The following is an 85,946-nucleotide window of genomic DNA, read 5'->3' as shown; positions in this document are numbered from 1 at the left end:
ACGCACCAGCATCGAGCTACCCCCGATCCCCGACCCGAAGACCGGCGAACCACGTCCACCTCGCGCACCACGAATCCATCAGGGAAAGGATCAGACACCGCAGGACCGTCAACCCCACAATCCGCCCTCACCACCGAGCGGCCACGGACCCATGCTCGAGTGGATCCAACCGACCGTCCGCCTTCAATACGGTGCGGCCGCAGCGATGGCGGGAATACTTGTCGTGTTCGCGATCGTCCGAACAGGCGGATTCGAATGGCTCCACTGGTGGTGGTACTGGGTACTTCTCGTGTTCGGATCCTGGATAATGTTCCGTGCCACCAAGAATCATTGGACCGCAGGCGGCGCTACCTGGGTGCAATGGCGCAGCAGTTGGGTCGACACCTATCGCCTCACCCGTATCCGCTTCTCTGCTGACGGAACCAACCGCGTCCTGCGTCTGCGGGACGCACACGGCAACGAAATCCATTCGTTCAAGATCAGCGAGATCCAAGGCAACCCCGACCTCTGGGACCTCGTCTACAACGGCATCCTTCACTCCGTCGCATCCGGAAACTGCGACATCGACGCCAAAACCCGCCGAATCCTGCAGATCCCCTACGAACTCGGACCCCGACCGACCGGCAAACGCGCCGACAGAAGACGACTCTGGTGAACAGCCTGGATTGCGCCGCGGACGGCAACGTCACGGTGTCGAAGGTCTCGTAGGTGCTCGGGGGCCGATAGCCGCACGCGTTCTGCTGCGCCGGACCTGATCGGCGCGGAAACCGGCACCGTGTCGGAAACAGAGACGAACTCCACGATCGAGTGGATTGCCTCCGCGCTCGACGGAGTCTTCGAGGTGTTGCGGCTCGCGCACATGCGGATGAACGCGGTCAACGACGACCGACAGGGCTTCCGGATCGCAGGCGACCACGCCCGAAAATTCTCTCCCATCCATCGGCGCCCACGCTCCGAATCACTCTTCGCACGGTGATGGTTGCGTCGCCATGGACGAGCCGGACCAGTCGAGAGAGGAGCTGCATTCACAATGGCAGTGTCGAACCGTCCTTCTCATCCCGGTGAGGATTCGGTCCCGGTCGCTCCCGGATTCCTCCAGCTCTTCATGGAAGCGAACCGACTCGCGGGTCGTGCGCACTCGAGTGAACAGTGGGTGCACCCCGCCTATGGCGACGGCGCCGAAGCGCAGGCCGGCGGCGGCGCCGCGGGTGATCGGCGACCGAGGTGACGCCGTCCGAGCCGGTCCTGTCCCGGCCGAACGTCCGCCCGGCCCCATCGACCTCCGGTGGGCCGCGGATGCGGGCGGTACTCCCGGTGTGGATCCTCGTCGGGTTGGCGTTGACCGCCCAGATCGCCTACGTCACGGTCGACGGCGGCTCGCGCGACACGTTCACCATCGCAGTCGTTGCGCTGTCGGCTGCCGCTGCCCTCGTGCATGCAAGTGTGTCCAGGGGACCGGTCTGGGCGTTCGTGCTGCTCGCCGCGACCGCGGGGTTGGGTCTGGTTGCCGAGACGGTAGGGACGGCGACAGAGCTTCCCTTCGGTGGCTACTTCTACACCGGCGATCGCCTCGGGTGGGATATCGGTGGGGTCCCCGTTGTAGTTCCGCTCGCGTGGATGGCCGGCTTCTACCCGATCTGGTGTGCGGTGACGTACGTGCTCGAGCGCAGCCGTATACCTGCGACCCGACTGCCGATCCAGCGGACGGTGATCACGGCCACGGGGATGGTCGGCTGGGATCTGTACCTGGACACCCAGATGGTGACCGACGGGCAGTGGACGTGGACCTCCGGTGCGTCCGGTCTGCCGGGCATACCGTCGATCCCGTTCACCAACTATCTCGGCTGGTTCGGCACCGCTCTGCTGATGGCGATCGTCGTCGAGGTCATCGGCAGGCGCGTCGACGCGGGTCGGGACACCGCGCCGCGGGTGCCGGACACCGCGCCACTGGTCTTGTTCCTGTGGACGTGGCTCGGATCCGCGTTCGCGCATGCACTGGTCCTGGACGGCCCTGAACTGCGCTATTCGGCGGTCTACGGATTCTGTGTCATGGGAATCGTCGGGATCCCGTTGCTGTGGACGCTGATCCGGCGACGCGGACCGCGCCGGGTCACAACACGACGTCGGGACCGGTCGCTGTGACCCGGCGGATGCCCGTCGTGGAACGGCTGACCGCGAGCGGCGCGGTTCTGGCGGCGTTGTCGGCGACACTGTCGATCGGCAACGCGTTGTCGATGCCCCGGCTGCGGCGGCCGGGCGCCGTGGAGACGAGCGAACGGGTCGTGGTGTGCGTCCCGGCGCGGGACGAGGAGACCACTCTGCCACTGCTCATCGGTGACCTTCGCGCTCAGACGTACCCGGGTGAGCTTCGGGTAGTCGTCCTCGACGACGAGTCCCGCGATGGGACACTGGATGCCGCGCACCGCGCCGCCGGCGAAGACTCGCGGATCGTCGTGGAGTCGAACACCCTCCCGCCACCGCCGGGCTGGACCGGAAAGGCAGCAGCTTGCCGGCGCCTTGCCGACCTGGCTTTCGCCGGTGGTCCGCCTGCCGACGTGATCGCTTTCGTCGACGCCGATGTCCGGCTGTCACCCGACGCCATCACAGCGACAGTGGCCGAACTGCGGCGCCGCGACGCAGCCCTCGTACGTCCGTGGCCCGAACAGTACGCAGACAGCATCGCGGAGCGACTGCTCCAACCGCTGCTGAGCTTCTCGTGGATGTCGACGACGGTCGTCGCTGCGGCGAATCGGTCACTGCGGCAATCCTTGGCTGTGGCGTGCGGCCAGTTCCTGATGTTCGACGCCGCCGCGTACCGCCGGATCGGCGGCCACGAGCCGGTCGCATCCAGCGTTACCGAGGACCTTGCCATCGCGCGAGTTCTGCGTCGCCACGGTGAGCGCACCGTCCTGGTGTCCGGTGCCGGATTCGTCGGGTGCAGGATGTACCGGAACTGGACCGATCTGCGGATGGGCTACACGCGATGGTTGTGGTCCGCGTTCGGTGGGTGCGCCGGGTCCTCAGCCGTTTTCACCCTGGCAGCCGTGACCTACCTGCTGCCCGCCGTCGTGGCGGTTCTGGGATCGGGTCGCGTGCGTCGTGTGGGAACCCTCGGGTACCTCGCGGGCGTGATCGCGCGACTGGGTTCGGCGATCTCCGAAACAGCGCCGTTCGAGACAGCGGGCGGCAACGACGGTGCCGCAGGACGGACGACGATCGACAGCATGGTGCGACACGTTGCGAGTGCAGGCGTGCATCCGCTCGCCACCGTCGTCTTCGCCGGACTCGTCGTCGACTCCCACATCCGTCGAGCTCGAAACACCCTCTCGTGGAAGGACAGACCACTGCAACGTTCGACAAATACGACCCCGTCCCGCCGAGTGCAGAAGCGAAAGAGGAGAACCCCCATGTCGATCCTGGACGGTGCCGTATGAAGACGGTGCACGGGCGGACCCAGTCGGTTGTCGTGGTGGGTGCGGGTCTCGCCGGACTGTCCGCAGCACTTCATCTCGCGGGCGCCGGCAAGCAGGTCACCGTCCTCGAACGGGAAGGGACGATCGGTGGTCGCGTCGGCACGTACGAGGTGCTCGACAGTTCGGGTCGTCGGCTGTACGACATCGACAACGGTGCGAGTGTGCTGACAATGCCCTCGCTCATCGCCGACGCCCTCGCAGCGGTCGGCGAGTCGTTCGAGTCCACCTTCCCCCGGATCACGCTGACCAAGCTCGCGCCGAGCTACCACGCCCGCTTCGCCGATGGCAGTTCCCTCGATGTGTTCTCCGATCCCGTCGCGATGAGCGCCGAGATCGAGCGGGTGTGCGGTCCGGGTGAAGCCGCCGGTTACCGTCGGCTTCGACACTGGCTGGCGTCGATCTTCGACACCGAGTTCGACCGCTACATCGCGTCCAACTTCGATTCTCCACTCGACCTCGTGTCGACGCGCGCGGCGCTGCGCGACACGGTGCGACTCGCTCGCCTGGGCGGGTTCGGGCGGCTCGGCCCGCAGGTCGGGTCCTTCGTCCAGGACGACCGGCTGCGGCGGATCTTCACGTTCCAGGCGTTGTACGCGGGAATGGCGCCGTCGAAAGCACTGGGCGTGTACGGAGCCATCGCCCACATGGATACCTCGCTGGGGGTCTACTTCCCGGAAGGTGGCATGTCCACCATCGCCCGAGCCATGGCAGATGCCCTGACCCGGCACGGCGGGACCGTGCACACCGGCGCGAACGTGACTGCAGTGGACGTAGACAGCGACCGCGCCACCGGCGTTCGGACTGCAGATGGACGCCACTTCCCTTGCGATGCAATGGTTCTGACGGCAGATCTGCCTGTGGTGGATCGGCTGCTCGACAACGCGGGCGTCACCACGCGGGGACGAACGCGTGGCTACGCCGTGGCGTCGCCGTCGGCCGTGGTCTTCCACGGCACGGTACCCACCGAGGTGACGACGACGTGGCCGGCGCGCGCCCACCACACCATCGACTTCGGCGGGCAGTGGTCCGAGACGTTCGCGCGGATCACGGCCCCCCGCGGGCAGGGAAGGTTGATGTACGACCCGTCCCTGCTGATCACGCGACCGGCCGTCACCGATCCGGCTCTGCACGTCGTCCGTAACGGCATCCGCAGCGAGCCGGTCTCCGTGCTGGCGCCCTGCCCCAACCTGGACAGCGCTGCGCTGAACTGGGACCGGTTGGGGGTGCCGTACATGCACGAACTTCAGGACGACCTCGAGCGGCGGGGTTATCGGAATCTGCGGGCGTCGATGGCTGTCGACCATCTCGACACCCCGCAGACCTGGCTCGACAAGGGCATGCTCGCGGGCAGTCCGTTCTCCTCGGCCCACGTGTTCCGCCAGACCGGCCCGTTCCGTCGCAAGAACATGGTCTCGGGACTCGGCAATGTCGTCCTCGCAGGATCGGGTACCACCCCGGGGGTCGGTGTCCCGACCGTCCTGATCTCCGGGCGGCTCGCCGCCGAACGCATCAGCGCCGCGCAGGCGGGTGCCGGAACGCCGCGCCCGGATGCGCTCCGAATGGGGTTGCGCCGTGGGTGAACTCGACGGAATCGATCCCGGCCTGCACTCGGCCTACCGCTTGTGTCGCTCACTGAATGCGCGACACGGAAAGACATACTTCCTGGCAACCAGGCTGCTTCCGGCGTCCAGACGTGCCGGCGTGCATGCGCTCTACGGATTCGCCCGGATGGTCGACGATGTCGTCGACGTCGGCGCAGACCTCTCCGTCACGCCGACGGACCGGGCAGCCGCTCACTCGCTGGACATGCTCGAGACTCGTGTTCGCGCGGCCCTGGAAGGCGGCGCGCCGGGGCACAGCGAATCCGACCTCGTCCTCCGTGCCCTGGCGGATACCACCGCGCGATACGACATTCCGCACGACTACCACTACGCCTTTCTGCATTCGATGCGGATGGACATACCCGGAACGGCCGTGTTCCGCTCGAGATACCGGACGATGTCGGAGCTGTCGGAGTACATGTACGGCTCTGCTGCCGTGATCGGCCTGCAGATGCTCCCCATCCTGGGCACGACGGGATCGCTCGACGACGCCGTCGCCCCGGCACGCGCGCTGGGCGAGGCATTCCAGCTGACCAACTTCATCCGCGACATGGGAGAGGATCTGGATCGCGACCGGATCTATCTACCGATCGATGAACTCGAAGCGTTCGGCGTCGACGAGGATCTTCTCCGGTACTGTCGCGGCACCGGCCGCACCGACACCCGGCTCGTGCGGGCACTCGCCCACCTCGTCGCGCACACCCGGGCGGTGTACCGCACGGCCGAACCGGGCATCGCCATGCTCGACCCGGTCGCCCGCCCCGCGATCCGCACCGCGTTCGTGCTGTATGCCGACATCTTGCGGGAAGTGGAGGAAAGCGGCTACCGCGTGCTCGACGAGCGAGCCGTCGTTTCCCGACGGCGCCGACTCGCGGTCGCGATACCTCAGCTCGTAGTCGCCGGATGGGCATCGGTGCAGTCGCATCGGGCCGGTTCACGGCAATCCCGTGCGGCGTGAGACCCGGACACCCACCGATCGGACACAAAGTAAGGACTCACATGGAACATGTCGTGCTTGTCGACGAGGCCGGCCGCGCCGTCGGCACCGAGCCGAAAGCGACTGTCCACACCACCGCGACACCACTGCACCTGGCGTTCTCGGCGTACGTCTTCGACGGCCGCGGGAGGCTCCTGGTCACGCGTCGCGCTCGGGAGAAACCCACGTGGCCGGGCGTCTGGACGAACAGTTGCTGCGGACATCCGGCCCCGGACGAGCCGCTGCACGAAGCGGTCCGGCGGCGGCTGCATCACGAACTCGGAATCGATTCGTCCGATGTGGGGCTCGTCCTGCCCGACTTCCGCTATCACGCAGTGATGGACAGCGGCATCACCGAGAACGAAATCTGTCCCGTCTTCCGGGTGCTCGACGACGGACCGCAGCCCGTCCCGAATCCGGAGGAAGTGGACGACGTCGAATGGATCGACTGGGCAACCTTCGCGGAGAACGTCGCGAGCGGGTACCGCAGCGTGTCGCCATGGTGCCGCGAGCAGGTACGACAACTCCGTCGACTCGGACCCGATCCCGCCGGCTGGCCCGTCGCGCCGGTGACCGCCCTACCTCCCGCCGCGCAGCGCACCACTCGATGATGGCTCCCGTCACCCGGGGGGAAGGCGGGAGGCGAGGAGTTCGGCCAGATGCAGCCCGCGACGGTCGGTGAGATCGGCGAGCTGGGTACGGCACGAGTAGCCGTCGGCGAGGACGATGTGATCGTCGGCCGCCGCCTCGACCGCGGGAAGAAGCTGATGCTCCGCGACCGCGACGGACACCTCGTAGTGGCCGCGTTCGACACCGAAGTTCCCGGCGAGGCCACAGCATCCACCGAGGCGGGTGACGGCGGCGCCGGCGTGCCGCAGAAGGTCCGCGTCGGCGTCCCAGCCCATCACCGCATGGTGGTGGCAGTGCGGCTGCGCAACGACGGTGGTGCCGGCCAGCGACGGCAGTGACCGGTCGGCGAGCAGTTCGGCAAGCGTCACCGTCGACTGCGCGACGACCCGCGCCGGTTGCGATCCGAGCAGATCCACGGTGTCGGATCGCAGCACGGCGGTGCACGACGGCTCGAGCCCGACGATCGGGATTCCGGCGCGGAAGAGCTCGGAGACGGTGCGGCCCAGAATTTTTCGTGCCGCATCGAGCTGCCCGGTGGTGATCCAGGTCAGACCGCAGCACTGCTGCCGGTCGGTGACGCGCACCCGGAATCCGGCTGCCTCGAGCACCTGCACGGCGGCGATCCCGACCTCGGGCGTGAAGTAGTCGGTGAAGGTGTCGACGAACAGCAGCACCGGGTCGCCGACCTGCGACCGCTGCGCTCCGCTGTCGGCGAACCAGCGCCGGAACGTGCGCGTCGCGAACCGCGGGACGCTACGACGTCGGTCCACGCCGGCGACCGTCATCCCCGCCGCGGCGACACCCGGCGTCCGCGCGACGGCGTTGACCAGGCGTGGGGCGCGGCTCGCCCACGCCGCCCAGCGCGGCAACCGGCCCAGCGTGTAGTGCCCGGCCGGACGCGGACGGTGCCGGTACCGCTGGTACAGCACTTCCGATTTCCACGTCGCCATGTCGACACCGGTGGGGCAGTCGGACGCACAGCCCTTGCAGGACAGGCACAGCTCCAGCGCCTCCTGCACCTCACGGGAGCCCCACGAATCGGTGACCAGACCACCGTTGAGCATCTCCTGCAGCACTCGCGCCCGCCCGCGGGTCGAGTCCTTCTCCTCGCGCGTCGCCAGATAGGACGGGCACATGACGCCGCCTGCTGCGGTCGTGTCGGCGCGACACTTGCCGACACCGGTGCAGCGGTGCACGGCACGGGTGAAATCGCCGTCGTCGTTCTCGTACCGGAACGCCAGATTCTTCCGGATGATCTGCGCAGCAGGCACTCTCAAGTCACGGTCGACAGGCGCCGGGTCGACGAGAACCCCCGGATTGAGGATGTTGTCGGGATCGAACACCGCCTTCACACCACCGAACAACCGGAGTGCCGCCGGCGAGTACATCAACGGCAGCAATTCGCTGCGGGCACGTCCGTCGCCGTGCTCCCCCGACATCGATCCGCCGTAGGATGCGACGAGTTGCCCTGCCGCGAAAAGGAACTCACGCAGCAATCCAGGGACCTCGAGCGGTATGTCGAGCCGGATGTGCAGGCAGCCGTCGGCGAAATGCCCGTACGGATACCCGGTGATCCCGTACCCCCCGAGCAGCAACTCGAGTTCGCGTAGATACGCGCCGACCCGCTCCGGCGGAACCGCCGCGTCCTCCCATCCGGCATGCGCGGGCAGACCGGCCGGGCTACGCCCCGACAGTCCCGCGCCGTCCTCCCGGATCCGCCACAGCGCGGCAGCACGCACCGGATCCTCCACCATCAGTGAATCAACCGCTCCCGCAGCATGTTCCAGCGCCGAGGCGCGGTCGCGGACCTCCCCGACCTCGTCGCCGGACAACTCGACGAACAGCCACGCCGCGCCCCGCGGCAGCGGCGGCACCGCACCGGGACCGCGCCGGGTGCGCACCACGTCCACGATCCGCGAGTCGAGGCCTTCACACGCGGTCGGGCCGAACGCGAGCAGACCGTGCGCGGCGTCCCCGGCAGCAGCGATGTCCGGGTAGCCGAGCACCACCAGAATCCGCACGAGCGGGTCGACGACCAATCGCACGGTCGCCTCGGTGATCACCCCGAGCGTGCCCTCGCTGCCCACGATCATGCGGCGCGCGTCGAATCCGTTCTCCGGCGCCAGATGTTCGAGCGCGTACCCGGACGCCTGCCGGCCGAACCGGCCGAACTCGGTGCGGATCGTCGCAAGGTGACCGCCCGCGACCGTGCGCAACTGCTCGAGCAGTGATCCCGAACCCGGCAGCGACAGCGCGTCCCCGGTCCCGGCGATCAGCTCGAGGCCGACGACGTTGTCGACGGTGCGGCCGTAGCCGAGAGTGCGCGCGCCGCACGCATTGTTGCCGATCATTCCGCCGATCGTGCAGCGGTTGTGGGTGGATGGGTCGGGACCGAACCGGAGTCCGTGCGGCGCTGCCGCGCGCTGCAGCTGCGCCTGCACCACCCCCGGCTCGACCCGCGCGGTGCGCGTCGCCGGGTCCACCTCGAGCACCCGATTCAGGTGCCGGGAGAAGTCCATCACCACGCCGGGCCCGACAGCGTTGCCCGCAACGGATGTGCCGCCGCCGCGCGCGGTCAGCGGAACCCCCTGTTCGCGGCACACCGCCAGCACCGCGGCGACCTCGTCGGCGGCGCGGGGCCGGACGACCGCGAGCGGCGGAACCCGGTACAGGGATGCGTCGGACGAGTAGAGGGCCCGGGTGGTGGTGTCGCCCCGCACCTCGGTCACGCCTGCGGCGTGCAGCGCCGCGATCAGATCTCCGGCGTGCGGCGGCCCGACCACGCCTCCGGCGTGCGATGCGTCGACGGGATCGGTCGCGCGGGCCATACCGGACGATGCTAGTCCGACGTCTCGCGGCCCAAGCGCGATACCGGACGCCGGTCTCCGCCGGACAGGGCCGGTCCCCCGCGGGCGCATCCTCGCCTAGCATCGAGCCTTGTGCCCGCCGATTCCCGTTCGCCCGAAACGACCGCTTCCTCTGCCGTGACCGTGCGCACGGCACGCCTGGTCGCGATCGTCACCGGGTTGCTCGGGTTTCTCCTCGCCCTGTCGTTGCCCTTTCTGCCGGTGAAGCAGGAATCGGCGAGTGTGAACTGGCCGCAGAACGACAGCCTCGCCAATCTCGAGGTTCCCCTCATCACGTATTCACCGCTCGAACTGCGCGTCAGCGTCCCGTGTTCGGCGGTGGGCCTGCTCGGCGACGACGGCGGCACCCTCGTCTCGACCGTCCCGACCGCTGCGCCCGACGCCACCGAGAACGCGTTGGTCATCCGGTCGGTGCCGGGCCGGGACGGCGCACCCGGCAGCATCGAAGCGGTCCTGCGCAATTCGGTGCTCGTATCGGCACCGACGGATCAGCCGTGCACGGCGGTGACCGTCGCCTCCAACGCAGAGCGCACCGCCGCGGAGATCGTCGGCCCCGGCGACGACCAGCCCGTCGCGACCGTCGAGGGCGATGTGCGGCCCCAGATGGTCGGGATCTTCTCCGACCTGCAGGGCACCTCGCAGGACCTGACGAGCGGGCCGGATGCGGAGCGGTTGTCGGTGCGCGCCGAACTCGATTCGCGATTCACCTCCACACCGACGACGGTCAAGCTCGTCGCGATGATCGTGTGTGTCCTGTCGACGCTGCTCTCGCTGGTGGCGCTGCACCGGATCGACGGGGTGGATCGTCGCCGTGCCCGCCGGGTGCTCCCCGCCCGCTGGTGGCGGGTGACGGTCGTGGACGGTGTTGTCCTGGGCACCCTGCTGGTCTGGCACGTCATCGGCGCCAACACCTCCGACGACGGCTACATCCTCAACATGGCCCGGGTCTCCGGGAACGCCGGCTACATGGCCAACTACTACCGCTGGTTCGGGGTGCCGGAAGCCCCGTTCGGCTGGTTCTACGACGTGCTCGTGCTGATGACGAAGGTGTCGACGGCGAGCATGTGGATGCGGCTGCCGGCGCTGATCGCCGCCATCGCCTGCTGGATGGTGATCAGCCGCGAGGTGATTCCGCGGCTCGGCGTCGCGGTGCGCCGCAACCGGATCGCCCTGTGGACGGCTGGGCTGGTGTTCCTCGCCTTCTGGCTGCCCTACGACAACGGTCTGCGTCCCGAACCGATCATCGCGCTCGGCGCCCTGCTGACCTGGTGCTCCATCGAACGGGCGATCGCGACCGGGCGCATGCTGCCCGCCGCGATCGCGATACTCATCGCCTCGTTCTCGCTCGCCGCCGGCCCGACCGGCCTCATCGCGGTCGCGGCGCTGATCGCCGGCGCCCGCCCGCTCGTGAAGGTGCTGGTGGCGCGGCGGAACCTGGTGGGCTGGTTCGCGCCGCTCGCCCCGCTCCTCGCGTCCGGAACGGTGGTGATGGTCGCGGTATTCGCCGACCAGACCCTCGCATCGGTGCTCGAGGCGACCCGGGTGCGGTCCGCGGTCGGCCCGAACGTGCCGTGGTTCGACGAACGGCTGCGCTGGGACGCGCTGCTCACCGTGTCGCCGGACGGGTCGCTGGCCCGGCGCTTCGGCGTGTTCGTGATGCTGTTGTGCCTGGTCGTGTGCGTGATGCTGATCCTGCGCAAGGGCCGCATCCCGGGCACCGCGATCGGTCCGTCGCGCCGGATCCTCGGCATCGTGTTCGCGTCGCTGCTGCTGATGATGGCCACACCCACCAAGTGGACCCACCACTTCGGGGTGTACGCGGGCCTGGCCGGATCGGTCGCGGCGCTCGCCGCGGTCGGGGTCGGCGCTGCCGGGATCCGCTCCCCCCGCAACCGGGCCTTGTTCACCGCCGGGGTGCTGTTCGTGCTGGCGATGGCATTCACCGGCTCCAACGGCTGGTGGTACGTCTCGAGTTACGGCATCCCGTGGTGGGACAAACCGCCGTCGATCTCCGGCCACGCATTCTCCACGGCGCTGCTCGCACTGACCGCTGTCGCGCTCGCGTTCGCCGCGTGGTTCCACCTGCGTGAACCGTTCACCGCCCCGAAGCCCGACCGCAACGGGCGGCTACGGACCCTGGCATCCGCGCCGCTGACCGTGGTCGCCGCGTGCGTCGTGCTGTTCGAGGTGCTGTCGCTGCTCAAGGGCGTGGTCGCGCAGGGACCGGCCTACTCGATCGCCCGGTCCAACATCGCGTCGCTGACCGACGGTTGCGGTCTCGCCGACGAGGTGCTCGTCGAAACCGACCCGAACGCGACAGCCCTGGTCCCGCTGGACGGGTCCGTCGCCGACGCGCTCGGCGCGGGCCGCGACGACGGCTTCACCCCCAACGGGGTGGCACTGGACCTGACCGCGGACGAGGAAACCACCACCAGCGGTGGCGCGAACACCATCGACCCAGACGAGGGCGGCACCACCACCTCGACCGGCGCCGGCACCGGCGGCGGTCGAGGTGAGACCGGTGTCAACGGCAGCACGGTGGCGTTGCCGTTCGGGCTGGACCCGGCGACCACCCCGGTCCTGGGCAGCTACCGCGCGGGCGTGCAGCAGAGCGCGGAACTCGAATCCGGCTGGTACGCGCTGCCCGAACGCACCGACGCGACGCCGCTGCTCGTCGTCACCGCCGCCGGGCGCGTGAAGTACGTCGACCCGGACGGGGTCATCAGCCCCGGCCAGGACGTCCGGCTCGAGTTCGGCCGTACCGGTGGCAGCGGTGTCGAACCGGTCGGCGCGGTCGCGCCCGTCGACATCGGTCCGGCCCCGTCGTGGCGGAACCTGCGCGTGCCGCGCGAGCAGATCCCGGCCGACGCGGACGCGGTGCGTCTGGTCGTCACCGACGGGGACCTCGCGCCCGACCAGTGGGTCGCGGTGACGCCGCCGCGGATGCCGCGGCTGGAGACGCTGAACACGGTGGTCGGCGATCAGGCGCCGGTGCTGCTGGACTGGTCCGTGGGTCTGGCGTTCCCGTGTCAGCGTCCGTTCGACCACCGCTACGGGGTCGCCGAGGTCCCCGATTTCCGGATCCTCCCGGACCGGGTCGGTGCGGACGCCACCAACGGCTGGCAGGACCATATCGGCGGTGGCCCGCTCGGGTGGATCCCGCTGCTGCTGAACGCGCAGTCGATGCCCACCTACCTGAACCACGACTGGGATCGCGACTGGGGTTCGCTCGAGCGGTACACCCCGATCGATCCGACCGCGACGACCGCGGACATCCAGGTGGTGGACGTCACCCGGTCCGGGCTGTGGTCACCCGGTCCGATTCGCGACGGTGTTCCGAATCTGATCGAGTGACCCGGGTTACGGGCGGGTAGGGGGCGTGTCGTCACAGGTCACCTGCGGATAACATCGACAATCGTGCCCGACGACGTGACCACGACCACCGCATCTCCAGTCGCCGCGCGGCCGCCGGTCGCGACCGACCTGCGCGCGCAGTACCGCACCACGCGCCTCGTCGCCGTCGTCGCAGGTCTGCTGGGTGTGCTGCTCGCGGTCGCCACCCCGTTCCTGCCGGTGCGCGTCACCGAAGCGACCGTGACGTGGCCGCAGAACGGCTCGACCGGAGCGGTCACCGCACCGCTGATGTCGCAGGTGCCGCTGCGGCTGTCCGCGACCGTGCCGTGCACGACCGTCGCGGAACTGCCCGACAGCGGCGGCATGCTGCTGTCGACCGCCCCGGCAGACGGTGAGAGCGCCGCACTCAACGCGATGTTCGTGCGGGTCGGCGGCGAGAACGTCGACGTGCTCGACCGCAACGTCGTGGTCGCGACCGCACCGCGCAGCGAGGTCGAGTCGAGCGCCTGCAGCGAGATCACCATCTTCTCCGACGTCGATCGCACCACCGCCGAGTTCGTCGGCCTCAGCGACGAGGGCGGCAACCCCCGCGCCGGCGAACTGACCGGTGACCTGCGTCCGCTCGTCGTCGGTGTGTTCAGCGACCTGCGCACCGACGTGCCGGGGTTGAACGTCACCGTCGACGTCGACTCGCGGTTCTCGTCGTCGCCGACGGTCGTGAAGCTGCTCGCGATGATCCTGGCGGCGCTGTTCACGGCGCTGGCCCTGGGCGCGCTCGCCAAGCTCGACGGCACGGACGGTCGTGGACACCGCCGGTTCCTGCCCGCCCGGTGGTGGAAGTTCACCGGCGTCGACATCGTGGTCGTCACGACACTGATCGGCTGGCATTTCTTCGGGGCGAACACCTCCGACGACGGCTACCTGCTCACGATGGCCCGGGCGTCCGAGCACTCCGGCTACATGGCCAACTACTTCCGCTGGTTCGGGGTCCCCGAAGCGCCGTTCGGCTGGTACTACGACGTGCTCGCGGTGTTCGCGAAGATCTCCACCGCCAGCCCGTGGATGCGCCTGCCCGCGCTGATCGCCGGCATCCTCTGCTGGATGGTCATCAGCCGCGAGGTCGTGCCGCGCCTCGGTCGCGCGGTGCGCACCAACCGGATCGCCCTGTGGACCGGCGGCCTGGTGTTCCTCGCGTTCTGGCTGCCCTACAACAACGGCCTGCGGCCCGAGCCGATCGTCGCGCTCGGCGCCCTGCTGACCTGGTGCTCCATCGAACGGGCCATCGCCACCGGGCGTCTGCTGCCCGCCGCGACGGCAGTGCTGATCGGCGCGTTCACGCTCGCCGCCGCCCCCACCGGTCTGATGTGTGTGGCCGCGCTGCTCGCCGGCATCCGGCCCATGACGCGCATCGTCGTGCGCCGCCACCGCCAGGTCGGGACCCTGCCGCTGCTGGCACCGATCGCCGCCGCCGGCACCTTGGTGCTGGTCGTCGTGTTCTCGGACCAGACCCTCGCATCGGTTCTCGAGGCGACCCGCGTGCGCACCATCGTCGGTCCCAACGAGGAGTGGTGGAACGACTTCCTCCGCTACTACTACCTGATGGTGCAGACCGTGGACGGGTCGCTGTCGCGCCGCTTCGCGTTCCTCGTGATGCTGCTGTGCCTGTTCACCTGCCTGCTGGTGCTGCTGCGGCGCCGTCGCATCCCCGGGGTCGCGGTGAGCCCGTCGTGGCGGCTGCTCGGCATCGTCTTCGGCACGATCTTCTTCATGATGTTCAACCCCACGAAGTGGACCCACCACTTCGGGGCGTACGCGGGCATCGCCGGGTCGCTCGGCGCATTGACCGCGGTGGTCGTGTCCGCCAGCGCGCTGCGGTCGCGGCGCAACCGCACGATCTTCCTGGCCGGCCTGCTGTTCGTGCTGGCCGTGTCGTTCGCGGGCATCAACGGCTGGTGGTATGTGTCGAGCTACGGCATCCCGTGGTTCGACAAGACGGTCTCGCTCAGCGGCAACCAGTCCAGCTCGCTGTTCCTGGTGCTGTTCGCGCTGTCCCTCGCGCTGGTCGCCTGGCAGTACCTGCGCGAGGGCTACGCGCCGCCACCGGAGAAACCGACGTCGCCGAAGGGGCGGCGCATCCGCGCGTTCGCCGCGGCACCGCTGACCGTCGTCGCCGGTGCGATGGTGCTGTTCGAGGTGCTGTCACTGGTCAAGGGCGCGGTGTCGCAGTATCCGGCGTACTCGCTGGCGCGGTCCAACATCGGGGCGCTCGCCGGGCAGACGTGCGGGCTCGCGAACGACGTGCTCGTCGAGGTCGATCCCAACGAGGGCAGGCTCGACCCGGTCATCGACCCGGCCAACCCGCCGCAGGACGGTGACGCGCTGGCCGGTGGCGGACCACGCGGCTTCAGCCCCGATGGGGTTCCGTCCGACCTGACCGCCGACTACGTCGAGGTCAAACCGGGTCAGGGCAACACCGACAATCAGAGCATCGGGCCGACCTTCGAGACCGGCGCCGGTGGCGGCACGACCGGTGGATCCGGTGCCCGCACCGTCAACGGCAGCACCGCGAAGCTGCCGTTCGGTCTGGACCCGGCGGTCACCCCGGTGCTCGGCAGCTACCAGACGGGCATCCAGGAACCGGCGATGCTCACGTCGAGCTGGTACCAGCTGCCCGAACGCAGCGACGACGCGCCGCTCATCGTGATCTCCGCGGCGGGCCGCATCTGGTCCGTCGACGACACCGGCGCCACCACGTACGGGCAGTCGCTGCTCGTCGAGTACGGAATCCTGCAGCCGGACGGAACGGTCGAGGTGCAGGGCAGCTACCTGCCCCGCGACATCGGTCCGGCACCGACGTGGCGGAACCTGCGGGTGCCGCTGGACGACCTGCCCGCGGACACGAACGTGGTGCGGATCGTCGCGAACGACCCGAACCTCACCGGTGACCAGTGGCTGGCGTTCACGCCGCCGCGCGTGCCGACGCTCGAAACCCTCAACTCCGTCGTCGGGTCCGAACAGCCGGTGCTGCTGGACTGGGCCGTGGGACTGCAGTTCCCGTGCCAACGTCCGTTCGACCACCGCTACGGCATCGCCGAGATGCCCAATTACCGGATCCTGCCGGATCGTCCGCTGGCGGTGTCGTCGACCGACACGTGGCAGGCCGCCGAGTTCGGTGGTCCCCTCGGCTTCACCGAGGTCCTGGCCCGCCCCGAGCAGGTGCCGACGTATCTGAAGGACGATTGGGCCCGGGACTGGGGTTCGCTGGAGCGGTACACGCCGTTCTACCCGAACGCGACAGCCGCCGAACCGGAGACCACGGTGGTCACCCGCTCCGGCCTGTGGAACCCCGGCACCCTGCGCGTCTACGAGTGACGGGCAGTCGGCCCGTGCGGGATTCGCACGGGCCGACTACCGGCATCTAACGCGGTGACCGGGAATCCGCTCACGCTGTACAGCGGGCAAATTCCGAATCCGTGAGCATCCAGCAGTGCGTCAGAGCGGGAGCAGGTGATGCTTGCGCGGGTTCTTGAAGATCTTCTTGTCGCGCAACAGGTTCAGCGCACGACGGATCTCGAGGCGGGTCGTCGACGGCTCGATCACCGCGTCGACGTAGCCGCGCTCGGCCGCGATGTACGGCGTCGCGACGTGCTCGTTGTAGAAGTTGATGAGCTGCTGACGCACGGCGGGGGCATTGTCGCCGGCGGCCTCGATCTGACGGCGGCCGATCACCGCGACCGCGCTCTCCGCACCCATCACCGCGATGCGGGCCGTCGGCCACGCCAGGTTGATGTCCGCGCCGAGCTGCTTGGAACCCATCACCGCGTAACCACCGCCGTACGACTTGCGCACGACCACGGTCACCTTCGGCACCGACGCCTCGACGTACGAGAACAGGAAGCGACCGCCGCGCTTGATGACGCCGATCTTCTCCTGCTCGACGCCCGGCAGAAAGCCCGGAGTGTCGACGACGAACACGAGCGGAATATCGTAGGCATCGCAGACCCGCACGAAATGCGCGGCCTTGTCGGCGGCCGCCGCGTCGAGCGCACCCGACAGGAACATGGGCTGGTTTGCGACGACACCGACCGGACGCCCGTCGACGCGCGCGTAGCCGGTGATGATGTTCGGCGCGACCTGCGACCGGAGCTCGAAGAATTCGCCGTCGTCGAAGATCTTCAGCAGGACGTCGTGCATGTCGTAGCCGGCGTTGTCGGCGTCGGGCATGAAGGTGTCGAGTTCGAGATCGTCGGACGTGATCTCCGGTTCGAGACCGGGGTTGACGACCGGGGGCTTCTCCTGCGCGTTCGACGGCATGTAGCTCAGGTACTGGCGCACCCACTCGAACGCCGCCTTCTCGTCGGGCGCGATGTGGTGCACGTTGCCGTATTCGGCCTGCTTGCGGGCACCGCCGAGCTCTTCGAGGCTGACCTCTTCACCGGTGACCGCCTTGATGACGTCGGGTCCGGTGACGAACATGTACGCGTCTTCGGTCGCCACCACGACGTCGGTGTTGATCGGCGCGTACACCGCACCACCGGCGCACTTGCCGACGATGACCGAGATCTGCGGGACCAGCCCGGACAGCGGTTCGCTGCGCTTACCGATTTCCCCGTACCACGCCAGGGAGGTCACCGCGTCCTGGACGCGGGCTCCACCGGAGTCGTTGATCCCGACGACAGGGCAGCCGACCTTCAGGGCGTGCTCGAGGACCGCCGACACCTTGCGGCCGAACATCTCGCCGACGCTGCCACCGAGAACGGTCTGGTCGTGCGAGAACACCGCGACGGGCCGCCCGTCGACGAGGCCGTGCCCGACGACGACGGCGTCGCCGTAGAACGCGTCCGGGTTCCCGGGCGTGCGCATGAGCGCGCCGATCTCGATGAAACTGCCCTTGTCGAGCAGCATGTCGATGCGGTCCCGTGCGCTCGGGATGCCCTTCTTCGCGCGCTTCGCAATCGCGATCTCGCCCGCGGGCTCCTTCGCGATCTCGAGCTTCTTACGCAGGTCGGCGAGCTTTTCTGCCGTGGTGGTCACTACTCGTTCAGCTCCTCGTGGCCTTGATCTCGGCCAGCTTCCGGGTCAGGTCGGCCCCCACCTTCGCGATGTACGGTTCGTCCACGATCTGCAAGTGGTCGCCACCGACGTGGACCACTTCCAGGTTCCGGACAACCTCGCCCCACCCCCCGTCGGGCTGCCGGGTTCCGAACGCCGGCTCGAGGTCTATCGCATCATCGTGGTACTTGTCGGCCATGTACAGCACCACGTCGCCGTCGTAACGCTCGAGGTTCGCGGTCTGGATGGCACGGTTGTCGAGCCAGGACGTGCGCTGGTGCTCGATGATGCCGCCCGGAATCTTGGCGCCGCTGAGTTTGAGCAGGTCCATGAGGATACGGATCTGACCGTCGTCGTCGGCCTGCGCCAGCTGCTCGTACGGCAGCGGCGCATCGACCGCGTAGGTCTTCTTCGCGAACTTCGCGTACCGCTGCCAGCGCTTGGTGATCTCTTCCGGGGTGTCCTCGACCTTCTCACCGGCCATGACGGTGTCGATGAGGCCGACGTACCGCACGTCCTTGCCCTCGGCGCGGAGCATCCGCCCGACCGCGTAGGCGAGGACACCACCGAGGGACCAGCCGTACAGCACGTACGGGCCGTCGCCCTGGATCTCCTTGATCAGCGGCAGGTATGCGGCGGCACGCTGCTCGATGGGGCCTTCGGTCCGCTCGAACCCGTACATCGGGGTGTCGGCGGGCAGGCGCTTGAGCAGCGGCTCGTAGGCCACGGTGGATCCACCGGCCGGATGGAACACGAACACCGGCACGGCGTCGGAACCCTCGGACCGGGGCCGCAGCGTCCGGACGAGGCCGTCGATGCGGTCGGCGGATTCGAGGTGCTGACGCACGCTCTCGGCGAGCTGCTCGATGGTTTCGGCGTCGAGCACGTCGTCCACGGTGATCTCGCCGTTGGACCGCTCGGTCAGGCGCGCGGCGAGCCGCTCGGCGGTGTCGTCGTCGAGGATCGGCAGCGTGTCGAAGATGCCCTTGGCCGATTCGCCGGTGACGACCGCCCACGACGCGAACGTCAGGCGCTCGGCGGCGTCGCGCGGCGGCACGTGCGCACCGGATGCCTCGGCCACGGCCTGCTGATCGGTGATGTCGGCCTGTGAGGCTTCAGCCCGGGCGCCCGCATCCTGCGCTTTCGCGGCGTCGGCTTCGGCGAGAATGGCCTCGGCCTCGGCGACGACGGTGGTGTTCTCGACCGGCGGCACCGCGACCGCGTTCGCGGCGTCCTCGGCTTCCTCCGCGGCCCGTTCGGCGGCCTTCTCCGCAGCCTGCTGTGCGGCGAGCGCGGCGACCTCCTCACGGTTGTCGACCGCGTACCGCAGGTACTTGGCGACGTCGCGCAGGCTCGCGTCCTTGACCGCCGCGAGCTGCAGTTGCGGGATATCGAACTCGTATTCGACGCGGTTCTTGATGCGCACCGCCATCAGCGAGTCGAGACCCAGGTCGATGAGCGGGATCTCGACGGGCAGGTCCTCGGGGGAATATCCCATCGATTCCGCGACGATCAGCGCGAGCCGGTCCTCGAGGCTCTGCGAACCTTCCGGATCCCACCGGTCGCCGAACGACTCGACGACCTCGGGGAGTTCCTCGACGGGTCCGGTCGACCGTTCGACGGGCGCGACGACGGGTTCCGCCAGCACCTCGCCGGAGGACACGACGGCCTCGTGGACGAGCGTGAACCCGGCCGCGTCCTTCGCATGGATCTGCAGGGACGCGCCGCCGGGATGCGGGGTGAGGGTCGTGGTCAGCGTGCCCGCGGCCGGGATCGGCGCGTGCGGGACGCTGGCGAGCAGCGTCACGTCGGCGAACACCTGCGCGGCGGCGGCGGTCGCGAGGGCGGCCGGATCGGTGACCGCACCGGCCTGCACCTCCCACGCGAAGCGGCCGTCGGGCAGCGCGACGCGCGCGCCGGGCACCCGTCCGTTGCCACCGCTGCCGATGCGGGTCCGCAGCCAGAACTCCTTGCGCAGGAACGCGGTGCGCGGCAGGTCCGCGTAGTCGCCCTCCGGCAGGAGGCTGCGCAGATCCACCGAGTGCCCGTGCGTGTACAGCTGCGCGAGCGCGGTGAGCACCCCGAGCGACTCGTCTTCCTTGCGCTTGAGCGTCTGGATGAACTGGCCGTCCTGCACGCCGGCGTCGAACGCGGTGGCGGCGACGGACATGAGGGTCGCGGGGTTGGCGTTGAGCTCGACGAACGTGGTGTGCCCGGCGGTGAGCGCCTGCCGCACGGCCTGCGTGAAGTACACGCTGTGCCGCATGCCCTTCGTCCAGTACTCGACCGGGTGGATGCCGTCGTGGCCCGCGCGGTACAGGGTCTCCTGGTCGACGGACGAGTACACGTCCACCTTCAGGCGGTGCGGTTCGATGCCGGCGAGTTCGGCGGCGAGCTCACCGAGCAGCGGATCGACCTGCGAGGTGTGGCTCGCACCCTTCGTCTGCAGGACCCGGGCGAACTTCTCCTCGGATTCGGCCCGCGCCACGATCGCGTTGACCTCGTCCTGCGGTCCGCCGATGACGGTGTGCGTCGGCGCCGCATACACGCAGACCTCGAGATGCGGGAAGTCCGTGAGCACCGCGGAGATTTCGTCGGCGCTGTATTCGACGAGCGCCATGAGGCGGATGTCGTCACCTTCGAGGCCGGCTTCGGCCTCGCCCATCAGCCGCGACCGCGCGCAGATGACGCGCACGGCGTCCTCGAGCGACAGGCCGCCGGAGATGTAGGCGCCGGCCGCCTCACCCATCGAGTGTCCGACGATCGCGGCGGGTTCGGCACCGTGGTGACGCAGCAGCGCGGCCAGGCCGATCTGGATGGTGAAGATGCCGACCTGGGCGGTCTCGACGTCGTAGTCCTGCGCGTCGTCGAGGAACTTCTCCTTCATGGAGTAGCCCGACTCGTCGTAGATCAGTTCGTCGACCTCGTCGACCGCGGCGGCGAACACCGGGTTCTCGAGGTAGAGCTGCTTGGCCATCTTGCGGTGCTGGGCACCGAAGCCGGACAGCACCCACACGGGTCCCTTGGTTGCGGGGGTGTCCGAGCTGAAGACGCCCTGTGCCGGCTTGCCGGCGGCGACCGCGCGCAGTCCGGCGATGGCCTCGGCGCGGTCCTTCGCGATGACCACGGCACGCGAGCGGCCGTGGTTGCGGCGGGCGAGGGTGCGGGCGACATCGGCGAGCGGCGTGGTGCTGCCGGTCTCGGTCTCGAGCCAGTCCGCGAGGTCCGCGGCGGCCCGGCGGCGGCGCGACGGCAGCGCCGCGGACACCGCGAGCAGCACGGGCAGCTCGACGGCGGGTGCGCTCTCGGCGGCCACGGCCTCTTCCGGCAGGAGCTCGGTCTCCTCCGGCAGGATCTCGACCTCTGCCTCGGAATCGGCCCGGCCGGCGGGCCCGGTGTATTCGCGCACCACGACGTGCGCGTTGGTGCCGCCGAACCCGAATCCGGAGACCCCCGCGACGGCGGCGCCGGTGTAGCGCGGCCAGTCGGCGCCGTTCGGGATCACCTGGAGGCGGGCCTGCTCGAACGGGATGTACGGGTTGGGGGCGGTGTAGTTCAGGGATGCGGGCAGGTGGTTCTCCTGCATCGCGAGGACGACCTTGATCAGGCCCGCGGCACCGGCCGCGGCCTCGAGGTGCCCGAAGTTGGTCTTGGCGGAGCCCAGCAGGACGGGCTTGTCGGCGTCGCGGCCGCGGCCGACGACCTTGCCGAGCGCCTCGGCCTCGATCGGGTCGCCGAGCACCGTGCCGGTGCCGTGCGCCTCGATGTAGTCGACCCCGGACGGCAGGATCTGCGCATCGCGGTAGGCGCGGCGCAGCACGTCGACCTGCGCGTCGGGGTTGGGGGCGACCAGACCGTTGGAACGTCCGTCCTGGTTGACGGCCGAGCCCGCGATCACGGCGAGGATGTTGTCACCGTCCCGTTCGGCGTCCTCGAGCCGCTTGAGGACGACGAGCCCGCCACCCTCGGCCCGCACGATGCCGTTCGCATCGGCGGAGAACGCCTTGATCTTGCCGTCCGCGGTGAGCATGCCGGTCTCGTCGAAGCCGAGGGTCCCGGCGGGCGCGAGCAGCATGTTCACACCGCCGGCGAGGGCGACGTCGGCTTCGCCGCCGCGCAGCGCGCGCACGGCCTGGTGCACCGCGACGAGCGACGACGAGCACGCGGTGTCGAGGGTCACCGACGGGCCGCGGAAATCGAAGAAGTACGACACCCGATTGGCGACGATCGCGGTGGACGTACCGGTGATCGCGTACGGGTCCGCCGCCGACGGGTCGGCGACGGCGAGCAGCTGGTAGTCGTTGGCCGAGCTGCCGATGAACACACCGACGGAGCCGCCCTTGAGCTCGCTCGCCGGCAGGTGGGCATGCTCGAGCGCTTCCCACGCAAGTTCGAGCGCGAGCCGCTGCTGCGGGTCGACCATCTCGACCTCGCGCGGCGACATCGCGAAGAACTCGGCGTCGAAGCCCTTGACGTCGTCGAGGTAGCCACCGCGGGTGTTGGCGTTCGCGATGGCCTCGGATACGACCGGGTCGCCGTCGAACTCGGACCAGCGGCCCTCCGGCAGGTCGGTGACGCCGCTGCGGCCCTCGGCGAGCAGTTCCCACATCTGCGCGGGAGTGTCGACGTGGCCGGGCAGCCGGGTGGACATGCCGACGATCGCGATGTCCTTGGCACCGGTGATGCCGCCGACCGCGTAGAACGCCTCGTCGGCGGCGGCGGGCCCCTCGGGTTCGCCCTCGATGATGCGGGTGGCCAGCGACGCGATGGTCGGGTGCTGGTACGCGATCGTCGCAGTGAGCGTGACGCCGAGCAGGTCTTCGATCTCACCGCTGAGGGCCACGGCGTCTCTCGACGAGAGGCCGAACTCCTCCATCGGACGATCGTCGGAGATCTGCGACGCCGGTTGCCCGGTCGCGTCGGCGATCCAGTTCCGCAGCCACTCGCGCAGCTGCGCGACGGTCATTTCAATGTCAGCCATCAACCCACCACGCTACCCGTGAAAGAGAACAATTGTTACACGCTATCGGGGAATGCTTGCTGCTGATAGCCCCCGCGCAGCGTTCCCTCGATGTAGGCGGCCTTGCAGGCCCGGCGTGCGATCTTGCCGCTGGACGTGCGCGGGATGGATCCGGCCGGGACCAGCAGGATGTCGCGTGCCGTCACACCGTGGCGGGTCGCGATCGCCGCGCGCACCGCGTCGGCGATCGGCTGCGGATCGGCCTTGCCGGCCCCCGGGCCGCGCTCGGCGACGATCACGAGCTGTTCGGAAGCATCGTCGGCGTCGAACCTGAGGCCGGAGGCCTCGTTCTCGAACACGTCGCTCGGAAGCTGGTTCGCCGGGACCGCGAATGCCGCGATGAAGCCGGGGCGCAGCGAGGTGCTGGCCTCCTGCGCCGAGAACTCGAGGTCCTGCGGGTAATGATTGCGGCCGTCGACGATCACCAGGTCCTTGACGCGACCGGTGATGTACAGCTCGCCGTCGATGTAGACGCCGTAGTCACCGGTGCGCAACCAGTTGGCGTCCGGCGCGGTGCCCTCGGCGTGGCTGTTGTCGTCGAGACGGTTCGTGATCCGGTTGTGGAACGTCTCGTCGGTCTCGTCCTTGCGGCCCCAGTAGCCGATGCCGATGTTGTCGCCGTGCAGCCAGATCTCACCGACGTGCTCGTCGGGGACCTCGGCGCCGGTCTCGGCGTCGACGATCGCCGCCCACTGGCTGCGCGCGACGTAGCCGCAGGAGACCTGCGCAATCGCGCCCGGGGTCTCGGGATCCACCTTCACGATCCGGCCCGCGTTGAGCTCGTGGCGGTCGACGTAGATGACCTTCGCCTCGTCGCTGTGCTTGGTGGACGACACGAACAAGGTCGCCTCCGCCATGCCGTACGACGGCTTGATCGCGGTCTTCGGCAGGCCGTACGGCGCGAACGCCTCGTTGAACTTGCGCATCGACGACGTGGTCACCGGCTCGCTGCCGTTGATCAGCCCGATCACGTTGGACAGGTCGAGGGTCTCCCCCGCCTTCGGAAGGCCACGCGCGGCGGCGTGCTCGAACGCGAAGTTCGGGGCGGCGGCGAACGTGCCGGCGCCGTCGGAGACGGCGGCCAGTTCGCGGATCCACCGGCCGGGCCGCGCCACGAACGCGCGCGGGCTCATGATGGTGATGTACTTGCCGCCGATGGCGGGCAGGATCACCGTCAGCAGACCCATGTCGTGGAACAGCGGAAGCCAGGTCACGCCGCGGGAGGTCTCGTTGAGTTCGATCGAGTCGGCCATCTGCACGACGTTGGTGAGCACCGACCGGTGGGTGATCTCCACGCCGGCCGGGACCCGGGTCGAGCCCGAGGTGTACTGCAGGTAGGCGACGTCGTCGGTACCGATTTCCGGGCGTGTCCACGTGTCGGCGACCGAATCGGGGATGGCGTCGACCGCGATGACGCGGGGGCGCTCCGCGGCCGGAAGCGGACGGAAGAACTGGCGGACGCCGGCAGCGGACGACGTCGCCGTCAGGATCGCGCTGGGCGTGCAGTCGCCGAGCACGGCGTGCAGGCGGTCGGTGTGCCCCGGCTCGTCCGGATCGAACAGCGGCACCGCGATGGCGCCGGCATAGATCGCCGCGAAGAACGATACGACGTAGTCCAGGCCCTGGGGGGCGAGGATCGCGACACGGTCACCCGGCTTGGTGATCTGCTGGAGGCGGGAGGCGATCGCGCGCATCCGCACGCCGAACTGGTGCCACGTCAGCTCGTGCACCTCTCCGTCGCGCTCGCGGGAGTAATCGATGTACCGGTACGCGAGATCGCCGCCGTTGCCGTGCGTGTGCTGTTCAAGGTGATCGAGCAGCGTGTTGCCCTCGGGCAGAACGATCCGACCGTTCTCATCGATGAACTCTTCGAAACCGACGCTCAATTCCTTCTCCCTGTCGAAGCGATCCCACAACCACCCGACATGGTTGCGCCCCGTTCCTTACTTCGCGATTCGTTCGTTCGCGCTACACGGACAGTGGCACCCTCGCAGCTTCGTCGCGTGCGAACGTGCAACCTGTCGGACCGATTCATCGGTCCGAGATCACGAATATGTTACAGATCCTCATTGCCTCATTCCCCAGCGAGCAGGGGAATCACGGGCGCGAAGGCCTCCATCTGGGTCGGGAAGACACCGACGTACGACATACCGGTCTTCGCCCGCACCGCACGAATCCGTTCGGCGATCTCCTCGTGCGAACCGATTGCCAGGTAGGGGGATTCGAGGATGTCGTCGACCGTCAGACGGGTATCGACCTCGATGTTCGGGGGGAATCCCTGATCGAGCGCACCCAGCGCCATCTCTGCGGCCTGCTGTTTGTCATCGGTGACGAGGATCATGGTGATAGTCCAGTTCAACTCGATGTCGGCGAAACGATCACCGGCGGCCCGCCGGATCACGTCCACCCGCTCGATCGTGCTGTCCATCGTGATGCCGGACAGCAACAGCTTTCCGTCACTGTTCGTCGGCGGTGCCACCGAGATGATGTCGGCGTACCGCGCCGCGAGGGCGAGCATGCGCGGCCCACCACCACCGACCGCGATCGGTGGTCGCGGCCCCTGACGCGGCCGCGGACTGCCTTTGAGACCGTCGACGCGGTAGTGCTTGCCCTCGAACGTGCACTCCCGCCCGCGCAGCAGCACGTCGAGAATCTGCAGCGTCTCCTCGAGCTTCTCGATACGCACCCCGGGACGGTCGTAGGCGATGCCCGCCTTGTCGAATTCGTCCTTCATCCACCCGGCCCCGAGACCGAGTTCGAGTCGGCCACCGGAGAGCACGTCGATGGTCGCGGCGTCCTTCGCGAGGATCGCGGGATGCCGGAACCCGTTCGCGAGCATCGCGGTGCCGATCCGGATCCTGTCGGTCGCCACGGCCAGGGCACCGAGCGCGGCGATCGGGCCGACCTGGTTACCCAGGTGGTCCGGGATCATGAAGCTGTCGTAGCCCAGTTCCTCGGCCCGCTGGGCGAGCTTGACGAAACGTCTGGCCCCGCCTTCCTCGGCGTTGCCTTCCCCACCGGCGGCGAAGCGAAACTTCCGCGGCTGAAGTGCTGCGGAGCCGTCGGTGGCGCTCATCGAACCTTCTCTCCCGTGTGCTGTGTCCGTGCGCCACGGCCCGGACACTCCGGACGCAGCCGATTGTCGAGTCTAAGTGCCGACGGTGGAGAGATTGTATCGGGTCGTGATGCCCAACACTACCGCCCGGTAACCCACCCCGTGGATCACTCTTCCGGAGGCGTCGGCGCTGCCTCGATCTTCTCCGACGCCCAGCGCGCGACCCACTGCGTCGACGTGGTCCCGGCGTCGTCGACGACGAACGTGTTGTACATCGCGTGCACCGGGTTGTTGTAGTACTCGAGCAGCCGCGGCGCACTCGCGAGCAGATTGCCGAGTCTGAGTGCATCCGGCGGCGCATCGCAGATGCCGTCGGTGGGCGCGCAGATCTGCACGGTCCGGTCGGCGAGCTCACCGAACCCGCCGGGCCGGGGCCCGGTCAAGCTCATCCCCGGCAGCTTCAGACCGGCCAGCGACAATTCGGCTCCCACCCCGGCGACCGGCGGCCCGATCGTCGGGGCGGCGTCGGGGTCGCGTCGACCGTCGGCGATGAGCGCGACACCGAGAACACGGTCCGCGGGCACCGGTCCGTTCCCCGCGCCGATCTTCGCTGCGACGTCACCGGCGATGACCGCACCCTGGGAGAAGCCCGTCAGGAAGTACGACGTGAGCGGGCACTCGGCCGAGCGGCGGCTCAGGATGTCCTCCGTCGCCGCGGTGCCCGCGGTGCGACTGTTGTTGTACGACTGCTGACCGTCCGGCGGCAGCGCCACGGGGTTCGAGAACTGCGCCACGTACGGCACGGTGTACACGTCCGCGCGCTGCGGATCGAACTGCTGCTGCAGCGGTCGAGTCACGTTCAGCATCAACGAGAACGGATTGGCGGTCGGGTTGTACGGATCGTCGCCGACCGCGGACTCCCACGTGCCGGGCACCGCGACCACCTGGACGTCGGGGCACTCGGCCGGCTGCGACTGCGGCTTTTCCGGCGTCGGCGGAAGCAACGGGCCCGGTGCGGGCAGGCGCCCGGCGAGGATGTACCACAGCGCAAGCACGACGACCAGGACGAGAAGCGCAACGATCACGACGACGACGCGTCCGCGCCGCCTCTTGTTCGTCCGGGCCATCATGCTGTGAATCCCCTAGCTGCAGTAGGTCGAGCGGGCGGTCGCGATGTAGATGTCCGCGGTCTGGGCGGCCTGCTCCTCGGTGATCTCGACACCCGCGGCGACGGCGTCGCTGCCGACCAGTGCCGTGACGATCGTCTTGATCTCTTCGTCGCTGCCGCCCTGGTCGATCGCGCCGCAGATGTAGTTGGCGGTGTTGATCGCGCTGCTGCCGTCACCGGACGGTTCGACGCCCTCCGCGCGCAGTGCGTCGAGGAACGCCGCGTCCCGCGCATCGGTCGGAACCTCGGTCGGGCCGGGGAAGCCGGGAGCGGTCTGGGGCTCGGCCGGCGGTGCGGTCGCGGCCTCGCCGGGACTCGTCACGGGTGCGCCGGCTTGGGTGGACTCCGCTGCGGAGCTCTCGGCACCCGCCGTGGTCGTCGCGGCCGCCGACGTGGACGTGGCCGCCGCGGACGTGGTGGCCGAAGGGGTGCTCGTCGCGGTGGAGTCGTCGCTTCCGCAGGCGCCCAGCACAGCGGCGGCGGTCAGTGCGGCGACGCAGGCGCCGACCACACGGGTCGAGCGCGAACGGGTCCGTGCAGGCATGTGGTGGTGTCCTCGCATCCGGTTTCGTGAGCGAACGGTCTGATGGGCGAACGGTGTCGTGAGCCGGCAGGAGCATGGCGCCGGCACCGCCCCAGGCTACAGAGAGCGCGGGGCGGTGACCGAAGCCGTCGCTCCGATCACCGCCCGACGATAGGTGCCTGCGACCCTGCGGTCGAGAGCGGCCCTAGGGGGTCACTGCGGTGACGTCACCGACCCGGGTGACGAACCCGCCCTGGAAGTTCTGCCGGACTCCGCCCTCGATCGGGAACTCGTCGCTGATCGGGAAGCCCAGCCGGCCGTTCTCGTACCCGGCTTCCTTCCACGCGTCGAAGATTGCGCCGTTACGCACCGGCCAGGCGCCGGTCAGCGGGCTCCAGTAGATGTTGCCGCCCTCGAACTCGTTGAAGCGGCCGCCGTCCTTCACGGGGATCTCGCTGGTCTTCGGGAAGCCGAGCCAGCCGTTCTCGTATCCGAGCTCGCCGTACTTGCCCAGGATCATGCCCTGCACGGCGTGGGCGCCGGTGGGCTCGCTCCAGTACAGCGCGCCGATCTCGAAGCCCTGAACGACACCCGGCTTGTTCGGCGTCGCGACCTCGTCGAGCACCGGGTAGCCGAGCGGACCGCCCTCCCAGCCCTGCCGCGCCCATTCGTCGAGGATCGCACCGCGGATCGCGTGGGCGCCGGTCTGCGGCGTCCAGTAGATCGAACCGTGCTGGAAGTGGTTGAACCGCCCGCGACCGTCCGGGGTGCCGTTCTCCCAGGTCTTCGGGTAGCCGAGCGGACCAGCCGGGCCGCCGCTGCCCTGGTAGGCGCCGCCGATGGCACCGCCGACCGGGAAGGTACCCGCCTCGGACGCGAAGACCCGGCCGAACCGGAAGTCCTGGACCCGGCCGCCGGCCACGGGGTACTCCGCGGTGACGCAGTCACCGAGCCAGGGGTTGGCCCCCGCGGTGTCCGCGATCGAGCCGGCCGCCGAGCACACGGGCTTCTCCACCGGCACACCGAGCGTGTTCGCCAGCTGCGGCCACAGCTGGTGCAGCTCGAACTCCCAGTACGGCCACGAGTGCGTGCCCGACGGGCGGTACACGACCTGCGCCGGGATCCCGATCTTGTTGAGTTTGGTCGCGAACGCCTGCGAGGTCAGCCGCGACAGGATCTCGAGGCCCATGCCCGCGTAGTTGGTGCTCACACCGGGAACGCCCGACGGCTGGTCGTACGGGCCGGTGCTGCCGCTTCCGCTGGATACGTACAGGCTCACACCGCGCAGCTTCTCGGCCAGCAGGTACGGATCGTGCGACTCCCAGGTGTCGCTGCCGGGCGGACCCCACATGGCATCGACGTCGAAGCCGCCCGCGTCCTGCATGGCGTACCCGATGGCCTCGGGCATGCCCAGCGTCGTGGTGGTGAGGATGCCCGACAGGGACGCCGCGAACTGGAAGAAGCCGGGATTGCGTGCGGGCAGGAACATCGCGGCGGTGCCGCCCATGGACAGACCGACCACAGCGCGGGTGCTCGTGGACCTCCAGTCGCGCTCGAGGACCTGGGGCAATTCCTTGGTCAGGAACGTCTCCCACTTGTAGTTCTGACCGTTGTTCTGGTCCACCCAGTCCGAGTAGAAGCTGGACTGGCCGCCGATGGGCAGCACGGCGTTGATGTTCTTTTCCGCGAAGAACGCCTCGACGTCGGTGTTGAGCGTCCAGCCGCTCTCGTCGTCCTGCGCGCGCATACCGTCGAGCAGGTACACGACGGGGAAGCGCGCGTCGGGCCGGATGTTCCAGTCCCGGGCCAACAGCAACTGGACCTGGATCGGCGTTCCCATCGACGGGGAGTTGATCCACACGGCGACGCGGCGATCGGTGAGCCAATCGACCCGCTGGACGGTGATACCCGAGGCCGGGGCCTGCGTCGCAACGGGAGCGGTCCGGGCCGGTTCCGCGGAGGCGACCGCAACGGTGGTCAGTCCCGCCGCCATCGGCGCGACCAGTGTCGCGGCGAGTGCGCCCAGGATCCGTCGCTTCACTCGTGGACCGCCGATCGCTGTTCGCATGTGCATCGCTCACTTCCTGCGTTGCCGGGCCGTTCGCGGGAGCCGAGGCCACATCCGAAGGTCGTGTGCCTGCTTCGTCTCCGGAATTTGTGACTGCTCCGCGTTCGAAGGTCGCTTCCACTGCGTCCGAAGATCGTTTGTACACGGGAAAGTCCCGGGATCGACGACGGCGCGCTGTGACTGGTGGGAAATTTGTTCACAACGACACATGCCGCCCGGCCACCCCGTGGGGGGGTGATCGGGCGGCATGATGGCCGGCAGTGTGCGCCGATATGCGTCCGAGTGGGACGCCTCAGCGCTCGGTCGACGCGACGGTCGCGCGTCGAGCGCCTTCGGCGTCAGTGCGCGTTGAGGGCATCCAGGATCTGCGGGCGGGCCTTCCACAGCTGGTCTTCCCAGTACTTCCACGCGTGGGTGCCGCGGGCCGGGAAGTCGAAGGAGGCCGAGATGCCGAGTGTGGCCAGCTTCACCTGGAACGCGCGGGTCTGGACGAGGGACAGCGCCTCGAGGCCCATCGCGTTACCGGTGTTGTAGACGCCGGTCAGACCCTGCGGCTTGTCGTGCTGGCCGGGCAGGCCGCTGGCCGCCGAGATGTACAGCGACAGGCCCTCGAGCTTCGGTGCGAAGACGAACGGGTCGTTGCGCAGCCAGGCCGGGCTCCACGGCGGGCCCCACATCGCGTCGACGTTGTAGCGGCCGGCGTCGAGCATCGCGACGCGGATGGCCTCACGCATGCCCGGAGCGGACAGGTTGAGGTAGCCCGACAGCGAGGACGCGAACTTGAACTGGTCGCGGTGGTACGCGGCCAGCGTCAGGGCGGCGGAACCACCCATCGACAGGCCGAGGATGCCGTTGTTGTTCGGCGAGACGCCGCGCGTCGCGAGGTATCCGGGCAGCTGCTCGGTCAGGAAGGTCTCCCACTTGTAGGTGACGTCCTGGCCGTTGAGGTTGCTGGGCGAGTACCAGTCGGTGTAGAAGCTCGACTCACCGCCGACCGGCATGATGAGCGAGACGTTGTCATTGGCGAACTGCGTGAGTGCGTTCGTCTCGAAGGACCAGGCGTTCGCATCATCGCGTGCACGCAGACCGTCGAGCAGGTACAGCGCGGCGTCGCCACCACGAGCGGCCCACTGGATCTGCACCTTGATCGGGCCCATGTCGGAGTCGACGAAGACTTCCTCGAAGCCGCCGGCCGGCGCGCTGTGCGCGATCGGGGCGGACTGCGCGGGGGCGGCAACTGCGGCGGTGATTCCGGCGGCACCGGCCGCGACCGGCAGCACGAGCGCGGCAGCTGCGGTGCCGAGCACCCGGCTGCGGAGGCGCTGCGACAACCTCGGGACTAAACGCATGAACAATGCTCACTTTCTCGATCTGCGGCGTCCGCCTACGCGTTCCCCGTCGGATTCCGGCGGTGGCGGTCCGCGGAGCGGCGCCACAAGTCACACTGCGGTCAAGACTGTAAATGACTACGGGAGGTCTGACAAACCCCCGTCCCGCTGGTCACGGGACAAATGCAGATGCGGGCTCCCGCCACGAGCCCTAGAGCGTTATCGACTCGTTACACGGCGTGATCCTATCGAGATCGGACGTGGATTCCCAACCGGACGATCCGGAACTACCCGCGGTTTCACCCCCGCGGCGGCGGTATTACCAGACCGCACCGCTCGATCTCGTACTTCGGCACGCGGTCGAAGCGGTACTTCGCGTACTCGAGCGCATGGGTCAGATTCCGCTTGAACAGCGGCCACGTCAGTTCCGCGCTCGACGATTCGAGCACTTCCCGGGTCTGCGGACACGTGAGCGCCACCTCGGCCTGCGCCACCCAATCCTCGTCGAGGTAGCCGGGCAGCCACGGGTGCACGTTCACCATCCCCGAATCCGCGACCACCCAGTCCGGGTACAGCACCTTGTCGTGCCCGATCCGGCCGTCCTCGAGCCGTTCGGTGTGCGCGGCCAACGGGTAGGCCAGACCCATCTGGTCGATCACGCGCACGTCCAGAGGCGTGTTCATGCTGGTCATCCCCAGATTGAGGAAGAACACCGTGTGCCCGGCCCCGCCCGGCGGGATCGGCTCCGGTGGCGGAACCACATCCCACGCGTCGAACGACGGCGTCGGCAGCAGCAACCCACCGTTCGGCGTGTTCTCGATCGCCTCCACCATCGCCCGCATCCGCGGATAGTCGAGGTAGTCCTCGGCTCGGATCGGATGCGCATGACCGGTGTTCATGGCATAGAACGCGCGCTCGTCGACGATGCCCGACCGACCGACCACCGCACCCTCGGTCATGCCCGTGGTTCCAGCCGCGAACGCCGACCACACGACCGTACCGAGCCACAGCACCCCGACCGCACCGGCGATCGTCCGCGCACGCGGCGGCTCACCGTGCTCCGGCAGGCGCAGGGGCACCACCGCGACCGGAACGAGGAGACAGAACAACGGCGGCAACAGGACCCGCCCGTGCATGAAGTCGCCACCGACACGCAGCGAGTACAACGCGAGGAGCACGCCGCTACCCAGCATGAACACCACCACCGCGGCGGGTGTGCGCAGTGCCCGCTGCCCGCGGGCGAGCAGGGTCCGCGCATCGGTGGATGCGAGACCGCGCACGCGGTCGCCGACGCTCGCGCCACCCCGGCGGCTCGTCGTGAGCATCACGACCGCCACGAGCAGCAGCAGGAGCAGCGGGAGCCACAGCAGATACGGGTTCACCAGATTGCCCAGGTATTCGAAACCCTGCGCCCACTTGGCACCGCCCGCGTCCTTCGAGACCGCGGTGTTCGGGTAGGGCAGGCCGTAGTAGCCCATTCGCCAGATCTGGTAGCCGACCGGCACCGCACCCGCGACCGCGACCATCGCGACGCGCAGGCGCCAGGTCTGATCGGCGGCGAGGAACAGCATCGCCAACGCGATGCCCGCCAGGACCGCCAGTTCGGGGCGAACCAGCGGCCCGAGGCCGGCGACGAACGCCGTCCCGAGCACCCCGGCGGACCCCGGCGTCTCGGTCGTGGACCAGCGCACCATGAGCAGCCACAGCAGCGCGATCCAGAAGATCACCAGGCAGCTCTCGAGCCCGGACGTCGCAAAGTCGCGCGCGGGCGGAACCGCGATGTAGACGAGCATGCCCGCCGGCAGCAGCAGCAGCGTGCCGCCGGCGCCGCGAAGCCGCCAGCGGTAGAGACGGGCCGTGCCGAGCATCGCGACGACCACCGCCGCGGTCGACAACACCAGCGCCAACCCGAGCACCACGTACTCGAGCCGCGTCCCCGTGAACCAGCCGAATCCGTAGACCAGGTACGTCCACAACGTCGACGTGTTGGCCTCCACGCGTTCCCCGATGTTGAACACCGGGCCGTTGCCGGCCAGCAGGTTCCGGACCGTGCGCAGCACGATCAAGCCGTCGTCGGCGATCCAGCGACGCTCCCACGCACCCCAGAACATGAGCACGCCGGTGACGACGACACCCGTGACGAACACACCTCGGGACAGCCCGGAAGCTCCGGAGGCGCGGTGGGCCGGTCCGCCCTTCCGCGCCGACGAGTCGACGTCCGCAGCGACGTCAGAAGAGGTAGACAGCACCACCGACCACCACGATCCACACGATCGCGAGCAACTGCAGAACCCGGTCGCCGAGAGCAATCTCCTCCGGCTCCCCCGCCTCGCCGCCGTCGACGTCGACCGCGTACCGCAGGATCGCGACGACGAACGGAATCATCGAGATGGCGAACCAGTTGGAATCGGCCAGCATGTCGCGTTCGAACGCCCACAGGCCGTAGCAGATGACGACCGCGGTCGCCGAGAGCGTCCACACGAACCGCAGGTAGGTCTCGGTGTAGTACTCGAGCGACTTGCGGATCTTCGCGCCGGTCTTGTGCGCCAGCCGCAGCTCCGCGTACCGCTTGCCGGCCGCCATGAACAGCGAACCGAACGCCATGATCAGCAGGAACCACTGGGACAGCGGGATGCCCGCCGCGACGCCACCGGCGATCGCGCGAATCAGGAAGCCGGACGAAACGATGCAGATGTCGAGCACGGCCTGATGCTTGAGCCCGAAGCAGTAGGCGAGCTGGATGCCGATGTACACGGACATCACGACCGCGAGCTGCCAGTTCGCCAGGAACGAGAGCGCGATCGACCCGACCAGCAGCACCGTGGCCAGGCCGAACGCCAGGTTGACCGGAACGACACCCGCGGCGATCGGCCGGAACCGCTTCGTCGGATGCGCACGGTCGGCTTCGACGTCCATCGCGTCGTTGACCAGGTAGATGCCCGAGGCCGCCATGCAGAACACGACGAACGCCAGCGCGACGGGTCCGAGCACATCCAATTCGGTGGCCGAACCCGCGGCGAGCGGCGCCGCGAGTACCAGTACGTTCTTGATCCACTGGCGTGGTCGGACCGCCTTGACGATGCCCGCAGGCAGGTTCTGGGGCGGCCGGGTAACGGTTGCCGGTTCCTCGCTCATCGTTCTCCAAACTTCTTTTCTGCCCGCACGACCGCGGCGGCCGAGACTGCCCCCAGCGCGGCGCCGGCCAGGACGTCCGTCGGATAGTGCACACCGAGGACCAGGCGCGACAGCAGCATGGGCGGGACGAGTACCGCGGGCAAGGGTAGCCCGGTCAGCCGACCGAGCAGGACCGCGGCTGCGGTGGTCGAGGTGGCGTGCGACGACGGGAAGCTCAACCGGCTCGGCGTCGACACGTTCACCGCGACCGTCGGATCGTCGGGCCGCGGCCGGCGCACGATGCGCTTGACGACGATCGACGCCGCGTGTGCCCCGACCGCTCCGACCGCGACGCCCGCCCACTGCCGGCGACGACGACGGTCGACGAGTGCGCCGACACCACCGATCGCGGCCCAGCCGAGGGCGTGCTCACCGAAGTGCGACATGCTGCGGGCGATCGCGATCGCCTGCGGCCGGGCCCCGACCGTCGCCTGTACGGCCTGCAGGATCTGGATCTCCGCCTCGGTGCTCTTCCAGGCGTCGGTGGTCTTCCCGGCAGCGGATCGATCACTGCTCGACAGCGAAGACACGTTCCCACTCCTCCTTGCTCGTCAGGGCAGGAACCGCATCCTGGTACTGCTTCTTCAGCTCCGGGAACCGTCGTGCCAGTTCACGCCGCAGTCGCAGCGCCTCGGACAGCAGTGCCCCGGCCTGCGCGCGGTCGCGCTTACGGTAGACGACGCCGCGCCCGTCCGCGGTGGTGACGGTCACACCGTCGACCTGCGACAGCAGGAACCAGCGGGCATCGATCGTCGGCACGTTCAGCTGCGGCTGCTCGTGGTGCGCATCGGTGGCCGGGCGCAGGTTGTGCACCACGCCCTTCGCGAGCCGCGAGAGCTTCCCGATCGGCCCGCGCGGCAGACCGACCGCACCCACACCGGCACCCGAGGGCAGCGGCAGTTCCGTCGACGACGGCAGCACCACCGCGTCCGAGAAGTTCTTCCGCAGCGCGTGGACCTGGCCGAGGGCGGTCGGCAGCAACTCGAACAGCCGGTCCGGTCCGGCGAGGAAGTCCTCGATGGCCTTGTTCTGGATCGCGACGGTCGAGTATTCGAGGCACACGAGGTGCTTGACCGTCGCCTTGACCGTGTCGAGCACGAGGCCGCGACCGTCACCGGGCATGTGCAGCGCCGCGACGACGAGCCGGTTCCGCAGGTGGAAGTACGCCTGCCAGTCGATCGCATCGTCCTTGTCGGACCACGCCATGTGCCAGATCGCGGCACCGGGCATCGTCACCGTCGGGTAGCCGGCGGCGCGGGCCCGCAGCCCGTACTCGGCGTCGTCCCACTTGATGAACAGCGGCAGCGGCTGGCCGATCTCCTCCGCGACGACCCGCGGGATCATGCACATCCACCAGCCGTTGAAGTCGACGTCGATGCGGCGGTGCAGCAGCTTCGAGTTCTCGCGGTCGCGCAGCGGCTTGGTGGAGAAGTCGTGGTCGTATTCGACGTTCGGGGCGGCCGACCACATGAAGATCGACCGGTTCACGACCTCGCCCATCGTGTGCAGGTGGCTGCGCTCCTGCAGGTTGAGCATCTGGCCGCCGACGAGCATCGGGGTCTTCGCGAACCGCGACAGCGCCAGCGCCCGCAGCACCGAGTCCGGTTCGATCTCGATGTCGTCGTCCATGAACAGGATGTACGGGGCCCGGGTCGTTTTCAGCGCCTCGTACATGATGCGGCTGTAGCCGCCGGACCCGCCGAGGTTGGCCTGGTCGTGGATGACCAGGCGGTCACCGAACGGCGCGGCTGCCTCGGCGAAGTCGTCCTGGTCGCGCACCTTGCGGGTGCCCTGGTCGGGAATGATCACAGCGTCGACGACGTCCATGACCAGCGGATCCGACGCGAGCGCGCGCAGCGCCTTCACACAGTCGGCGGGACGGTTGAACGTCGGGATGCCGACGGCCACCGACGCCGCGCCGGGCGCCTCGACCGGCGCATACCAACCAGCAGCGACGAGCGTGACCTCGGTGTCGGTGGTGACGTCGAACCAGATCCAGCCGCCGTCCTCGAACGGACCGAGGTCGGTTTCGAGTTCGACGACCGTCGTCGTGTCGTCGGCACCGGTGAACTCGCGGCCCTGCACGTGGATGCGGCTCGAGTCGGCCTTGCTGCGGTAGACGTCGACGCGGCCGTGCCCGGACAGCTCGAGGCGGAGCACGACGGAATCCAGCGTGCTCCAGCGCCGCCAGTAGCTCGCGGGGAACGCGTTGAAGTAAGTGCACAGCGACACCTCGGACTCCGCGCCGATGCTCAGCGTCGTGCGACTCTGGGCGTGCGCGCGGCGCGCGTTGGTCGGCGATTCCTCCAGGTAGAGGGTGCGCACGTCGAGCGGCTCTCCGGGCCGCGGCAGGATGATGCGCTGCAGCAGCGACTTACCGAGTGGCGCCGCGGTGTCTGAACTCACGGTGTTCCCCTGCACGTTGTCCTCGAGTTCCCCCACGCTCACGACGCGTCTCCCGCCACCGGAACACCGGATTCGAAGAACGGGACGAGCGTGTTGTCGAACATGCTCAGCGCGCTGGCGATCGCCATGTGCATGTCCAGGTACTGGTAGGTGCCCAGGCGGCCACCGAACAGCACGTGGTTCTGCGCGGCTTCCTGCTTGGCGCGCTCGCGATAGGCGGTGAGCTTCGCCCGGTCCTCCGCCGTGTTGATCGGGTAGTACGGTTCGTCGTCGTCGCCGGCGAACCGCGAGTACTCGCGCATGATCACGGTCTTGTCCGCCGGATAGGTGTCGCGCTCCGGGTGGAAGTGCCGGAACTCGTGGATGCGGGTGTAGGGGACGTCCGCGTCGTTGTAGTTCATGACCGGCGTGCCCTGGAAGTCTCCGGTGGGCAGCACCTCGGTTTCGAAATCGAGGGTGCGCCAGCCGAGCTTGCCCTCGGCGTAGTCGAAGTAGCGGTCCAGCGGACCGGTGTAGACGACGGGCGCGTCCGGGCTGGCGGCGCGGATGTCGTCGCGCACCTCGAACCAGTCGGTGTTCAGCCGGACCTCGATCCGGTCGTCCTTCGCCATGTTCTCGAGCCACGCGGTGTAGCCGTCGACGGGCAGGCCCTCGTAGGTGTCGTTGAAGTAGCGGTTGTCGAAGTTGTAGCGCACCGGCAGGCGGGTGATGTTGCCTGCGGGCAGTTCCTTCGGGTCGGTCTGCCACTGCTTGGCGGTGTAGTCCCGCACGAACGCCTCGTAGAGGGGACGGCCGATCAGGGAGATGGCCTTCTCCTCGAGGTTCTTCGCGTCCGCTGATTCGATCTCGGCCGACTGCTCCTTGATCAGGGCGCGGGCCTCGTCGGGCGTGAAGTACCTGCCGAAGAACTGCGAGACCAGACCCAGTCCCATCGGGAACTGGTAGGCCTGGCCCTTGTGCATCGCGAAGACGCGGTGCTGGTAGCCGGTGAAGTCGGTGAACAGGTTCACGTAGTCCCAGACCCGCTTGTTCGACGTGTGGAACAGGTGGGCGCCGTACTTGTGGACCTCGATGCCCGTCGCCGGTTCGGGTTCGGAGTAGGCGTTGCCGCCGAGATGGTGGCGGCGTTCGACGACGAGAACTCGTTTGCCGAGCTGCGTTGCGGCGCGCTCGGCGATAGTCAGTCCGAAAAATCCGGATCCGACGACGACGAGGTCGTAGTCACCGGTGGAGGGCTGGGGCGCTGATGCAGCAGTCACGGAAGACCAGGGTAGGCGACCGCCGCGCCCGTGCGTGTTTCCGGTAGTCGGAGCTACCGGAAACACGCACGTCAGGCGAGCAGTGCCCGCAGTGCCGCGCGCACGAATTCCGCTCCTGCGGGACCGCCGTAGTTCGCCGCGAACCGCTCGTCGGCGACGTACATGTCGGCCAGTCCCAGCACGTAGCCGCGGTCGGGTTCGCCGGCGCCGTGGCCGGGCGTGCCGGGGATCGATCCCAGCCACTCGACGTGCCGTCGGGCCAGTTGCAGCCCGCGTTCGCCGGCCGGGTCGACGCCTGCCTGCGCCGCGGCCGTCCAGGCGGCCGCCAGTCGTCCAGCGACCGCCTGCCAGTCGCGGCGCTGTTCGTCGGTCATCTCCCGCCACCAGCGGTCGCTGCTCTCGTAGGCGTCGCGACCCCACCGCTCGATCACCTCCTCGCGATACTGCGTGTGGTCGAATCCGTCGAACATTTCCTCTGCCATCAGTTCCTCACCTGCTTCGGTCTTGCGGATGGTCGTGCGCACCGCCTCGATGCGGCGGCCCAGTTGCCGCTGCTCGAGTTCGAGCAGCTCGAGGTGGGTGCGCAACGCGTCGGTGGTGTCGGCCTGACCGGCGACCACCTCGCGGATCGCGGGCAGGCCGAGGCCGAGTTCCCGCAGCAGCAGGATCCGTTGCAGAAGCACCAGCGCGTCGCGGTCGTAGAACCGCATGCCGTTCGCTCCGGTCCGGCTCGGCGGGAGCACACCCACGTCGCCGTAGTGCCGGAGGGTGCGGCTGGTGACACCGGCCGCGCGGGCCAGTTCCTGGATGGACCACTCACGCTGTGTCCGTTCAGGCTGTGTCACGGTGTTCCCTTTCCTCGTGACATCCAGCGTGCCTCTTGACGTTGCGTCAATGTCAACAACGAAAGCGGCCGCCGTCGAGTCGAACTCGACGGCGGCCGCTTCAGATCGTGTCTATTCGGCGCTACCGGTCCCCGGCAGCCACTGCCGCAGGATCGATGCGTCGAACACCTGGGCGCCGAACTCCGGTGTCCACAGGATGACCCCGTTGGTGAACACCCGGAACTTGCCGCGCTCGTCGGGCAGCATCAGTTCGGGTCCGACGGGCGAGCCCAGTTGGCCGGTGACGCCGCCGAGCTCGTTGTACTTCTCCTGGATGGCCGGGCTCTGATCGGTGCCGAACGGCGTGATGGCGACCTCCGGGCCCGTTTCGGGGGCGGGGGTGCTCGGCGGAACCGCCGATTCCGCACCCTCGTTCACGGTGAACCAGTCGGACCGCAGCCCCAGTTTCGCGCGGGCCTCAGCGCCCGTGGTCTCGATGGTGCGGTCGGCGCCGACCACCCGGACGCGGGTCACGCGACCCCCGTCGGCACCGAGGTTGTTGCGGGTCAGCACCTCGAAGTTCTGCAGCTCGCCGACCCCGAACGCATTCCCGATCTCGCCGGCGGTGAGCGTCTTGGCCCACTGCTGGTTCGGTGCCACCTTGTCGCCGAGATCTTCGACGGACGGGAAGTCGCCGCCCGCGCTGTATCCGCCGGTCGACGCCGAGAACTCGGTGCGCACGACCTTGCCGTCCTTCAGCAGCACCATGCCGCGGGTGGTGCGCACGGCGTCGTCGGTGCGCGGATCCTCCTTCGCCGAACCTCCGTACACCTGGCAGCTCTGCGTGTCGCAAGTCTGCCATTTCTCGTGGCGCTGCTCGGCGAGCGCGTAGGAGCGGGCGGCGATGGCCTGGGCCCGGAGCGCCTCGGCACCACCGGTGTCGGCCCAGCCGGGAAGCGATTCGACGGGCACGACAGCACGCAGATAGTCCTCGACGGACAGCCTGTTGACGGTGCGGGCGGCGCTGCCGTCGAGCACGACCCCGATGGCGCCGCGGTAGGCGGTGCCGTCGGCGCACAGCTTGAGATGTTCGTTCCCGGGCCGATCCTCGCCGAGGTCGACCGGGTCGACCCAGGGCAGGTCGGCGCGGCCCTGCCAGCGCACCTCGCCCGAACACCCGGCGGTGACGACGACGTCGGCGCCACCGTCCGCGGTGGGCGTCAGATGCGCGGCATCGCCGGGTCCGACCTGCTGACCTGCGACGACGAGTCCGGCGTCGGAGTACACGGCGAGGGGTACGTCGTCCTGACCCATGAGCCGCACGGCGATCGGGGCGACGTCGACGGTGCCGAGCGAGGTGCCACCGTAGAAGTGCCCGACGATCCGTTCCGCGGTCCAGCCGTCCTGCGCGTATCCGTACGCACCCCACTGGCCCATGCCCCGGCCGTGGCCGTGGCCGTAACCGCTGAAGGTGAACGGGGTGTCGGCGGCGACGGCCTGCTCGACCCCGGGTGTACCGGAACGCACGTGTGCGATGCCGCCGACCGTGGCGCCGATCAACAGGGCGGGTGCGAGACCGAGCGTGGCTGCGCGTGCGACCGCGGGCTTCCAGCCGGCGCGGAGCGGCCGTCCGACGATGATGCGGCTCCTGCGGATTCGTCCCCTGCGGCGGTTCGGCTGTCGTGACATGCGCTGCGCTCCCTCGTTGTCGCACTCCGGGGTGCCGCGCGAACGGACAGTTCGCACGATCGGACATTCGAAACAAATCCTCAAGCTCAGGTTGAGGCTTAAGGTTTACTGCGACTAGTGTGGCAAGAGTGACTGAACAAGGCAACAACAGACACACCAGTCACACGAGAATCACAAGTTGCATAAAAATGAGGCCGATACGCCACGCGAATCGGGCTCGTGACGGAGTATTCGGTCCGTTGAGACCCTGCCCGGAGCAGCTGACACAGGAACGCTGAACACACAAGGCTGAACACACAAGGGGAGAAGCAACAGTGCCGCATCGCCGCCCGAAGCCGTCGATCGTCCTGGGTGCCGTCGCTGCCCTGGCGGTCGCCACTCCGTTCGCCGTGTCCGGCATGACGAACGCAACGTCCGACGTCCGCGCCGCGAACGAGACGACGGATACGATCGTCGCCATCGCACCGCAGATCGCCGAGGTCGTACTCGCGAACGCACCCGACGTCGTCATTCCCCTCCAGGATCTGACGGGGCTGAACCTTCCGGACCTCAGCATCAAGGAACTCGTCGAGGGTCTGCCGGCCATCACGCCCGCACCCAATCCGGACGCGACCGGCCTCGTCGATCGCATCGGTGCCACCGTCAAGGAGATCAGCCGCGAGAACCCGTTCAGCATGGTCGCGTTGGCCGCCCGCGACGTGGCGGCGACCGACGCACTGATCCGCTCCCAGCACGAGGACGGCAGCTGGAGTCCGTGGACGGCCACCGAACCGATCGAGTCGAGCCGCACGGACAACGCCACCGACGACCGCGGTGGCACCGAGCCGATCTACGTCGGTCTCACGCGCGCAGTGCAGGTCCTGCTGACGCCGCGGCCCGGACCGGAACCCACACTCGCCGGCGCCGAAGCCCCAACTCCAGCCGAGGCTCCTGCACCGGCCGAGGTTCCCGTCGCTGCTCCGCAGGACCCCGCCCCCGACCTCGGGTACGTCCCGGCGTCGTCGTCGCGCCCGCTGCGCGCGCAGGAAGCGGCCGCCGCGCCCACCGACGACGTCACCGCAGTGCTCATCAACCCGGGCAGCGGCCCCGGCGATGCGCATCTGTCGGACGTCGCCTCGCCCGTCGGCGGGAGCGGACCGAAGGTGATCAGCCGAGCACAGTGGGGTGCGGACGAGTCGCTGCGCTGCGACGACCCCACCTACGACGACGCGCTCGGCGGCGCCACCGTGCACCACACGGCCGGTAGCAACGACTATTCGAAGGCCGAGTCCGCCGAGATCGTCCGTGCCATCTACGCGTACCACTCACAGACCCTCGGCTGGTGCGACGTCGGCTACAACGTGATCGTCGACCGGTACGGGCAGATCTTCGAAGGCCGGGCCGGCGGGCTCGACCGTCCCGTCCAGGGAGCGCACGCCGGTGGATTCAACGAGAACACCATGGGCATCGCCATGATGGGAGATTTCTCGAGCGTGACGCCGCCGCAGGCGACACTGGACGCAGTCGGCAAGTTCCTCGGCTGGCGGCTCGCGAAGGCCGGTCTGGACCCGAAGGGCCGGACCACCATGTACTCGGAGGGCACGTCGTTCACGCCCTACCCGCAGGGTGCCGCCGTCGATCTGCCGATCATCTTCGCGCACCGCGACGTGGGCAGCACCAGCTGCCCGGGCGACTCCGGATACGCCCAGATGAGCAAGATCCGCGACATTGCCGCGGCCGCGGCGGCCGGAACCGCCCCGTCGGCGCCCGACACGGCACTGCTGACGAGTGACGGATCGACGGGTGACGGCACGAATCCGGTCCCGCCGAACTCCGTCGGCGCCCCGTCGACCGGATCCGCGGAGAACGCGCAGGGCCTGATCACCGAGTTTCTGCGGCTGACCGACAATTCCCCCCTCGCCCAGAAGTGGATCTCCGAGGGCGGCGAGGTCGGGCGCCTGGGCGCGGCACTGTCCGGCATCCTGCAGTCGAAGGCAGGGTTCCAGCACGCACAGTTCGTCAACGGCGCGATCTACACCTCCCCGAACGGCGGCGTGTGGACGGTGCTCGGCGCGATCTACAAGGCGTGGCAACAGCTCGGGCTCGACGAGGGCGAGCTCGGCCTGCCGACGAGCGACGAATACCGCGTGCCGGACGGCTGGCGGTCGGACTTCGAGTTCGGGTCGCTGATCTTCAACGAGGCCACCGGCGCGATCACCAAGGTGCTGCGCGCCTACAACGACGCCTACGAGGAATCACTGCGGACCGCTCCCCCGGTCGAGGCAGCGTCCGCCGATGCCGCGCCCGCCCCGGCGCCCGCTCCGGAAACGGCACCGGCGCCCGAGGCGGCACCGGAACCTGCACCCGCTCCCTGAGCGAAGTTCAGGGCCGCCACCAGCGCTCGAGGACACGGGCAACCCCGTCCTCGGCATTGGTGGCGGTCACTTCGTCTGCGGCGGCCTTCGCGTCGGGATGGGCGTTCTCGACGGCCACCCCGTACCGGGCCATCGACAGCATCGGAATGTCGTTGGGCATGTCACCGAACGCGATGATCCCCTCCGCGGCCACCCCGAGCCGCCCGGCCGCCTCGCGCAGACCCGACGCCTTCGTCACGCCCGCCGCGGAGATCTCGATCAGGCCGTTGTCCGTCGAATAGGTCAGGTCGACCAGGCCCGCGAGCGCGGGCGCCAGCGCGTCGGCCATCTCCCGGCTCGTCGTCCCCGCCATCCGGATGAGCAATTTGATCGCGGGCTCGGCGATCACCTCGTGCTCGGCTAGTTCGGTGTTGTCCGGATTCAGCCAGGCGTGTTCGTAGCCGGGGGCACTCACGAACTGCGGGCTCGCCGCGTCGTGTGCGCTCTCCGCGACCCGCTCGGCAGCCAGCCCGGCGCCCGGCAGCACCCAGCTTGCGACGTCCGCGATCCACGCCAGCTCGTCGGCGGACAGCAGCGTCGTGTGGATGACTCGGTCGGCCGCACTGTCGTAGATCACTGCGCCGTTCGCGCACACCGCCAGCGGGGCGTACCCGAGTTCCTCGACGACCGGCGGAATCCACCGCGGCGGCCGGCCGGTGGCCAGCACGAACGGCGTCCCCGATTCGACGACCGCGTGCACCACGGCACGGGTCCGTTCCGACACGCGGTTCGCGTCGTCGATCAGGGTGCCGTCGACATCGGTCGCGACGAGGCTCGGAACGTGGGAACTCACCAGCCTATTGTCCCGGAGCGCCGGGTTCGATGCCCGGTTCGTTCCCGCGACCCTCTCGTTCGGCGCGTTCACGTTCCTTGCGGGCGCGACGTTCCGCGGCGACGCGCGCGTCCTCGGCGTCGGCCTCCTCACGACCGGGCGCCGATCCGCCGAGCCGACGCGGCACCCAGTAGGCGCCCGCTTCGTGCCGGTAGCCCTGCTGCACCTCGTGCAGCATCGTCTCCATCACCTTGTGCAGTTCCGCGGTGGTCTCCGCGGGCGATTCGTGCGGGACGACGGGGGCGCCGATCTTGATGACGATGGGAGTGTTGGTGCGGCCCAGGTGCTTCGGATGCCCCTTCGTCCACACGCGCTGCGAACCCCAGATGACCATCGGCACGATCGGCACGCCCGCCTCGAGCGCCATGCGTGCCGCGCCGGAACGGAAATCCTTGAGTTCGAAGCTGCGGCTGATCGTCTCCTCGGGGAACACACCGACGAGTTCACCGGAGCGGAGGGACTCGACGGCGTGCCGATACGACTCGCCGGCGTCACCGCGGTCGACGGGGATGTGCTTCATCGCACGCATCATCGGTCCGGAGATCTTGTTGTCGAAGACCTCCTTCTTCGCCATGAAACGGATGTACCGCTTGGTGGCGCGCGCCGGGATGCCCGCGTAGGTGAAGTCCATGTACCCGGTGTGGTTGATCGCGATGACCGCGCCGCCGGTGGCCGGGATGTGTTCCTCCCCGGTGATCGTGAACTTCAAGCCCTGCGCAGCGAAGAGTGTGCGTGCCACGCCGATGATGGTCCGGTAGAAGGGTTCCACGACGGCTAGCGTAGCCGGAGCCACGGAAACAGCACCGATCACGATCTTCGTCAGGGGTATCCATTGCTCGTCGTCTCCGGAAAGTCCCGCCTGCTCGCGCTCACCGGAGCGGCCGTCGCCGTCGCCGTCGCCGTCGCGGTCGCCGGATGTGCCGGTGACGGGCAGTCCGGCATCCCCACCGAGACGCCCGAACCGCCCACGACGGCCGAGACCACCGCAGTAGCCGCCACCACGCCGCACGCCGAGCCGGCGGTGGTGGTCGGCGAGGTCCGGGGTAATCCCGCTGCGGCGCCCGCGCTGCAGTCGTGGACGAACGACCTGGTCGACGGCGACGACGTGGTGTCCCGGTGCTGGACCATCGCACCCGAGCGCGCGGCCGCCATGTACGCCGACGTCGACGCGATCACCGCGGCCGTCCGGCAACCGGGACAGGACGGGCAGTTCGCGGTGACGTGGTCGGCGGGCGGTACCGACGTGTCCGTGCTGCGCCACGAGATCGCGGCGGGCTACGCGTGCCCGTACGTGCATCCCACCGGGGCGAACCCGTACACCGGCGAGGACGCCGTCCACGCCGTCGAACGCTTCCTTGCGCGCGCCGCCGGGAAGCCGGTGAATCCCGCCGACACCGAGGCGCGGTACCCGCTGGCGTGCGACAGCCGGGCGATCTGGGATCCGTACGGGACCGGTGTTCCCGATGTGCCGCCGCTGTCGACCGACCCGGACGTGTTCACCGAGCTCACCTCGTTCGATGCGGAAGCGGCGACCTTCTGGGCGATGGACGACGTGTACGCGGCCGTGACGGTCCCGGTGGTGGACGCCGGCGCCGCACGCGATCTGGAGGTGCTCGTCACAACCGGAGCGAACGGATACTGCCTGGGCGAAGTGAGCTGATCGGCGACGCCTACCCTGGGGGTCACGTCGGTCGCCAGTTCAGGGAGGGCAACGAAGTGCAGATCACCAGCGTCGGACACGCCGGGTTCCACATCCAGACCGAGGCGGGATCGATCCTGTGCGACCCGTGGGTCAACCCCGCGTACTTCGCATCGTGGGTGCCGTTCCCGGACAACACCCAGCTCGACTGGGACGCCCTCGGCGACGTCGACTACCTGTACGTTTCTCACCTGCACAAGGACCACTTCGACCCCGGGACCCTGAGCAAGCACGTCAGCAAGAACGCGACGGTGCTGCTGCCGGACTTCCCGGTGCCCGATCTCAAGCGCGAACTCGAGGCCCTCGGCTTCACGAAGTTCTTCGAGACCACCGATTCCGTCAAACACCGGATCTCGAGCGCCGGCATCGAGGTCGCTCCGCAGGCTCCGCTCCCGCCGGGTTCGCTCGACGTCATGATCATCGCGCTGCGCGCGCCCGCGGACGGCCCGATCGGCGACTCCGGTCTCGTCGTGTCCGACGGCACGACGACCGTGTTCAACATGAACGACGCGCGGCCCATCGACATGGATCCGATGCTCGACGCGTTCGGTCGCATCGACGTCCACCTGCTGCAGTACTCGGGCGCCATCTGGTACCCGATGGTCTACGACATCCCGGCCGGCACGAAGCGCAACTTCGGGAAGCAGAAGCGGCAGCGGGGCATGGATCGGTGCCGCTCCTACATCGAGCAGGTCGGTGCGACGTGGATCGTCCCGTCCGCCGGACCGCCGGTGTTCCTCGACCCCGAGCTGCGCGACCTCAACGACGACCACGGCGACGTCGGCAACATCTTCCCCGATCAGCAGGTGTTTCTCGAGCAACTGCGGATCCACGGCCGCGACGGCGGCCTGCTGATGATCCCGGGTTCGGTGGTGGATCTGACGGGCAGCGAGCAGATGACGCTCACGCATCCGATCCCGGACGAGCAGGTCGAGCGGATCTTCACCGACAAGGCCGCGTACATCGAGGAGATGGCGCAGCGGTTCGAGCCGATCATCGCGGCCGAGAAGGCGACCTGGGCACCGGCCGAGGGCGAGCCGCTGATCGGCGCGCTCAAGGCGAAGTTCGAGCCGATCATGGCGCAGTCCGATCTGATCTGCGACGGCATCGGCTATCCGGTCGGTCTCGTGATGGGCGACGAAACCGTCGTGCTCGACTTCCCGAAGCGGGTCGTCCGCGAGCCGATCGAGGGAGAGGGCAAGTACCGCTACGGCTTCCGTATCGCGCCGGAGCTGGTCCGCACCGTGCTGCGCGACGACGAGCCGGACTGGGTCAACACGATCTTCCTGTCCACCCGGTTCACGGCGTGGCGGGTCGGCGGCTACAACGAATTCCTCTACACGTTCTTCAAGTGCCTCACCGACGAGCGCATCGCGTACGCGGACGGCTGGTTCGCCGAGGCACACGACGATTCCGCCTCGATCGAGATCGGTGGCTACGAGGTCCAGCGCCGCTGCCCGCACCTGAAGGCCGACCTCTCGAAGTTCGGTGTCGTCGACGGCAGCACCCTGACCTGCAACCTCCACGGCTGGCAGTGGGATCTCGAGACGGGCCGGTGCAAGACCTCCAGGGGTCACGAGCTGCGCAGCACCAAGTTGTGACCACTGCCCCCGCGTGAGCACTGTCCGCTGGGTGATGGAACCGAAATTCGGTCCATCCCGGTGAAGGCACCATCACCCGGCGACGCGAGGGCTGCGGGGGCTGGAGGGCAACATTCGCGGCGCCGCGACCGCGGCCGACAGTACCGGCACCGCGACCGCTGCGACCAGGATCGACAGCGACAGCCAGGCCGAGCCCACTGCGAACCCCGCGAACAGCGCGAGCGCCGCGACCTCGCTGGTCAGACCAGCTACCGATGTGACGGTCGCGCGGGCCGATCCGGACATCGCGTCCTGCATCCGCACCTCTGCGGCGATCCCGGTGTTGTGCAGGGCGCCGTACCCGATGCCGATCGCCACGAACCCCGCGACGCCTCCCGCAAGGGCCCCGACCGCGATCAGGGCTGCGGCCGCGCACAACACGACGGCCATGACCCGCCCGCTCATCCCGGCGGTGCGTCCGGCGACCGCGGCACCCACGACCTGCCCGACGACGGTGATCGCCACCAGTAGCGGGGCCTGTGCGGTCGACGCACCGCCGTCACGGGCGAGCAGCGCGAAGTACTCCTCCAGCGCCAGAAACGACATCAGCACCGCGGTGAGCAGCACCGCCCGCCGGACGATCCGGTCGGTGCGGATCTCGCCGGTGCCGTCGCGCAGTGCCCGCACGTATCGCGCGACCAAGGTGCCGTCGTCGTCCGGTGCCGCGTCGGTGCGGTCGACCCGGACTTTCCGGGGGGCGGCGGGAAGCGTGAACACCAGCAGTCCGTCGGCGACGGTGATCGCGATCGACACCCACCCGACCAGGGTGTATCCGCCGAGCGCGTACAGCGGACCGGCCGACAGAGTCGCGAGGAACACGCACGTCACCTCGGCGGAGTTCACATAGCCCTGGACCGTCGCGTACCTGCTCTGCGCGCCGAGTGCCGCCAGTTCCTCGTACAGCAACGCCTCGAATGTGCCGGATTTCATGGACTCGGCCAGACCCCACAGCGCGAAACCGGCCGCGAAACCCCAGTAGCTCGGCACCAGCATCCAGAGGGAGAACGACGCGGTGAGCAGGGCGGCACTGCCGAACAGCAGAGTTCTGCGGGGCACGGTGTCGGCCCACGCGCCGGACGGCACCTCGGTCACGAATGCCGAGATCGACCACACCGCGAACAGGGAGGAGATCTGCGCTGTCGACAGGCCGTTGTCCTCGAACAGCAGGCCGTACACGCCGTAGAGCGGGACGAGTTCGCGCGTCGCGGAGTACGCGACGGCGCGGGCGGTCAGTGATGTGGTCGGTGCAAGTCAACATCGACGGGACATGCACAGTATCGTCTCATCCCGGCAGCGCCGTAGCCAGTGTTTTACGGTCGAGGACGTGATCGAACGCGAACGTACCTACACGTGGGACGACCCTGCCCCCACCTCGGCCGCCAACCGCGACATGCACGGCCTGGACTTCCTGCGCGGCCTCATCGACGGCAGCATCCCCCACCACCCGACGTCGCGCACGCTGGGGTTCACTGTCACCGACGCGCGGGAGGGATTCGCCGAGGTGACGTTGGAGGTGCAGGAGTTCCACAGCAACGCCGTGGGGAGTGTGCACGGCGGGGTTCTCGCGACACTGTTCGACACCGCGATGGGCTTCGCCGTGTCGAGCACCCTGTCCGCGGGCGTCGGCTACACGACCCTCGATCTGCAGGTGCGGTACCTGCGGCCGGTGCAGCCGGGGCACATCGTCCGGGTGCACGGCTTCTGCGAACACTCGGGGCGCCGGACCGCGACGGCGCGCGGCGAGGCCCGCGACGAGCAGGGCAGGCTGCTGGCGACCGGCTCGACCACCTGCATGATCCTGAGCTGAGCCGGACCGCGCACCTGCACGAGGGACGCCCCGGCCGGGCACCGCACCTTCCGATCGAGCGAGTGGTACACCCATTCGGTTGACGGAGACGAAGGATACATTCGCTCGCCGAAGGCAGCCGGCGCGTCAGCTCGCCGGAGGCAGCCGGCGCGTCGTACACGCCCGCCCCGTGCGACCTCAGCCGACCGGTTCGAGCACCTCTCGGCCGACGAACGGCACCAGCGCGGCGGGCACCTTCACGGAACCGTCGGCCTGCTGATGGTTCTCGAGGATCGCGACGAGCCAGCGAGTGGTGGCGAGGGTGCCGTTGAGGGTCGCGGCGATCTGCGGCTTGCCGTTCTCGTCCCGGTACCGCACGCCGAGGCGGCGGGCCTGGAAGGTGGTGCAGTTCGACGTCGAGGACAGTTCGCGGTAGCGCTCCTGCGTCGGCACCCACGCCTCGCAGTCGAACTTGCGGGCCGCGGACGAACCGAGGTCGCCGCCGGCGACGTCGATGACCCGGTACGGCACGTCGATCGCGGCGAGCATCTCGCGTTCCCACGCCAGCAGACGCTGGTGCTCGTCGGTGGCGTCCTCGGGCTTGCAGTAGACGAACATCTCCACCTTGTCGAACTGGTGGACGCGGATGATGCCGCGGGTGTCCTTGCCGTAGCTGCCCGCTTCGCGGCGGAAGCACGACGACCAGCCGGCGTATCGCTTCGGCCCCGCGGACAGGTCGATGATCTCACCCGAGTGGTAGCCGGCCAGCGGCACCTCGGAGGTACCGACGAGGTACAGGTCGTCCTCCTCGAGGCGGTACACCTCGTCGGCGTGCTGACCGAGGAAGCCGGTTCCCTGCATGATCTCGGGCCGCACGAGCACGGGCGGGATCATCATCGTGAAACCGTTGGCGGTGGCCTTCTGCGCAGCGAGCTGAAGCATGCCGAGCTGCAGCAGCGCGCCGTAGCCGGTGAGGAAGTAGAAGCGGGCACCGGATACCTTCGCGCCGCGTTCCATATCGATCAGGCCCAGCGACTCGCCGAGCGTGAGGTGATCCTTCGGTTCGAAGTCGAAGCTGGGCAGTTCCCCGACGGTCTCGAGGGTGACGAAGTCGTCCTCACCGCCGGCCGGGGCTCCTTCCTGCACGACGTTGGAGATCGCCAGGTGCGCGCGGTCGAGGGCTTCCTGCGCGGCGTGCTGCTCGGCCTCGAGTTCCTTGACCTTCGCGGCGAGTTCCTTCGACCCGGCGAGCAACGCGGGGCGTTCCTCGGGGGACGCCTGACCGACCTTCTTACCCAGCGCCTTCTGCTCGGCGCGGATGTTGTCGCCGGCCAGCACCGCGGCGCGACGGGTCTCGTCGGCCTCGAGCAGGGCGTCGACGAGACCGGGGTCTTCACCTCGGGTGCGCTGCGAGGCACGGACGACATCGGGATTCTCGCGGAGGAACTTGAGGTCGATCACGAGAGGGAAGCCTACCGGTGCCAGAGTTGCAGGTAGTCGTCCCTCCCGAACATCCGCGCGGCATCCTCCGCGGTGGGATGGCCCGCGTGCGGATCGGCACCGGCCGCGACGAGCGCCCGCACCACCTCTTCCGCTCCCTTGAAGACCGCGCCCGCGAGCGGCGACTGCCCGCGGTCGTTGAGCCGGTCGATGTCGGCACCGTGCTCGATCAGGACCCGCACGGCTGCGGGATGCGCGTGATAGGCGGCGAGCATCAGCAGGGTGTCGCCGGTGCTGTTGGTGAGGTTCACCGGGACCCCGGCATCGAGGTAGGCGGCGAGAGTGTCGGCCGCACCGGCCCGCGCCGCGTCGAACATGCGCTGCGCGATTTCCTGGACCTCGGGGTCGATCGGGTCGTCGGTCACGAACACCGAAGTTACCCCGCGCGCGGACGGCAGGCATGATGGATGCGATGGCCGAGGAGAACGAGCAGCAGTCCACGCGGCGACCGCCGTCCGCGAAGCTGACCCGCCGCGCATTGATACTGGTCGCGGCGGGCGCGGTACTCGCCGCCGTCGCGACCGCGGTGGTCGCCGGGTTCGGCGGTTCGGGCGACGATTCCGCCGGGACCGGCGGTGCCCTGTTCACGACGGGCGCGGTCGCCGGCGAGGCGTTCGGGACCGCGGTCGGCGGCGACTGCCTGACCTGGTCGGCGATCGACGCCAGCGATCTGGCGAAGGTCGACTGCGAGCAGACCCACCTGTTCGAGGTGGTTCAGGACATCGACCTGAGTGTGTTCCCGGGTGCGGAGTGGGGTCCGGGTTCACGGTTCCCGTCGGTCCTGCGTTTCACGGAGCTGCGCGATGAGCATTGCGCGCCCGCCGCCATGGACTACCTGCAGGGCCGTTTCGATCCGCACGGCAAGTTCAGCGTCGGACTCATCAATCCGGGTGAAGCCGGTTGGGACGCCGGTGAACGGACCCTGCGGTGCGGGCTGCAGTTCTCGTCGACGACCGGCAACCTGCTGCCGATCGAGGGCCGCGTCGCCGATCAGGACCAGTCCCGTGCCTGGGAGGTCGGCACGTGCATCGGTATCAACAACGGAGTGCCCGCCGATCCGGTGGAGTGCTCCCAGCCGCATGCGTTCGAGGTTGCGGCGGTGGTGGATCTGTCCCCCCAGTTCCCCGGCGGGGTGCCGAGCATGGCCGACCAGGACAAGTTCCTGGAGTCGACGTGCACCGAGAGCACCAACGCCTATCTGGGTGATCCGGAGGCGCTGCGCAACAAGACGCTGACGCTGTTCTGGGACAACCTGGATTTCGACAGCTGGCTCGCGGGAAGCCGCAGGGTGAACTGCTCGGTCGGTAAGCAGGTCGAGGGTGGCGGCTTCGCGTCGATCACCGGTTCGGCGAAGGGCGACATCCTGATCGACGGACAGCCGCCGGTCGCGCCGCCGCCGGTGCCGGAGGGACGGTCGCTGCCGACGCCGTTGCCGGGCGCAGCTCCGCTCCCGAACGGGGCGCGATGAGTGTCCGGATGAACGAGGAGCGCTTCGACGAACTGGTCTCCGAGGCTCTGGATCTGATTCCGCAGCAGTTGGCCGAGGCGATCGACAACGTGGTGGTGCTGGTCGACGCGCGGCACGACGAGGAGCCGGACCTACTGGGCCTGTACCACGGGATTGCGCTCACCGAACGCGACTCGCACTACGCGGGGTCGCTGCCGGACACGATCACCGTCTACCGGGACGCGATCCTCGACATCTGCGAGTCGGAGGACGACGTGGTGCACGAAGTGGCGGTCACCGTGATCCACGAGATAGCGCACTACTTCGGCATCGAGGAAGACCGCCTCCACGAACTCGGTTGGGGCTGACGGGTCCGGCAGCCCCAGCGCAGCGTTCCTGCCGGGTCAGCGCCTACTTGTTGCGCTGCATGAAGTGCGGGTTGACCGTCGAGATCGCCAGCAGCGCCAGCGAACCGAGGATCACCTGCAGCACCACGATGATCACGACTGCCATGCCCACGATTTCGAGAATGTCCATGACCTAGGACCTTACCTTGTGAGTCTCCGGACCCTGACGCCCGCGGGTCCCCGGCCCTCGTAGGACCGGGCCGCGGGACCCGTGCGGTCTCCTGGCCTACCTGCGCCGATAGGTGGGCGGCCGCTTCTCCAGGAACGCGGCGGTCGCCTCCCGCCGGTCCTCGGTGAGGGCGGTGAACACCTGCTGACGGTTCTCGAACGCCACCGACGCGTCGAACGACGGGGTCTCGAGCGCGAGCCACATGCCCTGCTTGGTGAGCTCCACCGACAGCGGCGGGTTCGGCATGATCTCCCGGGCCTTGGCGAGCGCCGAGTCGATCAGCTCGTCGGGTTCGAGGATCGCGCCGACGAGGCCGATGCGGTACGCCTCGGCCGCGTCGAAACGCCGGCCGGTGAGCATGAGCTCGTGGGCGGCTCCCGCCCCGACGATCCGGGGCAGCAGCCACGACACCCCGATGTCGCACGCCGAGAAGCCCGCCCGGATGAAGGAGACTGCGAAGATCGCCGGGGTCGCGGCCAGGCGGATGTCGCTCGCGCACACCAGCGCGAGGCCGCCGCCCGCCGCGGGCCCGTTGACGGCGGCGATCACCGGCTGCGGGAGTTCGTGGAGCTGCTGCGCGAGCCCGGCGATGTCCTGTTGCCGGGAGAGCATCCGGCCGACCTCCCCTTCTGCAGCGATCCGCTCGTCGTCGCCGTAGCCGTTGAGGTCCAGCCCGGCGCTGAACGCCCGTCCGGCGCCGGTGAGCACCACAACACGGCACGACCGGTCCGCGGCGATCCCGGTCAGGACGTCGCGGAACTCGGCCACCGCCTCCGCGGTGAGCGTGTTGAGGGCGTCGGGGCGGTTCAAGGTCACCTGCACGACGCCGGCGATCGGCGCTGTGACCTCGACAGCGGTCACGAGACCGTCTGCCGGGCATAGCGGTCACGCAACAGCCGCTTGTAGAGCTTGCCGGTGGCGTGGCGGGGCAGCTCGTCGACGAAATCGATCCGGCGCGGGCATTTGAAGGTCGACAGCCTCTCACGGCAGAACGCGAGCAGTTCCTCCTCGAGCGCCCCGTCGGCGACCACGCCGGGTGCGGTCTGCACGACGGCGTGGACGGCCTCGCCGAGTTCGTCGTGCGGAATGCCGAACACCGCAGCGTCGGCGACCTTCGGGTGTACGACGAGCACGTCCTCCGATTCGCGCGGATAGATGTTCACGCCGCCGGACAGGATCAGATCGGCACGGCGGTCCGACAGGTAGAGGAAGCCGTCGTTGTCGACGTAGCCGAGATCGCCGACCGTCGTCCAACCCCGATCGTTGCGGGATTCGGCGGTCTTCGCCGGGTCGTTCAGGTATTCGAAGAGCAGACCCCCCTCGGACCAGATCGTGCCGGATTCACCGGGCGGCAGCTCGTTGCCCGACTCGTCGAGGATGTGCGGCACACCTAGGATCGCCCGGCCCACCGATCCGGGATGGGCCAGCCATTCGTGCGAGTCCAGCGTCGTGAACAGGCTGTTCTCGGTGGACGAGTAGTACTCGTGGATGATCGGCCCGAGCCAGTCGATCATGGCGCGCTTGGTGTCCGGGGGGCACGGCGCGGCGGCGTGGATCACCACCTGCAGCGACGACACGTCGTGTCCGGTCCGCTGCTCGTCCGGCAGCTTGAGCATCCGGATGAACATGGTGGGCACCATCTGGGTGTGGGTCACCCGGTAGCGTTCGACGAGTTCGAGTGCCCGCTCCGGGTCGAATCGCTCCATTACGATCGCGGTACCGCCGTACCGGTGCACGGTCATCGTGAAGCGCAGCGGCGCAGCGTGATACAGCGGCGCCGGGGACAGGTAGACACTGTCCCGGTCGAACCCCCACTGATCGTGCAGCAGCGCAGCCACCCCCGGCGGGGTTCCGAGCGGGTGCAGCGGCAGTTCCGCCACGACCCCCTTGGGCCGGCCGGTGGTGCCGGACGAGTACAGCAGGTCGACACCCTCGCATTCGTCCGGCACGACCTCGTGAGGAACGGAAGCCAGTGCTTCCGAAAGGTTCTCGAATCCCCGGCCGGAACCGTCGACGGCAAATCGGTGTCCCGGCCCCGGCACCGCATCCGCGGCGTCGGCCGCGGCATCGAGATGGCGGACACTGGTGAACAGCGCCCGGGCCCCCGAATCACCGAGGATGTAGGCGACCTCGTCGGGCAGCAGCCGCGTCGACAGCGTGACGTAGCGCAGACCGATGCGCTGCGCCGCCCAGGCTATCTTCGGGAACGGCGCGCTGTTCTCCATCAGCACGGCAACACAATCTCCGTGGCGAAGTCCCCTCGACCACAACAGCTTTGCGATGTCACGCGAGTCGTCGACCAGTTCGCGATAGGTCACGACGGTACCGCTGTCCGCCATGATGTACGCAGGACGGCCGGGGTCCGCCGCGGCGTGGGTGTCCGGGAAGTCCACCATCGATCTACTCCTTGTTCGTGTCGGTCAGGCTGCGTGCGCGGACTCGTGCGGCTGGGAGTACCTGCGGACGATGGCGATCAGGCACAGCAGTCCGATCGCGGCGGCGACGGCGAGGAATACGCCCACCTTCCATGCGTTTCCGGCCTCACCGTTGATGAGCAGCACCATGATCATCGGAGAGAAGCCACCGATGATCGCGGAGATCTGGTAGCCGAGCGACGCCCCGGAGAAGCGCACCTCGGGCGGGAACAGCTCGGAGAACAACGTGCCCTGGGTGCCTGTCTGGAACGACATGGCGACGACGCCGACGATCACCGCGATCGCGAACGGCCACACGGTGCCGGGTCCGGATGCGCCGATCAGCAGCCACATCGGCACGCCCCACGCCATCATGGCGACGGTACCGACACCGAAGATCAGCTTGCGGCCGACGCGGTCGGACAGATGCCCGAACAGCGGCACCAGCGGAATCTGCAGCAGGCACGCGATCAGGATGAAGGTGAGCACCGTCGACCGTTCGAGACCGAGGTAGGTCGTGGCGTACTGCACCGAACCGGTGATCATCGTGTAGAAGAACATGACGCCGATCGCGTTCGAGCCGGCAGCCATGAGCACGGTTCCCGGGTTCTTGCGCAGCACTTCGAGGATCGGGGAACGCCGCAGGGCCGGAGCCTGGTCGAGCTTTTCCGCGATCTTCTTGAACTCGGGGGTCTCCTCCAGGTAGCGATGGATCGCGAATGCCACGGGCAGCATCACGAGACTGATCCAGAACGGAATGCGCCAGCCCCACGACAGGAACGAATCCTGGGCGACGGTCGAGGTGATCACCAGGAACACGACGTTGCCGAGGACCACGCCGATCGGGACGCCGAGTTGCGCGAAGCTTCCGAAGAACCCGCGCCGGTTCGCCGGGGCGTTCTCCGTGGCCAGCAGGACGGCACCGCCCCACTGCGCCCCGACGGCCAGGCCCTGACAGATGCGCAAGGTCACCAGGATCATCGGTGCGAGCCACATGATCTCGGTGGTGGGCACGAAGCCGATCAGCGATGTCGCGATGGCCATGAGCACCACGGCAGCCACGAGAACGGGTTTGCGGCCGAATTTGTCACCGAAGTGCCCGGCGAGGACCCCGCCGATCGGGCGGGCGATGAATCCGACTGCGACGGTCGCGAAGGAGTTCACCGCAGCGACCACTTCGCTGTCGGTGGCGAAGAAGGTGGTGTTGAACACCAGTGCTGCGGCTGTCGAATAGATGAAGAAGTCGTACCACTCGAGCGATGTCGAGATCGCCGACGCGACGGCAGCACGACCGGCACGTGGGGCCGGCGCTGCCGGAGTATCGAGAGAGTGTGTGTGGGTTCGTGTTTCAGACATCGCATCGTCCTCGTTGTCGGGCGGGGTGAAGGAAAGAGCGGTCGGCGGGGTTCGCCGGTCAGCCACGGACCTCTCGCAGGGGCGGAGTGGCACCGAACTCGGCGCGGGCGAGCGAACGACGGTGCACCTGGTCGGGTCCGTCGGCGATCTGGAGGAACCGTGCCTGCGAGTAGAGCATCGCGAGCGGCGTGTCCTGGGACAGTCCCGCGCCGCCGAAGATCTGGATCGCCTCGTCGAGGATCCACTTGACGGTCAGCGGCACCATGACCTTCGCGGCGGCGATGTCGTGACGGGCGGCCTTCGCGCCCTCGACGTCCATCCGCCACGCGGCGCGCAGCACCATCAGGCGTGCCGCGTCGAGTTTGATCCGGGCGTCGGCGACGGTGGCCTGCACGACTCCCTCGTCGGCGAGCGGTTTCCCGAACGCGACCCGGGTGCGGGCCCGCTCGGTCGTGAGCGCGATGGCGCGTTCGGCCATGCCGATCAGGCGCATGCAGTGGTGGATCCGGCCCGGGCCCAGACGTGCCTGCGCGACGGCAAAACCCTTGCCGCGAGGGCCGAGCAGATTGGCTTTGGGAACACGGACGCGGTCGTAGACGATCTCGCCGTGCCCGCCCTCGTGTCGGTCGTCGAAACCGAGGACCGTGGTGGAACGTTCGACGTGCACCCCCGGAGTGTCCATGGGTACCAGGACGATCGAGTGCCGCGAACCGGCCGGGGCGTCCGGGTCGGTGACGCCCATGACCATCGCGACCCGGGTGTCGTCGCGGAGTGCGGCGGTGGTCCACCACTTGCGGCCGGTGAGCACCCAGTCGTCGCCGTCGTCGGCGATTTCGAGCCGCACGTTGGAGGCGTCCGAGCTCGCGACATCCGGCTCGGTCATCGAGAAGCAGGAGCGGATCTCACCGTCCAGGAGCGGGGCGAGCCACTGCACCTTCTGCTCGTCCGTGCCGAAGCGGGCGAGCAGTTCCATGTTGCCGGTGTCCGGCGCATTGCAGTTCAGGGCTTCGGGAGCGAGATGTGGGCTCCAGCCGGTGAGTTCGGCGAGCGGCGCGTACTCGAGGTTGGTCAGACCGGCACCGCCGTCCTCGGGGAGGAACAGGTTCCACAGTCCCTGCCGCTTGGCCGCGGTCTTGAGGTCCGCCATGATCGGCGGGGCGCCCCAGTAATCGGGCTTGCTCGCGAGCTGCTGCGCCGCGATCACCTCGGCCGGCAGGATCCGGTCCTGCATGAATGCGGTGAGCTTGCTCCGCAACTCCTCGACCTTCGGGCTGTACGCGAAATCCATTGTGGTGACTCCTGTTCTCTGGATGTCAGCGGCGCAGTTCGGGATCGGACGACCGAGTCGCCAGTTCGAGCGCCCGTTGCAGTAGCGGTTCCGTCATGCCGGCGACCCCGTCGAAACCCTCGCCGACGGTCTCGCCCTGCGCGTGCCGGGCCGCGATGCCCTCCATGATGACGGCGATCTTGAAGTCGGCGAACACGACGTACCAGTCGACCTCGGGCAGCTCGATGCCGCGACGCGACGCATAACGCTCGAGAAGTTCTGCACGGGTGGGGAACCCGTCGAGTGTCGCGAGCCCCCGGGTGATGGGATTGGCCGGCTGCCCGGGAACGTCCCAGAAGCTGAGCATGATGCCCACATCGGCGAGTGTGTCTCCGAGAGTGGCCATCTCCCAGTCCAATACCGTGACGATACGAGCCGGGTCGTCCCGGGACACGAGCACGTTGTCGAGCTTGACGTCACCGTGCACGATGCCCGGGAATCGGGTTCGGGGCAGCGCCCGCCCCAACTTGTCGAGGAGGACGGCCACCTCGGGCCGCTCCGCGGTCTTCGACGACTCCCACTGCCGCGCCCAGCGTTTCAGCTGTCGATCGAGATAGCCGTCGGGTCTGCCGAAATCGTCCAGTCCGACCGTGGCCGGGTCGATCTCGTGGAGGTCGGCGAGCGTATCGGCGAGGGCGAGACCGAGGCCGCGGCGCTGTCCCGGCGTGAGTTCCTCGGCCTGTTCGGTCGTGCCGACCGGGCGGCCGTCGACCAGGTTCATGAGATAGAACGACGCGCCGAGCACCGCGGTGTCCTCGCACAGGTGCACGGCGACGGGGACCGGGACCGCGGAACCAGCCAACGCGTCGATGACGGTGTACTCGCGCTTCATGTCGTGCGCGCTGGGCAGGACGTGACCGTACGGAGGTCGGCGCAGCACCCACTCACTCTCACCGTCGCTCAGGCGATAGGTCGGATTCGAGCGGCCGCCGCCGATGAGCGAGGCGGTCAGCGGCCCCGCGAGGCCGCCGTCGAGCGTCGCCCGCAGATGCGCGCTCAACGCGTCGAGGTCGAGTTCGGCAAGCGCGCCCGCCGGGGATGCGGCCATCGGATGAACCCCTTCCAGAAGTTCTTACCAAACGATCGTTCGGATGGAACAATAGTGACCCGGGACACGCTTGGTGTCAACCGTGGGTGCATCGCCGCACATATCCAGCAATTTTGCATGTGGGGCAGCAGCCGCCTACCCGCTCCCGCCGACACAGCCGATCGATCGTTCGCTTGATCGAAGAGCGCGGTCCCGGCGTGGATCCCCACTGCGATTCAGCGGCGTACGCCCGCGGCGCCGCCCAGCGATCCAGCGGCGCGTGAAAGTGGTTGCGCTACCGGTTGTCCGCGGGTTGCACCATGGCCAGCGCGAGGTCCGCGTACCGGTCCGCGAGCTCCTCGGGCTTCAGGGGCCCGTCGGGTCGCCACCACGTGCAGACCGATTGGCCCATGTGAATGATCGCGCGCGCCGCATCGCGGGGCAGCGCGGTGGTGAACGCGCCGTCCTCGACCCCGCGATCGATGATGTCGCGGAAGACGCTCTCCTGCTCGTCGCGCAGTGCGACGACGAGCCGCCGGCCTTCGTAGTCGAGACTGCGGAGTTCGGTGGCGCCGACGAGGGCATCGGACTGGCGGGTCGTGTGGAACATGATCCAGGCGCGTACGACCGCCTGGAGCTGGTCTCCCGGCGCCCCTCCCGCGCGCAGGAGGGCGCCGCGGGTCATCGCGATCGCGTCGTGCAGCGCCCGGGTCATGATGTCCTGCAGGATCTCCTGCTTGGATTTGAAGTGGTGGTAGATCGACGCGACCGTCATGTCGGCGTCGCGTGCGATGTCGCGCATGGATGTGCCGTGGTAGCCGCGCTGGTTCATGTTCCGCAGCGCGGAATCCAGGATCACCTGACGGCCGGCGCCGGCCGGCGCGCCCTTCGCAGCACACATTTCCGTTTCCCATCCCGTCACCGGTCGACAACCCACAGCGTAGAGGTACCGGGCGGAAGGTTGCCCTAGCGATCGTTCAGTAACCATGGGATGCTGACCGCATGGAGCACATTCGACTCGCCATCGGCGACGGGATCGCCACGATCACCTTGAACCGTCCCGACCAGCTCAACGCCTTCACGACCACCATGGAGTACGAGCTGATCGACGCCTACGATCGCTGCGACGCCGACGACGACGTCCGCGCCGTCGTTCTCACCGGTGCCGGACGAGCGTTCTGCGCGGGAGCCGATCTGTCCGCCGGGGCCGACACGTTCGCCGAGTGGCAGGACGAGCACTCCGGCGACGATCTGCGGCGAGACGGCGGCGGGCGCGTCGTGTTGCGCATGTTCGAATCGCGCAAGCCGATCGTCGCCGCCATCAACGGCCCTGCCGTCGGGGTGGGGATCACCATGACGCTGGCCGCCGACTTCCGGCTTGCCGCCGACGACGCGCGCATCGGATTCGTCTTCAACCGTCGCGGACTGATTCCCGAATCGTGTTCGTCGTGGTTCCTGCCCAAGCTGGTGCCGCTGCAGCGTGCGCTGGACTGGATCTATTCCGGCCGCCTCGTCGACGCCGCCGAGGCCCACCAGGCCGGTCTCCTCTACTCGCTCCACCCGAGGGAATCGGTGCTCGACGAGGCGTACGCGCTGGCCCGCCGGATCACCGAGCACTCGGCGCCGGTGTCCGTGGCGCTGTCGCGGCAGCTCGTGTGGCGCTCGCTCGGGTCGGATCACCCGATGCTCGCGCACCGCGCCGAATCACGCGGCATCAATCTCCGCGGCGTCGGCCCCGATGCCCGCGAGGGTATCGCCGCGTTCCTCGAGAAGCGCGCGGCCGTGTTCCCCGACCGGGTCAGCACTGATACCCCCGATCTGTTCGGCGACGACCTGCCGAGCCCCCCGTTCCACCCCTGAACCGTCAACATTGACTGTTTAACGGCCGGGACCTTACGCTCGGCTCGACATCCGCGACCGAGAGGCGACCGACGTGACGAACCCCGACCGCCCAGCCGTCGTCGACCGCTGGCACCGCGTGATCGAGACGAACGATCTCGAGGCACTCGACGCACTCGTCGCCGACGACGCCGTATTCCTGTCCCCCGCGGTTTTCACCCCGCAGGAGGGTAAAGCCGTGACGCTCGCCTACCTGCGCGCGGCCCTGGCCGTGTTCGGCGGCGACACCGGATTCCATTACGTCGGTGAGTGGTACGCCCCGAATTCGGCAGTACTCGAATTCGTCGCCGAACTCGACGGGATCCACGTCAACGGGGTGGACCTGATCGAATGGGACGAGCACGATCGGATCACCCGATTCAAGGTCATGGTCCGGCCGCTCAAGGGCCTGCAAGCCCTCATCCCACGCATGGCCGCCCAGCTCGGCCCCGCCTGACCGACCGACCACACACCCAGGAGAAGTTCATGAGCCTGCCGCCCGTCCTCCGCGACCGCCTGCGCCTGCCCGTCGTCGCATCGCCGATGTTCATCGTGTCCAACCCGGACCTGGTGATCGCGCAGTGCAGCGCGGGGATCGTCGGTTCGTTCCCGACCCTCAACGCGCGCCCGCAGTCGCAGCTGCGCGAATGGCTGACGCGGATCACCGAAGAACTGGCCAAGTACGACGCCAACAACCCCGACGCCCCGTCGGCCCCGTTCGCGGTGAACCTCATCGTCCACAAGTCGAACGACCGGCTCGCCGAGGACCTCGCGACCGTCGTCGAGTTCGAGGTGCCGATCGTCATCACCTCGCTCGGCGCGCGGCAGGACGTCAACGACGCCGTGCACTCCTACGGCGGCATCGTGCTGCACGACGTCATCGACAACCGGTTCGCGCGGAAGGCGATCGAGAAGGGCGCGGACGGCCTCATCGCGGTCGCCGCGGGCGCGGGCGGCCACGCCGGCACCCAGTCGCCGTTCGCGCTCGTGCAGGAGATCCGCACCTGGTTCGACGGTCCGCTGCTGCTGTCCGGATCGATCGCGCACGGCAACTCGATCCTGGCCGCGCAGGCCGCCGGCGCCGACCTCGCGTATGTCGGATCGGCGTTCATCGCGACCACCGAGGCCAACGCCTCGGACGCCTACAAGCAGATGCTGGTCGATTCGACCGCGTCCGACATCGTCTACACGAACCTGTTCAGCGGCGTGCATGCCAACTACCTGCGCGGCAGCATCTCCGCGTCGGGCATGGATCCGGACAACCTGGCGACCTCGGATCCGTCGAAGATGGACCTGGGTTCGGAAACCGCCACCGAAGGTGGCGCGCCCGGCCCGAAGGCGTGGCGGGACATCTGGGGTGCCGGGCACGGTGTCGGGTCGATCGAGGCGGTCGCATCCGTGGCGGACGTGATCGCGCGGTTCCGCACGGAATACGCCGCCGCTCGCGCGCGCCTCGCTCTGTAGCCGACCGGCCCCGTAGACGACACGACCGGCGGGCGTGGGATGTACCGTTCCACGCCCGCCGGACTGTCAGAGTTCGCCGTAGTGCGTGAGCTTCGGGGCTCCCGCGAGCAACGGGCCGAGATCGGTGATCGCGCCGGGGCCGGCTCGGAACTTGCGGTAGGCGGTGTCGTGGTCGGCGGACTGCCACTTCTCCACGATCACCCAGCGGGCCTCGTTGCCCTTGTCCACGAGGATCTCGATGCCGAGGCAGCCGTCGAAGCCGCGGGTCTCGCCGAGCACCCGATCCATAACCTTCTTCGCGTCGTCGAGGGCGTCGGGCTTGAACTCGAGTTCCAGCAGGGCAGTGAGTGCCATGTTCATCCTTTCGGGACGATTGTGCGGTGTCATCTCACAATTACCGAAGTCCCCTGGCGGCGCAATGGGTCTCCCCGTTTTCGCGTCCCCTCGCGCATCACGGCCACTAAGGTCACGGCGATGAGCGATGCCCCGAACGTCCCGCCGCTGTCCGCAGACGAGATCACGGCGCTCGATGCCTGGATGAGCGCCCGCGGGTTCGGGCCGGGGCCGATCACCGGTCTCGAGCAACTGACCGGCGGCACCCAGAACCTGATGGTGCGGTTCACCCGCGGCGACCGCTCGTTCGTGGTGCGGCGCGGCCCGCGTCATCTGCGGGCGCGCACCAACGACGTGCTGCGCCGGGAGATGCGGATGCTGGACGCACTGTCGGACACCGCCGTTCCGCATCCGCGCCTGATCGCGGCGTGCCCCGAGGAGGACGTCTGGCCCGGTGCCGCGTTCTATCTCGTCGAACCGGTCGACGGGTTCAATGCGTTCGTGGGGCTGCCCGAACCGCACGCCTCCGATCCGGGCATCCGGCATCGGATGGGCCTGTCGATGATCGATGCGCTCGCGACCCTCGCGTCCGTCGACCACACCGCGATCGGTCTGGGCGATTTCGGACATCCGGACGGGTTCGTCGAACGGCAGGTGCCGCGGTGGCTGCGCGAACTCGAGTCCTACACCGCGCTGGACGGGTACCCGGGTGAACCGCTGCCCGGCGTCGATGCGATCGCCGGCTGGCTGGCGCGGTCGGTGCCGCAGCGGTGGACTCCGGGAATCCTGCACGGCGACTACCACATCGGCAATGTGATGTTCTCCCGGTCGGGGCCGGAGGTCGCGGCGATCCTCGACTGGGAGATGTGCACGATCGGCGATCCGCTGCTCGACCTCGGCTGGCTCCTGGCGACGTGGCCGGAGCACGGCAACGACGACAGCACGATCGGAGGTGCCCTCGGCGACGCGGGCGGCCTCGCCACCCGCGCCGAGCTCGTCGAACATTATGCGGCACAATCCGATCGGGACCTGTCCGCCCTCGACTGGTATGTCGTGCTGGCGTGCTTCAAACTCGGCATCATCCTCGAGGGCACCTATGCGCGTGCCTGCGCGGGCAAGGCCGACGGCGAGGTCGGGCAGCGGCTGCACGCGACGACGCTGAGTCTGTTCCGGCGCGCCCTCGACCGGATCGGGCAGGGCTGAGTCCCCGCCCGATCGTTCCCGTCAGAAGATGCTGTATCCGCCGTCGATCATCGTCGAGCTACCCGTCTGGAATGCGGACGCATCGCTCGCGAGATACACGGCGATGCCCTCGAAGTCCTCGGGAGTCGCCCAGCGCCCCAGCGGCACCCGGGAGATGACGTGGGAGTTGAAGATCTCGGAATCCTGCAACGGACCGGTCATGTCCGTCGCGACCCAGCCCGGGAGCACGCTGTTGACGCGGATCCCGTAGCGCGCCAGTTCGACCGCGCACCCGTTGGCGAGCGCGAGAACACCCGCCTTGGAGGCGCCGTAGGCCTGGTTGCGACCCGCACCCTCGTGTGCACCGAGACTCGATGTCACGATCACCGATCCCCCGCTGCCCTGCGCGACGAGCGTCTTCGTGGTCTCACGCAGCGTGAAGTACGCGCCGTCGAGGTTGGTACCCATCACCTTCCGGTAGTCCGCGGTGGTCGACTCGGCGAATTTCGCGAGCGGCACACCGATACCGGCGTTGACCACCACCACGTCGAGACCGCCCAGCGCCTCGACCGTCGCCGTGACCCCGGCGGCGACCGCCTGCTCGTCCGAGACGTCGACCGACCGGGTCAGGACGCGACCGCCGAACTCCGCGAGCCCCGCGGCCGCGGTCTCCAGCCTGCCGGGGTCGCGGCCCCACAGGACGACGTCGGCGCCGGCGCGGGCCAGCCCGCGGGCCATGCCCAGGCCGATGCCGGCGGATCCACCGGTGACCAGCGCACGTTTTCCGGTCAGATCGAACATGCTCACTCCTCGGGCCGGGACTGGGCACCCGCAACCGAAGACCGTTCGCGGGCACCCATTCCGTTGTTCGTCAGGAGAATTCGGACGCGATGTCGCGGCCGATGATCTCCTTCATGATCTCGGTGGTGCCGCCGTAGATGGTCTGGATGCGGGCGTCGACGTAGGCGCGGGCGATGGGGTACTCCATCATGTAGCCGTATCCGCCGTGCAGCTGCACACCGCGGTCGACGACACGCTTCTGCAGCTCGGTCGCCCACCACTTGGCCTTCGACGCATCCACCGCGGTCAGCTCGCCGGCGTTGAGCGCGAGCACGCACCGGTCGATGTGCGACTCGGTGATCTCGATCTCGGTGAGCATCTCCGCGAGCACGAAGCGCGTGTTCTGCAGATCGCCGATCGGCTTGCCGAAGGCCTTGCGTTCGAAGGCATACCGCTTGGTCCACTCGAACGCGGCGCGCGCCGACGTGATCGCCGAGACGGCGATGCCGATACGTTCGAGCGGCAGGTTCTCCATCAGGTGGAAGAACCCGCGCCCCTCCACGCCGAGCAGATTCCCGGCCGGGACCCGCGCATCCTCGAAGACGAGCTCGGCGGTGTCCTGCGCGGCCAGACCGACCTTGTGCAGCTTGCGTCCACGGCTGAATCCGGGGGTGTCGCGCTCGACGACGATGAGGGAGAACCCCTTCGCTCCGGCACCCGGATCGGTACGGCAGACGACGATCACGAGGTCGGAATGGATACCGTTGGTGATGAATGTCTTCTGGCCGTTGATGACCCAATCCTCGCCGTCACGCACGGCCGTGGTCTTGACACCCTGCAGGTCCGACCCGGCGCCCGGTTCGGTCATCGCGATCGCGCCGATCAGCTCACCGGTCGCCATGCGCGGCAGCCAGCGGGCCTTCTGCTCCTCGGTACCGAGATGCAGAAGATACGGGATCGCGATGTCGTCCTGCAGCGCGAGGGTCGCGCCGAACGACGTGGTGCCGGTCCGCGCGATCTCCTCCTGGACGATGTGCCGGAACCGGAAGTCGGTGACGCCGGAACCACCGAATTCCTCCGGCACACCGAGCCCCAGGATCCCGGCCTTGCCGGCCGCCAGGTACACGGATCGGTCGATGAGCCGATCTTCTTCCCAGCGTTCGTAATTCGGCTCGACCTCACGGGCGAGGAACTCGCGCACCGTCTCCCGGTACGCTTCGTGGTCGGCTTCGAACAGTGTGCGTTGCATGCTATCCCCCAGTAAGTATGTGGTTCAGGCGTTCACGCGCGACATCAGGCCCGCGAGACGCTCGGAGATCAGTGCTTCGGCCTCGGCGACGATGCGCTCGACGAGCTCACCGGCCGTGGGGATGTCGTGGATGATGCCCTGGACGGTTCCGACGGTCCAGATTCCCGCCTCGGGGTCGCCGTTCTCGTACACGAGGCGACCGCGGGCACCGGCGACCAGTTCGCGCACGTCCTCGAATTGTCCTCCGCGGTCCAGGATCTCGACGACCTCGCGGCTGACGGTGTTGCTCGCGACGCGGGCGGTGTTACGCAGCGTGCGGAAGATCAGCTCGGTGTCCGTTTCCGTCCCCGCGACGATCGCTTCCTTGATCCGCTGGTGGATCGGTGATTCGGCGGTGCACATGAATCGGGTGCCCATGTTGATGCCGTCGGCGCCGAGCGCGAGCGCCGCGACGAGTCCGCGGCCGTCGCCGAATCCGCCGGAGGCGATCATCGGAATGGTGATCTGCTCGGCTGCGGCGGCGATGAGCACCAGGCCCGGCACGTCGTCCTCGCCGGGATGACCGGCGCACTCGAACCCGTCGATGCTGATGCCGTCGACGCCGGTGTCCTGCGCCTTGACGGCGTGCCGGACGCTCGTGCACTTGTGCAGCACCTTGACACCGGCCGCGTGGAAGTCGGGCAGGTGCGGGGCCGGGTTGGAGCCGGCGGTCTCGACGATCTTGATACCGGATTCGATGATGACCCGGCGGTATTCCTCGTAGGGCGGCGGGGTGATCGCCGGCAGGATCGTAAGGTTCACACCGAACGGCTGGTCGGTGAGTTCGCGAGTGCGGGCGATCTCTTTCGCGAGATCCTCCGGGGTGGGCTGGGTCAGCGCGGTGATCATGCCGAGGGCGCCGGCGTTGGCGACTGCGGCGACCAGTTCGGCGCGACCGACCCACTGCATGCCACCCTGCACGATGGGGTGGCGGACGCCGAACGTTTCGGTGAAGGCGGTGGACAGCACGGTGTACTCCTCGGGTCAGGCGGGGCTGCGGTGTCCGACGATGCGCAGCGCGATGGTCCGGTAGCGGGCGGCGACCTCGGCGGGTGTCAGCGGTCCGTCCAGCTGATACCAGCGGACGATGGACTGGAACATCCCGAGCAGCGCCCGCACGGTCTCCTCGATGTCGTCGACGTCGAACACCTGTTGTTCGTCGCCGTCGCGCACCAGGTCGAGCATGATGAGCTCGAGCCGCTTGCGGGTGGCGGCGTAGGTGCGCCTGTTCTCCGGGGACACGTGCCGCAGTTCGGAATCCAGTCCGGAGCGCTTCGCGCGGTTGGTCATGTTGAGCACGATCGCCTCGACGGCATTCGAGAAGCGGGCGACCGGGTCGGCGCCGCCGTCCTCGACCGCCGCGCGGACACGGTCGATGAGGTCGAGGACGGCGGCGTCGAGCAGGGTGACGAGAACGGCTTCCTTGTTCTCGTGGTGGTAGTACAGCGCGGGCACCGTCACGCCGACCCGGCGGGCCAGGTCGCGGACGGTGGTGCCGTGGAAGCCGTTCTCGCCGAACGCTTCCAGGGCGTGTTCGAGGATGGGGCCGAGCTGCAGGGGTTCGAACACCCGCCAGTCGCCGGAGAACTCCGGTTCGGGCTGCGCAGTCATCGGCCCCGTCCTCTCACACCGGTCGGATCAGCGCGGGGCCATACGGATGGCACCGTCGAGACGGATGGTCTCGCCGTTGAGCATCGGGTTGGCGACGATGTGCGCGGCGAGGGCACCGTACTCGGCGGGGTCGCCGAGACGCGCCGGGTGCGGCACCTGCTGGCCGAGGGACTCCTGGGCCGCCTCCGGCAGCGAGCCGAGCAGCGGGGTCTTGAACAGGCCCGGGGCGATGGTGACGACGCGGATCAGCAGCGACGCGAGGTCACGGGCGATCGGCAGGGTCATACCGACGACGCCGCCCTTGGACGCGGAGTACGCGGCCTGGCCGATCTGGCCGTCGAACGCGGCGACGGAGGCGGTGTTGATGATGACGCCGCGCTCGCCGTCGATCGGCTCGGTCTTGGCGATGCGCTCCGCGGCGAGGCGGATGACGTTGAACGTGCCGAACAGGTTGACGTTCACGACCTTCTTGAACGCGTCGAAGGGGAACGCGCCGTTCTTGCTCACCGTCTTGACGGCATTGCCGATGCCGGCGCAGTTCACCGCGACCCGCAGCGGGCCGAGCGACTCGGCCAGGTCGAGCGCCTCGGCGACGGCGGCCTCGTCGGTGACGTCGGCGGCGGCGAAACGCACACGGTCACCGAGCTCCTTGGCGACGGTCTCACCGTTGGACGACGGCAGGTCGATGATGACGACCTGGGCGCCGTCGGCGACCAGAGCCTTGACGGTGGCCAGGCCCAGGCCCGAGGCACCGCCGGTGACGACGGCAACGCTGTCGTTGACGATCATGTTCACACCTTTCGAATCGTGTTGTGGATCAGAGTCGTTCGATGATGGTGGCGTTGGCCATGCCCGCGCCCTCACACATCGTCTGAAGACCGTACCGGCCGCCGGTGGCCTCGAGATGGTTGACCAGGGTGGAGAGCAGGCGGGTGCCCGACGAACCGAGCGCGTGGCCGAGGGCGATGGCGCCGCCCCACGGGTTGAGCTTGGCCGGGTCGGCGTTCAGTTCGTGTGCCCAGGCGAGCGGGACGGGAGCGAACGCCTCGTTGACCTCGTAGGCGTCGATGTCGTCGATGGTCAGGCCGGCCTTGGCGAGTACCTTCTTCGTCGCCGGGATCGGCGCGGTGAGCATGAACAGCGGGTCGTCGCCGAGGACGGAGAACGACACGAAGCGTGCCCGCGGGGTCAGCCCCAGCTTGTTGGCCATCTCCTCGCTCATGATGAGCGCGGCGGACGCTCCGTCGGTGAACGGCGACGAGTTGCCGGGGGTGATGATCCACTGGGCCTCGGGGAACCGGGCCGCGTACTCCTCGGTGTAGAACGACGGCTTCAGGCCGGCGAGGCCCTCGGCGGTGGTGGCGGCGCGCACCGTCTCGTCGACGGTGTGCTGGACCTGCTCCCCCGAGGCGTTCGTGACGGTGAACGGCACGATCTCGCGGTCGAAGTGTCCGGCGGCGATCGCGGCGGCGGCACGCTGGTGCGACTGCGCGGAGAATGCGTCGACCGCGTCGCGGTCGAGCTTCCACTTCGCGGAGATGAGCTCGGCGGAGATGCCCTGGTTGACCAGGCCTTCGGGGTAGCGCGCGGCGACACCGGGCCCGTTGGCGTCCTTGCCGAGGGCGGCGGTGCCCATCGGGACGCGGCTCATCGACTCGACACCGCACGCGATCGCGATGTCGTAGGCGCCGGCGATGACGCCCTGCGCGGCGAAGTGGGCGGCTTGCTGGCTCGAGCCGCACTGGCGGTCGATGGTGGTGGCCGGGACCGAGTCGGGGAAGCCTGCGGACAGCAGAGCGGAGCGCGAGATGTTCACCGCCTGCTCGCCGACCTGCTGGACGCACCCGCCGATGACGTCGTCGACCTGGGCGGGGTCGATGCCGTTGCGTTCGACGAGGGAGCGGAGGACGTGCGCGAGCAGTTCGACGGGGTGGGTGCCGGACAGGGCACCGCCGGGCTTGCCCTTGCCGACCGCGGTACGGACGACGTCGACGATGACAGCTGTGGTCATGACAGGTTCCTTTCCAAGGGGGTGGAGTGCGGCCCGGCGCTGCGAGGGGCCGGGTGGCGCCGGGCCGAGATCGTCGGGGTCAGCGACCCTGCCAGACCGGCTGGCGCTTCTCGGCGAAAGCGGTCGGGCCTTCCTTCGCGTCCGCGCTGGTGAAGACCACCTTCATCGCGGCGGTGTTGGCGTCCCACACGCCGGGGGCCCAGTCGTCACCGTGTGCGGTCCGGTGGATCATCGCCTTCGACTCGCGCACCGACAGGGGTGCGTTGGCGGCGATCGCCTCGGCGAGTTCGAGAGCGACCTCGAGCGCGGTACCGTGCGGCGCGATCCGGTTGACCAGGCCCAGTTCCTTGCCCTGCGCAGCCGTGATCGGCTCGCCGGTGAGGGCGAGTTCGAGCGCGACCTTGCGCGGGATCTGCTGCTGAAGACGGATGACCCCGCCGGCCGCGGCGAACAGGCCGCGCTTGACCTCGGGCAGGCCGAGCTGCGCCTGCTCGTCGACGACCGCGAGATCGGAGGCGAGCACCAGTTCGGTGCCGCCGCCCAGCGCGAATCCGTTGACCGCGGCGATGGTCGGCTTGCTGACCCAGTGCTGGACGTAGCCGGCGAAGCCCCACTCGGGATGCCCGTCGGCGGCGGTGCTCTCGCCCGCGGCGAGCGCCTTGAGGTCTGCACCGGCACAGAATGCGCGACCCGCGCCGGTGATCACGACGACGCGTACGTCGTCGTCCGCCTCGGCCTGTTCCAGGAGCGTGCCGACGGCCGTGGACAGCGCGGCGTTCACCGCGTTGAGGGCCCGGGGGCGATTGAGAGTGATGACGGCGACGCCGCCGCGACGCTCGTACAGAGCGGCAGGTTCGGTGGTGGTCTGCTCGTCGGCCATCGATTGTCCTTCCCATGACCTCTACTTATCGATCGCTAAAGGACTACCACGGACCGATCGCTCGGTCAACATCTCGATCTAGCTAGCGCACGATCAGTAGCCTCTGGTAAGGATGAGCCCTGTGTTGCGGACCACGGTGCACGTCCGCGGACACGGTCTAACCCGCCGACGAGGAGACCCATGCAGGCAGTACAACTGACCGACACGAACGGACCCGACGGCCTGCGCCTGGTAGACATCCCCGAACCCGCCGCCGGTACCGACGCGGTGATCGTGGACCTGCACGCCGCGGGCGTCTCGTTCCCGGACCTGCTGCAGACCAGCGGCGCCTACCAGGTCGTGCGGCCCCTGCCGTTCGTTCCAGGCGTCGAAGGCGCCGGGACCGTTCGCTCCGCGCCGGTCGGCAGCGGGCTGACCCCCGGGCAGCGCGTCGCCGTCCTCGCCACCGGCGGCGCGTGGCAGCAGACCGTCGCCGTGGATGTGAATTCCGTATTCCCCCTGCCGGATTCGGTCTCACTCAGCGCCGGCGCCGGATTCCTCATGAACTACCTGACCGTCCACTTCGCGCTCGACGAACGCGCCCGCTACCGCGCCGGCGACACCGTGCTCGTGCACGGCGCCGCGGGCGGCATCGGCGTCGCCGCCCTCCAGGTCGCGGCGGCGCTCGGGCTCGAGACCATCGCCGTCGTGAGCACCGACGCGAAAGCCGAAGTGGCCCGGGCGAATCGCGCGACCCACACCGTGCCGGTCGACGGCTTCAAGGACCGTGTCCTCGAACTGACCGGCGGGCGCGGCGTCGACATCGTCCTCGACCCCGTCGGCGGCGACCGCTTCACCGACAGCCTGCGCAGCCTCGCCCCGAACGGGCGCGTCGTCGTGCTCGGTTTCACCGGCGGGGAGATCCCCACCGTCAAGGTCAACCGTCTCCTGCTGCGCAACACGTCGGTCGTCGGCGCCGGCTGGGGCGAATACGTCCGCACCTTCCCCGACTACCCGGCCCGGCAGTGGGCGCAACTCGAACCGCTGCTGCGGACCGGCGCCCTGCAGGTCCCGGAACCCACGCTCCACCCGATGACGAGCGCAGCCGACGCACTGCTGGCGCTCGCGCACCGGTCCGCCACCGGCAAGGTCGCACTGTCCTTGCGGTCCTGACACTTTCGAAGGAGACACCATGCCCGACGACATCCCCGGCGTCGACACACTCGTCGACGACGGCGTCCTGCGCGTGACGATCAACCGCCCCGCCCGCATGAACGCGGTCACCACCGAAACCCTCGAGGCAATCGCCGAGGCGTTCGAGAAGCACGCCGGCGACGCGACCGTGCGGGTCGCGGTGCTCACCGGCAGCGGTCGCGCATTCTGCACCGGCGCGGATCTGTCCAGCGTCGAATCCGCCGACGGTCCCCCCTCGCCCGCGACCATCGACGCGGCGAACCGCGCCGTAGCCGCGATCCGGACGTTCCCGCGTCCCGTGATCGGCGCCGTCAACGGCCCCGCGGCCGGGGTGGGCGTCTCGCTGGCGCTGTCCTGCGACCTGACGGTCGCGGCCGAATCGGCCTACTTCCTGCTCGCGTTCACCAAGGTCGGGCTGATGCCGGACGGCGGCGCATCCGCGCTGGTCGCCGCGTCGATCGGACGGGCCCGCGCGCTGAAGATGGCGCTGCTCGCCGAGCGCCTGCCCGCCACCGAGGCCGTCGCGGCCGGCCTGATCGCCGACGCCTACCCCGACGACGGATACGCCGACGCGATCGAGGCGCTGGCGCAGCGGCTCGCGGACGGGCCGGCCGACGCGCTGGGCTCGACGAAGGCCGCGATCAACGACGCGACCCTCACCGAACTCGACGCCGCATTCGCTCGTGAACGCGCCGGGCAGCTGCAGTTGCTCGCCGCCGACGATTTCCACGAGGGCGCCCGCGCGTTCCTGGACAAGCGCCCCGCGGTGTACCGCAACCGGTAAGCACCGCCACTCCCCCGACGGCGGCGGCTCACACCGCCGTCGTCGGAGCTGCGATCACCGCCGCGAGGGCGCCCCGACCGTCTTGAGCGTGATGTCGACGTACTTCGCCGCGACCTCTTCCGGGGTGAGTGTGCCCTCGGAGTGGTACCAGCGCGGAATGGACTGGCACATGCCCAGCAGCGCGCGGGTGGTCTCCGCCGGGTCGTCGACGTCGAACACGCCGCTCGCGGTCCCTTCCTCGACGATGCTGCGGACAAGTTGCTCGACGCCCTTGCGGACCGCGCGATAACGCTGCCTGTTGTCCGGGCTCAGATACCGCGACTCACCTTCGAGCGCCGCAAGCCGCGCGCGCAGCGTCATCCGCAGCACGATGGCTTCGATGACGTTGGACAGCCGCCGCACCGGGTCGTCGCCGCCGTCGGCGTCCGCGGCGTGCGCCCGTGAGAGCACATCGCTGGTGGACAGCTCCAGCAGCGCGATGAGCAGCCCCTCCTTGTTTTCGTGGTGGTAGTACAGGGCCGGAACCGTCACGCCCACGCGCCGCGCGATCTCACGGACCGACGTGCCGTGGAAGCCGGTCTCGTAGAACGCGTCGAGTGCGGCGGACAGGATCGGGGTGAGCTCGGTCGCCTCGAGCTTCCGCCAATCCGGCACGGCCACCCCGTCGGTGACTGTGTCGCCGGTGGAAGTTCCCATTCCCGCACCCCAACCTATCGATCGCTCTGTCACTGACGGCCTCGAGGATACCCGGCACAAATCGAGGGGAACCGATCCGGACCGCGACGCGTCCAACCCTTCGAGGGCGAACGGACCACCGCGCCCGCCATCCGCACCCGAGATGTCAGGAGAACGGCCCGTGCCCGACCACATCTACGTCGATCCCGACGCTCTGCTCGTCGCCGCCGCCGAACTCGAGGCCCTCGCATCACGCCTCGAAGCATCCGTGCAGGCAGCAGATCCGGCCCTGGACGTGCCGCCACCAGGGGCGGAGGAGGTATCCCGGCTGATTTCGCAGCACTTCGGCGGACTCACCGCGAGTTTCCGGCCTGCGGCCGCGCGGGGTGTCGAGGAATTGCGGACCGCTGCGCTGACCATCCGCAACCAGGCCGCGCACTACACCGATCTCGAGACGCGGCGGGTCGCCGCCCTGCACGCCACGGTGTGACCGACCTCTCCCACCTGCTGTCAGAAAGGTAGAGCCGATGACGCTCGGAATGACCGGGGTCGTGTGGTTGCCGCGGGGCGCCACCCTGAACTCGACGAGCCTGACCACGGGCACGGGTCCGCTGCCGATCGGCGCCGCCGGACCGGCCTGGGCCGCGGTCGCCGCGGCATTCGCGGACGCCGACATCACACTCACCCGGGTCGCGGCGGAACTGGGCCTCGGCTGGGAGGGCACGACCGGCGGTACCGCGATCACCGCCCTCGGCCCGTTCATCGCGTGGACGCAATCGGTCGTCGGGGAGGCGACCGCGGCGGCACAGAAGGCCGCGGTCGGGTCGGGTGCGTACGCGACCGCACTGATCGCGATGCCGAGCCTGCCGGAGATCGCTGCGGTGCAGGCCGCGAAGGTCGCCGCCTACACGGCCGGCGGCGCGGTGAACGGTGGCGCCGCGGCCGCGGAGGCCGCGGAGAAGGCGCTCGACCTTCGCGCCGCCGCCGCGATGGAGGCCTACGAGGCGGCGTCGCTGTTCGCCGCGATACCGGACCGCTTCACCGCACCGCCGTCGCTGACCGGTGGCGCGCCGGACACGGTGGGCGTGCAGCAGCTCGCGACGGTCGTCTCCCGCACAGAGCACACCGAGCACGTGCAGTTCACGGATCCGGTGCAGTCCGTCGTCGACGGTGCCCGCTCGGTGGTGTCCCGCGTCGGCGACGCGCTCGGCAACGGGGACGTGCTCCGGAGCGTCGGCGGAGAGGCCGGCCGGGTCGCCGCCGAGGTCGCGAACGTGGCGTCCGGTGGGGTCGGTGTCGCCGGGTCGCCGTCGGAGGTCGCGTCGGCCTTCGGGCAGGGCCACACGTTCGGGCAGGGCCACACGCCCACCGTCGCGACGTCGACGTACACACCGGGAACGGGCAACGTTTTCGGACCCGGATCAGCGCCGGCCGCGGTGCCCTCCGCCGCGGCCGGCGGAGCCGGCGCGATCGGGAGCGCCCCCGGACTCGGCGCGTTCTCGACGGCGGGCGGACTCGCCGCCGCGGGCGGAACCGCGGCGGGGATGACCTCGATCGGCTCCACCGGGGGCACCGCAACCGGCCCGGTCCGCGGCGACCTGCGGATCCCCGGCGATCCGGTCGGCGACACGACGGCCCCGGCGCACGGCGCCGGATCGGCCGCGGCTCGTGCAGCAGGCAGCGACGACAATCAGGACACCCGCACCGACTTCCGTCCGACCGTCGAGCATTTCGCCGACGGACGGACCGTGGTTCCCGCCGTGCTGGGCGCGGGCCCGGAACCGGGCCGGTGATCGGCATCGATACGCTCGGCGTCCTCTCCGGAACCGGCTCGCTGGGACCGGTCCCGGTCAGCGACGACGAAGTGCACGTCCTCATCGGGTTGGCGGCAGTACCGGAAATGCCGGTCGTGCTGGCGCATCGTCAGCACCACGACAGCGACACCGAGCGGCAGGTGGCGTTCGCCCGGGCGGCCGACGCGCTCGGCGCGCGCGGCCTGGTCCGGGCCGGCGCGGTGCACCCGGCGGTCGCGGACCGGCTGCGCACGCTCGGCCGGCCGGCGTGGGAGGTCGCGGTGCGACGGTTCCACGACGGCACGGTCGACCGGTTGGGTCTCGCGCACGGCAGCGCCGAGTGCGGGGTGTCCGGCGCCGGCAACCGCACGGTGACCGCGCGGGTCGTGCCCGGCGGTTTCGTGCTCGACGACGCCGACCCCGGATCCGTGTCCCCGATCGTGCGGATGCTGGGTCCGGCCGGGCCGGCCCGCACCGGCGGGGTGAGTCTGCCGACCGCGCGACTGTCCGCGGCGCTGACCGAGGGCGCGGGGGACGGCGCGCGCACCACCCGTCGGCTGGCGGAAGCCGGGGTGCCCGCTGCGGAGGCGGCGTTGCTCGGGGCGGCGCTCGGGCCGTGCGGCACGTTCGCCGAGATCGTCGGGATCCGGCACGGCGACGGTGCGACGGGTCCGGTCGGGGGTCCCGTCACGGTCTTCGACACGACCGCCGGGCGGGTCGTCGGCACGTCGTCGGCCGCTCCCGACGGCACCTCGTGGACGACGCTGAGTGCCGGGACCAACGGCGTCCTGCGGCGGGCGCTCGGCGACCTCGTCGCCCGTCTCGAACGGGACCGGGCGGACCGGTAGCTCAGCCCATCGGATCGTCGGCGCCCGCGCCCCCGGTTCGGTGGAACGGCGCCTGGAATGTGCCCCACCGCACGCATTCCCAGCCGCCGCCGGGGCGCGGCACCAGTTCGACGGTCTGGGTGTTCGCGAGGTGGTTGCTGGTCGCGAAGCTGCCCGGCACCTTGCCGAGATACGCGGCGACCAGCCGGATCGCGGCACCGTGACTGACCACCACCACGTCGCCCGACCCGTCACCGAGGAATTGTTCACGCAGGTCCTCGACGACCGGCACATACCGGTCGATCACGTCGAGGCCGGATTCGCCGCCGGGAACCCGCGAGCGCAGGTCGCCGCTGTGCCACGACTCGTAGACCTTCATGAACAGCTTGTGTGACTCTTCGTCGCTGCGGTCCTCGAGATCGCCGGCCTGCACCTCGTGCAATCCGGCGCGGACGGTCGCGGCGACACCGGAGGCCAGTTCGATCTGGTGGGCGGTCTGGCGGGCACGGATCGCGTGGGAGGCGACCAGCAGCACCGGCGGCCGGTCGGCGAGGTTCGTGCCGAGCGTGTGTGCCTGTGCAACACCGAGTTCCGTCAGTTCGGCGCCGGGCAGCTTGGTGTCCAGCCGCCGCGCCACGTTCGCCACCGTCTGCCCGTGCCGGGCCAGGATCAATCTGCCGCTCACCGGTCTTCCTCTCCCCGTCGCAGCGCATCGAGCCACTGCGCATCCGCTTCGTCCGACACCGGGGGCACACCGTTGTCGGCGACCGCCGCCCACGATCCGAGAAACCGGACCTGCGCGAACCGGTGCAGGGCCTTGAGCGCCTCGGCGACGAGCGCGTCGTCGATGTGTCCCACGCAGTCCAAGTGGAAGAAGTAGGTGCCGTATTCCCGGCGGGTCGGGCGCGACTCGATGCGGGTGAGGTCGATGCCGCGGGTCGCGAACTCGGTCATGGCCCGCACGAGCGATCCGGGTTCGTTCGGCAGTTGCAGGATCACCGCGGTGCGGTCGTGCCCGGTGCGCGGCGGGGTCTTCGCGGGCCGGGTCAGCAGCACGAATCGGGTGCGGGCACCGGCGAAGTCCGCGACCCCCTCGGCGAGGGCATCGAGGCCGAGCCGTTCACCGGCCAGTGCGGTGGAGACTCCGGCGTCGGCCTTGCCGGCGGCGACGTCCTCTGCCGCGCCGGCGTTCGACGAGGCGGCAACGATCTCGGCCTGCGGGAGTTTCTCGGCGATCCACTGCTGCACCTGCGCCGCCGCAACGGGGTACGCGGCGACGGTCCGGACCTGATCGGCGGTGGTGCCGGGACGGACGACGACGGTGAACGCCACGTCCAGTTCGGTTTCCGCGACGATCTGCAGGCGCGGTCCGATGGACAGTGCGTCCATCGTCGGCGGAACGGACCCTTCGACGGAGCTTTCGATCGGCACCACGGCACCGTCGACGTCGCCGTCGCGCAGCAGTTGCAGCGCGGCGGGTGGGCTGGCCGCCGACACCCGTTCGACCGGGCCGTCGAAGATTCCGGTGTCCTCCAGGTGAGCGAGGGCCATTTCGGTGAAGGTCCCGGTCGGACCGAAGTAGGCGATGCGTGGCACGCCTACGAGGTTACGCATCGCATCCGCGCTCCGGCCGTGTTGCGCTGCGGACCGCGCCGAGAGTGACGATCCCGGCGGTAAAGCGGAAGCTCGGTGTCACCGCTTCGTTCCGGGCTCGACCGCCGAGTTCCGCGGTCGCCGGAACGAGATGTGCCGGTGCCCGAACCAGCTGGCGATCGCGACGAGAGCCATGATCACGATCGCGGACGGGATCCTCGGCAGATTCAGTACCTGCACGGCAAGCGAAAGCAAGAGGACGTTCAGGAGGAGACCTCCCGAGTTCACTGCCACGAACGCGAGAAAGTCGCGAACCACCCGTCCACGGACACGGAACACGAGCGTGCGGTGCAGGACGAATGCGGTCACAACGCCGATCGCGTAGGCGAGAACGACAGCCACCGCCGGTGGCCAGTCGTCGCCGAGGACGGCCAGCCAGAACACGGTCAGCGCCATGCCGAAGACCGTGTTGAACGCCCCGATCAGCGCGAATCCGGCTTCTGGCCGACGCATCACCCGGAGCACCAGTCCCGGCGAAGGTTCCTTGACCACGCCGCTGTCCCCCGTGCCGGATGTGAGGCGGCGGCGATGGCCTTCGGCGCCGGTCACGCTGTGACTCCGATCGGCGGCCGGTCGGCTTCACCTTCGGCGGGTGCCGGCCGGTTGCTCCGGCGGTTGCGCCTCCACAGCCATTGGAGCGCGGCAAGTCCGGCAAGGCCGGCTGCGGCGCTGACGATGCCGATTTTCCATCCGGGTGGGCGCCAGGTGAGCACCAGCTCGGCGTTGTCGGTACCCGCGGGAACGTCGACTGCGACGAAAGACCTGGCGACCGTGGTGATCGGAATCGGCTCGCCGTCGAGCGAGGCGCGGTAGCCGGGCCAGCCCAGACGGGCGAAGACCACCCGACCGCCGCCGGCGGAGGTGACCCGGACCCGGCTGCTGGTGTCGGACTCGCCGAGCGACGTGGCGGAGACCCCGTCGACGGCGGAGATCCGGCCGTTGCGGGACGACGTGAGACCGTCCTCGCGTTCGAGCACCCAGATGTAGCGGTCGTTGCCCGGATAGTCGACCCATGTCCACCCCTGGGGGGCGGCCGTGTCCCGTACGTCCGGGAACATGGCGCGCTGCAGGACCACCCGGTCCACGTTCATCAGATCGACAAGGGTGCGCCCCGTTTCGGGTTCGGGCGCGAAGGCACGCCGATAGGCATCCGCGCAGACGCTGCCGTCCCAGCGCATGCACAGCAGATCACCGAAGTAGAAGTGCCCGGTCGGGGTGTAGCCGTTGACGTAGTCCAGCTCGACGGCACGCGCATAATTGCCGAACACCAGTGAGCCGTAGGCTCCGTCGACGCTTTTGTCCGGTTTCTGCAGTAGTCCGCGGTCCCCGAGTTGCAGGGTGGTGCCGGTGAAGTCGGGGAATGCGTTCTGTGCGTCGGACCGTTTCGCAGGCAGGTTCCACGCCATCGGGGTCGGCTGTGCGGCGTGGACCTGGAGAAACGCGATCGGGAACATCGCGATGATGGTCAGAGCGGCCGCGGGCGCCGCTCCCCTGGTACGGGCGAGCCGGATCACCGCGGCGCCCACTGCGGCGACGCCCAGTGCGGAGAGCAGGTGCCACGACCAGCGAGCCGGATCCGCCGATGCGGACCGCATCCACAGCACCGCGATCAGGGCCGCGGCGGCTGCCGACCGTCCCCGCACGTTGCGGAGGGTGCCGAAGCGCCCGATCAGCACGCACACCAGCACCAGCAGTCCGAGCGCGAGCATCGGCAGCACCCGCGCCGGCCAGCGCAACGGGCCGATCGTGCCGGGCCCCGCCGCCCACATGAGCATCACCAGGGAGAACAGTGCCACCGACATCAGCTCACGCCACGCGCCGGCCGCGCGGCGCCAGTCGACGAATGCCAGTGCGGGAACCAGGAACCATGCGATGTAGGTCACCGGAAGCGGCTGGACGTAGCCCCACCACGACGGGAACGCAGGTAGCGAGCTGGGCAGGGAAGCGTTGAGCGATTCCGACCAGGGCACGGTGAGGAACGGATCGTTGATCACGTCCCACGCACCTCGCCACGTGACGTCGGCAGACAGCATGCTCGGCAGGAATGCGATCAGCCCGGCCAGGCCCGCGCACGCCGCGACCGAGACGAGCCGCGCGATCGGCTGCCACCGTCGCAGATACAGCCATTCCCCGACCGCGACCGCGCCCAGCACGAGGATCGCCTCGATCGCGGGGAAGATGTACTGGGTTGTGATTGTCAGGTACAGGAATACGAACACCGGAATCGGACCGCCGGTCCCGCGCGTGTAGCGGACCGCCGACGCCCACGCGTGCACCAACCACGCGGTGCCGGTCAAGGCTGTCATCCAGCTGGCCTGGTCGAAGAACAGGAACCACCCGGACAGCGGGAAGGCAACACCTGCGACGGCGGACCACACCGGTCGTGCCCCGTAAACCAGGCAGATCCGGTAGACACCGAGCGCTGCGACGATCGAGAACAACAGCTTCACGACGGTTGCGTACGCCGCGACGTTGTCGATGGACGGCGCGATCAGATCGACGATCAACTGGGGCGGGTTGAACAGCCCGGCATCGTCCATCGTGTTGTTCCCGGCCATCCATTGCTCAGGGACCATCAACGGGAAGGTGCCCTCGCGCAGCGACTTGCCGAGGCCGACCCACAGGGCGGTGTACTGGGACTCGGTGTCGTCGGTGAAGTAGTGCCTCGCATTGGCAAGCAGCACCGCCGCATAGCCCGCGACGACACCCACAGCGGTGACAGCCCCCCAGCGAATGACCGTCCGCCGAGAGTCGAGATGAACATTGTCCGTCACAAGTGCCTGACCCTACCGGTGCACAGCGAACTGGGAGCATTCGGAAACCGGCGACCGGCCGTGGAGCGTGTTATCGTTCGACGGTTCGCGCTCCGGCGGCAGAAACCAAGCCGACAATCCGGCGCGCGCTGTCGTCGAAAGTCGTTACTGCTGATGCCGGTTTCCGAGATTCCCACCCCACACGAGTCCGCTGTCGGCAACTCCGTTTCACGGACGCCTGCTCCCGTTTCCGTGACGGCGGTGGTGCCGGTGTACCGCGGTGAGCAGACGATCGGCAAGCTCGTGGACGAACTGAGCCGGCTTGCCGAGCCCGTATCGACTCCGCGCGGCACGCCGTTCGTCGTCGACGACATCGTGTTGGTGCACGACCACGGGCCGGACCTCTCCGACGTCGTGCTCCAGGATCTCGCGCGCAACCATCGGCACGTACGCGTCGTGTGGCTCAGCCGCAACTTCGGCCAGGACGCCGCGACGATCGCCGGGATGGCCGCGGCGCGCGGCGAGTGGATCGTGACGCTGGACGAGGACGGACAGCACGACCCGTCGTTCATCGGTCCGTTCCTGGACGCGGCGCTGACCGACCGAGCCGACCTGGTGTATTCCAAGCCGACCAACACCCGGCCGCACAGTTTCCTGCGGAACCTCACTTCGCGGGGCGCCAAGCTCGTGCTCGCGACGTTGTTCGCGTTTCCCGACTCGACGCGCTTCGAGAGCTTCCGGCTCATCCGCGGCGACGTCGGACGGGCGCTCGCGCAAGTCGCGTCCAACGGCGTGTATCTCGACGTGGCGCTGTCATGGGTCGTCGGCAACGTCGCGCAGGTACCCGTCACGCTGCGCAGCGAGGGACGCGACGAATCCGGGTACAACTACCGGCGGCTGTTCTCCCTGTTCTGGAAGATGCTCCTGTGTACCGGCACTCGCGGCCTCCGGGTGGTGAGCATGCTCGGTGTGACGTTGGCCGGAGCCGGCCTCGTGATGGCAGGCGTTGTCGCCTACCGGGCGCTGACCACCGACGACTGGGCTCCAGAGGGGTGGGCGTCGTTGATGGTGGTGACGTTGCTGTGTTCCGGCGCGGTCTTGTTCTCGCTCGGGCTGATTGCCGAGTATCTCGGTGTTGCGCTGCATGTTCTGGTCGGCAAACCGCTCTATCTCACTGTCGAGTCTCCCCTGCCTCGGCCGGATCACCCTCCGGTCGCTCCCGGCGCCGGCGTCGACCCGAAAGCCCACAATGAGCACTGACCGCATCCTGTTCAATCGTCCGTACCGCGCGCGTGGTGAGCTGGCGAACCTCGAGGCGGTGCTGGCGTCCGACCACAGTCATGGAGACGGACCGTTCACCGCCTCCGCGACCGCGAAGCTGCGCGCGATCACCGAGGCGCCGCATGCACTGCTCACCACGTCGTGCACCTCTGCGCTGGAGATGGCGGGGCTGCTGCTGGGGCTGGGGCCGGGAGACGAGGTGATCGTGCCGAGCTTCGCGTTCACCTCGACCGCCACTTCGATGGCTCTGCGCGGGGCCACGTGCGTGTTCGCCGACATCGATCCGGCTACCGGAAACCTGGATCCGGCGTCGGTCGCAGCCGTCATCACCCCCCGTACCCGGGCGGTGGTGGTGATCCACTATGGCGGTGTCGCAGCCGACATGTCCGGTCTGCTGGAACTGGCGGACGGCCACGGCATCGTGCTGGTGGAGGACAACGCGCACGGACTCGGTGGGCGGTGGCGGGGGCGACCCCTCGGGACGATCGGGACACTGGGCACGCTGAGTTTCCACGACACCAAGAACGTGCACTGCGGTGAGGGCGGCGCGCTCCTGATGAGCGATCGGATCCTGATGGACCGGGCCGAGATCATCCGTGAGAAGGGCACCGATCGCGCACGCTTCCTGCGCGGCACCGTCGACAAGTACTCCTGGCAGGATCTCGGCTCGAGCTACCTGCCCAGCGAACTGAACGCTGCCGTCCTCGACGCCCAGCTCGACGAGTTCGACCTGATCCAGTCGGGCCGGCACCGGGTGTGGGACGCCTACGCGGCCGCGCTGCCCGACTGGGCCGCACGCAACGATGTGCGGCTGATGACCGTGCCCCCGGATCGGGAGCACACCGCGCACCTGTACTTCCTGCGCACCCCCACCGAGGAGCGTCGCGACGCGCTGATCCGGTACCTGGCGGGACTGGGGATCGCGGCACCGTTCCACTACGTTCCGCTGGATTCGAGTCCCGCCGGCCTGAAGCTCGGCCGAACGCCGGTGCCGTGCGTTCGCAGTCACGAGTTCTCCCGCACTGTCCTGCGGCTGCCGCTGTGGCCGGGCCTCACCGACGAGCAGGTCTCCAGGATTGTCGACGCGGTGACGACGTTCCGGGTCTGAGAGATATCGCTCGGATGTCGCCGCTCAGGGCGTGAGCACGTACAACTTCTCCCGGCCTCCGGCGATCAGTGTCTGCTTGCGCACCCGGTCCGCATAGCCGGCGAAGAGCGCATCGAGCGTCTCCTCCGTGAAGCGGTGGGATCGGGTTCCGTCTCCCGGGTCGGTGTACCGCCTACCCAGGGTCGCAAGCACCCGGTTGTCGCTGGAGGCGAAATTGCGTATGGGTTCCGCGACGATCACCTTCTCGCGCGCCGCCGCCAGCATCCGATCGAGCACAGGCGCGGGATCCGGGAGAAAGTGATAGAGGCTGGCCTGCATCAAGACCACGTCCGCCGAGGGTAGCGGGTTGCCGGCGTGCAGATCCCACACGTCTGCGCGCCCCCCGGCGTGCCGGACCTCCGCCACGAACTGCTCGTTGAGGTCGAGGCCGCGGTAGTCGACGTCGCGGTCACGCAGATAGCGGGTGTACAGGGTCGCAGGACCGCAGCACAGGTCGAGCACGCAAGCGCCGGACGGAATCTCCGAGTCGACGGCACGGAACCTGGCTGCATAATGACGCCCGTACAGCATCCGCATCACCAGGCCGTACACGGTGCCGTTGCGGTAGACGAGGCTGGTGGTCACAGCTCACGACTATGCCACCGATGTCCCGGCAGTCCCTTCCCGGCACCACAACCGTTCCGGCCGGGAGGCACCTTCGCCGGGTCAGGCGGGGGCGGTGAGGCCGAGGTCGGCCAACCCCGCGACGATCGCGGCGGGGTCGTCGACCTCGACGGTGAGCAGGATCTCGCGGACCGCGGCGGCGGCCTCGGGGACGAGGGCGGCGAGGCGGGCCGCGTCGGGTTCGGTGACCGCCTGCCGGACGTCGAATCCGCTCAGCGCCGCGGTGGTAGCGGACAGCAGCACGAGAACCTCGGCGGCGTCGCGGGCCCGCGCGACGTAGCCGGTGTCGGAGTGGGCGAGGACGGCGAGGAAGTCGGCGATCTCGTCGGCGCTGCGGCCGGCGGGCAGGCCGGGGATGTGACCGGCGGCGGTGAGTCCGCGGGCGGTGTCGGCCGGCGTGTCCCCCGCGACGTACACACACAGCGGCGCCGGCGCGGTGAATGCGACAACATCACCGAGATACTCCGGGGTGCAGTCGATCTGGTAACGCACCGGTCGGCGGCTCACCGGCACGGGAGCCTCGGCGCTCGCATCGAGTTCGACGACGACGTCGCCGCCGGAGTCCGCCTCGGCCGCGGTCACGATCCGGGGCGCGAGGAGGCGACCGGACACGCCCGCCGGCGCGGGCGCGCGGTGGGTCAGCAGCGCATCGAGGAGGCCCCGAGGTTCGTCACGGGACGGCGGCATTCCGAGGGAGAGCGGGATCGACACCGGTTCAGGTTAGCTCCAGCGGCCTCTTGCGACGGCCGTCACAATGACTTAGGTTTGCCTCACCTACCAACCGAGGAGGCCGGCATGCAGACCATCACCGACGTTCCCGCCCCCAGCACCGCGGAGCGAGTGTGCACCGCGCTCGTCCGCGCCGATTCGACCGTGCTCGCCGTCGACGGCTGCGATCCGGTGACCACTGCGGTCCACCACCTCCACACCGACGGCGACGTCGTCATCACCGTTCCCGGCGACTGCCCGGCCGTCGCGCTCGCCTGGCAGTCCGGGTCGGCAGGCTTACCCGCCGTCCTCGAACTCACCGACCATTCACCGCTCACGCTGCGCAATCCCGTGCGGTCCCTGATCTGGCTCAACGGGTCGCTGCACCCGGTCGACAACCCCCGTGTCCTCGCCGCCGAGGTCGCCGAGGACCTTCCTCATCCGGAACTTCTCGACGTCGGACACGGCACCGAACTGCTGCGCCTGGAACTGACATCCGTGGTCGCCGCGGACACCACCGGCGCCGAATCCGTCGACATCGACGATGTGCTGACCGCGCTGCCCGACCCCTTCGCCGCGCTGGAAACAGCGTGGCTGCAGCACCTCGAGCAGGACCACGCCGACATCGTCGCGCACATCGCGCGACGCATCCCGCCGGCCGCGCGGTCCGGCCGCATCCGGCCACTCGGCCTCGACCGGTACGGCCTGCGCTTACGCATCGAATCGGGCACCGGCGATCATGACGTGCGCATCCCGTTCCACGAACCGGTCGACGACGCGACCGGACTGAGCCGCGCGCTGCGTCGCCTCGTCGGCTGCCCGTTCGTCAACGGGCTGCGCGCCCGCCCCTGATCTTCCTTTTCGGGGTCCTTGCAGCGGTATCCTCGTCCTAGCACGCGAGCCACAATGCGCACCTCGAAAGCCTGGGCCGATGGCCGATTTCGATCCGGAAGCGACCCGCCCGGCGGGTCAGGGAATCACCGCGGAGCTGTCCGCCGCGGGATTCGACGATGCGCTGGTCGTGGGACGAGGCGGCTTCGGTGTCGTCTACCGATGCCGGCAGCGTTCGCTCGGACGAACGGTCGCGATCAAGGTGCTCTCCTCCGACCTCGACGTCGAGAACCGGGAACGGTTCCTGCGCGAGGGCTACGCGATGGGCGGGCTGTCCGGCCATCCCAACATCGTCAACATCCTCCAGGTCGGGGTCACCTCGAGCGGCCGGCCGTACATCGTGATGCCCTATCACCCCAACGATTCGCTGGCGGTGAAGGTGCGACGCGACGGGCCGTTGCCGTGGCAGGAGGTCGTCCGCGTCGGCGTCAAACTCGCCGGTGCCCTGGAAACCGCGCATCACTCCGGGACCCTGCACCGCGACGTGAAACCCGCGAACATCCTCATGACCGAGTACGGCGAGCCCCAGCTCACCGACTTCGGCATCGCGCGGATCGCCGGCGGATTCGAAACCGCGACCGGCGCGTTCACCGGATCGCTCGCGTTCACCGCCCCCGAAGTTCTCGAGGGCAAACCACCGACACCGAATTCCGACGTGTACGGGCTCGGCGCAGCCATGTTCGCGATGCTGACGGGCCGGGCCGCATTCGAACGACGCACCGGCGAGGAGATCGTCGCCCAGTTCCTGCGCATCAGCAGCCAGCCCATCCCCGACCTGCGGCCGCAGGGCATCCCCGACGACGTGTGCGCTGCGCTCGAACACGCCATGTCCGCCGATCCGGGGAGCCGCCCGTCGACCGCCGCCGAGTTCGGCCGGGAACTCCAGGAGATCCAGGCCCGGCACGGGCGGCACGTCGACGAGATGGCGTTGCCCGGCAACGCCCGCCAGCACGACCAACCGACCGTGACGGGACCGCTGCCGAAAGCCGACGCCGACGCCGACGCCTCGGCAGCACCCGCACAACACTCGGCGACGACACAACACGCAGCAGCCACACAACACCCAGCGGCCACACAACACCCAGCGACGACACAGCACGCCGCGACCCCCCGGCATCGCGGCGCGACACCGCCACCGCAGCGTCCGTTCGCAGCCCCGCCCCCGGACGACGACGGGACAGGACGGGTGTCGCTGCGTGCCGTGATCGCGGTGCTCGCCGTGCTGTTCCTCGCGGTCGCGGGGACCGGCCTCTACCTGGTGCTACGTCCGTCGGACGACTCCGACGCGGGTACCGCGGGCGGCGAGAGCAGCGAGGAACTCCCCCCGACCGCGCAGTGGCGCGCGGTGCGCGACGCCCCGACCGCGCGTCAGCAGACCGCGACGACCGTCGCCGACGGCACGGTGTGGGTGTTCGGTGGACTCGACGACGACGGCGCCTCCGCCGCGCACGAGGGCTACGACCCGGCGATCGACACCTGGAAAACCGGCCCGGACCTGCCGGTGCCGCTCAATCACGCGATGGCGGTGACATGGGACGGTGTGCCCGTCGTGCTCGGTGGGTGGATTCCCGACGGGCCGAATCTCACCGCGACCGCCTCCGATCGGGTCTTCGCCGTCCGCGACGGCCAGTGGGTCGAACTGCCTCCCATGCCCCAACCCCGCGCCGCCGGCGCCGCCGTCACCATCGGCAACAAGATCTACGTCTTCGGCGGCCAAGCCGACAACCAACTCGCCGCCACCACCGA

71 protein-coding genes are annotated in these 85,946 nt (G+C 69.0%); 28 read left to right on the top strand and 43 right to left on the bottom strand.

Going from position 1 to position 85,946, the window contains the following annotated elements:
• The first annotated feature begins 151 nt into the window (after window positions 1-151).
• The 7 genes from RZ1_RS03530 to idi all read left to right on the top strand — a co-directional run bounded on the left by RZ1_RS03530 (window position 152) and on the right by idi (window position 6,661).
• The gene (locus RZ1_RS03530) at window positions 152-655 is read left to right on the top strand and encodes a hypothetical protein (RefSeq protein ID WP_238071626.1); all 504 of its coding nucleotides are present in this window, start codon (window positions 152-154) and stop codon (window positions 653-655) included.
• 375 nt (window positions 656-1,030) lie between these two features.
• Window positions 1,031-1,228, top strand: a complete 198-nt coding sequence (locus tag RZ1_RS31140; protein WP_072809274.1) for a hypothetical protein — start codon at window positions 1,031-1,033, stop codon at window positions 1,226-1,228.
• A 68-nt stretch (window positions 1,229-1,296) separates the two neighbouring features.
• Entirely contained in the window at window positions 1,297-2,142 is an 846-nt protein-coding gene (locus RZ1_RS03515; RefSeq protein WP_072809272.1) for a carotenoid biosynthesis protein, read from the top strand.
• Between the two features lie 8 nt (window positions 2,143-2,150).
• The gene (locus RZ1_RS03510; RefSeq protein ID WP_238071625.1) at window positions 2,151-3,434 is read left to right on the top strand and encodes a glycosyltransferase family 2 protein; all 1,284 of its coding nucleotides are present in this window, start codon (window positions 2,151-2,153) and stop codon (window positions 3,432-3,434) included.
• On the top strand, window positions 3,431-5,053 hold the full coding sequence (crtI, locus tag RZ1_RS03505; protein WP_072809269.1) for a phytoene desaturase family protein: 1,623 nt from the start codon (window positions 3,431-3,433) through the stop codon (window positions 5,051-5,053). Before RZ1_RS03510 ends, crtI begins: the two co-directional genes overlap by 4 nt.
• Window positions 5,046-6,032 (top strand): phytoene/squalene synthase family protein, encoded by a 987-nt coding sequence (locus tag RZ1_RS03500; RefSeq protein WP_072809303.1) that lies wholly within the window; start codon window positions 5,046-5,048, stop codon window positions 6,030-6,032. Before crtI ends, RZ1_RS03500 begins: the two co-directional genes overlap by 8 nt.
• 41 nt (window positions 6,033-6,073) lie before the next feature.
• Window positions 6,074-6,661: an isopentenyl-diphosphate Delta-isomerase gene (idi, locus tag RZ1_RS03495; protein ID WP_072809267.1), complete on the top strand. Its 588-nt coding sequence runs from the start codon at window positions 6,074-6,076 to the stop codon at window positions 6,659-6,661.
• Window positions 6,662-6,670: 9 nt separating this feature from the next.
• Here idi and RZ1_RS03490 read toward each other — a convergent pair whose 3' ends face one another.
• Complete coding sequence (locus RZ1_RS03490; RefSeq protein WP_083583506.1) at window positions 6,671-9,508, bottom strand: FAD-binding and (Fe-S)-binding domain-containing protein; 2,838 nt, start codon at window positions 9,506-9,508, stop codon at window positions 6,671-6,673.
• A 111-nt stretch (window positions 9,509-9,619) separates the two neighbouring features.
• On the opposite strand from RZ1_RS03490, the gene RZ1_RS03485 reads away from it, so the two are divergent.
• Window positions 9,620-12,901 carry an arabinosyltransferase domain-containing protein gene (locus tag RZ1_RS03485; protein ID WP_072809265.1) on the top strand — a complete coding sequence of 1,094 codons (3,282 nt, stop codon included), beginning with the start codon at window positions 9,620-9,622 and terminating at the stop codon, window positions 12,899-12,901.
• Window positions 12,902-12,964: 63 nt separating this feature from the next.
• On the top strand, window positions 12,965-16,273 hold the full coding sequence (locus RZ1_RS03480) for an arabinosyltransferase domain-containing protein (RefSeq protein WP_072809264.1): 3,309 nt from the start codon (window positions 12,965-12,967) through the stop codon (window positions 16,271-16,273).
• 120 nt (window positions 16,274-16,393) lie between these two features.
• On the opposite strand, the gene RZ1_RS03475 is transcribed toward RZ1_RS03480, so the two are convergent.
• From RZ1_RS03475 to RZ1_RS03405, 15 genes are all read right to left on the bottom strand, one after another.
• The gene (locus RZ1_RS03475; RefSeq protein WP_072809262.1) at window positions 16,394-17,935 is read right to left on the bottom strand and encodes an acyl-CoA carboxylase subunit beta; all 1,542 of its coding nucleotides are present in this window, start codon (window positions 17,933-17,935) and stop codon (window positions 16,394-16,396) included.
• Between the two features lie 7 nt (window positions 17,936-17,942).
• On the bottom strand, window positions 17,943-22,919 hold the full coding sequence (gene pks13 / locus RZ1_RS03470) for a polyketide synthase Pks13 (RefSeq protein ID WP_072809261.1): 4,977 nt from the start codon (window positions 22,917-22,919) through the stop codon (window positions 17,943-17,945).
• Window positions 22,920-22,969: 50 nt separating this feature from the next.
• On the bottom strand, window positions 22,970-24,859 hold the full coding sequence (gene fadD32, locus RZ1_RS03465) for a long-chain-fatty-acid--AMP ligase FadD32 (RefSeq protein ID WP_072809300.1): 1,890 nt from the start codon (window positions 24,857-24,859) through the stop codon (window positions 22,970-22,972).
• Between the two features lie 188 nt (window positions 24,860-25,047).
• Complete coding sequence (locus RZ1_RS03460; protein WP_072809259.1) at window positions 25,048-26,049, bottom strand: LLM class F420-dependent oxidoreductase; 1,002 nt, start codon at window positions 26,047-26,049, stop codon at window positions 25,048-25,050.
• Between the two features lie 146 nt (window positions 26,050-26,195).
• Entirely contained in the window at window positions 26,196-27,155 is a 960-nt protein-coding gene (locus RZ1_RS03455) for a cutinase family protein (protein WP_072809298.1), read from the bottom strand.
• A gap of 15 nt (window positions 27,156-27,170) precedes the next feature.
• A complete protein-coding gene (locus tag RZ1_RS03450; RefSeq protein ID WP_072809257.1) occupies window positions 27,171-27,740 on the bottom strand; it encodes a DUF732 domain-containing protein in 570 nt (189 codons plus the stop codon).
• Between the two features lie 184 nt (window positions 27,741-27,924).
• Entirely contained in the window at window positions 27,925-29,787 is a 1,863-nt protein-coding gene (locus RZ1_RS03445) for an alpha/beta hydrolase-fold protein (protein ID WP_139281760.1), read from the bottom strand.
• A gap of 338 nt (window positions 29,788-30,125) precedes the next feature.
• Window positions 30,126-31,136: an alpha/beta hydrolase gene (locus RZ1_RS03440; RefSeq protein WP_072809254.1), complete on the bottom strand. Its 1,011-nt coding sequence runs from the start codon at window positions 31,134-31,136 to the stop codon at window positions 30,126-30,128.
• A 278-nt stretch (window positions 31,137-31,414) separates the two neighbouring features.
• The gene (locus RZ1_RS03435) at window positions 31,415-33,367 is read right to left on the bottom strand and encodes an arabinofuranosyltransferase AftB family protein (protein WP_083583505.1); all 1,953 of its coding nucleotides are present in this window, start codon (window positions 33,365-33,367) and stop codon (window positions 31,415-31,417) included.
• A complete protein-coding gene (locus tag RZ1_RS03430) occupies window positions 33,345-34,250 on the bottom strand; it encodes a decaprenyl-phosphate phosphoribosyltransferase (RefSeq protein WP_072809252.1) in 906 nt (301 codons plus the stop codon). Before RZ1_RS03430 ends, RZ1_RS03435 begins: the two co-directional genes overlap by 23 nt.
• Window positions 34,247-34,744, bottom strand: coding sequence for a phosphatase PAP2 family protein (locus RZ1_RS03425; protein ID WP_072809293.1), 498 nt, complete (start codon window positions 34,742-34,744; stop codon window positions 34,247-34,249). The genes RZ1_RS03430 and RZ1_RS03425 overlap by 4 nt, the downstream gene beginning before the upstream one ends.
• Before the next feature lie 52 nt (window positions 34,745-34,796).
• Window positions 34,797-36,710, bottom strand: a complete 1,914-nt coding sequence (locus tag RZ1_RS03420) for a glycosyltransferase (RefSeq protein WP_072809295.1) — start codon at window positions 36,708-36,710, stop codon at window positions 34,797-34,799.
• A 23-nt stretch (window positions 36,711-36,733) separates the two neighbouring features.
• Window positions 36,734-37,954, bottom strand: coding sequence for a UDP-galactopyranose mutase (gene glf, locus RZ1_RS03415; RefSeq protein ID WP_072809250.1), 1,221 nt, complete (start codon window positions 37,952-37,954; stop codon window positions 36,734-36,736).
• Window positions 37,955-38,025: 71 nt separating this feature from the next.
• On the bottom strand, window positions 38,026-38,799 hold the full coding sequence (locus tag RZ1_RS03410) for a MerR family transcriptional regulator (protein WP_072809249.1): 774 nt from the start codon (window positions 38,797-38,799) through the stop codon (window positions 38,026-38,028).
• A 111-nt stretch (window positions 38,800-38,910) separates the two neighbouring features.
• On the bottom strand, window positions 38,911-40,467 hold the full coding sequence (locus tag RZ1_RS03405) for a SpoIID/LytB domain-containing protein (protein ID WP_072809291.1): 1,557 nt from the start codon (window positions 40,465-40,467) through the stop codon (window positions 38,911-38,913).
• Between the two features lie 314 nt (window positions 40,468-40,781).
• On the opposite strand from RZ1_RS03405, the gene RZ1_RS03400 reads away from it, so the two are divergent.
• Window positions 40,782-42,821: an N-acetylmuramoyl-L-alanine amidase gene (locus RZ1_RS03400; RefSeq protein WP_072809247.1), complete on the top strand. Its 2,040-nt coding sequence runs from the start codon at window positions 40,782-40,784 to the stop codon at window positions 42,819-42,821.
• Window positions 42,822-42,828: 7 nt separating this feature from the next.
• On the opposite strand, the gene RZ1_RS03395 is transcribed toward RZ1_RS03400, so the two are convergent.
• Window positions 42,829-43,653 (bottom strand): HAD family hydrolase, encoded by an 825-nt coding sequence (locus RZ1_RS03395; protein WP_072809245.1) that lies wholly within the window; start codon window positions 43,651-43,653, stop codon window positions 42,829-42,831.
• A gap of 4 nt (window positions 43,654-43,657) precedes the next feature.
• A complete protein-coding gene (locus RZ1_RS03390) occupies window positions 43,658-44,461 on the bottom strand; it encodes a lysophospholipid acyltransferase family protein (RefSeq protein WP_072809244.1) in 804 nt (267 codons plus the stop codon).
• 63 nt (window positions 44,462-44,524) lie between these two features.
• Between RZ1_RS03390 and RZ1_RS03385 the strand changes: the two genes are divergently transcribed.
• The gene (locus RZ1_RS03385) at window positions 44,525-45,352 is read left to right on the top strand and encodes a hypothetical protein (protein WP_072809242.1); all 828 of its coding nucleotides are present in this window, start codon (window positions 44,525-44,527) and stop codon (window positions 45,350-45,352) included.
• A gap of 56 nt (window positions 45,353-45,408) precedes the next feature.
• Entirely contained in the window at window positions 45,409-46,992 is a 1,584-nt protein-coding gene (locus tag RZ1_RS03380; RefSeq protein ID WP_072809240.1) for a Rieske 2Fe-2S domain-containing protein, read from the top strand.
• Between the two features lie 72 nt (window positions 46,993-47,064).
• On the opposite strand, the gene RZ1_RS03375 is transcribed toward RZ1_RS03380, so the two are convergent.
• A complete protein-coding gene (locus tag RZ1_RS03375; RefSeq protein ID WP_238071866.1) occupies window positions 47,065-48,207 on the bottom strand; it encodes an MFS transporter in 1,143 nt (380 codons plus the stop codon).
• A gap of 214 nt (window positions 48,208-48,421) precedes the next feature.
• Between RZ1_RS03375 and RZ1_RS03370 the strand changes: the two genes are divergently transcribed.
• Entirely contained in the window at window positions 48,422-48,838 is a 417-nt protein-coding gene (locus tag RZ1_RS03370; RefSeq protein ID WP_283235961.1) for a PaaI family thioesterase, read from the top strand.
• A gap of 177 nt (window positions 48,839-49,015) precedes the next feature.
• On the opposite strand, the gene serS is transcribed toward RZ1_RS03370, so the two are convergent.
• Together serS and RZ1_RS03360 are read right to left on the bottom strand one after the other, a co-directional pair.
• Window positions 49,016-50,278, bottom strand: coding sequence for a serine--tRNA ligase (gene serS, locus RZ1_RS03365; RefSeq protein WP_072809235.1), 1,263 nt, complete (start codon window positions 50,276-50,278; stop codon window positions 49,016-49,018).
• An 11-nt stretch (window positions 50,279-50,289) separates the two neighbouring features.
• Window positions 50,290-50,634: an ankyrin repeat domain-containing protein gene (locus tag RZ1_RS03360; RefSeq protein ID WP_238071869.1), complete on the bottom strand. Its 345-nt coding sequence runs from the start codon at window positions 50,632-50,634 to the stop codon at window positions 50,290-50,292.
• 86 nt (window positions 50,635-50,720) lie between these two features.
• Here RZ1_RS03360 and RZ1_RS03355 point away from each other — a divergent pair, with 86 nt between their 5' ends.
• Both RZ1_RS03355 and RZ1_RS03350 read left to right on the top strand, forming a co-directional pair.
• Window positions 50,721-51,785, top strand: a complete 1,065-nt coding sequence (locus RZ1_RS03355; protein ID WP_072809233.1) for a septum formation family protein — start codon at window positions 50,721-50,723, stop codon at window positions 51,783-51,785.
• Between the two features lie 8 nt (window positions 51,786-51,793).
• Complete coding sequence (locus RZ1_RS03350; RefSeq protein WP_371305302.1) at window positions 51,794-52,132, top strand: metallopeptidase family protein; 339 nt, start codon at window positions 51,794-51,796, stop codon at window positions 52,130-52,132.
• A 43-nt stretch (window positions 52,133-52,175) separates the two neighbouring features.
• On the opposite strand, the gene RZ1_RS31615 is transcribed toward RZ1_RS03350, so the two are convergent.
• The 7 genes from RZ1_RS31615 to RZ1_RS03320 form a co-directional block, all read right to left on the bottom strand.
• Window positions 52,176-52,301: a hypothetical protein gene (locus tag RZ1_RS31615; RefSeq protein ID WP_280522812.1), complete on the bottom strand. Its 126-nt coding sequence runs from the start codon at window positions 52,299-52,301 to the stop codon at window positions 52,176-52,178.
• A 96-nt stretch (window positions 52,302-52,397) separates the two neighbouring features.
• Window positions 52,398-53,201, bottom strand: coding sequence for an enoyl-CoA hydratase/isomerase family protein (locus tag RZ1_RS03345; protein WP_072809230.1), 804 nt, complete (start codon window positions 53,199-53,201; stop codon window positions 52,398-52,400).
• A complete protein-coding gene (locus tag RZ1_RS03340; RefSeq protein ID WP_072809228.1) occupies window positions 53,198-54,736 on the bottom strand; it encodes an AMP-binding protein in 1,539 nt (512 codons plus the stop codon). Before RZ1_RS03340 ends, RZ1_RS03345 begins: the two co-directional genes overlap by 4 nt.
• A gap of 24 nt (window positions 54,737-54,760) precedes the next feature.
• Complete coding sequence (locus RZ1_RS03335; RefSeq protein WP_072809288.1) at window positions 54,761-56,110, bottom strand: MFS transporter; 1,350 nt, start codon at window positions 56,108-56,110, stop codon at window positions 54,761-54,763.
• A 58-nt stretch (window positions 56,111-56,168) separates the two neighbouring features.
• The gene (locus tag RZ1_RS03330) at window positions 56,169-57,398 is read right to left on the bottom strand and encodes an acyl-CoA dehydrogenase family protein (RefSeq protein ID WP_072809227.1); all 1,230 of its coding nucleotides are present in this window, start codon (window positions 57,396-57,398) and stop codon (window positions 56,169-56,171) included.
• 25 nt (window positions 57,399-57,423) lie between these two features.
• Window positions 57,424-58,485, bottom strand: a complete 1,062-nt coding sequence (locus tag RZ1_RS03325) for a phosphotransferase family protein (protein ID WP_072809225.1) — start codon at window positions 58,483-58,485, stop codon at window positions 57,424-57,426.
• 274 nt (window positions 58,486-58,759) lie between these two features.
• Entirely contained in the window at window positions 58,760-59,365 is a 606-nt protein-coding gene (locus RZ1_RS03320; RefSeq protein WP_072809223.1) for a TetR/AcrR family transcriptional regulator, read from the bottom strand.
• 101 nt (window positions 59,366-59,466) lie between these two features.
• On the opposite strand from RZ1_RS03320, the gene RZ1_RS03315 reads away from it, so the two are divergent.
• The 3 genes from RZ1_RS03315 (at window position 59,467) to RZ1_RS03305 (ending at window position 61,806) form a co-directional block, all read left to right on the top strand.
• Window positions 59,467-60,324: a crotonase/enoyl-CoA hydratase family protein gene (locus RZ1_RS03315; protein ID WP_072809221.1), complete on the top strand. Its 858-nt coding sequence runs from the start codon at window positions 59,467-59,469 to the stop codon at window positions 60,322-60,324.
• Between the two features lie 73 nt (window positions 60,325-60,397).
• Window positions 60,398-60,799 (top strand): nuclear transport factor 2 family protein, encoded by a 402-nt coding sequence (locus RZ1_RS03310; protein WP_072809219.1) that lies wholly within the window; start codon window positions 60,398-60,400, stop codon window positions 60,797-60,799.
• A gap of 29 nt (window positions 60,800-60,828) precedes the next feature.
• Window positions 60,829-61,806 carry an NAD(P)H-dependent flavin oxidoreductase gene (locus RZ1_RS03305; RefSeq protein ID WP_072809218.1) on the top strand — a complete coding sequence of 326 codons (978 nt, stop codon included), beginning with the start codon at window positions 60,829-60,831 and terminating at the stop codon, window positions 61,804-61,806.
• Window positions 61,807-61,872: 66 nt separating this feature from the next.
• On the opposite strand, the gene RZ1_RS03300 is transcribed toward RZ1_RS03305, so the two are convergent.
• Entirely contained in the window at window positions 61,873-62,160 is a 288-nt protein-coding gene (locus RZ1_RS03300) for a putative quinol monooxygenase (protein ID WP_072809287.1), read from the bottom strand.
• Between the two features lie 120 nt (window positions 62,161-62,280).
• On the opposite strand from RZ1_RS03300, the gene RZ1_RS03295 reads away from it, so the two are divergent.
• Window positions 62,281-63,342 carry a phosphotransferase family protein gene (locus RZ1_RS03295; protein WP_072809216.1) on the top strand — a complete coding sequence of 354 codons (1,062 nt, stop codon included), beginning with the start codon at window positions 62,281-62,283 and terminating at the stop codon, window positions 63,340-63,342.
• 21 nt (window positions 63,343-63,363) lie between these two features.
• Here RZ1_RS03295 and RZ1_RS03290 read toward each other — a convergent pair whose 3' ends face one another.
• The 7 genes from RZ1_RS03290 to RZ1_RS03260 form a co-directional block, all read right to left on the bottom strand.
• The gene (locus RZ1_RS03290) at window positions 63,364-64,122 is read right to left on the bottom strand and encodes an SDR family NAD(P)-dependent oxidoreductase (protein WP_072809285.1); all 759 of its coding nucleotides are present in this window, start codon (window positions 64,120-64,122) and stop codon (window positions 63,364-63,366) included.
• A 70-nt stretch (window positions 64,123-64,192) separates the two neighbouring features.
• Window positions 64,193-65,350, bottom strand: coding sequence for an acyl-CoA dehydrogenase family protein (locus RZ1_RS03285; RefSeq protein WP_072809214.1), 1,158 nt, complete (start codon window positions 65,348-65,350; stop codon window positions 64,193-64,195).
• Window positions 65,351-65,374: 24 nt separating this feature from the next.
• Window positions 65,375-66,358 carry an NAD(P)H-dependent flavin oxidoreductase gene (locus tag RZ1_RS03280; protein WP_072809213.1) on the bottom strand — a complete coding sequence of 328 codons (984 nt, stop codon included), beginning with the start codon at window positions 66,356-66,358 and terminating at the stop codon, window positions 65,375-65,377.
• A gap of 15 nt (window positions 66,359-66,373) precedes the next feature.
• Entirely contained in the window at window positions 66,374-67,000 is a 627-nt protein-coding gene (locus tag RZ1_RS03275) for a TetR/AcrR family transcriptional regulator (RefSeq protein ID WP_072809211.1), read from the bottom strand.
• Window positions 67,001-67,027: 27 nt separating this feature from the next.
• The gene (locus tag RZ1_RS03270) at window positions 67,028-67,789 is read right to left on the bottom strand and encodes a 3-hydroxyacyl-CoA dehydrogenase (protein WP_072809284.1); all 762 of its coding nucleotides are present in this window, start codon (window positions 67,787-67,789) and stop codon (window positions 67,028-67,030) included.
• Window positions 67,790-67,817: 28 nt separating this feature from the next.
• Window positions 67,818-69,011, bottom strand: a complete 1,194-nt coding sequence (locus RZ1_RS03265) for a thiolase family protein (RefSeq protein WP_072809210.1) — start codon at window positions 69,009-69,011, stop codon at window positions 67,818-67,820.
• A 79-nt stretch (window positions 69,012-69,090) separates the two neighbouring features.
• A complete protein-coding gene (locus RZ1_RS03260; RefSeq protein WP_072809208.1) occupies window positions 69,091-69,891 on the bottom strand; it encodes a crotonase/enoyl-CoA hydratase family protein in 801 nt (266 codons plus the stop codon).
• 180 nt (window positions 69,892-70,071) lie between these two features.
• On the opposite strand from RZ1_RS03260, the gene RZ1_RS03255 reads away from it, so the two are divergent.
• Both RZ1_RS03255 and RZ1_RS03250 read left to right on the top strand, forming a co-directional pair.
• A complete protein-coding gene (locus RZ1_RS03255; protein ID WP_072809206.1) occupies window positions 70,072-71,043 on the top strand; it encodes an NADPH:quinone oxidoreductase family protein in 972 nt (323 codons plus the stop codon).
• Between the two features lie 19 nt (window positions 71,044-71,062).
• Complete coding sequence (locus RZ1_RS03250; protein ID WP_072809205.1) at window positions 71,063-71,848, top strand: enoyl-CoA hydratase; 786 nt, start codon at window positions 71,063-71,065, stop codon at window positions 71,846-71,848.
• A 54-nt stretch (window positions 71,849-71,902) separates the two neighbouring features.
• Here the strand turns inward: RZ1_RS03250 and RZ1_RS03245 are convergent, their stop codons facing one another.
• A complete protein-coding gene (locus RZ1_RS03245) occupies window positions 71,903-72,544 on the bottom strand; it encodes a TetR/AcrR family transcriptional regulator (RefSeq protein WP_072809203.1) in 642 nt (213 codons plus the stop codon).
• A 160-nt stretch (window positions 72,545-72,704) separates the two neighbouring features.
• Between RZ1_RS03245 and RZ1_RS03240 the strand changes: the two genes are divergently transcribed.
• The 3 genes from RZ1_RS03240 to RZ1_RS03230 are packed head-to-tail and all read left to right on the top strand — an operon-like array spanning window position 72,705 to window position 75,164.
• Window positions 72,705-73,013 carry a PE family protein gene (locus tag RZ1_RS03240; RefSeq protein ID WP_083583504.1) on the top strand — a complete coding sequence of 103 codons (309 nt, stop codon included), beginning with the start codon at window positions 72,705-72,707 and terminating at the stop codon, window positions 73,011-73,013.
• A 37-nt stretch (window positions 73,014-73,050) separates the two neighbouring features.
• Window positions 73,051-74,316 (top strand): PPE domain-containing protein, encoded by a 1,266-nt coding sequence (locus RZ1_RS31610; protein WP_072809199.1) that lies wholly within the window; start codon window positions 73,051-73,053, stop codon window positions 74,314-74,316.
• Complete coding sequence (locus RZ1_RS03230; RefSeq protein WP_083583503.1) at window positions 74,313-75,164, top strand: ESX secretion-associated protein EspG; 852 nt, start codon at window positions 74,313-74,315, stop codon at window positions 75,162-75,164. Before RZ1_RS31610 ends, RZ1_RS03230 begins: the two co-directional genes overlap by 4 nt.
• Before the next feature lies 1 nt (window position 75,165).
• On the opposite strand, the gene RZ1_RS03225 is transcribed toward RZ1_RS03230, so the two are convergent.
• From RZ1_RS03225 to RZ1_RS03210, 4 genes are all read right to left on the bottom strand, one after another.
• Window positions 75,166-75,828 carry a histidine phosphatase family protein gene (locus RZ1_RS03225; protein WP_072809197.1) on the bottom strand — a complete coding sequence of 221 codons (663 nt, stop codon included), beginning with the start codon at window positions 75,826-75,828 and terminating at the stop codon, window positions 75,166-75,168.
• Window positions 75,825-76,739, bottom strand: coding sequence for a prephenate dehydratase (gene pheA / locus RZ1_RS03220; protein WP_072809195.1), 915 nt, complete (start codon window positions 76,737-76,739; stop codon window positions 75,825-75,827). The genes RZ1_RS03225 and pheA overlap by 4 nt, the downstream gene beginning before the upstream one ends.
• Before the next feature lie 96 nt (window positions 76,740-76,835).
• Window positions 76,836-77,345: a GtrA family protein gene (locus RZ1_RS03215; protein WP_238072122.1), complete on the bottom strand. Its 510-nt coding sequence runs from the start codon at window positions 77,343-77,345 to the stop codon at window positions 76,836-76,838.
• A complete protein-coding gene (locus RZ1_RS03210) occupies window positions 77,342-79,570 on the bottom strand; it encodes a putative glycosyltransferase family protein (protein WP_072809194.1) in 2,229 nt (742 codons plus the stop codon). The genes RZ1_RS03215 and RZ1_RS03210 overlap by 4 nt, the downstream gene beginning before the upstream one ends.
• Window positions 79,571-79,801: 231 nt before the next feature.
• On the opposite strand from RZ1_RS03210, the gene RZ1_RS03205 reads away from it, so the two are divergent.
• Together RZ1_RS03205 and rffA are read left to right on the top strand one after the other, a co-directional pair.
• Window positions 79,802-80,809, top strand: coding sequence for a glycosyltransferase (locus tag RZ1_RS03205; RefSeq protein ID WP_238072123.1), 1,008 nt, complete (start codon window positions 79,802-79,804; stop codon window positions 80,807-80,809).
• Entirely contained in the window at window positions 80,799-81,938 is a 1,140-nt protein-coding gene (gene rffA / locus RZ1_RS03200) for a dTDP-4-amino-4,6-dideoxygalactose transaminase (protein WP_072809192.1), read from the top strand. The genes RZ1_RS03205 and rffA overlap by 11 nt, the downstream gene beginning before the upstream one ends.
• Before the next feature lie 24 nt (window positions 81,939-81,962).
• Here the strand turns inward: rffA and RZ1_RS03195 are convergent, their stop codons facing one another.
• Together RZ1_RS03195 and RZ1_RS03190 are read right to left on the bottom strand one after the other, a co-directional pair.
• A complete protein-coding gene (locus RZ1_RS03195) occupies window positions 81,963-82,562 on the bottom strand; it encodes a class I SAM-dependent methyltransferase (RefSeq protein WP_072809190.1) in 600 nt (199 codons plus the stop codon).
• Window positions 82,563-82,643: 81 nt separating this feature from the next.
• Entirely contained in the window at window positions 82,644-83,288 is a 645-nt protein-coding gene (locus tag RZ1_RS03190) for a hypothetical protein (RefSeq protein WP_072809188.1), read from the bottom strand.
• 108 nt (window positions 83,289-83,396) lie between these two features.
• Here RZ1_RS03190 and RZ1_RS03185 point away from each other — a divergent pair, with 108 nt between their 5' ends.
• Window positions 83,397-84,161 (top strand): DUF2470 domain-containing protein, encoded by a 765-nt coding sequence (locus RZ1_RS03185; protein WP_072809187.1) that lies wholly within the window; start codon window positions 83,397-83,399, stop codon window positions 84,159-84,161.
• Window positions 84,162-84,240: 79 nt separating this feature from the next.
• The coding region (locus RZ1_RS03180; RefSeq protein ID WP_169917852.1) for a serine/threonine-protein kinase at window positions 84,241-85,946 on the top strand (1,706 nt) is incomplete at its 3' end.

The sequence above is a fragment of the Rhodococcus zopfii NBRC 100606 = JCM 9919 genome, from assembly GCF_001895025.1.
Lineage (GTDB): Bacteria > Actinomycetota > Actinomycetes > Mycobacteriales > Mycobacteriaceae > Rhodococcus > Rhodococcus zopfii.
This window is presented reverse-complemented; position numbering and strand designations above follow the sequence as displayed.

Coding starts and splice junctions, on each gene's coding strand:
- RZ1_RS03530 (WP_238071626.1), top strand. CDS start 152: ATGCTCGAGTGGATCCAACCGACCGTCCGCCTTCAATACGGTGCGGCC.
- RZ1_RS31140 (WP_072809274.1), top strand. CDS start 1,031: ATGGCAGTGTCGAACCGTCCTTCTCATCCCGGTGAGGATTCGGTCCCG.
- RZ1_RS03515 (WP_072809272.1), top strand. CDS start 1,297: ATGCGGGCGGTACTCCCGGTGTGGATCCTCGTCGGGTTGGCGTTGACC.
- RZ1_RS03510 (WP_238071625.1), top strand. CDS start 2,151: ATGCCCGTCGTGGAACGGCTGACCGCGAGCGGCGCGGTTCTGGCGGCG.
- crtI (WP_072809269.1), top strand. CDS start 3,431: ATGAAGACGGTGCACGGGCGGACCCAGTCGGTTGTCGTGGTGGGTGCG.
- idi (WP_072809267.1), top strand. CDS start 6,074: ATGGAACATGTCGTGCTTGTCGACGAGGCCGGCCGCGCCGTCGGCACC.
- RZ1_RS03490 (WP_083583506.1), bottom strand. CDS start 9,508: ATGGCCCGCGCGACCGATCCCGTCGACGCATCGCACGCCGGAGGCGTG.
- pks13 (WP_072809261.1), bottom strand. CDS start 22,919: ATGACCGTCGCGCAGCTGCGCGAGTGGCTGCGGAACTGGATCGCCGAC.
- RZ1_RS03460 (WP_072809259.1), bottom strand. CDS start 26,049: ATGAGCGCCACCGACGGCTCCGCAGCACTTCAGCCGCGGAAGTTTCGC.
- RZ1_RS03455 (WP_072809298.1), bottom strand. CDS start 27,155: ATGGCCCGGACGAACAAGAGGCGGCGCGGACGCGTCGTCGTCGTGATC.
- RZ1_RS03450 (WP_072809257.1), bottom strand. CDS start 27,740: ATGCCTGCACGGACCCGTTCGCGCTCGACCCGTGTGGTCGGCGCCTGC.
- RZ1_RS03445 (WP_139281760.1), bottom strand. CDS start 29,787: ATGCGAACAGCGATCGGCGGTCCACGAGTGAAGCGACGGATCCTGGGC.
- RZ1_RS03440 (WP_072809254.1), bottom strand. CDS start 31,136: ATGCGTTTAGTCCCGAGGTTGTCGCAGCGCCTCCGCAGCCGGGTGCTC.
- RZ1_RS03430 (WP_072809252.1), bottom strand. CDS start 34,250: ATGAGCGAGGAACCGGCAACCGTTACCCGGCCGCCCCAGAACCTGCCT.
- RZ1_RS03405 (WP_072809291.1), bottom strand. CDS start 40,467: ATGTCACGACAGCCGAACCGCCGCAGGGGACGAATCCGCAGGAGCCGC.
- RZ1_RS03370 (WP_283235961.1), top strand. CDS start 48,422: ATGCACGGCCTGGACTTCCTGCGCGGCCTCATCGACGGCAGCATCCCC.
- RZ1_RS03360 (WP_238071869.1), bottom strand. CDS start 50,634: ATGTTCGACGCGGCGCGGGCCGGTGCGGCCGACACTCTCGCCGCCTAC.
- RZ1_RS03355 (WP_072809233.1), top strand. CDS start 50,721: ATGGATGCGATGGCCGAGGAGAACGAGCAGCAGTCCACGCGGCGACCG.
- RZ1_RS03350 (WP_371305302.1), top strand. CDS start 51,794: ATGAACGAGGAGCGCTTCGACGAACTGGTCTCCGAGGCTCTGGATCTG.
- RZ1_RS31615 (WP_280522812.1), bottom strand. CDS start 52,301: ATGGACATTCTCGAAATCGTGGGCATGGCAGTCGTGATCATCGTGGTG.
- RZ1_RS03340 (WP_072809228.1), bottom strand. CDS start 54,736: ATGGTGGACTTCCCGGACACCCACGCCGCGGCGGACCCCGGCCGTCCT.
- RZ1_RS03335 (WP_072809288.1), bottom strand. CDS start 56,110: ATGTCTGAAACACGAACCCACACACACTCTCTCGATACTCCGGCAGCG.
- RZ1_RS03330 (WP_072809227.1), bottom strand. CDS start 57,398: ATGGATTTCGCGTACAGCCCGAAGGTCGAGGAGTTGCGGAGCAAGCTC.
- RZ1_RS03325 (WP_072809225.1), bottom strand. CDS start 58,485: ATGGCCGCATCCCCGGCGGGCGCGCTTGCCGAACTCGACCTCGACGCG.
- RZ1_RS03320 (WP_072809223.1), bottom strand. CDS start 59,365: ATGTGTGCTGCGAAGGGCGCGCCGGCCGGCGCCGGCCGTCAGGTGATC.
- RZ1_RS03315 (WP_072809221.1), top strand. CDS start 59,467: ATGGAGCACATTCGACTCGCCATCGGCGACGGGATCGCCACGATCACC.
- RZ1_RS03305 (WP_072809218.1), top strand. CDS start 60,829: ATGAGCCTGCCGCCCGTCCTCCGCGACCGCCTGCGCCTGCCCGTCGTC.
- RZ1_RS03300 (WP_072809287.1), bottom strand. CDS start 62,160: ATGGCACTCACTGCCCTGCTGGAACTCGAGTTCAAGCCCGACGCCCTC.
- RZ1_RS03295 (WP_072809216.1), top strand. CDS start 62,281: ATGAGCGATGCCCCGAACGTCCCGCCGCTGTCCGCAGACGAGATCACG.
- RZ1_RS03290 (WP_072809285.1), bottom strand. CDS start 64,122: ATGTTCGATCTGACCGGAAAACGTGCGCTGGTCACCGGTGGATCCGCC.
- RZ1_RS03285 (WP_072809214.1), bottom strand. CDS start 65,350: ATGCAACGCACACTGTTCGAAGCCGACCACGAAGCGTACCGGGAGACG.
- RZ1_RS03275 (WP_072809211.1), bottom strand. CDS start 67,000: ATGACTGCGCAGCCCGAACCGGAGTTCTCCGGCGACTGGCGGGTGTTC.
- RZ1_RS03270 (WP_072809284.1), bottom strand. CDS start 67,789: ATGATCGTCAACGACAGCGTTGCCGTCGTCACCGGCGGTGCCTCGGGC.
- RZ1_RS03265 (WP_072809210.1), bottom strand. CDS start 69,011: ATGACCACAGCTGTCATCGTCGACGTCGTCCGTACCGCGGTCGGCAAG.
- RZ1_RS03260 (WP_072809208.1), bottom strand. CDS start 69,891: ATGGCCGACGAGCAGACCACCACCGAACCTGCCGCTCTGTACGAGCGT.
- RZ1_RS03255 (WP_072809206.1), top strand. CDS start 70,072: ATGCAGGCAGTACAACTGACCGACACGAACGGACCCGACGGCCTGCGC.
- RZ1_RS03250 (WP_072809205.1), top strand. CDS start 71,063: ATGCCCGACGACATCCCCGGCGTCGACACACTCGTCGACGACGGCGTC.
- RZ1_RS03245 (WP_072809203.1), bottom strand. CDS start 72,544: ATGGGAACTTCCACCGGCGACACAGTCACCGACGGGGTGGCCGTGCCG.
- RZ1_RS31610 (WP_072809199.1), top strand. CDS start 73,051: ATGACGCTCGGAATGACCGGGGTCGTGTGGTTGCCGCGGGGCGCCACC.
- rffA (WP_072809192.1), top strand. CDS start 80,799: ATGAGCACTGACCGCATCCTGTTCAATCGTCCGTACCGCGCGCGTGGT.
- RZ1_RS03190 (WP_072809188.1), bottom strand. CDS start 83,288: ATGCCGCCGTCCCGTGACGAACCTCGGGGCCTCCTCGATGCGCTGCTG.
- RZ1_RS03185 (WP_072809187.1), top strand. CDS start 83,397: ATGCAGACCATCACCGACGTTCCCGCCCCCAGCACCGCGGAGCGAGTG.